This is a genomic window from Microcoleus sp. FACHB-672 (genome assembly GCF_014695725.1).
Lineage (GTDB): Bacteria > Cyanobacteriota > Cyanobacteriia > Cyanobacteriales > Oscillatoriaceae > FACHB-68.
This window is the reverse complement of sequence record NZ_JACJOU010000013.1, coordinates 288,358-381,725: the sequence shown is the minus strand read 5'-3', so window position 1 is coordinate 381,725 and position 93,368 is coordinate 288,358. Positions and strand designations below refer to the sequence as shown.

The 93,368-nt window shown below is 46.5% G+C and carries 71 protein-coding genes and 4 pseudogenes (1 of these 75 running past the window's edge); 36 read left to right on the top strand and 39 right to left on the bottom strand.

Annotated features, from left to right (window positions below; all coding sequences use genetic code 11):
- A pseudogene (locus tag H6F56_RS09435) lies at nucleotides 1-128 on the top strand (photosystem II q(b) protein); the annotation flags it as partial.
- Nucleotides 129-277: 149 nt separating this feature from the next.
- Here H6F56_RS09435 and H6F56_RS09430 read toward each other — a convergent pair.
- On the bottom strand, nucleotides 278-937 hold the full coding sequence (locus H6F56_RS09430) for a class I SAM-dependent methyltransferase (protein ID WP_190667127.1): 660 nt from the start codon (nucleotides 935-937) through the stop codon (nucleotides 278-280).
- A 163-nt stretch (nucleotides 938-1,100) separates the two neighbouring features.
- Here H6F56_RS09430 and trxB point away from each other — a divergent pair, with 163 nt between their 5' ends.
- The 4 genes from trxB to H6F56_RS09410 all read left to right on the top strand — a co-directional run bounded on the left by trxB (nucleotide 1,101) and on the right by H6F56_RS09410 (nucleotide 7,129).
- Nucleotides 1,101-2,468: a thioredoxin-disulfide reductase gene (gene trxB / locus H6F56_RS09425; RefSeq protein WP_190667125.1), complete on the top strand. Its 1,368-nt coding sequence runs from the start codon at nucleotides 1,101-1,103 to the stop codon at nucleotides 2,466-2,468.
- 163 nt (nucleotides 2,469-2,631) lie between these two features.
- Nucleotides 2,632-3,789: a glycosyltransferase gene (locus tag H6F56_RS09420; protein WP_190667123.1), complete on the top strand. Its 1,158-nt coding sequence runs from the start codon at nucleotides 2,632-2,634 to the stop codon at nucleotides 3,787-3,789.
- A 360-nt stretch (nucleotides 3,790-4,149) separates the two neighbouring features.
- On the top strand, nucleotides 4,150-4,833 hold the full coding sequence (locus H6F56_RS09415) for a GDSL-type esterase/lipase family protein (RefSeq protein ID WP_190667121.1): 684 nt from the start codon (nucleotides 4,150-4,152) through the stop codon (nucleotides 4,831-4,833).
- Nucleotides 4,834-5,014: 181 nt separating this feature from the next.
- Nucleotides 5,015-7,129: a TIGR00300 family protein gene (locus H6F56_RS09410; protein ID WP_190667119.1), complete on the top strand. Its 2,115-nt coding sequence runs from the start codon at nucleotides 5,015-5,017 to the stop codon at nucleotides 7,127-7,129.
- Nucleotides 7,130-7,165: 36 nt separating this feature from the next.
- Here H6F56_RS09410 and H6F56_RS09405 read toward each other — a convergent pair whose 3' ends face one another.
- From H6F56_RS09405 to H6F56_RS09395, 3 genes are all read right to left on the bottom strand, one after another.
- Nucleotides 7,166-7,867, bottom strand: coding sequence for a Uma2 family endonuclease (locus H6F56_RS09405; protein ID WP_190667117.1), 702 nt, complete (start codon nucleotides 7,865-7,867; stop codon nucleotides 7,166-7,168).
- An 89-nt stretch (nucleotides 7,868-7,956) separates the two neighbouring features.
- Nucleotides 7,957-9,531 (bottom strand): Na+/H+ antiporter, encoded by a 1,575-nt coding sequence (locus tag H6F56_RS09400; protein WP_190667115.1) that lies wholly within the window; start codon nucleotides 9,529-9,531, stop codon nucleotides 7,957-7,959.
- An 87-nt stretch (nucleotides 9,532-9,618) separates the two neighbouring features.
- Nucleotides 9,619-10,128 (bottom strand): hypothetical protein, encoded by a 510-nt coding sequence (locus H6F56_RS09395; protein ID WP_199312660.1) that lies wholly within the window; start codon nucleotides 10,126-10,128, stop codon nucleotides 9,619-9,621.
- A 196-nt stretch (nucleotides 10,129-10,324) separates the two neighbouring features.
- Here H6F56_RS09395 and H6F56_RS09390 point away from each other — a divergent pair, with 196 nt between their 5' ends.
- Nucleotides 10,325-11,353 (top strand): hypothetical protein, encoded by a 1,029-nt coding sequence (locus H6F56_RS09390; RefSeq protein WP_190667111.1) that lies wholly within the window; start codon nucleotides 10,325-10,327, stop codon nucleotides 11,351-11,353.
- Between the two features lie 180 nt (nucleotides 11,354-11,533).
- Here H6F56_RS09390 and H6F56_RS09385 read toward each other — a convergent pair whose 3' ends face one another.
- Both H6F56_RS09385 and H6F56_RS09380 read right to left on the bottom strand, forming a co-directional pair.
- Nucleotides 11,534-13,291: an N-acetylmuramoyl-L-alanine amidase gene (locus tag H6F56_RS09385; RefSeq protein WP_190667109.1), complete on the bottom strand. Its 1,758-nt coding sequence runs from the start codon at nucleotides 13,289-13,291 to the stop codon at nucleotides 11,534-11,536.
- A 531-nt stretch (nucleotides 13,292-13,822) separates the two neighbouring features.
- Nucleotides 13,823-14,827: an N-acetylmuramoyl-L-alanine amidase-like domain-containing protein gene (locus tag H6F56_RS09380; protein ID WP_309236481.1), complete on the bottom strand. Its 1,005-nt coding sequence runs from the start codon at nucleotides 14,825-14,827 to the stop codon at nucleotides 13,823-13,825.
- A gap of 707 nt (nucleotides 14,828-15,534) precedes the next feature.
- Here H6F56_RS09380 and H6F56_RS09375 point away from each other — a divergent pair.
- Together H6F56_RS09375 and H6F56_RS09370 are read left to right on the top strand one after the other, a co-directional pair.
- Nucleotides 15,535-17,172 (top strand): CTP synthase, encoded by a 1,638-nt coding sequence (locus H6F56_RS09375; protein WP_190667105.1) that lies wholly within the window; start codon nucleotides 15,535-15,537, stop codon nucleotides 17,170-17,172.
- A gap of 35 nt (nucleotides 17,173-17,207) precedes the next feature.
- Nucleotides 17,208-17,426 (top strand): hypothetical protein, encoded by a 219-nt coding sequence (locus H6F56_RS09370; protein WP_190667103.1) that lies wholly within the window; start codon nucleotides 17,208-17,210, stop codon nucleotides 17,424-17,426.
- Nucleotides 17,427-17,673: 247 nt separating this feature from the next.
- Here H6F56_RS09370 and H6F56_RS09365 read toward each other — a convergent pair whose 3' ends face one another.
- The gene (locus H6F56_RS09365) at nucleotides 17,674-18,453 is read right to left on the bottom strand and encodes a response regulator transcription factor (protein WP_190667101.1); all 780 of its coding nucleotides are present in this window, start codon (nucleotides 18,451-18,453) and stop codon (nucleotides 17,674-17,676) included.
- Nucleotides 18,454-18,660: 207 nt separating this feature from the next.
- Between H6F56_RS09365 and H6F56_RS09360 the strand changes: the two genes are divergently transcribed.
- The 3 genes from H6F56_RS09360 (at nucleotide 18,661) to H6F56_RS09350 (ending at nucleotide 19,893) form a co-directional block, all read left to right on the top strand.
- Nucleotides 18,661-19,161: a hypothetical protein gene (locus H6F56_RS09360; protein ID WP_190667099.1), complete on the top strand. Its 501-nt coding sequence runs from the start codon at nucleotides 18,661-18,663 to the stop codon at nucleotides 19,159-19,161.
- A 34-nt stretch (nucleotides 19,162-19,195) separates the two neighbouring features.
- Complete coding sequence (locus H6F56_RS09355) at nucleotides 19,196-19,444, top strand: DUF6761 family protein (RefSeq protein WP_190667096.1); 249 nt, start codon at nucleotides 19,196-19,198, stop codon at nucleotides 19,442-19,444.
- 191 nt (nucleotides 19,445-19,635) lie between these two features.
- Nucleotides 19,636-19,893, top strand: a complete 258-nt coding sequence (locus tag H6F56_RS09350; protein WP_199312656.1) for a hypothetical protein — start codon at nucleotides 19,636-19,638, stop codon at nucleotides 19,891-19,893.
- A gap of 22 nt (nucleotides 19,894-19,915) precedes the next feature.
- On the opposite strand, the gene H6F56_RS09345 is transcribed toward H6F56_RS09350, so the two are convergent.
- The 5 genes and pseudogenes from H6F56_RS09345 to H6F56_RS09325 all read right to left on the bottom strand — a co-directional run bounded on the left by H6F56_RS09345 (nucleotide 19,916) and on the right by H6F56_RS09325 (nucleotide 23,581).
- A complete protein-coding gene (locus H6F56_RS09345; protein ID WP_190667093.1) occupies nucleotides 19,916-21,466 on the bottom strand; it encodes an RNA-directed DNA polymerase in 1,551 nt (516 codons plus the stop codon).
- Nucleotides 21,467-21,712: 246 nt separating this feature from the next.
- Nucleotides 21,713-21,925: pseudogene (locus H6F56_RS09340) on the bottom strand (GNAT family N-acetyltransferase); the annotation flags it as partial.
- Between the two features lie 213 nt (nucleotides 21,926-22,138).
- Nucleotides 22,139-22,462 carry a Grx4 family monothiol glutaredoxin gene (grxD, locus tag H6F56_RS09335; RefSeq protein WP_190667091.1) on the bottom strand — a complete coding sequence of 108 codons (324 nt, stop codon included), beginning with the start codon at nucleotides 22,460-22,462 and terminating at the stop codon, nucleotides 22,139-22,141.
- Nucleotides 22,463-22,526: 64 nt separating this feature from the next.
- Nucleotides 22,527-22,787, bottom strand: coding sequence for a BolA family protein (locus tag H6F56_RS09330; protein WP_190667089.1), 261 nt, complete (start codon nucleotides 22,785-22,787; stop codon nucleotides 22,527-22,529).
- Between the two features lie 134 nt (nucleotides 22,788-22,921).
- Complete coding sequence (locus H6F56_RS09325; RefSeq protein ID WP_190667087.1) at nucleotides 22,922-23,581, bottom strand: hypothetical protein; 660 nt, start codon at nucleotides 23,579-23,581, stop codon at nucleotides 22,922-22,924.
- Nucleotides 23,582-23,946: 365 nt separating this feature from the next.
- On the opposite strand from H6F56_RS09325, the gene H6F56_RS09320 reads away from it, so the two are divergent.
- Nucleotides 23,947-26,064: a S8 family serine peptidase gene (locus H6F56_RS09320; protein WP_190667085.1), complete on the top strand. Its 2,118-nt coding sequence runs from the start codon at nucleotides 23,947-23,949 to the stop codon at nucleotides 26,062-26,064.
- A gap of 272 nt (nucleotides 26,065-26,336) precedes the next feature.
- Here H6F56_RS09320 and H6F56_RS09315 read toward each other — a convergent pair whose 3' ends face one another.
- From H6F56_RS09315 to H6F56_RS09275, 9 genes are all read right to left on the bottom strand, one after another.
- Nucleotides 26,337-28,082 carry a CHASE2 domain-containing protein gene (locus H6F56_RS09315; RefSeq protein WP_190667083.1) on the bottom strand — a complete coding sequence of 582 codons (1,746 nt, stop codon included), beginning with the start codon at nucleotides 28,080-28,082 and terminating at the stop codon, nucleotides 26,337-26,339.
- Nucleotides 28,083-28,442: 360 nt separating this feature from the next.
- Complete coding sequence (locus H6F56_RS09310) at nucleotides 28,443-30,980, bottom strand: CHASE2 domain-containing protein (RefSeq protein WP_190667081.1); 2,538 nt, start codon at nucleotides 30,978-30,980, stop codon at nucleotides 28,443-28,445.
- Between the two features lie 193 nt (nucleotides 30,981-31,173).
- Nucleotides 31,174-31,950: a DUF928 domain-containing protein gene (locus H6F56_RS09305; RefSeq protein ID WP_190667079.1), complete on the bottom strand. Its 777-nt coding sequence runs from the start codon at nucleotides 31,948-31,950 to the stop codon at nucleotides 31,174-31,176.
- A 314-nt stretch (nucleotides 31,951-32,264) separates the two neighbouring features.
- The gene (locus tag H6F56_RS09300) at nucleotides 32,265-34,952 is read right to left on the bottom strand and encodes a CHAT domain-containing protein (RefSeq protein WP_190667077.1); all 2,688 of its coding nucleotides are present in this window, start codon (nucleotides 34,950-34,952) and stop codon (nucleotides 32,265-32,267) included.
- The gene (locus H6F56_RS09295) at nucleotides 34,945-37,899 is read right to left on the bottom strand and encodes a filamentous hemagglutinin N-terminal domain-containing protein (RefSeq protein ID WP_190667075.1); all 2,955 of its coding nucleotides are present in this window, start codon (nucleotides 37,897-37,899) and stop codon (nucleotides 34,945-34,947) included. Before H6F56_RS09295 ends, H6F56_RS09300 begins: the two co-directional genes overlap by 8 nt.
- A 61-nt stretch (nucleotides 37,900-37,960) precedes the next feature.
- Complete coding sequence (locus H6F56_RS09290) at nucleotides 37,961-40,246, bottom strand: filamentous hemagglutinin N-terminal domain-containing protein (RefSeq protein WP_190667073.1); 2,286 nt, start codon at nucleotides 40,244-40,246, stop codon at nucleotides 37,961-37,963.
- An 83-nt stretch (nucleotides 40,247-40,329) separates the two neighbouring features.
- Entirely contained in the window at nucleotides 40,330-43,026 is a 2,697-nt protein-coding gene (locus tag H6F56_RS09285) for a beta strand repeat-containing protein (protein WP_190667071.1), read from the bottom strand.
- Nucleotides 43,027-43,523: 497 nt separating this feature from the next.
- Complete coding sequence (locus H6F56_RS09280) at nucleotides 43,524-44,873, bottom strand: M16 family metallopeptidase (protein WP_190667069.1); 1,350 nt, start codon at nucleotides 44,871-44,873, stop codon at nucleotides 43,524-43,526.
- Between the two features lie 86 nt (nucleotides 44,874-44,959).
- Entirely contained in the window at nucleotides 44,960-46,225 is a 1,266-nt protein-coding gene (locus H6F56_RS09275) for a M16 family metallopeptidase (protein WP_190667068.1), read from the bottom strand.
- A gap of 315 nt (nucleotides 46,226-46,540) precedes the next feature.
- On the opposite strand from H6F56_RS09275, the gene H6F56_RS09270 reads away from it, so the two are divergent.
- Together H6F56_RS09270 and H6F56_RS09265 are read left to right on the top strand one after the other, a co-directional pair.
- On the top strand, nucleotides 46,541-46,987 hold the full coding sequence (locus tag H6F56_RS09270; protein ID WP_190667066.1) for a hypothetical protein: 447 nt from the start codon (nucleotides 46,541-46,543) through the stop codon (nucleotides 46,985-46,987).
- A gap of 62 nt (nucleotides 46,988-47,049) precedes the next feature.
- Complete coding sequence (locus H6F56_RS09265; RefSeq protein WP_190667064.1) at nucleotides 47,050-48,225, top strand: phospholipase D-like domain-containing protein; 1,176 nt, start codon at nucleotides 47,050-47,052, stop codon at nucleotides 48,223-48,225.
- A gap of 238 nt (nucleotides 48,226-48,463) precedes the next feature.
- On the opposite strand, the gene H6F56_RS09260 is transcribed toward H6F56_RS09265, so the two are convergent.
- The 3 genes from H6F56_RS09260 to H6F56_RS09250 form a co-directional block, all read right to left on the bottom strand.
- On the bottom strand, nucleotides 48,464-49,474 hold the full coding sequence (locus H6F56_RS09260) for a DnaJ C-terminal domain-containing protein (RefSeq protein WP_190667062.1): 1,011 nt from the start codon (nucleotides 49,472-49,474) through the stop codon (nucleotides 48,464-48,466).
- A gap of 252 nt (nucleotides 49,475-49,726) precedes the next feature.
- The gene (locus tag H6F56_RS09255; RefSeq protein ID WP_190667060.1) at nucleotides 49,727-50,221 is read right to left on the bottom strand and encodes an AAA family ATPase; all 495 of its coding nucleotides are present in this window, start codon (nucleotides 50,219-50,221) and stop codon (nucleotides 49,727-49,729) included.
- Between the two features lie 70 nt (nucleotides 50,222-50,291).
- Complete coding sequence (locus H6F56_RS09250; protein ID WP_190667058.1) at nucleotides 50,292-51,581, bottom strand: glucose-1-phosphate adenylyltransferase; 1,290 nt, start codon at nucleotides 51,579-51,581, stop codon at nucleotides 50,292-50,294.
- 319 nt (nucleotides 51,582-51,900) lie between these two features.
- Here H6F56_RS09250 and H6F56_RS09245 point away from each other — a divergent pair, with 319 nt between their 5' ends.
- Both H6F56_RS09245 and H6F56_RS09240 read left to right on the top strand, forming a co-directional pair.
- The gene (locus H6F56_RS09245; protein ID WP_309236485.1) at nucleotides 51,901-52,269 is read left to right on the top strand and encodes a CU044_2847 family protein; all 369 of its coding nucleotides are present in this window, start codon (nucleotides 51,901-51,903) and stop codon (nucleotides 52,267-52,269) included.
- 109 nt (nucleotides 52,270-52,378) lie between these two features.
- Complete coding sequence (locus tag H6F56_RS09240; protein WP_190667056.1) at nucleotides 52,379-53,839, top strand: glycoside hydrolase family 13 protein; 1,461 nt, start codon at nucleotides 52,379-52,381, stop codon at nucleotides 53,837-53,839.
- Nucleotides 53,840-53,974: 135 nt separating this feature from the next.
- On the opposite strand, the gene H6F56_RS09235 is transcribed toward H6F56_RS09240, so the two are convergent.
- Both H6F56_RS09235 and H6F56_RS09230 read right to left on the bottom strand, forming a co-directional pair.
- The gene (locus H6F56_RS09235; protein WP_190667054.1) at nucleotides 53,975-54,394 is read right to left on the bottom strand and encodes a fasciclin domain-containing protein; all 420 of its coding nucleotides are present in this window, start codon (nucleotides 54,392-54,394) and stop codon (nucleotides 53,975-53,977) included.
- A 210-nt stretch (nucleotides 54,395-54,604) separates the two neighbouring features.
- Nucleotides 54,605-55,585, bottom strand: a complete 981-nt coding sequence (locus H6F56_RS09230; protein WP_190667052.1) for an ABC transporter ATP-binding protein — start codon at nucleotides 55,583-55,585, stop codon at nucleotides 54,605-54,607.
- Nucleotides 55,586-55,777: 192 nt separating this feature from the next.
- Between H6F56_RS09230 and H6F56_RS09225 the strand changes: the two genes are divergently transcribed.
- From H6F56_RS09225 to H6F56_RS09215, 3 genes are all read left to right on the top strand, one after another.
- On the top strand, nucleotides 55,778-55,984 hold the full coding sequence (locus tag H6F56_RS09225; RefSeq protein ID WP_190667050.1) for a hypothetical protein: 207 nt from the start codon (nucleotides 55,778-55,780) through the stop codon (nucleotides 55,982-55,984).
- A 457-nt stretch (nucleotides 55,985-56,441) separates the two neighbouring features.
- Nucleotides 56,442-57,200, top strand: a complete 759-nt coding sequence (locus H6F56_RS09220; RefSeq protein ID WP_190667048.1) for a Uma2 family endonuclease — start codon at nucleotides 56,442-56,444, stop codon at nucleotides 57,198-57,200.
- The gene (locus H6F56_RS09215; RefSeq protein WP_190667046.1) at nucleotides 57,197-58,132 is read left to right on the top strand and encodes an RluA family pseudouridine synthase; all 936 of its coding nucleotides are present in this window, start codon (nucleotides 57,197-57,199) and stop codon (nucleotides 58,130-58,132) included. Before H6F56_RS09220 ends, H6F56_RS09215 begins: the two co-directional genes overlap by 4 nt.
- A gap of 123 nt (nucleotides 58,133-58,255) precedes the next feature.
- Here the strand turns inward: H6F56_RS09215 and H6F56_RS09210 are convergent, their stop codons facing one another.
- The 3 genes from H6F56_RS09210 to H6F56_RS09200 all read right to left on the bottom strand — a co-directional run bounded on the left by H6F56_RS09210 (nucleotide 58,256) and on the right by H6F56_RS09200 (nucleotide 60,554).
- On the bottom strand, nucleotides 58,256-59,020 hold the full coding sequence (locus H6F56_RS09210) for a phycobilisome rod-core linker polypeptide (protein ID WP_190667044.1): 765 nt from the start codon (nucleotides 59,018-59,020) through the stop codon (nucleotides 58,256-58,258).
- A 272-nt stretch (nucleotides 59,021-59,292) separates the two neighbouring features.
- Nucleotides 59,293-59,943, bottom strand: coding sequence for a hypothetical protein (locus H6F56_RS09205; RefSeq protein WP_309236480.1), 651 nt, complete (start codon nucleotides 59,941-59,943; stop codon nucleotides 59,293-59,295).
- Nucleotides 59,940-60,554: a phycobiliprotein lyase gene (locus H6F56_RS09200; RefSeq protein ID WP_190667042.1), complete on the bottom strand. Its 615-nt coding sequence runs from the start codon at nucleotides 60,552-60,554 to the stop codon at nucleotides 59,940-59,942. The genes H6F56_RS09205 and H6F56_RS09200 overlap by 4 nt, the downstream gene beginning before the upstream one ends.
- Before the next feature lie 224 nt (nucleotides 60,555-60,778).
- On the opposite strand from H6F56_RS09200, the gene H6F56_RS09195 reads away from it, so the two are divergent.
- The gene (locus H6F56_RS09195; protein ID WP_190667040.1) at nucleotides 60,779-60,949 is read left to right on the top strand and encodes an NblA/ycf18 family protein; all 171 of its coding nucleotides are present in this window, start codon (nucleotides 60,779-60,781) and stop codon (nucleotides 60,947-60,949) included.
- 279 nt (nucleotides 60,950-61,228) lie between these two features.
- Here H6F56_RS09195 and H6F56_RS09190 read toward each other — a convergent pair whose 3' ends face one another.
- Both H6F56_RS09190 and pstB read right to left on the bottom strand, forming a co-directional pair.
- The gene (locus H6F56_RS09190; protein ID WP_190667038.1) at nucleotides 61,229-61,699 is read right to left on the bottom strand and encodes a helix-turn-helix domain-containing protein; all 471 of its coding nucleotides are present in this window, start codon (nucleotides 61,697-61,699) and stop codon (nucleotides 61,229-61,231) included.
- Between the two features lie 151 nt (nucleotides 61,700-61,850).
- Nucleotides 61,851-62,657 carry a phosphate ABC transporter ATP-binding protein PstB gene (gene pstB / locus H6F56_RS09185; RefSeq protein WP_190667036.1) on the bottom strand — a complete coding sequence of 269 codons (807 nt, stop codon included), beginning with the start codon at nucleotides 62,655-62,657 and terminating at the stop codon, nucleotides 61,851-61,853.
- A gap of 795 nt (nucleotides 62,658-63,452) precedes the next feature.
- Here pstB and bioB point away from each other — a divergent pair.
- The 3 genes from bioB to lspA all read left to right on the top strand — a co-directional run bounded on the left by bioB (nucleotide 63,453) and on the right by lspA (nucleotide 65,769).
- Nucleotides 63,453-64,583 (top strand): biotin synthase BioB, encoded by a 1,131-nt coding sequence (gene bioB / locus H6F56_RS09180; RefSeq protein ID WP_190667034.1) that lies wholly within the window; start codon nucleotides 63,453-63,455, stop codon nucleotides 64,581-64,583.
- Nucleotides 64,584-64,643: 60 nt separating this feature from the next.
- Nucleotides 64,644-65,213 (top strand): biotin transporter BioY, encoded by a 570-nt coding sequence (locus H6F56_RS09175; RefSeq protein WP_190667172.1) that lies wholly within the window; start codon nucleotides 64,644-64,646, stop codon nucleotides 65,211-65,213.
- An 85-nt stretch (nucleotides 65,214-65,298) separates the two neighbouring features.
- Nucleotides 65,299-65,769, top strand: coding sequence for a signal peptidase II (gene lspA, locus H6F56_RS09170; protein ID WP_190667032.1), 471 nt, complete (start codon nucleotides 65,299-65,301; stop codon nucleotides 65,767-65,769).
- 114 nt (nucleotides 65,770-65,883) lie between these two features.
- On the opposite strand, the gene H6F56_RS09165 is transcribed toward lspA, so the two are convergent.
- The gene (locus tag H6F56_RS09165; RefSeq protein ID WP_199312652.1) at nucleotides 65,884-66,561 is read right to left on the bottom strand and encodes a Coq4 family protein; all 678 of its coding nucleotides are present in this window, start codon (nucleotides 66,559-66,561) and stop codon (nucleotides 65,884-65,886) included.
- Nucleotides 66,562-66,863: 302 nt separating this feature from the next.
- Here H6F56_RS09165 and H6F56_RS26260 point away from each other — a divergent pair.
- Nucleotides 66,864-67,148 (top strand): annotated as a pseudogene (locus H6F56_RS26260) (IS1 family transposase); the annotation flags it as partial.
- A 266-nt stretch (nucleotides 67,149-67,414) separates the two neighbouring features.
- Entirely contained in the window at nucleotides 67,415-69,688 is a 2,274-nt protein-coding gene (locus H6F56_RS09160) for a transglycosylase domain-containing protein (protein WP_190667028.1), read from the top strand.
- 171 nt (nucleotides 69,689-69,859) lie between these two features.
- On the opposite strand, the gene H6F56_RS09155 is transcribed toward H6F56_RS09160, so the two are convergent.
- On the bottom strand, nucleotides 69,860-70,393 hold the full coding sequence (locus H6F56_RS09155; protein ID WP_190667026.1) for a DUF937 domain-containing protein: 534 nt from the start codon (nucleotides 70,391-70,393) through the stop codon (nucleotides 69,860-69,862).
- 278 nt (nucleotides 70,394-70,671) lie between these two features.
- Here H6F56_RS09155 and H6F56_RS09150 point away from each other — a divergent pair, with 278 nt between their 5' ends.
- Together H6F56_RS09150 and H6F56_RS09145 are read left to right on the top strand one after the other, a co-directional pair.
- A complete protein-coding gene (locus H6F56_RS09150; protein WP_190667024.1) occupies nucleotides 70,672-72,321 on the top strand; it encodes a YcjF family protein in 1,650 nt (549 codons plus the stop codon).
- Nucleotides 72,322-72,436: 115 nt separating this feature from the next.
- Complete coding sequence (locus H6F56_RS09145) at nucleotides 72,437-73,408, top strand: phosphoribulokinase (RefSeq protein WP_190667022.1); 972 nt, start codon at nucleotides 72,437-72,439, stop codon at nucleotides 73,406-73,408.
- An 18-nt stretch (nucleotides 73,409-73,426) separates the two neighbouring features.
- On the opposite strand, the gene H6F56_RS09140 is transcribed toward H6F56_RS09145, so the two are convergent.
- Complete coding sequence (locus H6F56_RS09140) at nucleotides 73,427-73,987, bottom strand: Uma2 family endonuclease (RefSeq protein ID WP_190667020.1); 561 nt, start codon at nucleotides 73,985-73,987, stop codon at nucleotides 73,427-73,429.
- 291 nt (nucleotides 73,988-74,278) lie between these two features.
- Here H6F56_RS09140 and H6F56_RS26255 point away from each other — a divergent pair, with 291 nt between their 5' ends.
- From H6F56_RS26255 to H6F56_RS09120, 5 genes and pseudogenes are all read left to right on the top strand, one after another.
- Complete coding sequence (locus H6F56_RS26255) at nucleotides 74,279-75,553, top strand: tetratricopeptide repeat protein (protein ID WP_242031924.1); 1,275 nt, start codon at nucleotides 74,279-74,281, stop codon at nucleotides 75,551-75,553.
- 9 nt (nucleotides 75,554-75,562) lie between these two features.
- Nucleotides 75,563-77,092 (top strand): annotated as a pseudogene (locus tag H6F56_RS26250) (CHAT domain-containing protein).
- A 252-nt stretch (nucleotides 77,093-77,344) separates the two neighbouring features.
- Complete coding sequence (locus tag H6F56_RS09130; RefSeq protein ID WP_190667019.1) at nucleotides 77,345-77,605, top strand: ParB N-terminal domain-containing protein; 261 nt, start codon at nucleotides 77,345-77,347, stop codon at nucleotides 77,603-77,605.
- Between the two features lie 146 nt (nucleotides 77,606-77,751).
- Complete coding sequence (locus tag H6F56_RS09125) at nucleotides 77,752-78,222, top strand: Dps family protein (RefSeq protein WP_416360989.1); 471 nt, start codon at nucleotides 77,752-77,754, stop codon at nucleotides 78,220-78,222.
- A 171-nt stretch (nucleotides 78,223-78,393) separates the two neighbouring features.
- Nucleotides 78,394-79,026 carry a helix-turn-helix domain-containing protein gene (locus H6F56_RS09120; RefSeq protein ID WP_190667015.1) on the top strand — a complete coding sequence of 211 codons (633 nt, stop codon included), beginning with the start codon at nucleotides 78,394-78,396 and terminating at the stop codon, nucleotides 79,024-79,026.
- A 6-nt stretch (nucleotides 79,027-79,032) separates the two neighbouring features.
- On the opposite strand, the gene H6F56_RS09115 is transcribed toward H6F56_RS09120, so the two are convergent.
- A complete protein-coding gene (locus tag H6F56_RS09115; RefSeq protein ID WP_190667013.1) occupies nucleotides 79,033-79,806 on the bottom strand; it encodes a DUF1350 family protein in 774 nt (257 codons plus the stop codon).
- A gap of 1,050 nt (nucleotides 79,807-80,856) precedes the next feature.
- Between H6F56_RS09115 and H6F56_RS09110 the strand changes: the two genes are divergently transcribed.
- The gene (locus H6F56_RS09110) at nucleotides 80,857-82,377 is read left to right on the top strand and encodes an ATP-binding protein (RefSeq protein ID WP_190667011.1); all 1,521 of its coding nucleotides are present in this window, start codon (nucleotides 80,857-80,859) and stop codon (nucleotides 82,375-82,377) included.
- A 210-nt stretch (nucleotides 82,378-82,587) separates the two neighbouring features.
- A complete protein-coding gene (locus H6F56_RS09105) occupies nucleotides 82,588-84,996 on the top strand; it encodes an EAL domain-containing protein (RefSeq protein ID WP_190667009.1) in 2,409 nt (802 codons plus the stop codon).
- Nucleotides 84,997-85,351: 355 nt separating this feature from the next.
- Here H6F56_RS09105 and H6F56_RS09100 read toward each other — a convergent pair whose 3' ends face one another.
- On the bottom strand, nucleotides 85,352-85,612 hold the full coding sequence (locus H6F56_RS09100; protein WP_190667007.1) for a hypothetical protein: 261 nt from the start codon (nucleotides 85,610-85,612) through the stop codon (nucleotides 85,352-85,354).
- A gap of 244 nt (nucleotides 85,613-85,856) precedes the next feature.
- Between H6F56_RS09100 and H6F56_RS09095 the strand changes: the two genes are divergently transcribed.
- Nucleotides 85,857-87,410 carry a NupC/NupG family nucleoside CNT transporter gene (locus H6F56_RS09095; RefSeq protein ID WP_190667005.1) on the top strand — a complete coding sequence of 518 codons (1,554 nt, stop codon included), beginning with the start codon at nucleotides 85,857-85,859 and terminating at the stop codon, nucleotides 87,408-87,410.
- Nucleotides 87,411-87,504: 94 nt separating this feature from the next.
- Nucleotides 87,505-88,113, top strand: coding sequence for a DUF3318 domain-containing protein (locus tag H6F56_RS09090; protein ID WP_190667170.1), 609 nt, complete (start codon nucleotides 87,505-87,507; stop codon nucleotides 88,111-88,113).
- Between the two features lie 192 nt (nucleotides 88,114-88,305).
- Here H6F56_RS09090 and H6F56_RS09085 read toward each other — a convergent pair whose 3' ends face one another.
- The 3 genes from H6F56_RS09085 to H6F56_RS09075 form a co-directional block, all read right to left on the bottom strand.
- Nucleotides 88,306-89,694: a DUF1574 domain-containing protein gene (locus H6F56_RS09085; protein WP_242031923.1), complete on the bottom strand. Its 1,389-nt coding sequence runs from the start codon at nucleotides 89,692-89,694 to the stop codon at nucleotides 88,306-88,308.
- Nucleotides 89,695-90,072: 378 nt separating this feature from the next.
- Complete coding sequence (locus H6F56_RS09080) at nucleotides 90,073-91,998, bottom strand: glycosyltransferase family 39 protein (RefSeq protein ID WP_190667002.1); 1,926 nt, start codon at nucleotides 91,996-91,998, stop codon at nucleotides 90,073-90,075.
- Nucleotides 91,999-92,218: 220 nt separating this feature from the next.
- Nucleotides 92,219-93,368, bottom strand: partial view of a glycosyltransferase gene (locus H6F56_RS09075; RefSeq protein WP_190667000.1) — the 3' portion only. The gene runs 92 nt beyond the window's last position; 1,150 of the gene's 1,242 nt are visible here — the last part of the coding sequence; the start codon falls outside the window, past its right edge; the stop codon is at nucleotides 92,219-92,221.

Sequence of the window (93,368 nt, the reverse complement as noted above, 5' to 3'; positions counted from 1 at the left end):
ATGTGATCAACCGCGCCAACTTGGGGATGGAAGTGATGCACGAACGTAATGCTCACAACTTCCCGCTTGATTTGGCGGCCGGCGAGCAAACTCCTGTTGCTTTGACTGCTCCTGCTATCAATGGCTAAGTTTTAGCACCCAATTAAAAAAGCGCTCCTCACAAGGGGGCGCTTTTTTATTGGCTTGTTTTAACTGTGTTTTTGCAAAAGCTAGTTTTTTTAGAGATACCCCAGATTCCGTCGGTGATATAGAAGTCTTTTCGATTTGGGCAGAAGGTTTATTTTTGGATGCTTCTTTCTGCTGTCCAATGCCGGTTTGAGGATGGATAAACTTTGACATCCTTGAAACCGGCATCTTTTACTATCTGATTCACCTCTTCTAAGGTAAAGGCAGCATTTAGGGAATCCCGAAATAATTTTTTCTGATGCGCGTTACAATCAGCGGCGTACGAGTTAACTAACATATCCATAATTTTCTCATCAGCCGGTCGAAATAAGTCCCGAATAAAGATAGCACCGGCAGGCTTTAGCAACCGTTTGATTTCTCTGAAAAACGGCAGAGGATCGGGCAAATGGTGAACGATGCTATTTGAAATTACCATATCGAAGTGATGATCTGGATAAGGCAATTTTTTGGCATCAACCAGTTCCAATTGAATTTGCGATTGCAAGCCGGCTTTCTCTACATTCTTTGACCCAACTTGCAGCATATTTTTTGAGAGATCAATGCCGATAATTTGCCACTGCGGGCGCATTTGACTAATTAAAATGGGAATACGGGCTGTGCCGGTGCCGGCATCTAAAATAAGCCCTGCCGGTGGCCCTATTTCAACGGCACTTTGAGCAAAGGCTGTATTCACTTCTGTAAAGTCCATTGCGTCATACTCAATGGCTTCTTCCCAGGTATCCATCACTTCCGGTTCCAACACTCGCTGCATAAGTCTGTCCCTGAGGAATTTTAGATGTCAAACGGATTGTTCGCAGGCGCTGACTGCCCGTAGTTCAGCTTTGTGTGTTCCTTGTGATAGCAATCACTCATAATTGGAGACAAGCCGTTATAATACAGTTAAACGAAGTCGTTATGAGTTTGTAGTAAGCCCTATGACAAACCCAACTGTAGAAAATTTGGTGATTATTGGCTCGGGACCCGCCGGCTACACAGCAGCTATTTATGCCGGTCGTGCCAACCTAAAGCCGGTCGTCTTTGAAGGCTATCAAATGGGTGGCATCCCTGGTGGTCAACTAATGACGACGACGGAAGTTGAGAACTTTCCCGGCTTTCCAGAAGGCATCACCGGCCCTGCATTAATGGATCGGATGAAAGCGCAGGCGCAACGGTGGGGTGCTGAGTTATACACCGAAGATGTGATCTCTGTTGACTTGAGCCAGCGTCCATTTACGGTGCGTTCTGAGGAACGGGAAGTCAAAGCTCATACCATTGTAATCGCCACCGGCGCGACGGCGAAACGCTTAGGATTGCCCAATGAGCGCGCGTTTTGGAGTAACGGCATCTCAGCTTGTGCGATTTGTGATGGTGCTACGCCAATTTTTAAAGGCGTTGATTTGGCAGTTATTGGTGCCGGCGACACCGCAGCGGAAGAATCCATTTATCTCACAAAGTATGGAACTCACGTTCATCTGCTGGTGCGTTCAGATAAAATGCGGGCTTCTAAAGCCATGCAAGACCGCGTTTTAAGCAATCCTAAAATTACCGTTTACTGGAACACAGTAGCCGTTGATGTTCTAGGTACGGATGGCGGCCACATGAACGGAGTGAGACTTAAAAATACCGAAACTGGCGAAGAAAGCGATCTGCCGGTGAAGGGTTTATTTTACGCCATCGGTCACACCCCGAATACGCAAATTTTCAAGGGTCAGTTAGAACTTGATGAGATCGGTTATGTTGTCACCAAGCACGGTTCGGTAGAAACCAGTGTTGAAGGGGTTTATGCGGTTGGTGACGTGCAAGATCATGAATTTCGACAGGCGATCACTGCTGCCGGCAGCGGCTGTATGGGGGCAATGTTAGCAGAACGCTGGCTCTCACTACACGGTTTGGCGCAGGAGTTTAAACAAGCAGAAGAATCTGGAAAGCCGGCTGAACCAACGAATGAAAAACAGGCTGATACAGCAGACACATTCGATCCAGAGGTAACGCACCATGCCGGTGGTTTTGCTTTGCGGAAGCTGTTCCATGACAGTAATCGCTTGATTATGGTGAAGTATGCCTCACCCACCTGCGGCCCTTGTCACACACTCAAGCCTATTTTACATAAGGTTGTGGATGAGTTCGATGGCAAGATGCACTATGTTGAAATTGACATCGAAGCCGATCAAGATATTGCTCAAAATGCCGGTGTCACCGGCACGCCAACCATTCAGTTTTTCAAGAACAAAGAATTGCTGGCAGAAATGAAAGGCGTTAAGCAAAAAAGCCAATATCGGCAAATGATTGAAAGCAATTTGTAAGGATTGCCGGTTGTAAAGGTACACTCATGAGTGTGCCTTTCTTGCTTTTTAGGATAAAGTGTTACAAATGCTGAATCAATTACTTAGGTCTGCAAAGATTTTAACAGATTCTCAGACTGTCAATTAAAATTTCGAGGTAGCCAGTGTTATTTGGTGTAGTAAAATGAACGACCTGCAATCAACAGAAAAACCTTTGCTGTCTCTTTGCATGATTGTCAAAAATGAAAGCCAAAATTTACCGCGTTGTTTAGCCAGTGCTCAACCGTATGTCGATGAGATTATTGTTGTAGACACCGGCTCGGAAGATAATACCCTAGAAATCGCTGCCCGCTATGGAGCTAAAATTGGTTACTTCAATTGGTGTGATGATTTTTCTGCGGCCCGCAATTACTCGCTCTCGCTGGTTTCTGGTGACTGGATATTAGTTGTGGATGCTGATGAAGAATTAGTCATCAACTCAGAGAGTTTTTGGGTTCAACTTTCTTCTCATCCTGAAATTTTTGCCTACTCTATCATCCGAACTGAAGCGAACGATGAAAGCATGGCCCCTTTGTACCATGTCAGATTATTTCGCAACCTTCCAGAGTTGAGTTATAGTGGCGTATTGCACGAGCAATTAAGATATAACGATCAACCTTTAAGCGCAGAACGAGTCAGTTATTTAGAAAATTTTAGAATGCTACATTATGGCAATACTCAAGAACTCACAGATTTAAAAACGCTTAATCGGAACCTTCCTATTTTGGAACGTGCCCGACAGGAAAAGGGGCTTAGCCTCATGCTTTTGTACTGCCTTGCTGGAATGTATGATAGAACCGGGCAAAGAGAAAAAGCCCATGAATGCTACGCCCAAGCTTTTGACAATCTGCTGCCTCACTTGCTCAATAGTAATCCTCCTGATGATTTTGGCTTTGTCCCTTCGTTAGTTTTTACTTTGGCAGCGCAATGTTTGCTACAGCAAGATTATGAAACAGCTCGGTTGCTTTGCCAGCGAGGTCTCGAATGGTGCCCAAATTACCCGCCAATCAATTATATTGCAGGAATCACGCTCATTGCTTTAGGATTTCCTTTAGGTGCTGTGACATATTTTGACAACTGCCTGCAAATGGGTAAAGAAGATAGCTACTACAAAGGGGAGCCTTTTGAACGGAGTTTTATTACGACCGATCCAGCGTTTGAGATGGGAAGAGCATACCTGGAGTTAGGACATTTTCAGCAAGCGATAGCTGCGTTTGAGCTTGCGCTATCTTTTGATGCTAGCTTCACAGATGCTCAACAGCAAATAGAGAACATTAGGCAGCTATTATCCATTCAAGCTTAGGTTTTACAAAAAGTCTTCGAGTGGCTTACTACTTTAAAATAGGGGAGGGCTGGAAAAAAGATTTTTATACTTTCGCTTTGAGCGCAGGTTATGCCTTTTGGTAGGAACAATTTGAAACATATTTTTATTGTTTTAAATGCAATTCTTAAATAAATTTGTTAGTGAGTGAAAGTAAAAAAAAATATTTATTACCCAAATGAAACCTTGTCTAAAATAAAGCATTTAAAAATTACCTACTTTTCTGCAACTTAAAGATTTAAAGCCTTTAAATTTTAGATTTTTGTTTTAATTAAATAAAAATCTAAAGTTGATCACAATATTCTATTGTTTATCGCCTGTTAAACTAAAATCTCAAGTTTTATGAAAATGTACAAGTGGCTGTCTTTCCTGGCTTTAACATTAAGTTCCCTGCTGCTAGTGGCGAGCTGCCAAAGCCAGACATTACATGTAAAAAATCTCAACCTTGGCACCGGCACCCAAATTATTGTCTTAGGTGACAGCATCGCTTCTGGTTATGGCGTAGCGCCGGAAGCCGCATTTCCTAGCGTTTTGAGTCGGCAACTCGGTTTACCTATCGTTAATCAAGGTATTAGCGGCAATACAACGGCAATGGGATTAAATCGATTGCAAACGGATGTGATCGCCGGCAGCCCTTGGTTAGTCATTGTAGAGCTTGGCGGAAACGATTTTCTGCAAAAATTACCGAAACCAGAAACCGAAAAAAATCTGCGCGAGATTGTCACTTCTGTGCAAGAGTCCGGTGCGATTGCCGTCTTGTTAGGCATAGAACTCGGTATTTATGTGGATGAATACAAGGAATTGTATGAGAGAGTAGCGCAAGATACAAAAGCTCATCTCATTCCTCAAGTTACTAAGGGAATTTTGGATAATCCACGCTACCGGCAAGATGATATTATCCATCCAAATCAGGCAGGACATCAGCTTTTAGCCACTCGCATCGCCCAACAGTTAAAGCCTTTATTAGAAAAAGCAACTTGGCCGCCAGCATTGTTAAAATTTCAAGACAATATTAAGAAGCCCTAATCTTTAGCCACCGCCATCCCAAGGCGCGTGATAAAGTAGAATATTGTCCTTTAATCTCCACTTCAGTTTCAATTTTTCTAAAAGCACTCTTTGTTCCTGAAGAGAAAAAACGAGTGACTTTGGCGGTGGCTGTAGAGAATTCGGTTAACGGCTGTTTGTCCTGTTATAGTTTCATTTTCTTATGAACGAATCGATTCGTTTCCTCATGTGTGCCCCTGACCATTACGACGTGGATTATGTGATTAATCCTTGGATGGAAGGGAATATCCACAAATCCTCGCGAGATCGTGCCGTAGAGCAGTGGCATAAGCTTTATCACGTCCTGAAAGAAAATGCACTCGTAGACTTGGTGAAGCCCGAACAAGGTTGGCCAGATATGGTGTTTACAGCCAACGCCGGCCTGGTTTTGGGCAAGACGGTGGTACTCAGCCGCTTCCTCCACAAAGAGCGACAAGGCGAGGAACCTCACTTCAAAGCGTGGTTCGAGTCACAGGGTTACACCGTCCATGAACTGCCCAAAGATTTACCCTTTGAAGGTGCCGGCGACGCACTGCTAGATCGGGAAGGACGCTGGCTGTGGGCAGGATACGGCTTCCGTTCCGAACTTGACGCTCATCCGTTTTTAGCAAAATGGCTGGATATTGAGGTGATTTCGTTGCAGCTTGTAGATGAGCGATTCTATCACCTAGATACCTGCTTCTGCCCCCTCAATGGCGGCTATTTGCTCTATTACCCACCGGCATTTGATTTTTACTCAAACCGCATCATTGAAATGCGCGTGCCGGCAGAAAAACGCATTGCCATTGGGGAACCAGATGCCGTCAACTTCGCTTGCAATGCCGTCAATATTGACTCAATTGTGGTGATGAATAAGGCGAGTGAAGAACTCAAGAAACGCCTTACTACAGTTGGGTTTGAGGTGATTGAAACCGCCTTAACAGAGTTTCTTAAAGCAGGGGGTGCTGCCAAGTGCCTGACGCTGCGGGTGACTGAGCCGGTGCGGGAAGAAGCCAAAGCCTACGTGCCGGTGGAAAGTCGCGTCGTGCGGCTGGAAGGACACCTGCTGGACTCCGGCTTGATCAACCGCGCTTTAGACACGATTATGGAAGGCGGTGGCAGTTTCCAAGTCTTGAATTTTAATTTAGGAGAGCAGCGACAAAGCACTTCCTCCGCCGAGGTGAAGGTATCAGCACCTTCCCATGAGGTAATGGAAGAAATCATGACGCTGCTGATCGATCTCGGTGCGGTGGCACCTCCCCAAGAGGTTTGCGATACGAATTTAGAACCCGTGCTGCAAGACGGTGTGGCACCTGATGATTTTTATGTGACGACAATTTACCCCACGGAAGTGCGGGTAGATTGCCAGTGGATCAAGGTGCAAAATCAGCGTATGGATGGCGCGGTTGCGGTGACACGCACCCCTGAAGGGCCGATAGCCAAGTGCAAACTGCTGCGGGATCTAAAAGTCGGCGAGTCCGTTATCGTCGGTGTGGACGGCATTCGCACGGTGCGTAAGACAGAATCACGGGAGCAACGCAATAGCCAAGAATTCAGCTTTATGTCTGGTAGCGTTTCTAGTGAGCGCCGTGTCGAGTTGGTGGTGGAGCAAGTCGCTTGGGAACTGCGGCAAATCCGCGATCGCGGCGGTAAAGTTGTGGTGACAGCAGGGCCTGTTGTCATCCACACCGGCGGCGGCGAACATCTGACTCATTTAATCCGGGAAGGCTATGTCCAAGGGTTATTGGGCGGCAATGCGATCGCGGTGCATGACATTGAGCAATCAATGATGGGGACATCTTTGGGTGTGGATATGAAGCGCGGGGTTGCAGTTCGTGGCGGACACCGGCACCACTTGAAGATTATTAACACGATTCGCCGGTGTGGCAGTATTGCCGCAGCAGTGGAGCAAGGCATCCTCACAAATGGCGTGATGTATGAATGTGTGAAGCACAATGTACCTTTCTCACTAGCCGGCTCGATTCGGGATGATGGCCCATTGCCGGATACCCAGATGGATTTGATTAAAGCGCAAGAAGAGTATTCGCGTCTAATTACCGGCGCGGATATGATTTTGATGCTGTCTTCAATGCTGCACTCAATCGGTGTGGGAAATATGACGCCGGCTGGAGTCAAAATGGTCTGTGTGGATATTAACCCGGCAGTGGTGACGAAGTTAAGTGATCGCGGTTCAGTGGAATCAATCGGCGTTGTCACCGATGTGGGATTGTTCCTCAGCTTGCTGGTGAAGCAGTTGGATCAATTGACGAGTCCTTATCCAATCTCTCAAGCTGTTTAATTAGTAGTAGGGTGCGTTAAAAATGCACCCTACCGATTAAAGGTTATCTGGGTCAATATTTAATTCTCTGAGTTTTGCCGCCAATTTTTCTGCGCGTTGTTGCGCTAATTCTTTCTGTTGTTTCTCTGACTCGGCTGATTCTTCCGGTGTGGGAACTAGCTCACCCTCTGGCGTAAAAAAACGCAACTTTCTCTGATAAATACCCAAGTATAAATTTAGCTGCTGACTCCACAGCCGGCCTTGAGAATTTGGTTCTAGGGGTTGATATTGACCATCGACTAAATGAAAGCCGGCAAATTCTAAAGTTTCAGGATCGAACCAAAAATAATCAGGTGTGCGGAAAGTATCTTGGTAGATTTGTTTCTTCAGTCCTCGATCCGTGCCGGCTGTTGTCTCAGAAAGAAGTTCCACAATTAAATTAGGATATTTACCGTCTTCTTCCCAAACCACCCAACTTTTGCGGGGTTTGCGTTCAGTTCCCAAAACCACAAAAAAATCTGGCCCCCGGAAATCCTCAGATTTGCGCTGGCGGGGACTGTAGTAGATGGTGAGATTGCCGGTGGCGAAAAAGTCATTTTTATCTCGCCATAACCAGTCAAGACATTTTATCAGCAGCATCATCTGCTGCAAATGCAGATAAGTTTCCAATTGCGGTTCGTCGCTATATAAATCACCGGGTGGAAAGATAACATCTTGGGGAATGTTTTCTGGGGTGTCGATATCTTTAGCAACAGACATAGCCGGCTACCCAGGAAAGAGTCTAATTATGATTAGTTTAACTTAAGGGGGAGTGGGGCAAGTGCCCCAAGAAAATTCACCGTGAAGATTTAACCTTTATTTTCATCCCCTGAACTAAGGATTTCTTGCAAGAAAGGAGAAAGTTCATTATTTAATTGGCCGGCTCGAACAAACTCCGCATAGGTGTCAGCTTCAATCGCTAACAATTCCTCTCGCAACTGTTCAATTGCATACTCTCGCATTTGGGAGTTTTGCTGACGCAATTCGTTAATTTCTTCTTGCAAATCGTTAAGTTGACCTTGAACTAAAGCCGTTTGATATCGATAAAATTCTGGCTCAATTTCTGGACGTTTATCTACTTCCTGAAGGCGATCCATAACACGCATGAGTGCCACTCGACGCGCCAAAACTTCTCGGTATTTTTGACGCAAAGGTTCATCCCCTAAAAGCTTCAGAATTTCTAGTAATGGTTTCGTTGTTAAACCTTGTACTAAAAGCGTAAAAAGCACCACTCCAAATACGATAGCAATAATTTCTTCTCGTCCTTGTACAGCGATGGGTACGCTCAAAGCGAGGGCAATAGAAACAGAACCCCTTAAACCTCCCCACCACAAAACAGTTTGCTCTTTCCAGTTAATTTCTGAATTCGCAATTGCGTTACTCAAATTTCCTAAACTATAGATAGCAATTGCTCGCGTTAAAATCACAGCGGCAATTGTAATCGCAATCGAGCCAAAATTATTGATTAAACTGGAAAAGTGAATTTGATCTCCAATCAGCAAAAATACAATAGAATTAACGAAAAAGGCAAGAAAATCCCAAAACTCACTGACAATGACTCGCGTTCGCGGATTCATACCAATTCGAGAGCCAAAATTGCCTAATATCAACCCAACTGTGACAACACCAATTACCCCAGAACCCCCACATTCTTCGGTAATAATATAGGTGCCATACGCAGAAACCAACGTTAAAGATTGTTCCACTAAAGGTAAGTCAAATCGCTGGGTTAGGTAGGAAATTCCAAACCCAATCAATCCTCCCACGCCAAGGCCAATTCCTACAAAAACGAAAAATTTAACAATGCTCGTTTGAACATCAAATTCTTGGATTCCTAAAGGAATTCCGACTAGCAAACTAAAAGCAACAACTGCAACACCATCATTAAATAAACTCTCTCCTTCCATTACAGTGCTGATGCGTTTGGGTGCGCCGAGTTCTCGTAAGAGGGCGACAACTGAAACGGGGTCAGTTGCGGACAAACTAGCACCGACTAATAAAGCGGTTGCTAGGGGGACTCCTGCTAATTTATTAATGCCGAAAGCAATTCCAACAATCGAAATAATCACGCCGAAAACTGCAAACAAAGTCACCGGCACTAAATTCTGCTTTAACCCAGACCATTTCAAATTCCAAGCCGCTTCAAATAACAGTGGTGGTAAAAAGATTGAAAGAATCAGTTGAGGTGAGAGGTCAACTAATCGCACATCAACCAATGCCAACCCTAGCCCGACAATCACCAGTAATAAAGTGTAGGGAATATTGCGAAACCAACTGAAAACTTGTGGGAGAGTTGCCACACTCAGGGAAACAGAAAGAACGAGCAGAAATTGCTTTAAATTTGTAGAAATTGCGCTATGTTCAGCAAGAGTTTCTACCGCCATAAATGCCTCTCTGGTTAACTAATTTTTATACCCAGCGTATTGACTTAGAAAGCAATGTTATAGGCTTTTAAAATTTGGATATTTTGACTAGAAATGCGTTACCAAATTTTGCTCAAGCACTTGAACAAAGCCAATTGCTATTTGAATGATAGGCCAGCCTACTAAACAAATCGATGCAGCCCAACGAGTCTTGATATCTAAACCTTGGCGGACTGCAACAATGACAGCTAACAAACTCCATACGGCTAGGATTAACTCAATGGGGCGTCCCAGTAAAGGAATTAATGTTAAGAAATTGAGCACTTGGGGAGCATAGGCAAAGCCAATAGGAATCAGCAAATCTCTGTAGGTGACGTGATTGGGTTTTAGCCATTGCCCGATTTTTGAAATAGTAAACGTCCAAAAATAGTAGCCTCCTATAATGCTGAGGCCGTCTATCAAAAGTGCTAGAACTAGGATAGAAGGCTTGGCCAAGTTAATCAATAAGATCACGAAGCTACCCAGCACATGAGATAGTGCTGCTAAGATAACAATCGTTCTGGCTATCTGGGTGGTTGCAGGAGTGATCGGAGCATTCTCATAGAAATTGGCATCCAATGTTAGTGCACTCCTAAGCGTCGCCCATAAACTTCTTTTTGAGTCTTTGCCACTCACGCTGCCTTTTTTCTCCTCTTAGTTAATCGCAACTTTGATAAAATACTATTTCATAGAGAAACCTACCACAAAAAGTTCAAAAAATTTTGCTGGCGTGCAGGGCTTGACAAAATTCTATTCTTTACCTCAACCTGATTAAATGCTGCAGTTAATTGGTCAGATACTTCGCTGGTTTAGGGGTGGAACCTTGAATCTACTGATCCTGGCAGGAATTATTTTGCTAGTTTGGGGATTCTTTGCGCCGGTGGGAACGCTGGTATGGTGGCTGGATCAAGGGGCTGAAATTATCGGTTTGCGGAAAAACCGGCTGAAACAGTTACCTGCCGGCAATGGTTCAAATGCTGCGGCAAAACTGGCAAAGGTAAACTGTTATATTATCTTTTTGCCTGGAGTGGGGGATTTTTCTGCAGATGAATTAACCCCTGGAGAAGAAACTTTTTTAAATCGTTTAGTGCAGAAGCATCCTAATTGCGTTGCGGTTTCAGATGTTTTTCCTTATTCAGCCTCTAATCAAAGTTTAGGGGGGCAGCGACTGTTTGGGCCAGTATGGCGCTTTGCAAATAATGCTAAAGGCTGGCGAACAATTGGAGATATTTTAGTTAAAATTCGCAATCTTTGGCGATTTGCAATTTCTGTTGATCCGCGCTATGGCCCTGTTTACAATCAAGGAATTGCCACAGCAATTATTGAGCGGATGAAAGCCAAGCAATCACTACCGACTTCCTCCGATAAACCACTCAACATTGTATTAATTGGAACAAGCGGCGGTGTGCAAGTTGCTCTGGGTGCAGCCCCCTATCTTAACCAGTGGTTAAACGCACAGATTTCTGTGGTTTCTATTGGGGGTGTTTTTAATGGAACGAATGGATTTGAGGCGGCTGATCAAGTCTATCATCTTCAAGGCCGGCAAGACTGGATTGACAATATCGGCAGTATTGTATTTCCATCGCGGTGGTATGGGAATGTAGGATCACCTTTCAATCAAGCACGTCTAGCCGGCGATTATAAAGCTCACATAATCGGCACACACGCTCATGATGGTGAGAAAGGTTATTTTGGTGAATATCCTCTTCAAGAAAGCAGCGTCACCTATGTAGATGTAACGATTGAAGAAGTGAATAAGCTTCCTATTTGGAACTTGAAAAATCCCCCCGTCAACTCTAAGTAAGAATTCGGTGCAAGCAGAGATTTCTGATAATTTTTACAAAACCTTGCAGTTTTTGAAAATACCGCAAGCAGAAGGCCGGTTTGACAGGTGCAGGGCAGACGAAATGCCCGCCCCTCAAGTTAATTAATCTGCGAAACCAATGGGTTGCCAACGCCCTTAAAGACTGAAGAAATTTAACTTTTATTGACTTCTGTCAACCCATTTACTGATCCCATCCGCCAAGGTACTTGCTAATCTTTTTTGTTCTTCCGGATTGACAATCCACTCAAATTCTTCGGGATTAATCATAAACCCCAATTCCAGCAAAACAGATGGGGTAACCGTAGGACGGGTTAGGGCTAAGTTGTTCCAAAACACGCCATAGGAAGGCCGCTTTAACCTTTGCACTAAATAGTCATGCAAAAACACTGCTAAAGGTTGGGCTTGGGGATGATACCAAAACGTGCCGACGCCTTTCGTCTTCATCGCATCACCGCTATCAGGCAAAGCATTGTAGTGAATGCTGAGCGCAATATTTGGCTCTTGCTGTTCAATCATACCCACCCGATCTTGAGGGTATAAATCTTCATCTCCCTCGCGGGTCATATACACCGTTGCACCGCGCTTTACTAATTCATCTCGCAACAGTTTTGACACCACTAAAGTGACATCTTTTTCGGGATAGCCGGTTGGTCCCCTAGAACCCATATCATTTGGGCTGCCATGTCCGGGATCAAGAAGAATTCGGACACCGGCAAGCGGCTGATTACTAGGAAGATCCGGCGGTGGATTTCGCAAAGACAGCACCAGCGTCGTGCCTTCATACCTTAGCTTGTAGCCCCACTGCTGCTGGCTTTTGAAATTAAACGTATACTGCACTTGTCCGGGAACCGCTTGCTGCCACTCAAAGCGGGAAATCACTGGGTTATCGCCGAGGCGAATTGTATCCGTTTGGGCAGTGGTATTGTACAGCGTCAGCGTTAAACTACGGTTACCTTGCTGCACATTCACCGGCACCGGCACTTGCAGGGGGAACAGCACCTCTGTCCAATTCTCAACCTCGCGGGAAGTCACCCCGCGAATCAGCGATTTCGGCGGGACTGAACCTTCAATAATCCGCGTTTCTTCACTCTTGATCCAACCGCCATAGTCGAGTAGCAACCATTCGCCCTCACGACCTGTAATGGCCGCCTGCGTGCCTTTTGGCAGGGGCGTCAGGCGAGAAAAATCGCTACTCGGTCCTGTTCTGGCGACGCCGGCATCAGCAGATACTTGGGCGGTTGCCAGTTGTCCAGGCGACAGAATTCTAATGGTTCCTGGCCCTTGTTCGGAGATTGTCTGACCATTAAGGGTTAGCAGGAATTTCGGTTGCCCCCAATTTCCCACTGTTGCCGGTGCTGCAATACAACCCTGATACTGTCCCGCTGATCGGGCTATCGGCTCATTTTGGCCGGTTAAAACCGCTGAATTCGGTGCCAAAGTGGTGGTTAGGGGTTGGGAACTTAGGGGAAACTTCAGCTTGCCGAGCTGGACGGAAACCTCAGCATTTGCCGGCGCGACAGCACTAAAACAAATCAACTCTCCCGGCATTCTGGCAACGTTTGCAGCAGGGGTGAGGGAACCTTCCGCAAACCCCACTTTTTCGGGCACCTGCGGCCCGCCTAATGTCCGCGTTACCTTAATTTGCATTTGTTGGTTTTCGTAGCGCAATGTAAACACATTCTCGCCGAGCTGGAGAGGGAAACTGGGAGCAAAATGGCCGGCCTGACTACGCTCAATTTTCTGACCGTTAATCGCAACTTCTCCCGCCGGCGGCGCGGTGCCAATCAAGAATATCTTATCTGAGGTGGTTGTATGATTTTGGGGTGGATAGGCTACAAATAGCAGTTGATCTGCGCGAGCGGAAGATGATATTACCATCACAGAACCTAATGTCAGCAGTCCTAATATTTTATTCATAATAAATTTCCATTATTGCAGCGATACCCTATTTCATAATTGCTGTTTTTCATGCTATCCCATTTTCTGTTCGGGCAGCAGCAGATTTTTTTCTATTTCTCCTTAAAACGTGGAAATTTTGTTTTTTTTAGGGAGCAGTCAGCTAAAATCATTTTATTCAAATAATTCTCCCTAAAATCAATCTAATTATTGAAAAGTAAACTTACTCAACTAAATTTATTTTAGCTCAATTTTCTTGTAATTTGTCTGTTAGAATGGCTATTATTTTTTTAACTTTAAAAAAAGATTTTTTAATTGGTGCATCAAGCTTCAGAATATAAACTTATTTCTTTATTTAAACATAGTTAATGTCGGCCCATCAATAAATGAATGCTTATTTTGCATTGCTCTAATTCTTTTGAATCTTGGCAATTAAAAGCGTTCAAATCGCTGATTAGCAGCGCCAAATTGAAACTATTTAAAAGCTTCCCAAACGCTAAAATTTTCCATCCTGTTAAAAAGTGCGGCGGTCTTCAGCTCGTCGTCTAAAAGCTAAAATGCTTGACGGGAAGCTGTTTGCCGTGAGTCAGCAGGACGCGCTAATATAACGCCAACCGTACTTTCGACAGCTTCGACATAAGCTTGTAAATCACGAGCTATTTTCACTTCTCCACTTGGAGAAGCATGAATAAACCCAATACTGCCATCAGAATTCTGGTAAACGAGGCCAGTGTGCGTTACATCCAGTCCTTCCACCTCGGTTGCTATGGCTACAACGTCTCCCGGTAGCAGCCGGCTATAGACCGTATGGATCTCGTTTTTGGGAATGTAATCCACTTTAAGTTGAGCAAGATTTGCTTCCATGCCGACAATACACTCATAAGCTTCATCATCGTTAGCAAGTTGCAGATAACTGCTTCGATGTTGGCTCATAAAATTTAGTTGGTTATTTAAGGGAATTCCCCCAAAACTTTGGGTCAAATTTTGAACGCCTCCGCGTTTTTGGTTGTCTGCTATCCACTCGGAAAAATAATGTAGCCGACTGCAATAGCCATTCATTTCACCATTGCGGTATCGCTGATTCTGAATGTGGCCGGCAAAACTTTGGTAAGAATAATCTTGCAACGCCACACCCCGCGCCATCGCCAGCACAGTTTCGATAAATAGCACGCAGTCAAACCCCTCAAGGGATAAAACAAGCGTTTCTTGGTTAGACTTATCTAACAAACCGGCGGCGTAAGGAGTGCCAACAAATTGCTCGGCTATTGTTTGGATAATCTCTCCCATCGGACGCTGAGACAAATTTTGCCCTATCGCATACTGCATCACTTCCCGGAAGCGGACTCCACTTTGCGTCTTGGCAACTTCCTGAGGTAAATTAAACAGATTTTCTCCTCGCTGCTGCGGTAAACTGGCGATCAGATCGCCTGTTGCTTTGTGTTCAAGCGCCAAAGTATTCACCGGCATCTGTGCTTTGGCATGGAGGACAGCCGGTGGGTAAGCGACCGCGAGGGGTTGAGCTGTCCAAGCGGGAAACGTCATTACAGACCCAAGCACGGCCAATCCTGCAAATTTTCTCATATTTTCCCAGTGTTTCAGCGATAACGGATTTTTTAAGGTTTCTAAGCAACCGAACTTGATTTTAGTTGAATTTGGAGCCGGCACACGCATCAGCCCAATTTTGGATTTTAACAAATAAGCTTCTACTGTTCAGGCCGGCAATGTTCCGTATAAATTATGATGGGGACAGCTAGGTTTTGGGTATTTGGGGATCTAAAACTGACTAGCGCTTTGAATTGTTATCAAAAAATTTACAGGACGAACTCATTACTATCCGGCTGTTTTATTCTGGAGTTGCTGGTCAAAAGACAAAGGTTATAAAACTGCCTAACGGATACAGGTGAAAGCAGTTTTTTAGTTGGCTCTTATGCCTATTAATCTATCGGTAAAAATAAAATTTAGTCAGGTGTGAAAGGATAAAATCAGGCTGAATTTCTATACTTGCCTTTTTAAGGGAGAAAAGCTTATTTCCAATTTTCCATTTCCTATTGTTAACAAAGTGTAAAATATTACAGAGATCACGCAATCATTTGGGCTAGGAAGTCTGGCGACTTTTTATAAGTCTGTAGGAAGAATGCTATCCTGTCATCTGGGTTGTGTGCAGGCAACAGCTGGTGACCGCCCCAGCTGAATGCTCACAGCTAAGGCTGTGCCGCAATTGGCATCAGGCGCTGGCGGGGAAATCTAAGCATTTGACGAAGTTTATGACTAAGTTTGTATTTGTGACGGGTGGGGTCGTCTCCAGTATTGGCAAAGGTATTGTAGCGGCAAGTCTGGGCCGGCTGCTAAAATCGCGCGATTATTCTGTTTCAATCTTAAAGCTTGACCCCTATATTAATGTCGATCCGGGCACGATGAGTCCCTTCCAGCATGGGGAAGTCTTTGTCACACAAGATGGTGCGGAAACCGACTTGGACTTGGGACACTACGAACGCTTTACAGACACCTCTATGTCCCGCCTCAACAGTGTCACCACCGGCTCAATTTATCAAGCGGTGCTCAATAAAGAGCGTCGCGGCGAGTATCAAGGTGGCACCGTACAGGTGATCCCGCACATCACTACTGAAATTAAAGAGCGTATCCACCGAGTTGCTAAAGATACCAATCCGGATGTGGTGATTACGGAAATTGGGGGCACCGTCGGGGATATTGAATCCCTCCCGTTCCTCGAAGCGATCCGCCAGTTCCGCAAAGATGTAGGGCGCAATAATGTGCTGTATATGCACGTCACCCTCTTGCCCTGGATTCCTGCAGCCGGCGAGATGAAAACCAAGCCGACACAGCACTCAGTTAAAGAACTGCGATCTATTGGGATTCAACCGGATATTTTGGTGTGCCGGTGTGATCGGCCCCTGCAACAAGGCATGAAAGACAAACTCTCTGAATTCTGCGATGTGCCGGTGGAAAGTGTGATTACCGCTAAAGATGCCAGCAGTATTTATGAAGTGCCGCTCATGCTAGAACGGGAAGGGCTAGCTCAGCAAGTGCTCGACTTGTTCCAGCTTGAACAGCGCCAACCCAACCTCAGCCACTGGCAAAGTATTGTAGATCGCTTGTATCAAGGAGGGCAGCAGATTGAGATTGCAATTGTTGGTAAATACGTGCGGCTGACGGATGCCTACCTCTCAGTCATAGAAGCCGTGCGCCATGCTGCAATCGCAATGGGAGCCTCGCTCAATGTGCGCTGGATCAACTCAGAAGACCTGGAAACTTACGGTGCCGAATCTTATCTTCAAGATATCGATGGCATCCTGGTGCCGGGTGGGTTTGGTGTGCGAGGAGTCGATGGAAAAATTGCGGCTATTGAGTACGCCCGCCAGCACAATATTCCTTTTCTAGGGTTGTGTTTGGGAATGCAGTGTTCCGTCATTGAATGGGCGCGTCACATTGCCACGCTAGCAGATGCGAACAGTGCCGAATTTGACCCTGACACCCGAAATCCAGTGATCAATCTCTTGCCGGAACAGCAAGATGTTGTGGATTTAGGCGGCACCATGCGACTGGGACTGTATCCCTGCCGTTTGGCACCCGATACCTTAGCGTTCAGTCTCTACCAGGATGAGGTCGTCTACGAACGCCACCGGCATCGCTATGAATTTAATAATGCCTATCGCAATCTGTTTTTAGAAAGCGGCTTTAAAATCAGCGGCACCTCTCCCGATGGGCGCTTAGTGGAAATCATTGAACTCCCCAATCACCCCTTCTTCATTGCCACCCAATTCCACCCAGAGTTCCAGTCGCGACCAAATATGCCCCACCCCCTGTTCAAGGGTTTTATTCAGGCGGCAATCGAGCGTTTGCAACCGGCAGTAGCACCAGCAGTGCCGGTTGAAGTATTTTGAGGCCGGCGTGCGGGGTTTTGAGCGGAGGAGGTCGTGTGGCGCACTGGATCAAGATATGCTATGAGCGAGACAAACAGATTTACGTGCTCGATCTCGATCGCATCAGCGCCTTCTCCTTGTCTTGGAATGGCCGGTTAACGCTTTACTTTCCGGGTGGCGAAACCAGCATCGTGTTGACTCAGCAAAGCGATCCAGAAGCCTACAGCAAGGTTCTTGACTTCATTAAAGAAACAACTGGCTTTCCTTTACCGTAAAGGTAAGCGGGCAAGGCTATGCCAACTTAAAGGTATTGGGATTGGCCATTAAGCTTTCAGCCTTTCCCACCCTTGCCTCAGTGGAATCTCCACAAGTCATTGCTAGTCTACTGTTAAGCTTCTACTCATTTGCTAATTTTAGTTTGACAAGTTTGCAGGCACGCCCTAGAGGGGGATAGGGAGAGAGTTGCCAATTCTATGCCTGTACCGTTCTTGTGGGCGCAGCCTTGCGTGATTCTCAACGCCCCTAAAGCCGATGGCTTTCACCGGCTGCAACTTTAGACAACTGGCGCATCGGCAGACTTTTACCAGTGGCGTGTTCTGCCGATGGCATCGGGCTAGAGAGCACTTCCAGATTCAAGCGATAGCCCACATTGCGGACTGTTTGAATCAGGCTAGGTTGCCGGGGGTCGATTTCAATTTTCTTCCGCAGCGAGAGCACATGGGTGTCTATCGTGCGCGGATTGTCAATGGCATCTGGCCATGCTCGGCGCAGCAATTCTGGCCGGCTGAGTGGCAATCCCCCGGCTTGGGCCAAGACATAGAGCAAACTAAACTCTTGAGGAGTCAGTTCGATTGACTCTCCCTGAAAGCGGACTCGGCGCTGCACCAAGTCTATTTTCAGCTCGCCATAATCTAGACTGACTGGGGGTGTCATCGTTTTATGCCGGCGAAGCAGGGCTTCCACTCTGGCTAAAAACTCTTGCATCCCAAAGGGTTTTCTCAAGTAATCATCTGCCCCCGCCTTCAACCCTTCCACAATATCTGCTTCCGTGTTGCGAGCCGACAGCATTAAAATCATTGAAAGTTGCTGCCGGTGTAGCCACCGACAAAACTCTAGTCCATCGCCATCGGGCAGTTCAGAGTCAACGATCACCAGTGTGGGCTGCCGGTTAAAAAAAACATCCCTGGCATGACGGATATCAGCGGATTGGTGTACAGCATACCCAACTTGCTGTAAGTGCCAACCTAACAGGGAACGTAAGTGAGGATTACCCTCAACGATTTGAATAGAAACTAATACCACAGAAGTTCACCTTCACGTCGGTGGTTTTAAGAGTAACAAAGCATTTGTCATGGTTTTGTAACCACTGCTACTCCCTTTTGAGGTAAAAGGCTGAAGCCAAGGGTCAGCGTGTAAAGATTGCGTAAAATTTTCAAGACCGGCAACCCTAGGGCAGGACTTTCGGGAGATTCCGTTACAATAGTTTAAGAACCACTTTTGAAAAACTTCATGGCTGAAGCGTCGAGTTACAGAAAGATCACTGGTCGTGATCACCAGGACGCATCACTGGACTCTCGTTTGGCTGTGACTGCCGGCAACTCCCGCCAAAACGCAATTCTGAACGCCCCTTATCGGCGGCATCTGCTTAAAGACGCATCGCAAAATTCACCGAACGCTCAGCTGAGCCTTTATCATGAGGCTATTTTGGTCTTAAAAAATATAAAATTAAACCTTTTAGTAGACGAAACTGCTAGGTTGTTGCTGCTAGACTACGAATTCTATAGAAAGAATATTTTCTGGCCAGCCACTTTACCGGAGGCATTGATGAGTGAGCCGGCAATGACTAAAACGACAGAGAACCCGTACCGATTTTCTGACGCCTTGAACCTAACAGATCGAGACATTCAGTTAAAGCCGGAATGGGTTAACCCAATACCGAACAATGTGGCGGGGGGTTGCGTCTATCAAGTTAAAACCGTACGTTCGCCCCAGCTGACCAGGCCAACCTAAACCTTTTTCACTTACCTATCCGGAGGTCAGACTCATGCTTCAAGATACTCAAACCATCCGTCACTATCAAAAACTTACCGACGCTCTCGTTGAAATGTGGAATAAAGGTTACCGCTTCGGCGATCTGAGGCTTTATTTAGATGGCTATTTAGCTGCTCTCCGGCACACGAATGCAATTGAACCTTATTTGATCCACAGATTAGAAGAAGAGGCAGCTAGATATATCTACGACCCGTCTAACTTTGAAATGCCCATGCCACAACCTAAATCGGACTATTATTAGTTACGTTTTCTATTCAGGAAAATTCCTGAGCGTGCCGGCATCATCTCTGAAAATTTTGCCGGCTTTTCGCATCTGCAACGCGAAAAAATACAGATACTTCAAATTGGCGTTAGCAGCCGATTCTAGAACTTTCCTGTCAACAGGACTAAGTAGAAGGATAGGAGGTGATATCACTAAATTATATTCAAACTATGAATCTAACAGTCACACTTGACTCTCCAAGCATTAATAAATATATCATATCTGATATAAATGGTGGGTGTATAGACGAAACAGATAAACCGTTAGTGTGGCTGCATGGGGAAGTTAAAACTCCTCCTTTTAGCCAAGAAGCACGCACAGAAACAGGTGTTTTATTGAGACGGTTGCAGCAGGGCGAAAATTTAGGGTTGCCTCACTCAAGACCAATGCCAAGTATTGGGGCACACTGCCATGAACTGCGGGTTTGAGATGCAGGGAAGAACTGGAGAATTATCTAAAGCTTAATACATATCGAGCTATAGCACGATCAATTAAATCTTCACTACTTCTCAAAACTTGATTCATCCATACTGTACGTTCACGCACACCCAATATGCTTGCAGCTAGTAGTAATGACCACCGATCTAAAGCTCCAAATTGCTGCCAGTTAGATCGATGCTCCTTCACCCAACTTTCATGGGCAAAAAGTCTAGCGTAATCTGCTTGAAAACGCAAAGGCTTTAACTCTCCAACTACAAAATCTCGAACTACTTGTGATTGTGAGTAAGCTTGATGCCGAGTTATAAGCCATCTCAGCCACATTGAGCAAAAAGAACTTTTAGTAATAATGGAGGGCTTAGCGATTATTTTTTCAAAGCGATCTAAATTTCTGTTGATAGCAGCTTCATTCATTACGCTATCAAGATAAAGGCATACATCTCGAAAAACAGGAGAAAAGAATTCGATATTATCAAGAAGGGGCGCAATAATAGCCCTAAGCCTTGCGTGTTTTGCACGTCGAAGAAGATGGCGAGCGAGTCCAAGATCTAGTGAATCGTGCCCAAGGATACTATCCATCATACTGTTTAAAAGTTGACTTCGCTCTTCAGAAGTTAATTTATCCCATGAAGGGGGATTCTCTACATAAGCTGTCCGAAAAGCAAGACTTGTTTGACTAGCTATAGACTGTGCAATATTTGCATGTATAACAGCTCTTTCTCTTGAATCAGATGAGTCAAGATAGCGGTCAATTAATTCTGCACTAGGCAAAATAAAAGTCTTCTCTGAGGATAGAGTCAATCTGTGGTTCTTATAGAGATATCCAACAAGATCTTGCAATATTGTTTCTAGCTCTAACTCCGAATTTGAGAAAATTCGGAAATCGTCAACATAACGAACATAGTCACAACCTCTCTGTTGAATCCACTGATCGACATCAAGTAATGCTGTTTCTGCAAGAATAATACTAGGAGCTGGACCAACAGGTATCCCAATTGATACACGCTCATTAAGATTAAGCATGAATTCCTCTACAGCAGAGGAAATAGTTGCGAGCCTAGAATCACAAAGTTCAATAGCTGACTGCAAGCGATGGAGATATATCTGGTTGTAAAAAGCAGCAATATCTGTAATTAGGACATAATCAAAATTCTTTGCTAGTTCAAAAGACTTTGATGTATAAGATTGAAAGCCATTGTGCCCTTCATCAAAAAAGTCACCTCGCTCATTTACGCTAAGTTTATACGAAAAAACACGATCACCTAATTTTTCACGGCGTGTGTCAATGTATGGTGCAAGAGTATAGGCTATTGCCGCATAAGCTAATGAATCAAGTGGGTTTGGATCATGCACAACACGATAGCCACCCCTTGCTTTAGGAGCTTGCATTGATAAAGGGAGACGTCCGAGTTCCTGAATAGGTTTACCAGATAAAGACTTAACGACTTCGTCCCAATCCGCCCAAAGTGCATCTAGAACGTCTAAAGATGGGAAAAAATCAGAAGTATAAAAGCGTTGGATGTGGCTACGTGCAAACTCTAAAGATTTTTTCGATAGCTGCATGGTTAAACCTCGATTTATAGAACCCAAAAACGCAGCGGCGGTAGATACTCTCCAATTCAGCACCAGTGACTTTCGACTTCGCTGCCGTGAAGTATTAGCTGGCTGGTAGTTGCCATGAAAACTATTTACGACTCTGCTGCAATTACCCTCAAATTTATATCTAAATTGTAATAAGTTCTATGCCCAGCATATAGAAAATCTGTGAATCAGTAGGTAACGTGAAACCAAAAATCAACACATCTGCACTTAAAGCTTCTTGAAGTATCTGGCAACTGGGAATAGCTCGAAGTCTACCTTTTCATAGGTGTGACGGGCTGGGGCATGACCGGCATCGCCCCCAGTCTCAACCATAGCAAGAGACATCCCAGCATCTTTCATCCAAGCCAGAGCGAATTCTATCAGATCACTACCAATACCGCGACCTTGAAAGTCTGGATCGACAGCAACCATGTAGATTTCACCCCTATTGTCCTCTGAGGGTAGTTTCTACGGCTACAAAGCCCACAGTAGAACCTGCGTCGATAGCAACCCATACATCAAGGTTTCAGCTTTTTTGCTATCCCCTAGGCTTAATATTTAGATTTAAGAAAGATCAACAATAAAAAAAACCCTTGTGAGTTCTTTGCGTACCAAACTTCTGCAAGGGGTTTTTCAACTTAAGATCATGAAAGTTTAAGAAGCAAGAGCGACTTCTAGCATCTCCTGCAATTCGCCCTTTTGGTACAGCTCAATCATAATATCAGAGCCACCAACAAACTCGCCATTAATGTAAACTTGGGGAATGGTTGGCCAGTTGGAATACTCTTTAATTCCCTGCCGAATTTCCCAATCTTCCAGAATATCAATGGTTTCGTAGGGAACTCCCATCGCGTTGAGAATCTGCACCACATTGTTAGAAAAACCACACTGGGGCATCAACTTATTGCCCTTCATAAACACCAAAATTTTGTTTTGCTGTACTAAATTGTCAATTCGCTCTTTCAGTTCTGGGTTCATGGTTGCGCTTGGACTTCCTTTGTCGTCTTGTGTGGATCTAGTGTTTAGTTTATCGTTCTTGAAGCTAGACCGGCTGACCGGCAGCCGCCCACGACTGGGGCGTATAAGTCTTTAAAGCAAGGGCGTGAATGGCTTCTGTAGACATCGCCTCGCGCACAGCACCATAAACCAATTGATGCTGCTGCACCAGTCCTTTGCCTTCAAATAGCGATGAAACGACCGTTACCTGATAGTGATCGCCACCGCCGGTTAAATCTTGAACCAGCACTTGGGCATCTGGCATTTGAGCCTTGATCATTGCCTCTACCCGATCGGGGCTAACCATTGCTACTCCTGAGTTTCCTGTCGCTTCTCTATCTAATTTAACTTTAGCGGGTTTCTCCTTGCCGGCTCAACTGAAGTCAGACTAGAAATTGAGCTAGCTTAGGCAAAACCCATCAAATCGTCCCATCCCGCTGATTATTGCGCGGAACCCCCAGAAGACGAGCTAGGCTCATCACTACGGGGTCTGGGGTAAGGTGAATCCACAAATCCTAGTTCAAACAACTGCTGATAGGCTTTTTGGCCTAAGTCGCGCGTCGGTTGCTGAGAGCGAATAATCTGAACCAACAGCGGCACAGCTAATTCCGGCTTGTTTTGCGCCCGATGCACCAGCGCCAGCTGGTAAGTTGCCTGATCTCGCATCTGGGCTGTTTCTAGGGCTTTTTTGCGAAGACTGTCAGCAATCCGGCTATCAATCCCGGAAAAGCTAGAACCCAACTCTTGATAAAAATTCGACAGCTGGTTGAAAACCTGACGGGCTTCCACAAGCTTTTTAGCAGCCCCATCATAGTCTTGAGAGGCAACTGCATCGCTCGCTTCATCCATCAAGCGTTGCCCTCCCTGAAGACTCAACAAGCTGGTATCGAGTACCATCGGACGAATAGTGTCCGGTTCTGTCGAGTCCCCAGGTTCGGGAACATCAATGGGAGTTGCAGGGTTTGCCGGCTCAAGCGGAATTGTATTCTCTGGCTCGGCAGATTCCTGGGCGCGGACACTGGCCAGAGGCAGTAAAGTTAAAATTGCCGTCAGCGGGATTACAGAAAATAAACAAAGGAGGCGAATAGTTCCAGATACCATAAAGTACCTTGTATGTGCGTACTTAAAAATCGGAGCGATACAAACTTCGGGTATCTTATTTAAATCCCTGAAGCGGGGTTTTTCAACTCGCCCGCCTCTACCGCCCACAGAATCGTAACACAGACATGGGCGGTTTGTAACAATCCAATAAGAACTGAAGTTAATATGGCGAAACATCAACGGATGCGAGTCTGACACCCCACAAACTTAGCTGAAGTATTCTTCAACTCCCCGAATGTAAATCAGGCAGACTGAGAAAAACATGAGAGCCGGCAAGACTCAGATAAAATCCGTTACTGTCAGCAACACATTTAAATGAGACTCAGTTTGTGAAATAACAACTGTATCACTAGAGGCACGCTTCTATGACCAATCCAGTTAATTCAACCAATTCTTCTCAAAACAATTTTCCCGGTGTGGGCGTCCCCGAAGAAAGCGTGGGTTTCATCTTACAACGGGGGGGTGATGAATTAGCGCTGGAAAAGGTCAGTGATCGGTTCACCGTGCGCCCCGCCGGCACCGGCACCCTATCGGAGGATTGGGCACAACTTTGGGGGGCCGTTCGCCATAGGAGCGTACCGCAAGCCAAGCTAGTAGAATACACCGTTGAACCGGCTCTCCTCGAACAAGCCATGCAAGCAGCGCGACATTCAGAAGCCGTTGCCTTTGTCAGTCATGTTTACCACATTAAGAACAACCCAGAGCAACTGCTCTACCTCACGGACGAGTTGACTATCCAGTTTAGTGATTCTGCCGATCCAGCAACGCGGGATGCCATTGCCGCGGCAGCGGGACTGCGTCAGATTCGTCTACTCGCAGGAATTGCCAACACCTTTATCTTTGAAGTCACCAAGCAAGCGACGGAAAATCCGATTAAAATTGCCAACCGGCTCACCGGCAACCGGGCCGTATTGGTTGCTGAACCGAATATTGTAGTAGAAACAGTTCCTCACTACCGGCCTCGTGACACCCTCTATCCCAAGCAATGGTATCTTTACCACGCCGGCGGCCCGGAATTAGCAGCCGGCGCTCATATTGATATTGAGAAAGCGTGGGATATCACTCGCGGGGTGCGTTCTGTCGTCGTGGCTGTTGCCGATGATTCAGTTGACCTCAACCATCCGGATTTTCAAGGTTTGGGTAAAATTGTTGCCCCGCGTGACTTTAAAGCCAAAGACTTTGTGCCAATGCCGGGGGAAGATGAAGACAACCACGGCACCGCTTGTGCCGGCGTTGCGGTTGCGGAAGAAACTGGCAGCGGCATTGTAGGGGTGGCCCCCGGTTGTGCCTTGATGCCGTTACGCACCACAGGTTTTCTCGATGACAGTTCGATTGAGCAGCTGTTTGAGTGGGCCATTGCTAAAGGGGCCGCCGTGATTTCTTGTAGCTGGGGTCCCTCGGCTGTTTATTTTCCACTGTCCTTGCGCCAAAGTGCCGTTGTGCATCGCGCCGCAACAGAAGGGCGCAACGGCAAGGGTTGCGTCATACTCTTTGCTGCCGGTAATGCCAACCGGCCCACAACCGGCACCATTAATGAGCGAGGCTGGCCTAACAACATTTTGCAGGGCCAAACGAAATGGCTAGGCGGTTTTAGCGTTCACCCGGACGTGATGACGATTTCTGCCTGCACCAGTTTGAATAAAAAAGCCGCTTATAGTAATTGGGGTCCAACTATATCTGTTTGCGCCCCCAGCAATAATGCGACCCCCGGAATGTGGCTGCAAGAAACCGGCTATATCAACACAGCGCCGCAAGTGACAGTCCCTCTAGCCGGTCAAGGGGTTTTCACTGCTGATCGCATGGGTCCTCTCGGTTACGATGCGGAGGATTACACCGGCTATTTTGGCGGCACTTCTAGCTCTACCCCCGTGGTTGCCGGTGTTGCAGCGTTAGTGCTTTCTGTTAATCCTGATTTGACTGCTCAGGAAGTCAAGCAAATCCTACAAAATACCGCAGATAAAATTACTGATCGAGAACCCGATCCGCAACTGGGTATCAACATGGGCACTTATGACGCCAACGGACACTCCCAGTGGTTTGGCTATGGCAAGGTGAATGCTTTTAAGGCAGTGCAGGCGGCACAAAAGCAAGTGACCTCATTGAAAGTCAGCCGGCAACTACAAGGGCGCAATGACACCAGCGTGGCAATTCCCGATTATGACTTGCGGGGTATTACCAGCCCTATCCAAATGAATGATACGGGTGCTGTGCGCGATATTCGCATCGGTGTGGATATTGAACACAGCTTTATGGGAGATCTGGAGATTTATTTAATCGCCCCTACCGGCAAGATCGTTTTGCTGCAAGGACGTACCCAAGGGCGCAATAAGCGATTACAGATAGCCTATTCTCTGCAAACAACGCCAGTGCTGAAGCTGTTGATCAATCAGCCGGTGAAAGGTGTTTGGCAGCTGCGCGTCATTGACAGTGCCCTAGAAGACACCGGCAAATTGCTAAGTTGGGAATTAACTTTAGGCATCTAATCTGCATTCATCTGTATATACCTGTCGGCACTCTGCACTATCATCTGTATCCATCTGCGTATGCCTGCGGCACGCTTCGCTATCATCTGCGTGCATCTGCGGTTAAAAAATCAAAAAAATACCCTTTTAAAACAAGTCAATCCTTAGGAAGAAACTGCCAAATCAACCCAGACCACCCCATCAAAAACCTTTTTGTATAACCTCAAAGGTGATTTTAATATTGTGTGAACTGACACGCTGTTTTTTCTAAAGTTTTGCGAGAATTGGAGCCTTTACAAAGTCTTTAATTCTCGCCGGCTGACCCGATCTCGCCCCATTTTTTTTGCCTCATAAAGCGCCTCATCAGCCATTTTAATCAACTCCACCGGCAACCCTTCAAAATCTGCAATCGTACTAGCTAGCCCACAACTGAGCGTAACATACTCACTGACTTGGGAATTGATGTGAGCGATTTGTAAAGCTTTAACTTGGAAGCAGATTTTTTGAGCAACTTGCCAAGCCACTTCTGCATTTGTATCAAGCAGAATTACTACAAATTCTTCTCCCCCATAACGCGCAATTAAATCGGTAGGACGTACAGCATCGCCAATCGCTTTAGCAACTTGTTGTAAGCACCAATCACCGGATTGATGACCATAAGTATCATTGTAAGTTTTGAAATAATCAACATCGCATAAAATTATAGACAGCTCTCGTTTTTCCTGTGCAGATTGCAACCATTGTTTCTCAATATATTCGTTAAAATAACGGCGATTGGCGATCTGAGTCAAACCATCTAAGGATGCCAAACGATGCAATTTGTGATTGTAGTAACCGGCCATCACAATCGCAGACGTGATCAAAGCGACAATTGGTGCAACCACAGGAATCCACCAACCATTTAAAAAAACAAGATAACTGGCACCAATCGGACTGGCTACGGCCCCGATTACCGCCCCAATATTCCAGATAGGGAATACTTTTTTTCCCAACGCGTTTTGCTGTAGCCATCCCCAACAGCCTGCCGCGCCGGCAAAAGACCAAACCACAAACCATAACCACTCCACTGTATCAGGCCAGAATCGGATCAAGCGACGCCCTTCTAGGGCAGCACTTAAAATTTGGCTGGTTAAATTAGCGTGAATAAAAACCCCTGGGGTGCGAGTCGGGTTGCCCGTAAAACTATTGCCATAGGGAGTAAAAAAAAGGTCATTAAAACTTTGGCCGGTCGCGCCAATTAAAACGATGCGATCTCGCAAACGATTAGGCTGTATTCGGTTTTGTAACGCATCTTTTAGGGATAAGGTCTCGAAGTTCTCTCGTGTTCCCCGATAGTTCAGCAAAATTTGATAACCGCCGGCATCAGCTTTGGCATAGCCCCCCTCATTGCCTTTTAATGGCACAAATAAAGCTTTTCCTAACTTTAAGTGCTTCTTTCCGGCATCCGCCATTTCTAAGCCAATGCCCTTTTCCTTCAGATAAATCAGCGCTAAACGTGCCGCCAAGCTTAGTTGCGAGGATTCATTTTCATTCGGTTTCACTGATAGCAAGCCCCGCCGCACTTTGCCATCTGCATCGATGACTAAATCTGCTAAAGCGACTTGATTTTGTCGCTTTAAAATCACTGGTGGGGTTACCGTTTCACCCACAACTTTCTCAACGGCAATCAGATTGGGTGTAGTCTGGTAGACTTTCACCAATGCGTTATGCCCTGGTTGCACCGGCAGATTTCGATACAGATCCATGCCAATCGCCAAGGGCTGCTGTTTTTTTAAGTTTTCGATTAATTTAGCCAGCACTGCATCAGACATGGGCCACTGCCCAAGGCGCTTAATATCTGATTCATCAATGGTGACAACCACAATGCGCGGATCGACGGGTTCGCGGGGGCGCAGGCGAAAAAATTTATCAAGCGTCGCCCACTCTAAAAGCTGGAAGCAGCCAAAAGAGTTAGCAATAATCACTAATCCTGCTACACAAGGGGCCGCAATCAGTGCCTCTTTGTACTGCCCGATTCGCTTTCCAATCTGTTTCCACATAGAAGATCGCCCGCACCCAAAACTGACTTCATCAATCGATTTTTTTGCTATAATATAGTTTAATTATTTTTTCTTGAAATAATTTTCCTGATCGCTTTCTTTGAACTCTTCACTATTCTATGAGGATTTGCCACTTAACCGCAATCGCCGGCTCTATACTATTTAACCGACTTCCCAAATTTTTCATACTTTTACCTCCTCTGCTCTTGAGTGAATGTGCAAAAAGCTCGTCTATTTTTTGTATTGCTAACTTTCTAAACCGGACGCTAATGCAGAAATTTTTATTAATAGTCACCCTTAACGTTTAAATTTTTGTCTTTTTAATTTTTGTAAAGCATTTGTAAAATTTTAACGATTTATTCAAATTTGCTTAGAGCCTTCAACTATCTGTTGCCGGCAGCGTTCTAAATAACTTTTAGCAACCCGATCTTCAGGATAAGTTTTTAAGCACTTTTGAAACTGTTGCGCGGATTCCCAGAAACGACCCAAATTGTAAAGAAGTAAAGCTTTTTCAAAAGTTGTTTTGGTTTCGAGCTTGGCTGCTTTGATGTCCGCCGGATCGGCATCAAATATTTCATAAACTGTAATCATCTGCGATTTTCCTTTAACTTTAACTTTGTCAATCAACCGAAACGCATAATCGCACGGATTTTTAAGCGCTAGAAAAGTTTGTCCTGAAATTAATAAAGACACGCCATAAGTTTTTGTTAAGCCTTCAATGCGGGAAGCTAAATTAACGGCATCACTGATAACCGTTCCATTCATGCGGGAATTACTTCCAACGGTGCCCAACATTAAAGATCCGGTATTAATGCCAATGCCAATTTGAATCGGTATATAACCTGAATTAATTCGAGCTTGATTATATTCGGCTAGCTTAGTGAGCATAGAAATTGCCGCTCTAAGCGCGTCATCTGCTCCTTCACTAAATAAAGCCATAATCGCATCACCAATATATTTATCAATAAAGCCGTGATTTTCAGTAATTGCCGGCTCCATTCGAGACAAATAGGCATTAATAAATTTAAAATTATCTTCTGGTGTCATGGCTTCCGATAAGGTGGTAAAGTCGCGAATATCGGAAAACAGCACAGACATTTCTAGTTGAATGTTGTCTCCTAATTTAGCATCAAGAATACTTTCATATCCTAAGAGATTGAGGAATTCATGTGGCACAAACCGCCCGTAAGCATCGGTAATTTCTAATTCAGCATCCAGGGCTTTTTCTAAATTGCGATTCAGTTCAAACAGTTGTTTAGTAAATTTTTCTCGTTCGGCTTCAGCTTGTTTGCGTTCTGTAATATCTTGAAAGGCGACAATTGCATAAGTAACATTACCAGAGTCATCAAAAATAGGAGTTCCCCAAGTTTCGATGGGAATAACTTTGCCTTCTTGATGAATTTCGATATCATAAGTGCTTGTTCGTTCACCTCTGAGCGCTCGCACAATCGATAATTCTTCTGAAGGATAAAGTTGATTGGTGCCGGCAATATAAAGTTGATAAACCTCTGATAATTGATCGACTGTTGCGGAGCAGATCACGCCTTGACCGAGTAACTGCTGTGCCTTCTGATTTGTATAGCACGGCCTGCCGCTGCTATCGAGGACAGCTACTGCAACTGACATTGCTTCTAAGAATTGAGATAATTTTCTCTCACTTTCGCGCTGCACTCCCCGATTGTAATAACCGGCAACCGTAATGGCAGATAGCAAAAAAGCAACTAATGGCGAGATAGTAGGAATCCACCAGCTAACCAAAAATGCAACATAGCTGGTGCCAATCAAAATAGTTACCGGCACTAAAATTCCATTGCCGAGAACCATCCATCTCAAGACTATATTTTGTCTAAATAGTTTGGAAACCAGTAGCGTCCAACTTACGGAAGCGCCGGCAAAAGACCAAGCTAAAACCCACAGCCACTCCATCGGCTCATGCCAAACCTTGATAAATGGACGCCCTTCTAAGGCAGCACTCACAATTTGGCTGGTTAAATTGGCGTGAATCACAACCCCTGGCGTGCGACTAGGGCTGCCGGTAAAACTATTGCCGTAGGGAGTCAAAAAAAAGTCATTAAAACTTTGCCCAGTGACGCCAATTAAAACAATCCGATCTCGCAAACTCTTCGGGTCTATCCGGTTTGCTAACGCATCTGTTATCGATATGCTCTTAAAGTTATTTCGCATCCCCCGATAATTCAGCAAAATTTGATAACCGCCGGCATCAAGACCAACATAGCCTCCCTCATTGCTTTTTAAGGGCACAAATAAAGCTCTGCCTAACTTTAAATGCATCTTGCCGGCATCTACCCTTTCTAAGCCAATGCCCTTTTTTTCCAGATAGATTAGTGCCAAGCGCACCGCCAAGCTTAATTGCGAGGGTTCCTTTTCATTCGGTTTGACTGACAGCAAACCCCGCCGCACTTTGCCATCTGCATCAAGGACGAAATCTGCTAAAGCGACTTGATCTTGTTTCTTTAAAATCCCTGGTGGGGCAACCGTCTCGCCCGCCACTTTCTCCACGCCAATCAGATTAGGTGTGGACTGGAAGACTTTTACCAATGCCTCATGCCCTGGTTCCACCGGCAGATTGCGATACAGATCCATGCCGATCGCCAAGGGCTGCTGTTTTTTTAAGTTTTCGATTAATTTAACCAGATCTGCATCAGACATTGGCCACTGCTTAAACCCAGTGATATCTGATTCATCAATGGTGACAATCACAATGCGCGGATCGACGGGTTCGCGGGGGCGCAGGCGAAAAAATTTATCGAGCGTTGCCCACTCTAGAAGCTGAAACAACCCAAAAGAATTTGCAGCAATCACTAAACCCGCTACCAAGGGGGCGCTCACGAGGACACCGCGCCATTGCCAAATTCGCTTGCTGAGCTTTCGCCCCATGTTTCCCCGGCATCTAGAAATGACATTCAAAACTGGGTCGATAGCCAAATTTCAATTAACTGACCCAGGGTCTGGAAATTAACCCAGTTTCTATCACCCCTAATCTTATTTAATTTTAGCGCTGCCCTGCTAAGAAGCTGCTGACAGTTATTGACTCTCAGCAGCTTCTCTATCGGTTAACATAACTTCTCCTTTACAAGAATGGCTGGGCTGCAATTGCCTCTAAACCCACGGATGTTAACAATTTCTTCCAGCTCTCTGCTAGGTTGGTATCTGCTGGTTGGGATTTTCTCAGTTCGCCTAGAGTGCTGATCGTATCTATCCAAATGCCAGCTTTTCCATACAGAGCTGCACGTTCTAGAGGGCTGGCATTGGCTAACTGGCTCTTAAGAGCTGCATCAGCTTCAATTCGTTTGATGCTTCCTTGGACGACGGGGCTATCTGGTCTGAGTCCTTGTTCGCCAACGATGATAAAAGCCCACTGATAATTCTTACCAATTTCCAAGGCCGGTGCATTATCTGGGAGTTGGAAACTGAGAATTCCCGAATTGCCGGCAATGGGGACTTTGGTTTGGTAAATATGTTGATTATTTTCATCGACCAAACTAAAAAATACTTGTTTAGCCGAGGTTTCGGGAACGTAAACCAAAAACACAGGGCGTTCTGCCACGGTTAGCCCCTCTTGAGTGGTCGGCATGAGCGGCTTGACACAGGAACTTTGCGCGGCTAACTCCTGAGAGCATTGGCCGCCGTTTCTAGACGCTCCCCCTGCTGTATCTTTGGGCTTTCCGGGTCCAGGAGGATCAAAAGTGATGCGGAGAACTGAAGCATCTGGAAGATTGGACGCTTGATTCACCGGCTGTTGTTGCGCTTTAGCCGATGGTTGCAGCCCAAGTATGGTAGCCATTGCCAGGAATACGCCGGTGGATAAGATCGCGATGGGTAAAGGTTTCTTTTGTTTAAACTTCATGGTGTTACCTCTTAGGGTTTTTTATTTAAGCCGACTTTATTAGCACCCTTTCATAATATTGTAAATCTTACTCGAGAAATAATTTAAAGATTTATTGAATGATTTTAGCGCTAATTCCCGATTAAAACAAAAGGTGACCAGTAAAAAGAAGGCTTAGACTCAGTTTTTTCTACAAAGTAAGCTGCGCTTAACGCAGAGCTTCAGCTTTGGATACACCAGATTGGTGAGTATTCGGAAATAGTTCGCCCAATACTGATTTATTTTAAGATTGTCAATCTCCCTGAAGAATTAATTTAGATATTTGGCGAATGATCTTAGCGCCAATTCCCGACCAGAATAAAAGGTGCCCAGTAAAAAGGATGTTCAGATCCAGGGTTCTTCAGCAGACTGAGTTGAGCTTGACGCAAAGCTTCAGCTTTGGATACACCAGATTGGGTGATTTTTCGGTAAAACTCACTCATCAGTTCGGCAGTAGATTGGTCTTTGACTGACCACAGGGTGGCTAGGGTACTGCCGGCCCCTGATCGCACAGCCACTCCTGCCAACCCCAACGCCGCCCGTTTATCACCGGCAGCCGTTTGACACGCACTCAAGATCAGCAATTCGATGGGGACGTTTTCTTGTTGTTCTCTGGATCGCAGCAAGCTTTCAAACTCTTTTACTTTGATTTTCTCATTCCAAGTCAGAATAAAAGTCTCGTCTGAGTTAGAGCTAAACTGCCCATGAGTCGCTAAGTGAACAACCGGATAATTCTTTGCAGTCAGCTGTTTTTGCAAGTTGGCGACAGTAAACTCTTGATTTAAAAAAATCTTTGCCGGCACCTCAGACGAAATCTGCTGCACTTCCATCTGTACTCCCGGCAGGGCTGAAAAACCTTGACGCGCCTCAGACAAGCCGGCGGTTAAAACCTTAATTTTCTCTTTTTGCAAAGACTGTGTGGCTAGCAGTTGCAGTCCAGGCGCTAGGGCAACACTATATTTTTCCACAAGATACTGCTTTCCATCGGAGAGTGCCGCCATTGGCAAATTCCGCAAAACTCCATCGAGCACAAAGACTAGGGTTTTAATTTCACTTTGGGCTAACTGCTTTTCTGTCGGCTCAATCAGCCAACTATAAACTTGTTGAGAAAGGCGTAACCGATCTTGATTGGCAAAAAATGGATTTAAAGATTCCAGAAACTGCCCCAAAATAGTTTCTACTTCATTTTGAGGTAAAACCGTCGTGTAATGGCTTAAAGGTTTTCCCGGTAGTGACAGGATCACTTCTAAGCGATCAGGCAAAATAATTGGGTAAATAACCGCAGCAGCTGGATCAAGTTGATCGATTTGCTGACGATTGATATCCAAACAAGCTTCCCGGAAAAAGTTATCCAATTCTGCCACTTGCAAGGCTTCAATCACTTCACGAGCTTTCTGGAGATTTTGCTGACTTGGATTAGATTGCAACAGCAAACTCACTAACTGCCGGTAAACAGGTTCAACACTCTCATTAAAAGAAAACTGAATATCAGGATTAATCGCGGCTAAGTCACTGCGAAGAGATTGCAGCGTATTAACAGCTTCTGTATAAGCGGAGATCGCACCAAAAGTATCGCCTTCCTGTTTCAAAATACGGCCTAGCTGTCCTTGCCAACGAGCCACAATATAATCAGCACTACTCGCTTGCGCCAGCACGAGGGCTTGCTCTGTCAAGCTTCTAGCCTCTTTCCACTGTGTGGAACCTTCATATAAATGTCCGAGTTGACCGAGGGCGTAAGATTCCGCTTTCGAGTCTCCCAGCATTTTCGCCTGCTCCACAGCTTTTGCTAGAGTTTTAGCGATTTGTTGGGCATTAAGGATTGGGGATGTGGCATTGTTTGGGTTCGGGTTACCTGAGCCGGTGTCCCATTTCATTAAACTTTCAGCGAAATTAACTTGAGCGTAAACACCGGCTCGGCTAGGGAGTATATTGCTCAGTTGTGATTCAATCTGGGGTAACAAGGATTGAGCATCTGCCCATTTTTTGGTTTCTAGGAGTAGGCTTAATAGATTGAGTTGAGCTTCTACTTTCGTGAGGGAATTTGGAGCATTTTCAGTTGCTTCTTGATAACTTTCTATGGCTTTATCAGTCTGTTGCAAAGCTCTATAACTATTTCCCAGACTCAAGAGGGTGGAACTGATCTCAGTTGGGGAATCGAGCTGTTGGGCAATGGCTAAACTTTGCGCGAGGACTTCTTGAGATTTGCCGACATCTCCCACAACTTGCAAGGTGTCGCCCAAACTCCGCAATCCTGTTATTTTGATTGAGGAATCGGGTTCGGCTTGCAGTTGTTGGCTGATTCGCTCTAAGGTGGTTTGCGCTCGCCGGTACAGTCCGAGGGTTTGCAGGGCTTGGGCTTGGTTAATTTGGCTGCCTAGAATGCCGACGCGATCTCCAATTTCTGTATAGGCTTTTTCTGCCTGTTTCCAACTCTCTAGAGCGGCTTCAGTTTGGCCGGTGGCTAGTAGTAAACTTCCTTGTGTATTGAGGGCTTGGGCAAGAACTTGTGTATGACCTTTCGCCCTTTGTTTATTGCCATTAAGTAAGTTAAGACTTTGGGTAATTGCTGTTTGCGCCGGCTCCCATTGTCCTAGTTCTTGATAAGCAATTGATAAATAGTTTAAACTGACCGCTTGATTAAGCCCATCACCCTGATTTTCATAATTTTTAACGGACTCTTCCCAGACAGCAGCCGCTTCAGAAAAGCGTCCCGAGTCGTAAAGGTTTCTGCCTTCTTCAAGAAAGTTTATTGATTGCGTATTTGGTGAGATGCCGGCATCCCCTTGAGCCGCAAAAATCTGTACTTGTTCACGACTATTAGATCCTAATGGAAACTCTAAACTCGAAAATTTAGAATCCAAAGGCTGTGCGGCGATACTCGGCAACACGGCTGTCACCACAAAGAAAGTGAGTAATCCTAACCCAATACTGGCAGGAATCGATGTCAAACGTTTCCAGAATTTGCCTATTATTCGCTTAATCATTGCAGTTAGCCGCCTGATTCCAAGAACTTGAAAGAGTCACATTCGGAGCTTTTGCCACCAGTTCAACGTGTCCTTTGGCATTGACTGTCCATCCAGTCGCTTCAACCAGTGGGGATGGGGGGTTGGAGACTGGGGCATTTGTGATGCTGGCTTGCTCCCGCGTTTCACCTCTTGCGAACTCTCCCACCGGGCGCAGATCTCGCCAGACTGCTGTGCCGGCAAGGGTTTGAGTTGGCTCGGAAGGTAAACCACCGCGTCCGGTAATCGTGAAACTGTTACCTTGTTTGGCGCAACCGGCAGATATTTGAGCCGGATCGGTTGGGCGTGCCGGCAGCTCGATTAACCCAGAAGCGGGGTCAACATTGGGGGTATTAATTTCCACGGTGCCGGTGAACTGAGGGCCAAGATTAGAGGTGGCGGCGATATCACTTTGCGGCGTGAGGACATCGCGAAACTGAATGCCAAAAATGCCTTGGGAGGTAATACTGACTCTGCCACCAAATCCTTCTTGGGCGTTAGCGGTAATATCACTATTTTCTAACGCGACCAAGGTTTCTGTACCAAGAGTGATGTTACCGCCATCCGTATTGCCGGCATCGGTTGTAATTCGGCTGCCCTGGCGCAATTGTAAGTCTTGGGTGCGAATTTGAATGTCACCACCGGCACCCGTTGTTGTGGCGGCGTTGAGTGTGCCTTGCCTCTCTAGGCGAACCGACTGGGCGTTAATATCAAGCGTTCCGGCGTCGCCAGTACCAAAACTCCGCACATCCAGCGCCGCCCCATCACGGACGATGACTGAACCTGCATTAATTTGCAAATCTCCGCCCGCCCCGCTTGCGACAAGCTGCGCTAAGTCTGCCCGTCCTGATGAGGTGACTAAAGTAGCGGGAAGGCCGGTTATTGGGGATATGCCGACCAACTCTAGCAACTCGGACGCATTCACGCGAATCGTTCCCCCAGATCCAGAACCCAGCGTTGCGCTTGAGACGATCGCTCCGTCGGAGATTTTTATATTCGGGCTGCTGATGGTAAGATTGCCGGCGGGCGAACCAGTGAACGTGGTGGTGCCAGGGCCGCTGGTGATGCTCCCATCCGCAGAAACGCCGTTAATTTCGATAGATTCGCTGGCATTAATCACAACATTACCCCCCGGCCCGCCAGTGGTCACGATGCCGGTGCCGAACACCCCGCCGCTATTTGCCACAATTAGCCCACCGGCTTGATTGACGACCCTTTTTGTGTCGATCTCAATGTCGCCGCCTGCGCCAGTGCCGAAAAAGCTAGTATTTGTAATCCCTGTGGATAGCAGGGCACCCGGTATCGTTGTTGAAACCTCCACCGACTCAGAAGCTTTGACAATCACATCTCCAGCCGATCCACTGCCGATGGTGGCGCTAGAAAGTATCGCCCCGTCCCGGATTGTTAGGGTGCCGGTGTTGACCGTGACGTTGCCGGTGGAACCGCTACTTCCCGGACCGGGTGCTGTGAGAATGCCAGAGGCAACGAGATTAACGGAACTGACAGCCTGAATGTCAATTTTTCCGCTATCACCTTGTGCTTTTGCCGGACTGAACATCAGCGCACCATTTTGCATAATCAGCGAGTTCGTCTCAATCGCCATATTCCCGCCGGTGCCGGTGCCACTGGCTATCGAAAACATACCGCCAATCCGATCCTCCGTTGGGCGAAACTGCCCCAATATAGCGGCACCGATGAGCAGTTCCATCGTGTCAAATCCTGTACCTACAAACACGGCTGAATCTGTAGCCCGCACAGTTAAATTCCCCCCGGTGCCGGCATCATAGGTGCTAGCTGATAAGAAGGCTGCCCCTTGAAGTTGGAAATTGTCGGTTTCAACCGTAAGATTGCCGCCGGCACCGGCACCAGCGGTATCACTTGATAAGCTGGTAAATGCTAGCGGGTTGCTGCCGGCCATTTGCACGGTTTGGCTGGCGCGAACGGTTAAATCTCCCCCTTTGCCGGCACCCAATGTTGTTGTAGATATCGAGGAATTGAGTAAGTTAAATTGCGCTGCTTGAATCTCGATGCCTCTGCCATTTTGATCGCCCAGGGTATCGGAAATTACGCTCGATCCCTCTCGAATATTGACGGTTTCGCCCCGCATCTTGATCGCGCCGCCGCCTATGCCGGTGGTGTTTACCGTCGCACCAGCGAGATCGATTGTACCGAACTGGGTAATGCCGGTGTATCCAAAGTTGCCGCCGGTAGCAGTTGGAGTGAGGCTAACGGTTCCCGAACTTTTTACCGCACCCAAATGCACTTCGCCCCCGCTTGCGGTTGCACTGCCGCCAGAGAAGATTACATCACCGCCAACAAGGGCTAAGGTTTGGCCGGCTTTGACTTGCAACCCTTCTGTTAAAGGTGCCGTTGAGCTGTCCGGGCGAGATTGATTGACAATTGTGCCCGGATTGATGCCAAATTGCAAACCAATCGGTACGTTAACTGTTAAAAGTGGTGATGATTGCAGATTTTTCGCGGAAAAAACATTCCCGTCTGCAAATTGGATGCTGTCGGCTGTGGTGCCGGTGAAAGAACCCCCAATATTTAACCGCGCATTTTGCCCAAAAATAATGCCATTCGGATTGAGCAAAAATAAATTGGCAGTTCCGTTGGCTCGAATTAATCCCTCAATATTGGAAATGTTGCTGCCGGTTACGCGAGTGAAAATGTTTTGAATGTCGGCGGAATTGTTAAAAAATGCTTCGATATGTGCCGGCACAGAAAATTCTTTAAAACTGTGAAAAAGATTGCTGCCGGCTTGGGTTCCTTCGTCAATTTGAATTATATTGTCGGTTGGGGTTACTTCTGTATTGTTCGGCAGCGTTGTATCTGGTATAACTTGCGCGTGAGCGATAGGGGAAATTGCACAATAGCCAAGTGCAAAACCAATGATCCAGGCTGGGTGATATTGGAAAAGACGATACATAAATTTTTCAAGATAAGTTAAGCAACCTCCTGTTGTGCACCTGATTACCTGACCTTCTAAATTAATTATGGCACTGAGCCAACGGATTCCAAGGACTCGAAAAACTAACATTGGGAGCTTTTGCCACTAATTCAACCTGTCCTTGATGATTTCTAACCCATCCCGTGGCTTCGATGATTGGGAGATGGGGCTTAGGGACTAGGACATCTATTGAACCGGCTTGCGCCCTGGCTGCTGCTGTATTGCTGCCCTCAATCCCAACCGGGCGTAAATCTCGCCAGATTGCCATGCCTGCCAGTGTTTGAGTCGGATCAGAAGGTAAGCCGCCGCGTCCTGTGAGGGTAAATTCACTGTTGGAGGTGACACAGCCGGTGGCAATTTGAGTGCTGGGATCAGCGAGACTTTCTTGCAACTCAACCACACCTGAAGCCGGATCGACATCGGGGGTATTGATTTGTACAATGCCGGTAAATTGTGCGCCGAGTTGGGAAGTGGCAGTGATATCGCTGTTGGGGGTTTGCGTTGGTCGAAACTCTGTGCCAAAAATGCCGCTAGCATTGATAGTAACTCCTCCACCAAAACTTGTTTCTGCATTGGCACTAATGTCACTATTTTCTAGGGCAACTAAGTTATCTGTTTTGATGGCAATATTACCGCCATTTACCTCTTCCGCATTGGTGGGAATTTCTTGCCCAGAATCGGTAACAATTGTACTGCTAGCATTGGTTGTAATTAGGCTTTCTTGACGTAATTTTAAATTTTGAGCGCGAATTCTAATATTACCTTGCTGGCCGGCTCGTCGGGTGGCTGTAATCAGAGCGTCGTTATTGAGTTCTACGGTATTAGCATTGAGTTCAATATTGCCGGCTTCTCCGGTTCCTAAACTTGCTACATTAATTGCTGCCCCATCACTAAGACTTAAGCTATCGGCTGCTACGGAAACGGTGCCGGCATCTCCTGTTAATGCTGTCGCATTATTCAGAGTTGTCCGCGCATACAATCCACTGCGAATTTGACCGTTTATAGAGCGACCTCGAATCTTTACCTGTTCTGCTTGAATATTAATATTGCCACCTTGGCCGGCACCAAAAGTTGATACGGAAATCACTGCTCCATTTTCCACGGTTAGTTGTTCAGCAGCTATTGTGACATTCGCTCCATTTCCTGTTGAAGTTGGCCACGGATTCGACTGAATAGCGGTTAAACTTCCCCCATTCGTTGACAGTCCGCCTAAGCTAACTTGCTTTGCTTGAAGATTAATATTACCCGCATTGCCGGTGGCGTCTGTGGCAGAAAGTATCCCGCTACTATCTCTGAGCATCAATTGATTGGTGTTAATGCTTAATTCGCCCCCGCCGCCGCTTGCTTTTGTCCAAGAAATAATGCTGCTGGGAAACTTTCCATCCGGAGTTCTGCCAATTAATTCAACTGACTCGGAAATATTAAAGGTTAAACTTTTAGCTAATTCTGATCCTTCGTTAATGGAAAAGATGACTGAACCGTTTTCAAGTGTGAGTCGTCGCGCCTGAAATTGAAGCAAGCCGGCTGGATCGCCACTGGTATCAACTGAAGCCGATTGAGTTAGGCGGATATCCTTAAATTGGGCAGATGTTTCAGGCGTTAAGGTAATTTGAGAAGCATTAGAATTAATGGCAATTTCGCCATTCGATAAAGCGAGTAAATTAATCGTGCCGGCGGGGGCGATTAAATTTCCACCTTCTAGATGAATATTTCCCCCAACTAAGGCTAAGGTTTGACCGGCTTTGACACTTAAAGAGGTCATTGGGGCTTCTCGTTCTAATCCAGTTTCTAAACTAAAACTTAAAGAGCGACCGGCACCTAGAACAACAATATCTCCTGAATTTTCACCCACTTGCAACCCAATGGGTACATTAACAGTTAATAAAGGAGGCGCTTGGGGATTGATCGCGCTGAAGGAAGTACCGCCGGCAAATAGAAGACTGTTCGCCGTTGTTCCAATAAAAGATCCCCCAATATCAAGCTTGGCATTCGGGCCAAAAATCATGCCATTGGGATTGAGCAGAAATAAATTAGCCGTTCCGTTGGCGCGAATTAATCCGTCAATATTAGAGATTGTGCTGCCGGTGACGCGGCTGAAAATATTTTTAATTGTAGAGGAGTTGTTAAAAACAGCTTCGCGATTTGTCGGAACAGAAAATTCCCGGAAGCTGTGAAATAAATTGTTGCCGACTTGGGTTCCGCCTTCAATTTGAATTGTGTTGCCGGCAGCGTTGACGTTGCTGTTATTTGGCAGTGTTGTATCTGGGATAATTTGAGCGTTAACAGTGCCGGCTGCTATCAAGCTCAAACAGACAGCACTGTTCATTATCGAGGCTAGAAAACTCGGGTATTTGCACATAGAAATCTTGCCTTATTAATAGAATTAAAAAAATTAGTTTACTTGAAACCCTAATTCAGAGGAGTTGCTGAATTGTCACAACCAGCCGACTGATTCCAAGAACTAGAAAAAGTGAGATTGGGAGCCTTTGCTACCAGCTCCATCTGACCTTTGTTATTGATAATCCATCCAGTTGCTTCAATAATTGGGGGCTGGGGGTTGGCAACTGAAAATTGGGAAATCCCCGTCTCCCTTTCTCCCCCTCTTTCGCTCTCCCCTACAATCTGCCCAACAGCTTCTAGGGGACGCAGATCCTGCCAACGTGCTGTTCCTCTGAGGGTTTGAGTGGGATCAGCCGGCAAACCGCCGTGTCCGGTATCGGTGAAGCTACTGCCTCTAGCTGCTGTGCAACCGGCAGCAATTTGAGTGCTCGGATCAACCGGCTTTTGGGCTAACTCAACCACACCTGAAGCCGGATCGACATCGGGGGTATTCAGTTGTACAGTGCCGCTAAACTGTGCGCCGAGGCTGGAGGTGGCAGTAATATCACTCTGGATCGTCAGCGTTGGCCGAAATTCTGTGCCAAAAATGCCTTGTGCATTGATAATAACCTGACCGCCAAAGCTGCCGGTGGCATTGGCAGTGATATCGCTATTTCCCAAGGCAGCTAAGGTATCGGCATTGATGGTAATATTGCCGCCGGTGGCGGTGCCGGTGGCGTTTGTGGTGATTTGGCTGCCGCGCTGTAGTTGAATATCAGAGGCGTTGAGGGTCATGTTACCTTGATTTCCTTGGGCGGCGGCGGCGCTGAGTATTCCTCGATCAAGGCGGATCTGGTCGGCATTCAGATTAAGGTTGCCGGCACCCCCCGTTTGATTGGAACTGACGGAGACTTGCGCCCCATCACCAACGATCAGCCGCTGTGTCTCAAGGATTAAGTTGCCGGCATCTCCAGTTCCCTGAGAACTGGCAAATAACCCGCTGGGAAAATGCTGTCCTGACTCATCGCGGAAAAAGTCGCGCTTGATGGGAGGAACTGCCGGCACTGACCCGCTCACTTCAACAGACTCAGAGGCTTTAATATTCAGGTTCCCCCCCGCACGGCTGCCCAAGGTGCCCGTGGCGATCTGTCCGCCATCCCGGACGATCAGCCTTGCCGTTTCCAGGGTTAAGTCACCTCCCAAACCGGCATCTGTGGTGTCAGCGGATAATGTGCTCGGACTTCCCAAGACTGAAGTACCGGCAACTTCAACCAGATTTGCCCGCACGCTGACTTCCCCGGCATTACCAAAACTTAGGCTTTCAACGCCCACCCGCGCACCATTGGTGATTCGCAAGCTTTCGGCTTCGATGGTGAGTTTACCGCCGTTGCCAGTTGCCCCCGGTTCGACAGAGGCGGCTAAAACGCTGGCAAATATTCCAGATTCTGAAGTGCCAGTGACTTCAACTTCTCTGGCTTTTACCGTCATTTGGGCGGCATCACCGCCACCTAGGGTAAAGGTTAAAACTTGTGCCCCATCTGTTACTAACAAGCGCTCCGCTTGAATAATTAAGTTTCCGCCCTGACCTGTGGCTCCTGTATACACAGAAGTTTCTACCACGCTGCCGGCCAGGAATTCTACTAAATTTGCTTGGATCGTTAAACTGCCGGCGTTGCCAGATCCAAAGGTATCTGCTCCAATAATCGCGCCATCTGCAACACTCAAGTGATCGGTTTCGATGAGCAACTTGCCGCCATTGCCGGTTGCGCCGGGGTCAACGCTGGCAAAGAGACTGCTGGAAAATGCACCGGGACTACTGGTTAATTCAACGGATTCGGTGGCACGAACAATCAGGCTGCCTCCGGGTTGGTCGCCCAAGGTATCGGCTAAAATGGCTGAACCTTCACTCAGCGTAATGCGCCGGCCCATGAGGTGAACGTCGCCGCCGCCGGTGCCACTGCTACTAATGGAAGCCGCTTGAGAAAGACGGATATCTTGAAAATTTTGAATATCTGGATACTGAAGCGTCCAGCCTGAATTCGTGGGTATGAGGGCGACGGTTCCACCGGCAGCGCTTCCCAGTTCAATTCGCCCAGATTCTGCGGTTAAATTGCCGCCAACAAGTGTAATATTACCGCCAACCAGGGTTAAGGTATTGCCGGCATTCACTTCAAGTCCAGCCGGTCTATCTTCTCGAAGGGTTGCTAAAGTTTCTGGATCAAATGCAAGTTGATTCCCCAACCCTTCGACTTGAATTCCGCCTGGATTTGGCCCTAATTGTAAGCCAATCGGGACATTCACGGTCAATATCGGTGGGGCAGTGGGATTAACCGCACTGAATTCGCTGCCATCGGCAAATTGAATACTGTTTGCCGTTGTCCCCATAAAGGAACCCCCGATGTTTAACCGGGCATTGGGGCCAAACAGGATGCCATTTGGGTTAAGCAGAAACAGGTTAGCTGTCCCGTTAGCGCGAATTAAACCATCAATGTTGGAAATTGTGCTGCCGGTGACGCGACTGAAGATATTTTGAATATCGGCTGCATTGTTAAAGAATGCTTCGGTATTTGTCGGAACAGAAAATTCTCGGAAACTGTGGAATAAACTGCTGCCGGCTTGGGTTCCGCCTTCAATCTGGATGACATTGCCGGCTGGGGTAACCGTTGTGTTACGCGGCAGAGTTGTATCTGGGGTAATTTGAGCGTTGGCGATGCCGATGAAATTGAAGCTATAACAGATCCCACAGCCAATTAACCAGGCCACGCGAACTGGGGTTTTTGACATCATAAAAAAAATGATTTGTCAATTTTATTACCAACAAATTTTAAACTACACCCTTGACAAATTCCTGATGATGGCATCAATTATCGCACTTCACCGGCTTGTGGTAAGAAAGTTGTTAAAGGTCAAATTAAATCTTTACAAAAATAGAGTTGTTTGACCCAGAATTTGTAATTGCAGGGAAAAACCTTGATGCTGAAGACGAGTTTTTCTGTATCTATAGAAACTCGGAAATACTTCTTTCAAATAAAAATAATTTCATCTATTATGACAAGCGAAAAATAACACTTGCAAAGAGTTATAGCGCGTTGCAAGTTGCCACACCAAACTTGCAGCTGAGCCGACTTGAGCATTCCTTAGGGAATTCCCCCGCTAGCACTCGCCGCAAGCCGCAGATTTTAACGCTGATTGATAGGTTCAACCCTCAGCCCAGCAAAACCCTTTTTCTGGAAATTGGAAAGGGATTTTAATCGAGTGTGGGTCAGTTATTTTGCTCGATTGCCCTAGGAAAGGGCCACAACCGGCACTTGAGTCACCGCAGCAGCCGGCCCGACCAAAGAGATAAAAGGTTCACTGAAATATCGGCAAGCCGCTTGCTGAGCCACAGGTGCCGTCACCGCACTAATCGCTGCGGTAAAACTCGAATCGAATTCAATTCCCAGCCCTAACGTCTCGTACCAGCCAAACACCTGAGCGAGTTGAGCGTTGGTTTGTTTACCTAAAGCGTACTGCCCCAGCAACTTATTCTTTGCTGCTTGTAATTCTTCATCACTGAGTACCACGTTGCAGAGGCGCTCTACTTCTGTCCGCAAGCCGGCTAGCGCTGTTGCAGTGTTGTCGGGTGCAGTGCCCATGTAAACCGCAAACTGGGACGTATCCAGACGCGTAGGATACAGTGCCGAAACTTCGTAAGCCAAGCCGCGCTTCTCTCGCAATTCCACAAACAGCCGGCTGGAGAGACCATTTCCTAAGTAAGTATTCAGGAGCTTCAGCGCTGCATAATCGGCGCTGACTGCTTTGGTGGTGGGGAAGTTTAAAGGTTCACTTGAATTTTCGGGCGCTTCTGTGGTTTCTGCACACCGTACAGAAGGCGCGAGATAGCCCAGCATAACAATCGATTGCTGCGTCTGGAGGGGAGTGACAATTTGCTGAGGTTTAGGGTTCGGCACCGGCAGCACCAGAGCCGGCAGAGGCGTTGCCGGTGCTTGCCAATCTCCAAACACTTCACTGATTAGTTCCAGGGCGTATTCTGGCGCAATCCGACCGGCCAAACTAATAACTACATTATCTGGGCGGAAATACGTTTGGTGATAGTGGTGCAGATCGTCGCACGTCAGTTGAGAAACCGTGGCTTCGGTTCCCAGGCTAGAGAAGGCATAGGGATGATCCGGGTACATGGCTTGCCGCAGCTGCTCGAATGCGATCGCAAACGGCTGTTCCTGCTGAGAGCGAATGCCTTGAAGTGTGAGGCATTGTTCCAGTTCCACCTCTGCTTCTGGGAAAGTTGGCGCTCTCAGCAGTTGCCCCGCCAAGTCGAGCATCTGAGCAAAGTCAGAGGAAACGGTTTTCAGACTTAGCAAGAAATAATCTGGGGTGGCATCTGCACCCAGACTCGCTCCAACAGACTCTACCTGCTCAGCAATTTCTAGGGAAGAAAGCCGGCTAGTTCCTTTTGTCAGAACTGCTGCGAGTAGGTGAGCTAGCCCCGCTTGATGTCTGGGTTCGCACCGGCTGCCGGCGCGGACAAAAATCCGAGAGGCAATAATATCGGCAGCGGGATTTTCTACCAATAGCACTACCATCCCATTGTTGAGAACAGTGCGATGAACAGTCCGGTTCTGAAAAGATTGCATTAAAGTTTGATTCACGTTTTAGTTGGGGATGGGATTTTAGAAAATGGGGAGATGGAGCGAGCTAAATGCCGGTGACGAATTAAGAATTAAAGAGGTTTAAGCACCGTAACTGCGTAGTAGTAGGGGGAGAGATACTGAGCGGCTAAACGCTGTAAATCTTTGGCTTGATAGGACTGAATTTTTGTCGGATACGTCACAGACATTTCCGAGCGGGCAATGGTATGGTAATAACCGTATAAACCGGCTAGCTGAATCGGGGTTTCTGTTGAAAAGGCATAGTCATTACACAGCAAGCGTTTGCAGCGAGCGAGTTCTGCTTCAGAAATTGGTTTTGCTTGCAATTGCATGAGATGCTCGCAAATCAATGCTTCCACCGACTCCACATTTTTTGGATCTAACCAGGCACTGATCGTTAACAAACTCGATTCCTGTTGTAGGGAGAAACTACAGTTAACCCCTTGAACGCATCGCCTCTCTTCCCGCAAGTCCCGGACTAAGCGAGAGGTTCGCCCTTCTCCTAGCAGCACCGAGAGTAAATCTAATCCGTAAGCATCTTGTAACTGATCGACCCCTGGTCCTGTCCAAGCCATAATTAGCCGCGCCTGTTCCAACCGGGGAACATACAGTTCCCGCCGGCGGATTTCGATCATCGGCGGTTCAGCTTCGGTTTGGATTTTGGGACATTTTTCTGGGACGGGAAATTTCTCAAAGGCTTGATTCACTAATTCCAGGGCCGGTTCCAACTCCACATCACCGACTATCACGACAGCCATGTTTTCTGGTTGATAGTGCGTTCGGTGGAAACTCCGCATTTCCTGGGGTGAATGCTGCATCAATTTAGCCTCAGTTCCCAGGATTGGCCGTCCGTAGGGGTGGCGAGGGTAAACAATCTCCATCAGGGCTTGAAAGGCTAACCAGTCCGGGTTATCAGCAGTTTGACGGATTTCCTCTAACACGACATCGCGCTCGCGGACAAATTCATCGTCTGGGATAGCGGCGTGTAAAATAAGTTCTGCCAAAGCCGGCAGGGTATCTTTTAAATACTCGGCTGCTGTGAGCGTGAAGAAATGTGCGTAGTCGTGACTCGTGGCCGCATTTGTCATTCCGCCCCGATTTTCGATTACGCAATCAAATACCCCAGGCGGCATCAGATCGGTGCCTTTAAAGATCATGTGTTCTAAAAAGTGCGCCATTCCAGACCATTGCGCCGGTTCTGCCATTGCGCCGGCTCTGACCCAAACATCTACAACAGCCACAGGTGTGGCCGGAACCGATTGGTGAATCACTGTTAAGCCGTTTTCCAGCCTCAAGATTTCGGCTGGGAACCCTGATAGAGTCCTCAATTGAAGCAATTTGTGTAAAGGCCAATAAAAATTTAATACGATGTGACTTATCGTAACGTTTTATAGCTAAACAATTTGAATGAATTGTTACAGTCTAGCGCAAAGTGGCCACTAACTGCTGGTAGCCGGCGTTTGAGGGATTCACAGGGCACCGGCTTCTGCGGTGGGGATCGCTGCCACACTTGCGCTCATCTGCGGCACATTTTGGGATTTTCCTGTAGGTTAGCTTTGGCTATGCTCAACCCAATCTACGAATCTGAACGCCTTTTCTAGCAAGCATTTAAATAAAATTTTCTCAATCTCCACTCTAAAATCTAAAATTGTATGACTGAGCCGCTTACGCAACGGATGAATCTGGCCGCAGAAAGCCTTTTGGACAATGAAGCTCTCACCGCTCAACTAGATGAGCCGGCAGCTAGCGCTTTGCTGGACTGGGGCTTAGCCTGTGTCAAACTAATTGTGCGAGACACGGCTGATTTAGATGAGGAAGCGGCTGAAACCTTCATCGCCCCCAAACTTCGCGCCGTCCGCTTGCTGATGCGATCAGTCAATCAGTGGGTTACCACAGGAGAGGACAGGGATGATCGTGCCGGTGAGTCTTCACTGAATGAGATTCTAGAACAAGCTGCCAAGATTTACCCAAATTACCAACCCCCAAACAAGGCACAGCAGCAAGCATTATTAAAGCAACCACTGCTAGAGGAACCGTCCGAATGGATTCTCAATCTTCGCCGGCTTGTTGAAGGTTCACATGAGGAAGCACAGCCGTAATTTTTCACATATCAATTTAGATTTGATCAGACAAGACAGGAAGACTCTCATTTTTTAATGTTATGAATTCAATTAAGCAAAGTTCTAGCAAAAATTCAAAACTTAAATTTAAAAAAAGTATTCCACAACGTATTATTGACTTTGGAAAAATAACACTCAAAGCCTTCCCAAACTTCCTCAGCACTCAATATCGACGCACCATCTCTGCGTTGTTAATGGCTTCCCTTATTTGCGGATTAGCCGGCTGCGGTTTATTCCAAAAATCTTGGTGGCAAATTCAGTTCACCAATCCCACCCCACCAAATAATACGATTGTAGCCGAATTGGTTACTAATATTAACAGTAGTAAAAGTAGTATTCATATTGCCGCATTTGAATTCAATCTCGATTCAATTGCTGAGGCACTGATTGCCGCGAAGAAGCGCGGAGTTGATATTAAATGGGTGACAGATGACGAATATGGATTGGCAGAAGATAAAGATCCGGGACACGGACAATTCGCTCAGCTAAAGCGGGCGGGAATTCCTGTAAAGGCAGATGACCGACCGGATTTGATGCACAACAAATTTATTATCTTTGATAATCGAGTCGTCTGGACCGGCTCCACAAATTTAACGATCAATGGCACACAAAGAAATAACAATAATGCGATTTTTCTAAATTCGCCAGAATTAGCGGTGATATTCGAGCAAGAATTTGCAGAAATGTGGGCCGGCCAATTTGGCCCTTCTTCTCCCTCAACAGTGGATTTGCAACAAGTCACCGTAAATGGAACGTCGGTACAGGTGTTATTTGCCCCTGAGGATAAAGTATCAAGTAAATTGTTGCCGCTGATTAATAATGCGAAAAGCAGTATTCGATTTATGGCTTTTTCATTTACTCACGAACAACTGGGTGCGGCGATGCTGAATCGCGCAAAAGCGGGAGTGGATGTGCAGGGAATTTTTGAAAAAAATGGCAGTGAAACGGAGTACAGTGAACTGCCTAAGTTTTACTGTGCTGGGATGCCGGTGCGTCAAGATAGTAATCCCAGTGCTTTTCACCACAAAGTTATTGTGATTGATAATAATACCGTAATCACCGGCTCTTATAATTTCTCGAATAATGCAGATCGGCGCAATGATGAAAATGTGGTGATTCTTAACAACGGGGAAATTGCCAAGGAGTATTTATCTGAATTTAATACTCGCTGGGCAGAGTCACGCCAGCCTGCACAGTCGAGAATGAAGTGCCGGTGATCTATAGTTGAATCTCTTCGATTCCAATTTAGCAGTTCGTCGGGCTTTTTATTAGGCCGGCAAAAACTAAGTTAAATCTAGCAGAGCGTTGAATCTTAATATTTTATTTGGAGCTAAAAAGGGTTTAAAATTGCCAGTACCAACATAATCAACCCTTTTGTAGCCGGCCTTTTAATACCTTCATAAAAAAAAGACGCGGGATAGTGCCGCGTCCTAACAAACTTGGTGAGGAGAAAATTTACAAGCGAATTTGCTGAAAATGACTGCGGGGATTAAAGCTGCGAGAATCGCGAATTTTTTCGTATAATTCGCGCTCAGTCGCGCTGATATCTTTTGGTGGCACAATCACGATTCGCACCAGTTGGTCACTGCGGCCTCCTTTTGGACGTGGCCAGCCTTTGCCACGCAGCCGTAGGGATTGACCGGAACGAATGCCGGCGGGGACATTCATGGTGACAGTCCCATCGGGTGTAGGGATTTCAAGTTGACTGCCTAAGACGGCCTCATCAGGGGTCACCGGCACCTCACAGACAAGATTCTCTCCATCAAATTGGAAGAACGTGTGAGGCTGGATTTCGACAACTAAATAAAGATCTCCCCGCTGCTGGCTGTAGGCATTGAGCTGACCTTTACCTTTAACGCGAATGCGACTTCCGGGTTTAGCCCCGGCGGGAATTCGCACATCAATCATTTCATTACCCAAACTCAAGCGTCTCTGCACACCTTGAAAGGCTTCAGAAAAGGTAAGAGTAATCGTTCCCTCTCGATCTGCAGAAGGGCCGGCTGATTGATTGCCAACCCCTGAACCATTTTCAAAGCCTCCAAAGCCGGTTGGGCCACCTGTGTTGGTGCGGTAGTTATAATTCCAGCGCGGATTGCGACCGGCAGTAGGGCCGGTGCTGCCAACTCGACCGAGTAATTCGTTAATGAATTCGTCAAAACTGCCGAACTGGCTAAAGTCGAAGTTATTAACATCTACACCAGGGGCAGATGACCATCCTGGCCCTGGCCCAGCTTGTTTCCAATATTGACCGAATTGATCGTATTTTTTGCGCTTTTCCGGGTCAGATAAGACTTCGTAAGCTTCAGTTACTTCTTTGAAGTGGGCTTCTGCCTCCCGATTGCCAGGATTCATGTCTGGGTGGTATTTCCGTGCCAGTTTGCGGTAAGTCTTTTTAATGTCATCCGCACTGGAAGTTTTACTGATACCCAAAATTGCATAGTAGTCTTTAAAATCGGTTGCAGCCATTAACCAGTCACCTCTGTTTTAATGAATAAGTTTAAAGTTTTTTTTCTATAACGTCATAGAGAGTGCTGAGTGCCCAGTTGTGAGTGTCTTTAGTTGCAGTTAAAAGTCTTAGGGCGGCGCTGCACTCAAAACGAGGAAAATCGGATATCGGCTTAGTATTATCCGATTGATGAAGAGGTGATAGAAAAAAAATTCTCACTTCTCTAGCTTCAGATTACCTAAGGTTAGGTATGCCTCTAGTTCGGTTTTTTCTTAGCGTATGATCGCAATTTCCGTACTAATGCCGGCAGGCGACCAACGGATTAGCTGATCAAGGCCATCTTGAAGGGCTGGAGGGGCGTCACTCATCTGCCGGTGCATTCGCAAGATGACTTCTTCTGGGACTTGCCGGCCTCGCTGCCGGTTGCGTTGTAAGCACTGCTTTAAGGGGGTGTCTAACCACAAGCCGGTGATGTGGGTAAAACCGGCCTTTCTTGCCAGCATAATGGCTTCGCGGCGCTGTTTACGGGCTGCATTGGTGGCATCATAAATGGCTGAGGGGGCGTGGATTCGGGCTTGCTGAAACTGACGTTGTACTTCTCGCCAAACAAGCAACCACGGCCCTTGAATCGATTCATCTCCAAATAGCTTAGCCCGGATTGCGTCTGTGGAGATGTGGTGCCGGCGTGGGCAGTCTGCGATCAAGTATTGCGTTAAATAAGTTTTTCCACTCCCAGGAAGCCCGATTAGTAAAATGAGTTTAGTCATCGAAGTTTTAGACTTTAGATTTTAGATTTTAGAGGGTTAATCCAAAATCCAAAATCTAAAATCCAAAATGCTAAATAACAGTTCTGTCGGCAATGACCGCATTTTTCAATACGACAACGATGCCGCTACGGATGTAGAAACCGTCGTCTTCACGATTGGCTTCTTCTACTCTATCTTTATTGATGATTTGGACGTGCCGGCCTATCCGAGCATTTTTATCGACGATAGCGCGACGAATGGTGGTGTCGGAACCGATGCCCAAAGGTACGCCGCCTTTTTGTAAGCCGGATTGACGTTCGGCGAAGGGTTCGTAGAAGTCAGAACCCATCACGAGAGAGTCTTCGATGTGGCAGCGGGCTTCCACGCGAGAACGCACGCCTAAAACAGAGTGATCGATGCGGCATTCTTTGAGGATGCAGCCTTCTCCGATCATCGATTCAGTGACTTGACAATCTAACAGTTTTGTAGGTGGCAAGTAACGGGCGCGAGTGTAGATGGGGGCTTTTTCGTCGTAGAAGCTAAAATCCGGGTGCGGTTGTTTGGTTAAAGCCAGGTTGGCTTCATAGAAGGCTTCTATGGTTCCAATGTCTTCCCAGTAATCGTTGAATAAGTAAGCTTGAACGTTGTAGTCTTTCGCGGAAGCGGGGATGATTTCTTTACCAAAATCAGTCCGATCTGGGGCTTCTTCCAACAGTTTGACCATGACATCTCTGTTGAAGACATAAATCCCCATTGAGGCGATATAGGGGCTTTTCTTGGCTTGTTCAGGTGATAAGCCGAGGGTTGTAGTATCAACCTGCATTTCTTTCAAGGCGTCGCCTTTGGGCTTTTCGCTGAAGGAGATCACCCGCCCTTTGTCGTCGATTTTCAATAAGCCAAAATCAGAGGCGCGTTTCTCGTCGATGGGTAAGACAGAGAGGGTGATATCTGCGCCGGTTTCGCGGTGACGTTCCACGAACTGCCGGTAGTCCATGCGATAGAGGTGATCGCCAGAGAGAATGAGGTATTCATCAACATCCCATTCCTGCATTAGCCACAGATACTGGCGCACGGCATCTGCGGTTCCCTGGAACCAGTTCGGGTTTTCGGCGGTTTGTTGGGCAGCGAGCACTTCCACAAACCCTTCCGTGAAGCCAGAAAACGAGTAAGCACGGGCGATGTGGCGGTTGAGGGAGGCTGAATTGAATTGGGTAAGGACGTAGATTTTATAGATTTCTGAGTTGATGCAGTTACTGACGGGGATATCAATTAGGCGATATTTGCCGGCAATGGGAACTGCCGGTTTCGCCCGTAGTTTGGTGAGTGGATAGAGGCGGGTGCCTGCGCCGCCGCCGAGGATGATCGCTAAGACTTTTTTCACTGAATTCCTCCCAAATGCCGGTGATCTCTCATGTCCAGTGTCGGACTGTGCGGGATCGTTGGCAAGGGGGGAAGGCAGGATGTTAGGTTAAGAGCCGGTTAGGGTGGGAGGGTGAATGAAAAATGGGAAGCATAACCTCCCATTTGTGAAAAATGTCTATTAATTGGGCCTGTGGGGTTTATTACTCCTCTATATCACAATAGGTTATTAATAATTGTGAGAAGATAAGGTTAATTCTTTCATGCAGACTGGTGCGAACTTCATCGATAATTTCAGTTCGATTATTTGAAATTTCCGCAAATTTTAGTGACAGTTCTTCATACAACAAGCTGAACCTTTTAATACGTTCATAATCTGTCTGGCCTTCAGGATTAGTGACTATCAACTCGCTAAAGTTTTTACTAATCTCAATCCAGGGAACACTAGCCCTTATGATGAGCAAAGGGGTTTAGGAACAGACACAATCGCCCAAATGCAGCTAGCGCGAAAGATGATTCGGGACTATACCTCGTATGTCTTGAGTGCCTTTAAGGATTTTGGAGCGGCTGAGATTGAAGAGGTTACACTCAAATTTGGGATGAAACTGGGCGGCTCTGCCGGCATTCCTTACATTACAGAAGGCAAGGCCGAAAGCAATTTGGAAATAGAGGTAAAGTGTAAATTTCCTGACAAAAAAACCGGCATCTAACCCTAACCGACACATCCCCAACCCTAAAATAGCGGCTTTCTACCCAAAGCTAGATCCACAAGCCGGCTAGACCCTTGTAGCCTAAGCGAGGAAAGGCTACTAAAAATCTATGCAAATTCAAACTCCAGATTGGGTCAAACACGCTGTATTCTACCAAATATTTCCAGACCGCTTTGCTAAAAGCCAGCAGCCTCGCAAGCGGCTATTAAAAAATGCCTCTTGGGAAGATTGGCATGAAATGCCCACACTCCAAGGCTACAAAGGCGGAGACTTATGGGGCGTGATGGAACAGCTAGATTATCTGCAAGATTTGGGAATTAACGCGATTTACTTCACGCCTATCTTTCAATCTGCTAGTAACCACCGCTACCATACTCACGACTATTATCAAGTCGATCCGATGTTGGGCGGAAATCCAGCTTTTAAAGAATTGCTAGATGCCGCCCATGAACGGAATATTAAAGTGGTTCTGGATGGGGTGTTCAACCATTCCAGCCGGGGATTTTTCTTTTTCCACGATGTTTTGGAAAACGGTCCCCATTCGCCTTGGCTAGATTGGTTTAAGATTGAAGGCTGGCCGTTATCTGCTTATAATGGGGAATTCCCGGCGAATTATGTGGGTTGGGATGGCAACCGGGCGCTGCCGGCATTCAACCATGACAACCCGGAAGTGCGGGAATACATTATGGAAATTGCCGAATATTGGATTAAATTCGGCATTGATGGTTGGCGTTTAGATGTGCCGTTTGAAATTAAAACACCCGGTTTTTGGCAAGAATTTCGTGATCGCGTCAAAGCTGCTAACCCAGAAGCTTATATCGTTGGGGAAGTTTGGGGAGATTCCCGCGAGTGGCTGGATGGTACGCAATTTGACGGGGTGATGAATTATCTATTTACTGCGCCAACCATTGCTTTTACCGCCGGTGATCGCGTTGATATCGACCAAGTTAAGGACAGATCCTACAGTCCTTATCCACCCCTATTCGCACCCGAATATGCGGAAAAGATTCAGTATTTGCTGGAACTTTACCCTTGGGAAATTCAACTAACTCAGCTCAATTTACTCGCCAGTCACGATACAGCGCGGCTAATTTCGATTGCCGGCGGTGATAAACCGAGTGTAGAATTGGCAACGCTGATGCTGATGACGTTCCCTGGTGCACCGAGCGTTTATTATGGTGATGAAGTTGGTTTAGTAGGCAAGCTCGACCCCGATTCGCGCCGTGGGTTTCCAATGGAATCTAACTGGGAACGGGATGTTCTAGATTACCATAAACAGCTTATTGCCCTGCGCCATCAGTATAAGTGTCTCCGCACCGGCAGCTATCAAGTTCTGTACGCTCATGCGGCAACTTATGCCTTTGCTCGCATTTTGGGGACTGAGGAATTGATTGTTATCCTGAATGTGGGAAGTGCAGCATCTCAGGTAACTTTTGAGGTGACAGGTTTGCAATCTAAACCGAATAAGTTGTTATACGGTTCTGCTGAGTTTGAGTGGACGGGTGAAGGGGCATCTCAGCTCAAATTGGATATTCCTCCCCGGAGTGGGTGCATCCTTGGTGTGGGCTAAATTTAGCCGGCATTACCACTCTTTTTTTGGGCAATCTTTGACAGTATAAGAAGTGTAAATAAACCCAGAAAAACACAGACAATCTATCTGTGTTTTTCTGCGATTTTATGACGATGTCGGATGTGCCGATCTCGTTTAGTTAACGGATACGAGTGCCGGTATCAACACGGTGTCAATGATGTGAATGACACCATTATCTGTGAGGATATCTGCTTGCAAAACCTTCGCGTCATTGATTTTGTAGCCACCCTCAGATTTATCAATCCCAACTAAGCCACCTTCAACTGTCTCAGCAGACTGGAGTTCATCTAAGTTATCAGTTCTGACATCGCCAGAAAGGACGTGATAACTCAAAATTTGCTTCAGCTTGGGAATGTCTTCCATTAAAGAAGCCAATGTTTCCGTTGGAATCTTGGCAAATGCTTCGTCGGTGGGGGCGAAAACAGTGTAAGGGCCAGGACTTTCCAAAAGTTCTAGCAAATCCGCTGCTTCAACCACTGTCATTAACGTTTTAAAAGAGCCGGCCTCGCTGGCAGTCTCGACAAGGTTAGCCATAGTGTTTTTCCAGTTGCGAATGTATTTCCTCTTTAGAAATACAAGGAGAAAGACTCATCGCGCATCTTTCATGGGTTAGACGTTGTACAAAATCTAAGAAATTTTGCAAAAAAAATGAATGTTGGGGGGATGCTCGGCGAGTTTTACCGTAAAATGTCCCAGATTTCCCTCGCTTGCCGGCACTCACACCGATTTTAGCTGCCGGTTTATTCAACGACTAGTCAGAATTCCCCGCTGTTTGAGCTGCTGCATAAAAAACTCTTCTAGAGTGGTTCGTGCTTCGGATAAAGCTGCGATTTGCCCACCCATAAGGTTGAGGCTGGCGAGAAAATCCTGGGGATCACCTTTTAAATGACCGTGCCAGTATTCATCTTGAAATTCTAAGTCGGGTATGCGCTGTCTGATCACGTCCGGGTTGCCGCCTTTGCCTTTGATGTAGTAGGTTTCTGCGTTGCCGAGGAGTTCGCTCAGTGAGCCGGTGCAAATTAATTCGCCTAAGGCGAGAATGGCGACGCGATCGCAGATTTTTTCCACATCTGAGAGGATATGGCTGTTGAAAAAGATGGTTTTACCTTGGGCTTTGAGTAAGAGAATGATTTCTCGTATCTGGTAGCGTCCCATCGGATCTAAACCGGACATCGGCTCATCGAGAAAGACGACTTCTGGATCGTTGATGAGTGCCTGTGCCATACCAATTCGCTGCACCATACCTTTGGAATACTGACGCAATTGTTTTTTGCGGGCGGCGGATTGAGCGAGTCCGACGAGATCGAGCAGTTGGGGGATACGCTGGCGCTGTACGGCAGCGGGGATTTGGAAGAGACCGGCAGTATATTGCAAAAATTCCCAGCCGGTGAGGGAGTCATAGTAGTAGGCGTTTTCCGGCAGATAACCAATTCGCTGTTTGACTGTGCGATCGCCTAAAGGACGCCCTAACAGCAAACCCCGTCCAGACGTAGGGCGGGCGATTCCTAGGAGTGTTTTGAGCAAGGTGGTTTTACCGGCACCATTTGGCCCCAGCAAGCCAAATGTTTCTCCCTGATACACTGTTAGGGTGCAGTTTTTCAAGGATTCGATTTTTTGGTTCATCCAGAAGCCGGTGCGGTAGACTTTGCTCAGTTCGTAGGTTTGCACCACCGGCTGCCGATCACGAGCGATTATTTCCTCTGGCAAATTGGCGACAGATTCCATTCCAGTAAAGGCGATAAGTGGCAACTGAGTTTATTTATTCCCTATTTTGCCGGTTTTTGGATCAATTTGAAAGAATTAACGATTTCGCTCACCGCTATTGATGCCGGCTGAAATGAAGGTTGGCATCATTGGCGTTCCATTGCGGTTCAACTTAAACTTTTATTAAGAGCAATCATTAAATCAAGGAATCACATGGATCGTTCAAAAATTGTTGCGATTATCACTGGCGCGATTTCTCTCATTCTGGCGATCGCCTATCTCGTTATTGTACAGGTGCTCGATTTCCGAGGCGAAATGCTGCCGGCTCCCCAAAGTCAGATAGACGTGCCGATGCAAGTTGCCTCTATTTCACATCTGGCACCCGTTACAACACCACCAAGGATTGAAATTGCCGGCTGATCCCGCAAATCCCCTAAAGTCGGATAGATACCGACTTTAGCGATAAGACAGGGTTAAGTCTCTGGCTGGCCGGTTGCTGTGTCATTGCCAGGGGTACGACACTCTCAGTTTTGTCTTACCGGCAGTTTGAATTTGGCTCTTGTTATGATCGCTGCCGGTGCTAAATTCTGCGATTTTGCGGCACAATTATTGTATCAGAACCCATCAACAATGCTCTTTGCTTGCAAGTCTATTCTTATGAATAATCATTAATATTTTTTGGTGGCAATTTTAAAAGCACACCAAAAATAAAATATTAATTATGCTTACCAGTTAGACTGTTACTGATACACTTGCAGGCCCAACCAAACAACAAACTTAATCAACCTTTATTGTTTCATCTTTGTGACTGTGCGTCTTAGTTATTCCTTTAAACTATAAAGCCGCAACATCAACTGTCATACTTAGGATAATAACCATGCTCACTCAACAACAATCTCCTAAAAAACAAGACATCGTCTACCCAGAAAGTGACGGCAAGCCAATGGCAGATAATACAGAACAATTCCGCTGGATTGTAATGATCAAGGAAAACTTAGAACTATTATTTGCTGCCGGCCCTGATGTCTTTGTTGCCGGCGATCTTCTCTGGTATCCTGTGGAAGGAAATAGCAGCCTGAACCGCGCACCAGATGTCATGGTGGTATTTGGCAGACCGAAAGGAAAACGCGGCTCTTATCTGCAATGGCTGGAAGATAACATCGCTCCTCAAGTCGTGTTTGAAATCCTTTCGCCAAATAACACGCTCACAGAGATGGGGAAGAAATTTCAGTTTTACGACCGCTACGGTGTTGAGGAATACTATTTATATGATCCGGCGAAAGCAGATTTGAGTGGCTGGCTACGTTCTGAATCACAATTGCAAGTCATTGAACCCATTGAAGGTTGGATTAGTCCCCGATTAGGAATACACTTTGATTTGTCTGGGGAAGAACTGCAAATTTATGGCTCAGACGGGGGCAAGTTTCTCACTTTTGTAGAATTGGATCGACTGCGCCAACAAGAACAGCAGGAGAAAGAATTGGCTCAACAACGCGCTGAAACTGAGCACCAACGTGCTGAAACTGAACGCCAACGCGCCGAGCAGGCAGAAACCGAATTGCAACAAGAACAACAGCGCCGGCAAGCAATGGAAGCGCGACTTAGAGAAATGGGAATCGATCCGAATCAACTGTGACAGAAATTAATTTACAAGTTCAAGAAACTAGCGAACGCCTTGATCGCTACCTTGCTGAACAACTCAGCGATTTTTCTCGCTCTCGAATTCAGCAGCTAATATTACAAGGCCATGTAAAAGTCAATAATCAAACTTGCATGTCCAAAAAGGTGTCGGTGGCTGCCGGCGATCTCATTGAGTTAACCATTCCGCCGGCAGAACCTTTGGAACTGCAACCGGCAGATATTCCTTTAGATGTTCTCTACGAAGACGATCACCTGCTTATTGTTAACAAGCCAGCCGGCTTAGTCGTCCATCCCGCACCTGGACACGAAGCCGATACCCTGGTAAACGCCCTTCTTACCCACTGCCCCAATCTCGTCGGCATTGGGGGCGTACAGCGTCCGGGAATTGTCCACCGGCTCGATAAAGACACCACCGGCGCAATTGTTATCGCCAAAACCGACCAAGCCCATCAACACCTGCAAGCCCAACTCAAAGCCAAAACAGCCCGCAGAGAGTATCTAGGCATCGTCTCCGGTGCGCCTAAAACACCAAGCGGTACAGTTGACCTGCCCATCGGTCGGAACCCCGCAGATCGTAAGAAAATGGCAATAGTGCCGATTGAGAAAGGCGGACGCCCCGCAATCACCCACTGGCAAGTCCAAGAACGCCTCAGCAACTACACGCTGATGCACTTTCAGCTTGAAACTGGGCGCACCCATCAAATTCGCGTCCACAGCGCCCAGATCGGGCATCCTATTGTTGGTGATCCAATTTATAGCAGCGGTCGCTCTTTAGGAGTTAATATAGCCGGTCAAGCCCTTCACGCTTGGCGACTTCAGCTACAGCATCCCGTCACCGGCGAATTGATTGAGGCGACTGCACCCCCTCCAGAAGCCTTCACTACCCTCCTGACAATTTTGCGACGACGCGCCAACTTTGGGGAATAAATAGTAGTTAAGGGCGAGAAACTAGGTACTATTAACTAGAAAGTGATTCTAGCCTGTAGCATCTAATTTCTTGCCCTTAGTTCGCACTCAAAAGCCCTGATTTATTCAGTTGTCAGCACCTAGTTAGCGCTTGCGGTAAGGCACAGCCGTATCGATATTAATGTTAAAAACGGAAACCCTGGGCGTATTGGTTATTGTGGGAGTAACTTCCCGCGCCATCCCCAAGTACCGTGATGGATTGCCCTCTTGTGCTTGCTTCTCTTGCGGAGTAAAGCGGCGCACTTGATTTTGCCAGATGCTTTGTGGGAAGCCCAGCTGACTGCGGTGGTAAGCTTCGTAACGAGGAGTCCTCAGGTTGAAGGGCACCTCGCCTTGTGTACGCTGCGGCAAAATCCGCCGGCGTTGATAGGGAACTGTGTTGTCCCCAAAGTTGCTCAGGTATTCTTCGCTTTCAAGCAAGTCATTGATGAACCCTTGCAAACCTTTGGTCACTAATACAATTGACCAAGCGATTTTCTCGCGCTCATTGTACACATCACGCCCTAAAACGCGTTGTACGCAAAGCTCAACAAACCGATAGTTGCTGTTGGGTTCAAGATTGCGCCGGCGGAACACATCCGAAGTCGCCAAACCCCGGATAAAATCGCGCACGCTGATCTGACCGTCTTTCAGCTGGGATTCCAAATAATCTTGGCGGCTGCTTTTCAGAATTTGGTGTTCGCTGAAAATTTGGCGGTATGCCGCCCAGATCAAATCATCTATTTCTGTACCCGACAGGAAGTTATCGGTTGTATAAATTCTGGGTTTTTCTTCACCCGGTTGTTGCTCAAATCCAGCCACGCGCTGATTTTGGCTTGATGGCGCGTACTCTAACAAAGGAATAGCCACGTCATAATCTCCGTAATCTCAAACTTTTAGCGTTCAGCTAGTAGCTAGTGATGTCGTTGGGCCTAGTGGCTAGTGGCCAAGTGTGAAGCGTGAAGTGTGAAGTTTGCTTTACTCTTCTCTCTTCACTCTTTAACCTTCATCCTTTCCCCTAGTCCGTAGTCTCTAGTCCCTAGTCTGACCGCTGCCGTTTAACCAGCCAACACTCAGGGTAGGGGATTACGGTAATACACGTCTCATTTTTCTGAACGACTGCAACAATATGTAATATTATTTTACAAAAAAGTGCAAATCTCGCCTTTCCAAAAGGCTAAAGAATTGGGAGCTGAGACGCAATGAGGCCAGTTGCGTAACCAAGTTTCCTGTTCTTGTTCTTCCGTGCCTTCCAGAAGCGGCACTTCTAATCCCAATCCCAAGCATAAATGGCCAATGACCCCCAAAAAGCGCTGTTCGTGACCAGGGGATCGCAAATGGCCATGAGCGTATTCATGCGCGACGATACTTAACCAATTGTGCCGGTTGATGCGGCCTACATCAATGAGAATCGTGATGGGTTCTACTAGAATATTGCAAAGGCCATCGACTCCAAATTGTTCAGCTAAAGGCGCTGCAAAAACTTGCATCAGTTGCCGGTCTTGCGGATGAAAGCAACTATGACAAGCTTCCAGGCAGGCATTGAGTTCAGCATTGATTGCCTGAATATTCTGACCAATCCAAGTACAGATGCGGATGCGCTGATTAATATCATCCGCCACATCAATCATTCCGGGTTCTAAAAGCAGCGGACGCAGGGCATTCAGGTAATCAGCCCCGCGTAGGAACGGATCGCTTTCCATTGAGAAATTGATATTTGAGAGGGGGGCGTTGGGAATGGCAACTTTCCCGGCTGCCTGTGTTCCTGTGTTGCCCCCTTGATGCTCTCTCACCAGCCTAAAGCTGAGTAGAACTGTTTGCTGTCAGAGGTTTCCTGAGCCGGCGCGGAAGTCGCCTCTGAAGGGCTGCCGGCACCTTCACCCGAAGCAACTCGACTTTCTGTACAAAATGAGGCTGTGCTGAAGCCGCCAAATCGCTTCACCGTACTTGTCCGCATCCGCAAGTCAGGTCCGGCAAACCAAAAGCGCTCAACAGAACTCATCGTCTCATATTCCGTAATCAGCACCAGCGCACCGTCTTCATCGAGCAGATAGCGACCGGCAATCGGCACGATTTCAGCATAGCCCCTTTCGCGCAACATCTGCCCCTCTCTGGGATTATCTGAATCTGGGACAATGGCAAAGACTGTTGAACCTTCGTGATTTTCATCCTCTTTATCCCACGCCATCGAGCCGTGCCACCTGACGAATGCGCCACCGGCAGCTTTATTCGGCTCAACCTCATGCAATTGGCAAATCTCTATAACTTTTGGATGATCCGCTGTCAGCGTTTCCACTGTTATTTCGGAATCGCCCACCTCTGTTCTTCTAAAAGGTAGATGGTGAGTTGCACGCTGGGATAGCCATTTGCCCTCACTGCGTTGAAAAAACTCCATTGCCTCCATTCGACAAATATTCTCCCGGTAGAATGATGCTTCCGAATTTCCATCCTTTTATGATAAGCCGTATCAGATTTAATCAACTTTTGCCTGCTTGGCAACTATTGCTACTGTACATAATGAACATTATGTCAAGCAGAAGTTACGATAAGTTACATTTGACGGATACATACAGCCCACGACACGTCTTTTGCATCTGTCCAGGATTAACTAACTAACAGGAGTGAGCGATGAACATCCCCACAGGTCTCAGTTTAGAGCAAGAGTTTAAGCTCCAAGTTCTGCGCGAGCAAGTCCAAAGTTTATCTCAAGAGCAGGCCCAGGAATACTTGTTGGAGGTGGTGCGCCAAAATATGGTTAAGGATAACTTATTCAAGCATCTGCTTAAAAAAGCTTCCTGATGAATCAATGATGAGTTTAGAGCAAATCTAGACAAAACTAAATTTCAATGGGTGCATTAGGCTGCTTTTTTTATGTGTGACGGTGTAAAGCTATAACTCAATGATTGCTCAACCGTGTACGCAGCATTTTAAAATTTAAAATTAGCAATTTACAACACACTTTTTGCAACTATTGTCGGGGATTGCAGAGTTTTCAGATCGAGGCAGATAATTTATTATTGTTGATCAATTGTTGATCAACGAGCCAATCTAAAACATCTACTTTTGCAAAAAGTAGAATTACTCGGCTTGGGTTCTGGAGAGACGTTGAGACTTCAAACCTAACTTTATCAAGTAGTTCCAGCCTGTTACGGCACTGGCTTTCAGCCCCGTTTCGAGAGCGATCCACTGAGAAACCTTCGGGCCAGTCCACAAACCGCCATCGGGAGGCGCGGACAAAAGTGTTTGTGAGAGTTTGGCTTGTTGTTCTGGGGTGAGAATCGCTTTTTTGCCGCCCGGATTGTAGCGGTGAAAATCTATCAATCCCTGCGTTCCATAGTTATTATATCGATGAGCTAACTTTCGCACCCAATCTGGTGAAAAGCCTACCACTGAGGCGACTTCCTCTGCACTGAGTGGGTTATCTGGCCGGCTCAGTAACCAAATTGTCTGCCAGCGAGACCGTTCTTTTGCATTTTTGCAAGAACGGTATCGCCCAGTAAGTTCTTCATAGCTTAAATGCGGAGTCAGCTTAATCCGAGCTTGAGCCATGCAAGACGATTATGCGAGTAGAATTCGCTCCTCATATTACCGCAATGCTGGTTCTAGGAAGAGCGAGAGAAAAAAGAGTCAAGAAAAAAATGAATTAAAAATTTTCAATTCTTAACTCTTGACTCCCTATTTCCAATGCCCCATTGCAGATTTATCCAAAACGACCGCTGACATATTCTTGTGTCGATTCTTTAGCGGGATTGTGGAAGATAACTTGTGTTTCGTCGTACTCAACTAAGTAACCGATTCGTCCGCCCTTTTCTGTCGGCTCAACATTAAAAAAGGCTGTCATATCTGACACCCGTGATGCCTGCTGCATATTGTGAGTGACGATAACCATCGTATACTGCTGCTTGAGTTCATGAAGAACCTCTTCAATTCGCAGCGTTGAAATTGGGTCAAGCGCTGAGCAGGGTTCATCCATCAGAATAACATCAGGTTGAACGGCTAATGCCCTAGCAATACACAGTCGCTGTTGCTGACCTCCAGATAGTGCTAAACCACTTTGCCGCAGTTTATCTTTGACCTCGTCCCAAATGGCGGCTTGCTTGAGAGATCGTTCTACCAATTCATCCATATCCCCCTTATAGCCATTAATCCGGGGGCCAAATGCCACATTGTCATAAATTGATTTGGGGAAGGGGTTTGGCTTTTGAAACACCATCCCAATCTGCCGGCGCAACTCTACCGGATCGATATTCGGTGCGTAGAGATTTTGGCCGTGATAGGAAACTTTACCTTCAGCCCGAAATACCTTGATCAGGTCGTTGAGCCGGTTATAGCACCGCAGCAAGGTACTTTTGCCGCATCCTGAAGGGCCTATGAAAGCTGTAATTTTGTTTTTGGGAATATTCAAGGAAACATTTCGCAGTGCCAGGAAGTTACCGTAATAAACACACAGATCTTCTGTGCTTAAAACCGTTTCACTTTGCTTGGAATTGTGAGAATTGGGAACCATAAAAAAGGTGCAAATTTACATTAAAGAAACCTTGCTATCTGGGTAAGATAGAAAGGGGATGGAATTACAAGGAAAGAAATGGGAAGTTAAACAGCGGATGCCTGAAGTCTCAGGGAGTTATTGAGAAAATTCTTTTTCATGAAGCTGCAAACATTCAATCACTCCCATCCATCGTTGCCGTTGACAAATTCTTGTGCTGCAAGTTTCAGTGATGTTGTGTTTAACCCAAGGTTCGTTGGCGCAGTTAAACCGACCCACTGAAGTTTAATTGTATCTCTTATTACATTATCAATTGCCTCTGAATAATATTCTTCATTCAGTCTGCATATATTTAACTTGTGCTAAACAGATATCCGTGATTTTGCGGAATTCATGCTAGATTTGCCAATGGTTGGCAGCCGATTGCTCATTACAGAATTATTCGCACCCAATTCTTGAAGTCACAAAGCGTGTTCTATATCCAAATGCTCAGAGATAAGGGCAATAGCTGGAAGTTCGTCAGGCAACCGAAGTATTATTTCAAACTCAATCGAGAATGACGCCACGCTTTACAAGCACTAACTTGAAAGCAGACGGTCTGTAGGGGCATGAATGCAACCCTGTAATACTACGGTCACCTCTATCATAACGACCGACCTAGCGCAAAGACGTTAAGGCTAAATTAAGGGCAAGCCAGAGTATGTTCGAGATAATACTGGGAAGTGCCAAATAAATCAAGATCGGAGCCAGTAACTGAGTAGCCCAGAGCAAGTGATAAAATGCCAACAATTCAGTTACGCAATTAAAGGGCCAAAAGTGGTTCAAGCATCGGTTTCAACTTCATCCAATCCGTCGAACGCTGATTTCTCTGGTGGGGTCGCGCCACTCGCCGGCAGCAACGAGCAATTGCGAGAGTGGTTAGACAACCTCGCACAGCGAATCATAGCCGGCGAACGCATTGGCCGAGAGGAAGCGCTCGAACTCACCCAAATCGAAGGGCAAGACAATATCTTACTGCTGTGCGAAGCCGCAGACCGAGTGCGCCAAGCGTGTTGCGGCAACACGGTGGATCTGTGCAGCATTATCAATATCAAATCTGGTAATTGTTCGGAAAACTGCGGCTATTGCTCTCAATCAGCTCACCATCCGGGCAAAAATTCCCCCGTCTATGGCTTGAAATCTACCGAGGAAATTTTAGCGCAGGCAAAGGCGGCTGAAGCTGCCGGTGCTCGCCGGTTTTGCTTGATCTCTCAGGGACGGGGAATTAAATATAACAGCCCGAAATCCGCTGAATTTGAGGAAATTCTGGACACAGTGCGGCAGATTATTGCCGAAACTAATATCAAACCTTGCTGCGCCCTTGGGGAAGTGACACCCGAGCAGGCACAAGCGCTTTCAGAGGCGGGGGTGACGCGCTACAACCACAATCTAGAAACCTCTGAAAACTTTTTTGGGGATATCGTAACGACGCATACCTGGCGAGATCGCGTCGAGACGGTGAAGAATGTGAAAGCAGCCGGCATCCAAGCCTGCACCGGCGGCATTATGGGCATGGGAGAAAGCTGGGAAGATCGCGTCGATCTGGCAGTGGCGCTACGGGAATTAGAAGTGGAATCAGTCCCACTGAACTTGCTGGATGCCCGTCCCGGCACCCCTTTGGCCGGTCGCCCCAAACTCGATCCTTATGAAGCTTTGAAAATCATCGCGATCTTTCGGCTGATTCTGCCCGAACAGATTATTCGCTATGCCGGCGGACGGGAAGCCGTTATGGGCGAACTCCAAGCCTTGGGTTTAAAAGCTGGAATTAACGCCATGTTAGTCGGAAACTACCTCACGACAATGGGTCAACCCGCCGATCAAGACCGTGCTATGCTCGAAGCGCTTGGACTCCAGGGTGGAGAAGCACCGATCCCCGCCCCGCAACAATCCGCTAAATTGGAGATTTGAGATTTGAGATTGGTGCAAGATCCAAAATCCAAAATCCAAGATCCAAAATCCCAAACCGCCGTGGCAACTCCGCTGGAATTACTGTGGGCTTTGATAGGCTTACTGCTGACGATTGGGGGCACTTTTCTGGAAGCCTCAATCGCCAGCCCTTCATGGCCTTGGAATTCTGCTGCCATTCATGCTCAATCCCTCGGTGTCACCTATCAAATTGGGGCAGTGCTTTTAGTTGGCTGTCTGGGTGGCAAAAATGCCGGTGCGCTTTCTCAAATCGCCTACTTGGTACTGGGCTTGATGTGGTTGCCGGTTTTTACCAAAGGCGGCGGATTAGATTATCTTAAAGAGCCAACGTTTGGCTATTTACTAGGGTTTATTCCAGGTGCGTGGGTGTGCGGTTGGCTAGCGCTTCAAGCATCCCCGCGTTTAGAGTTTTTGGCTTTTAGTTGTATTTGTGGATTGCTAACCGTTCATATTACAGGTCTAAGCTATTTAGCGCTGACTTACTCTTTCAATCAAGACCTGCTGTTACCGGCAGCGATGAAGTTTTCCGTTCAGCCCTTGCCCGGTCAGATGGCAGTCGTCTGTGCTGTCACAGTTCTCTCCTTTATCTTGCGGCAACTGATGTTTTATTAGCCGGTTTCACTCATCCCTCGCCTATCAGCAGCCCAAGATAAAGAATCATCGGACACATGACAAAACGCTAATAGCTTCCGTTACCATGAGATTTAAAAATCGTCTGTTTTGGATTGCTGCTGCAATCAGTTTGGTTCTCGATCGGCTGACGAAAGCTTGGATCGTGCAAAATTTTAAACTTACAGAAACTTGGCCCTTGTGGCCCAATGTTTTTCACTTCACCTATGTCACGAATCCCGGTGCAGCGTTTAGTCTGTTCAGCCAAGGGGGTGGGTGGTTGCGCTGGCTATCTTTAGCGGTGAGTCTTATTTTAATTCTCTTAGCCGTGTTTGGCCCCAATCTCAATCGCTGGGAACAAGCCGGCTATGGATTAATTTTAGGAGGAGCGCTGGGCAACGGCATTGACCGATTTATTGCCGGTGAAGTCGTCGATTTTTTGGACTTCCGGCTCATCCACTTTCCAGTATTTAATGTGGCAGATATTTGTATTAATCTGGGCATTGCCTGCTTGCTAATTGCCACCTTCAAGCAAGCGCCGACAGCATCTAAAGGCTAGGCAGAAGTGGAGAAGAAAAAATTAGCATTGCTGAGGCTAAAGTTGTGCTAAAAAATTTTTTTGAATGGAATCTAAGCTGTTCTTAACTGTAGAGTTGGATGTGATAAACCAAGGCTAGACGGGAATATCTAAAGACATCCGAATATCTTCTAAGGGTTTTTCCCATAAGCTATTCCATTCAATTCCAAAAAGTGGCTTAGCTTTTTTCCCCATCATCCATCCTTCTGCCAAGGCATTCATAATCGCTTCACAAAGCTCTATCTCTTCAAGTGAAGTCTTGAGTAGATTTTTAGAAAGAAGTGCTAGAAATAAACGATCATGATCTAACTGTGCCACATAAAATGCTTCGAGTTTTACCTCACCTGGTTTATCTATCCCACAACCTGTTACGATATGCCAAATGTCATGGGTTTCAGCAATATGAATATTTAAATAAGATGAATCACTACATTCTACTTTATTAATCGAAATAGGCTTTAAATTATTATTCAACATATGATCAGAATAAAGATAGCCTAACGTATTTTTAGGTAACTGATGAAGTTGAGAAAAATCAAGGTTGCCTAGAAGTGGACGTTCTTTAAAAGCCCTTTCACATTGAGGGGTTTGGCGAAGGAAATTCACAAGTTTCTCTAGAGTAGAATCATCATTTAGCTGTTGAGAAAGTTTTCCAATCCCTGAAAAATCCCCATAAGGCGCGTTAACAAGAGCTAAAAAACTGTCAAAGATTGCTGACTGCTGTTCTGTATTCATTTTTTTGATTGAGGGGTTGGGGGTGTCAAGAATATTCATACTAACTTAGATGATTACTGTTGAATCTGTAAACAGTGTTACTTTTAATGGCTGAGAAGGAAAATGACTTTACCCAGTGGATAGGGAAAATACCTGTACTTTGGGCTAGGTAAAAGCCTGAAATAAATGGGAGTAGTGCGGAAAGGATCATGATGTTTGAGCCAAAATGGGACAATTAATGCGGCTATCCTCTGCTTGTAAATGAAGAGTCTAAAGTGTAACCCAACTGAGGCATCCAAGAACGGTTATCTGTTAACCGCAAACAGGTCGGTGTTTTGGCATGAACCATTGGCAACTGCAGTAGCGAAACCTTTAAGTCCTTGTGGGCCATTGTTAAATGCTAGCAATGCTTTTTTTATCTAACAGATGGTTGGTCAGTAGGCTCGATGTAGATTGAACAAGGAGATCACCGCCTCAGCAAGACCTATTGGACTCGTTTAGAAAGAGAAAACACAAGGCTGAGACATTATTTGAGTCATTGACATCGCAAAACGCTGTGCTACTCCAAGTCGTTTGAAGTGCTCAGGTGTTTACTGCCTTTACTGCTGCACTATTTGAAGTATCAAAGCATACCTCTGCCGGCTTAAATGATTACTGTTTCCGCACTGCCGAAAGATTTTTATCATAGGTGTGGGCGAAAAGGCGATGGGCAGTCTACCGTGAAAAGTGAGAATTCCTGTCTTCGCCGGCTGAGAGTATTAAAATCGGTTGAAGAAGCCGGCATATTGAAAAGCGCTTCGGGAAAGGCCCAATCGCGCAGTGTAGTGTCTGCAGAACAGATAATTAACGCTCTTACGCCTGCTTTCCCTGCCACCTCGCCAACCCATTCCAGACCCACCTGTGTAAATTGCCAATGACTCCTCCTCAGCCTCCCCAACAGCCTAAAACCATCCTCAGCGTCCTGACTCAAGCGGTGCAAACCGTTGCTAAAGTTAATTTTGGCCAACTGGCGCTTAAACCCAATGCCAGAGTCGCTGAACTCTGGGTTCAGGATGCCGGTGCGGCGGCGGCTGAGAAGTATCCACTGTTGGGCGAACGCTACCTTCTGGGGCGCAGTTCCAAATCTAGCGATATTGTCGTCCGCAACCCTGTTGTCAGCCAGACGCATCTTTCCTTGTCTCGCGATAGCAGCAAGCCCAATGCCGCTTTCGTAATTAGAGACGAGGGTTCTACCAACGGCATCTATCGGGGCAAGCGCAGGATTACCGAAATGCCTTTGCGTCATGGCGATGTCTTTACACTAGGGCCGCCTGAACTGGCTGATGCGGTGCAGATTAAATATATCGATCCGCCACCTTGGTACGTCAATGCATTCCGCTACAGCCTTTACGGTGCCGGTGGGCTGACTGCATTGACGGTGTTGTGGGTGGGCGTTGAGTGGCAAAAATTCCGAGTACGGCCTTTACCAACCTCTATACAAGGGCCGGTGGTGGTTTATGCGCGTGATGACCAAACGCCTCTACGCCCTCCTTTTAATAACGCTCACCGAGAACAGCGCCGGCTTTCAGACTTTTCTCGTTACCTGCCAATGGCCATCGTTGCTTCAGAGGACAGTCGGTATTATTGGCACGTCGGGGTCGATCCGCTAGGCATTTTGCGGGCTGTGGTGGCGAATGTGCGTGGGGGCGGTATTCGTGAGGGGGCCAGTACGCTTACTCAGCAGTTAGCCCGAAGTTTGTTTCGAGACTATGTGGGAACGGAAGATTCTGGGGGCCGTAAGCTGCGGGAGGCTGTCGTCGCCCTAAAGTTGGAGACGTTTTACAGCAAGGATGCTCTGCTGTTGACTTATCTGAACCGGGTGTTTTTAGGGATTGACTTGTATGGGTTTGAAGATGCGGCGCAGTTCTACTTCGGCAAGTCGTCAAAAGATTTAACGCTTTCAGAGGCGGCGACGCTGGTGGGAATTTTACCGGCTCCCAACAATTTCAACCCGGTTCAAAATTACCAGTTGGCGGTAAAATATCGCGATGGCGTTCTCTACCGGATGCGTGCCCTTGGCATGATCAGCCAAGAGGAGGCTGATCGGGCGCGACGATCTCGAATTGAAATTAACCCCAGAGCAAAGGAAGTTTTAGAAAGCACGATTGCTCCCTATTTTTACAGTCATGTCTTCAATGAACTTGAGGAATTGCTGGGGGATCAGCTAGCGCGAGAAGGTAATTTTATTGTAGAAACCGGCCTTGATGTGACGATGCAACGACAGGCGGAGGCGTCTTTACGCAATACGATAAATACTGCCGGCGCGGCGTATAACTTTTCTCAAGGGGCAATGGTTACGCTCGATTCTAAAAACGGCCAAGTTGTCGCCCTCACCGGCGGCGTAGACTATAGAGAAAGTCAGTTTAATCGTGCAACTCAAGGTCTGCGCCAACCTGGATCGACGTTCAAAATCTTTGCTTACACTGCTGCGCTTGAGGCGGGTATCCCGCCAGAAAAGGCTTATTCCTGTGGGCCGGTCGATTGGGCCGGCCAAGCTTTTGAGGGCTGCGGTGGTGGCAGTTTAGATATGTACACCGCCCTTGCACGCTCGGCAAATGCGGTGGCTTTGCGAGTCGCGCAGGATGTGGGTTTGGATGGGGTGATACAGATGGCCCGGCGTATGGGAATCAAATCTAAACTCGATCCGGTGCCGGCGTTGGTGCTGGGTCAAAGTGAAGTGACGGTGCTGGAACTGACCGGCGCATTTGGCGTACTGGCCAATGGTGGGGTGCGACACCAGCCTCACACGATTAAGCGCATTCTCGATAGCAGCGATTGCACCGATCCCAAAAACCCAGCAACCTGCCGGTGCATTTATTCCTACTCGGCAGACTCACAATGTGAGTCGCGGGGGGCTGGTGGTGTTCAAGCGATTTCGCCAGAAGTTGCTGACACGATGACGGTTCTGATGCAAGGGGTTGTCGCACCAGGGGGTACGGGGCGCAGTGCTTCGATTGGACTGGGAGAAGAGGCAGGGAAAACCGGCACGACCAACGATAATGTGGATCTGTGGTTTGTAGGTTACGTTCCCAGTCGGCAACTGGTGACGGGTGTTTGGTTGGGCAATGACGATAATACTCCGACTGCCGGTAGTAGCGCTCAGGCGGCACAGCTATGGGGCGATTACATGAACCGAGTGGCGCGTTAGTTCGAGAGTTGATAGCTAGATGCAGCGGCTCGTTTTTAAGCCCAGAGGGACGCAAAGTTAGTGCCTCTATTGCATTCCTCTGGGTTTGAAAATAGGAAGATGAACACAGATGGGTTAACGGCTGGTGTTCAAGACAAATTGGTAATTCAAGACTTTTGCAAGAAGCTGAATCTAGCGATTGCCTTGACCGAGATGGCGACTGGCTAATTGCATAGCGTCTGCAATATCGACATCTCCATCCCTATCGGCATCTAAGAAGTTATTCAGGACTGGGTTTTGTCCTTGCTGCGGATTTTGGACGTTCGATCCTGTTTTGAGGAAGTTAAGAACGATTGGGATTAACATCGGCAGCATCATTTGAATGGTTTGTGCGTTTAATCCGGTTCTTTGAGCGACTTCTTGAATAATATGCCCTTGCATTTGGGGGGGAAACAATGCCTGAACTGCTTGGTTGTTGGGTGTTGTACCACCGTATTGATTTACAATTTGTTGTGCTTGTGCTGGGCCGACGGTTGCCCGTTGTTGCTGTAAGGCGGATCGCACGTAGTTGCCGACCATTGATAAGGCCATTTGGGTTGCCCCCGGATCGGCACCGTAGTTGCTTCCTAACTGTTCCACGCTTCCCAAAATACCGCCTAGTTGGTTGGGATTCGCTTGTTGATTGGGATTGCCGACGGCATTTAAGATTTGGTCAAAAAGTCCCATGATGTTTTACTCCACAATAATGATCAAAAAAATCCACTCTGAAGCATCTCAAGCACTACGTTGTAAGGGTGATGCTTTCTACGAAATTGACGGGTAATGCGGTTGAAATGATCACACCGAGATAGTTAGGCTAGGTGCCGGTTTAATCAGTTATTCCTTCGCTGATGCTTTTTTTAGGATAAAACAGCTACAGAAATTGCCATCTAGCTTAAGGCTCAACATAATCAGAGGAGACTAAGATCGTAAGCATCTGACCTACCCATTTGCTGCTGCTGTCCATGCCTCTGTCGCGCCTGTTAACGCTCATTGCCGGCCTCACTTTCATCCTGGGGTTAATGCTGTGGTTGATTAATTCCCTTTACCGGCTGTACATCCAAGTTGCTTTTTCTACCCCGTTTCTGGCAAATCTGCTGCTGTTGCTGCTGATTGTGCTGCTGGCGGTTTTAATTACTGCCTTGGTGTACTATCTGCGCCTATTTCAGCCGGCCAAAAAGCGAAAAACAGGCCGGCGCAAGCCAAGACCAAAAGTTCCGGTGCAAAAGTCTGAGGCGGCTGAGGAAACCTTGAAAGCGGTTCGCCAGCAGGTTGATCAAATTCAAGATGAGGTGGCTAAGCAGGCATTAATCAGCCGTTCGCGAGAAATTGAGACTTATTTATCGCGGGGGGATTTGCAGGTGGTGGTGTTTGGGACAGGAAGTGCCGGCAAAACTTCCCTAGTCAATGCTTTAATGGGGCGGATGGTTGGGCGAGTTTCCGCACCGATGGGGACAACGGAGGTGGGGGAAACTTACAGCCTGAAGTTAAAAGGATTGGAACGGGAGATTTTAGTTACCGATACACCGGGAATTTTAGAAGCGGGAATTGCCGGCACTCAGCGAGAAGAATTGGCACGACAACTGGCTACAGAAGCCGATTTGCTGTTGTTTGTGGTGGATAATGACTTGCGAAAGTCGGAATATAATCCCTTAAGGGCGTTAGCAGAGATTGGCAAGCGTTCAATCGTGGTTCTCAATAAAACGGATCTTTATCCAGAACAAGACCGAGAAGCCATTTTAGCGAGATTGCGAGAGCGAGTACGGGGGTTTGTAGCGGCAATGGATGTTGTGGCAATTGCGGCTAATCCTCAAGCGGTGGAACTAGAAAATGGGCAGATATTAGAACCTGATCCCGATATTATGCCTTTAATTCGGCGAATGGCGGCGATTCTACGGGCTGAGGGGGAAGATTTGGTGGCAGATAATATTCTGTTGCAATCCCAGCGTTTAGGAGAGGAAGCGCGACGGCTAATTGACGCGCAGCGCCGCCGGCAAGCTGAGAAAATTGTGGAACGTTTTCAGTGGATTGGTGCCGGTGTGATTGCGGTGACGCCGCTGCCGGTGGTTGATTTGCTGGCAACGGCGGCGGTTAATGCCCAAATGGTGGTAGAAATCGGCAGAATTTACGGTTCTTACCTTGATATGGAAAATGGCCGGGAATTGGCGTTGTCTCTGGCTAAAACTCTGGCGAGTTTGGGAATTGTTAAGGGCGCAACGAATTTGGTGTCTACAGCGCTGCAAATGAATGTGGGCACACTTATTGTTGGCAAGGCAATTCAAGGGGTGACGGCGGCTTATCTAACGCGAATTGCCGGCAAAAGTTTTATTGAGTATTTCCGCCACGATCAAGATTGGGGAGATGGCGGGATTACTGAGGTGGTGCAGCGGCAATTCCAGTTAAATCGCAAGGATGAGTTCGTCAAGGCGTTTATTAAGGATGCGATCGCTAAAGTCGTTGAACCTTTGAAGGTGCTTTCGCCTCAGCCGGAGGAGGAAGAAGAAGAGTTGGAATATGAAGAGGAAGAACAGGATCGCCGGCAATCTGATTGGGATCAACGAACGCAACACGAGTCTGATTGGGACGAACCAACGCAACGGCGGGATGATTGGTAAGGATGCTGGGGTACTCTCTGTGGCAGTTTCTTTATTTTTATTTGTTAATTTTTAAGCGATCCCCGCCATTTCCCCGTAAGATTGTGCCAAAAGAATTTTTCACTAAAGAGGAAATATGAGCCAGCGCCCCATTATCCTTGGCATCGTTGGCGACAGCGCTGCCGGTAAAACAACGCTCACCAAAGGGATCGCTCAAGTCTTGGGTTCTGAGAATGTTACGGTGATCTGTACCGATGATTATCACCGCTACGACCGCAAGCAGCGTGCGGAAATCGGCATTACGGCACTGCACCCGGATTGCAATTACCTCGATATCATTCAGCAGCACTTGCATTTGCTGCGAGAAGGCCAACCCATTCTCAAGCCGATTTACAACCACACAACCGGGGAATTCGATCCGCCAGAATACATCAAGCCCAGCAAATTTGTGATTGTTGAAGGGTTGCTCGGTTATTCAACCCTTGGAGCGCGAGACGCTTATGATGTGAAAGTGTATCTAGCACCGCCGGAATTTTTACGCGCCAAGTGGAAGGTCAAGCGCGATACGATGAAGCGAGGCTATAAGCCGGAACAGGTGCTTGCGGAAATCGAAAAACGTGAACCGGACTCAGAGGCTTTTATTCGTCCTCAGCGCCAATGGGCGGATGTGGTCGTCAGTTTTTATCCCCCAACCGAAGGATCTGAGGAAGATGCGTCACATTTAAATGTGCGTTTGGTTCTCAGACCAACGATACCGCACCCGGATCTTCTTAAGGTTGTCGATGAAAGCGGAGAGGATTCTACATCGGCAATCCGCTTGGAGTTGGAACGCGATATGGGCAAGCCGGTTGATGTTTTGGAAATTGATAATCATGCAACTGCTGAACAGGTGAACAAGTTAGAGCGCATTTTATGCCACGAAATGCCAGACTTGTTACCCTACTGCGGGTTGCAGATTAATCCAGAAATTGGCAAACTCGTCGGCACTACGGGCGAAACGCTGCAGAGTTACCCCTTAGCAATTACACAGTTATTAATTGCTTATCATATGCTCAAGGCTGTTCACTTAGACTCTACGAAGACAGTACCGCAAAGCGCTCTGTCTTAGCATTCGCACCTTTGCCGGCTATCCCAACACTTCGTCTACGGCTAGTTGAATTTCAGGAAACGCTTGCGGGGCAATCCTTTGTCCCCGCCGGCACTTTTGAATATCTTGGTAGCCGGCTGCTGTTGGTTGCCGGTAAATTTCGATTAATTGTTCATTAATATCCACTAGCCAAACTTCAGAAATTCCACTGCCGGCATACAGAGGAATTTTTACTTGCCGGTCTGATTCTACAGTAGTGTCTGCAACTTCTACGATTAAGAAAATATCTTTTGGCTGAGGATGGCCGGCTTCATAAAAATCAGATCGCGGTTGCAGTAATGCGATGTCAGGTTGCGGTTCTGATTGATTGCTTAATTCCACTGGATTGTGAACGGAAACAATACTATTGTCGCCCAACCGTTGAGAGAAAAGTCTAATGAATCGCTTCACACACGCTGCATGGCGCGGGCTTATAGGCAATATGTGAACAATCATGCCATCTATCAGTTCCACCCGCTCATCTTCTGTCAGAATTCCTGCCTCAGCCATGCGGTGATACTCTTCAACTGTGAATTGCCGCCGCAGTAATTGCACAGACATCTCAATTTCCCTCGTTTCAGACAAGCTGGGTTGCACTCTCATTATGCTGTAGCAGGCCGGTGGCAAAACAACGCGTTAATCACACCCAAGCCGGTTCCAATAGGGTTCATACAAAGCCAAAGATATTGCGTTCTCCCAGAAGAGAGGACAGAGGATCACAAAACCTCATGGCACCGGGCTTTGGCGCAATCACACCAATGACTATTTGTGAAGAAGTTGTATGGATTTTTACCTAACATCCCCAACCTGGGAGATATATGTAAATAGTTCACTAACCGATTGATTGAGACTATGCATCCTCATCTACATCGCCTTAGCGTTATTACTGTAGCCTTGCTCATCTCTTTGAGTTGTCCGTTACCAGTGGTGAGGAATACTTGGGGAAGCGGTACTGTATTGGCACAGGCGCAGACACGAGAACAACGCCGAGACGAGGCATTGCGACTGAATCAAGTAGGTCTTCAGCAGTTAAATCAAGGTCAGTTTCGAGAAGCTTTAGAGACGTTTCAAAGTGTTTTAGTGATTGTCAGAGAAATTGGGGAACGCCAAGGTGAAGGTGTAACACTCAACAATATTGGGTCAGTTTACAACAACTTAGGACAGTACCCCAAAGCCTTGGAGTATTATCAACAAGCCTTAGCCATTCGCAAAGAGATTGGTGACAAGGCAGGGGAAGGTACGACGCTCAACAATATTGGGTCAGTTTACGACAGCCTAGGACAGTACCCCAAAGCTTTGGAGTCTTATCAACAAGCCTTAGCTATTCACCAAGAAATTGGTAATAAGGCAGTGGAAGGTACGACGCTCAACAATATTGGGGCAGTTTACGCCGGCCTAGGACAGTACCCCAAAGCTTTGGAGTTTTATCAACAATCCTTAGCCATTCGCAAAGAAATTGGTGACAAGGCAGGAGAAGGTGCGACGCTCAACAATATTGGGGAAGTTCACCACAACATAGAACAGTACCCCAAAGCCTTGGAGTCTTATCAACAAGCCTTAGCCATTGCCCAAGAAATTGGTGACAAGGCAGTGGAAGGTACGACGCTCAACAATATTGGGTTAGTTTACGACAACCTAGGACAGCACCCCAAAGCCTTAGAGTATCATCAACAATCCTTAGCAATCAGCCAAGAAATTGGTGACAAGGCAGGAGAAGGTACGACGCTCAACAATATTGGGTCAGTTTACGACAACCTAGGACAGTACCCCAAAGCTTTGGAGTATTATCAACAATCCTTAGCCATTCGCAAAGAAATTGGTGACAAGGCAGGAGAAGGTGCGACGCTCAACAATATTGGGTTAGTTCACCACAACCTAGGACAGTACCCCAAAGCCTTGGAGTATTATCAACAAGCCTTTGCCATTGTCAAAGAAATTGGTGACAAGGCAGGAGAAGGTAAGACGCTCAGCAATATTGGGTCAGTTTACGACAACCTAGGACAGTACCCTAAAGCCTTGGAGTATTTTCAACAAGCCTTAGCCATTGCCCAAGAAATTGGCAATAAGGCAATGGAAGGTACGATGCTCAACAATATTGGGTTAGTTCAGCGCAAGATGGGCCAGTAACCCAAAGCCTTGAAGTATTATCAACAAGCCTTAGCCATTACCCAAGAAATTGGTGACAAGGCAGGAGAAGGTGCGACGCTCAACAATATTGGGGCAGTTTACAATACTCAAGGTAAATATTCCCAAGCCGAAACTACCTTATTGGCAGCGATTGAGGCTTGGGAATCTCTCCGAGCGCGAGAATTAAAAGATGATCAAAAAATCTCCATTTTTGAGCGGCAAGCTAGTAGCTACCGCTTTTTGCAACAAGCTTTAGTTGCACAAAATAAATTTGAAGAAGCACTTTTAATTGCTGAACGCAGTCGCAGTCGTGCTTTGGTGGAGTTATTAGACTCCAAGCTCTCACAAAACCCCAACAATCAATCCAATCTCAAACCCCCAACCCTTCCAGAAATTCAGCAAATTGCTTCCCAGCAAAACGCTACCCTTGTTCAATATTCGATTATTAATGAACTTTACCAAATTCAAGGAAAAAAAGAAGAATGGCAGCCATCAAAACTCTACATTTGGGTGATTAAACCCACAGGTGAAATTGCCTACAAGCAAGTAGACCTAAAAAAATTATTGAACACCTCCCTACAAGACCTCGTTACCACCAGCCGTGATGCGATGGGTGTTAGGGGTCTCGGTATTGTTGATGCAACTGTTGTTAATTCTCAATCCCAAAACTCAACCGAGAAGTTACAACAACTCCACCAAATCCTGATCGCACCTATTGCCGAATTACTACCAAACAACCCTGATGAGCGAGTCATCTTCATCCCACAAAAATCGCTGTTTCTCGTTCCTTTCCCTGCACTCCAAGACGAGCAAGGCAAATACTTAATTGAAAAACATACCATCCTCACCGCACCGGCTATTTAAGTTTTAGACTTAACCCACAAGCAGAAGCACAGCACTCAAAGGTCAGTCAAGGATGTGTTAGTTGTGGGCAATCCGACCATGCCCAAAATTCAAATAGGAGAATTAGTTGCAAACTTAACCCCTCTCCCTGGTGCAGAAAGGGAAGCAATTCAAATTGCCAAACTCTTCAACACCGAAGCACTGATCGGGAGCAAAGCCACCAAAACAATGGTGATGGAGAAAATGCAACAAGCACGCATTATTCATCTGGCGACCCACGGCTTACTGGATGATTTTAAAGGCTTTGGTGTACCGGGAGCCATTGCGCTTGCGCCTGCCGGCAAACCTGACGATGCGCTCGATGGTTTACTCACTGCCGGCGAAATTTTTGACATGAAACTACAAGCTGATTTAGTTGTCCTCAGCGCCTGCGACACTGGACGTGGTGACATTAAAGGCGATGGGGTGGTTGGCTTATCTCGCTCTTTAATTGCTGCGGGAGTCCCGAGCGTCCTGGTATCGCTGTGGGCAGTTAATGATGATTCTACTGCCTTTTTAATGAATGAATTTTATCGCTATCTGCAACAAAATCCTGACAAAGCTGTTGCTCTACGTCAAGCCATGCTCACTACCATGAAAGAATATCCCAATCCTAAACAATGGGCGGCATTTACGCTGATCGGCGAGGCGAATTGAAGATTTATAAATATTTCAATTGATGACTTTACTCTGTAAGCGGGAGGATTTGATTCCCAGGCGGGTTCTCGGTGGGGTACTCACTCCGCCAGGGACTTAAGTCCGGGTCTCATCGCTTAAGTCAGTTTCAACCGCCTAAAAGCTTGAGTGCGCTACCTCTCAAAACCGGCTTTGGTATCAGTTCTTGACCTCGCTTGCAAGTCGAAGTCATTATGACTATGATTTATAAAGAAGGACAAAAGGAGATGCAACATGAGAATCGAGGAGATTCCCCTCGCGCAGATTCGCCGGCCTCTACCACGCAAAAACGATCCGGCTAAGGTGGAGGCGCTGATGGAGTCGATCAAAGAAATTGGTGTACGAGAACCGATTGACGTGTTAGAAGTTGATGGCCAATATTACGGATTTTCTGGTTGCCACCGCTACGAGGCTTGTCAGCGTTTGGGACTGGAAACGATTCCCTGCAAAATCCGCCGTGCACCCCGTTCTGTACTGCAAATGCACTTAGCCTAGAGAAGGCCGGCAGAAAATCTTCCTACGGGGAGTTGCGCCGCAACGGCTGTAGCCCTTAAATGTAATGCAGGTTAGAGTACAGAATTAACAACCCATCGAATTCTATAGTTAAATGAGGATGCAGTATGCAAGTTCAACCCAAATCCATGAAAGTTGACATCGGAATTGACGAAAAGACCAGAGGTGAGATTGCAGAGGGACTCTCTAGACTCCTCGCTGACACCTATTCGCTATATCTCAAGACCCATAACTTTCACTGGAACGTCACCGGCCCGATGTTCCAAACATTGCACTTGATGTTTGAAACGCAATACAACGAACTGGCTTTAGCCGTCGATCTGATTGCTGAACGCATTAGGGCATTAGGTTTTCCTGCGCCCGGTACTTATAGCGAATTTGCGAAGTTAAGCGCAATTGAAGAAACGCCTGGAGTTCCGAAAGCAGAAGAAATGATTCGCCTGTTGGTGCAAGGTCAAGAAACTGTAGCGCGAACTGCCCGTTCAATTTTCTCCGTTGTCGATCAAGCCAATGATGAACCCACGGCAGATTTGCTGACCCAACGGCTGCAAGTCCATGAAAAAACCGCTTGGATGTTAAGAAGCCTGCTAGAAGAATAGAGAATAGGTACAAAATGAGTTGAGCCAATCTCTCATTTTAGAAGAAGCTGAGGGGACAGACGGAGAGGGGGAAGATGACAAATTTCTTTCAACCAGAATCCTATCTCAATCCCCTATTTTCAGCTTTCTAGTTTCAAAAAATTATTGAGAAATTGCAAGATTTGATTTAAGATGTCTGCGTCTAAAGATCAAGACTACACCCACCGGCTGCAAGCGTTGATGAAGCAGGCGGGGGTTTCTAGTTTTAAGGCACTCTCGCGACAAGCCGGTGTTTCTGAATGGCAAGTTAGGCAACTGCGGCGAGGGCAAGTGTCACAGATGCGAGTTGAGAACTTGCAAAAGCTAAGCAAAGCTCTGCAAATATCCTTAAGTGAATTACTGGCAAGTTTTTTAACAGATGAGCCGGCACCGGCATCAACAGCAGCATTGCAACAAGAGTACCAGCGTTTACAGGCGCAATTGGCAGAACAGCGAGCATCTTTGATGCAGGAATTTCAGCAAGCCTGCCTGCAAACCTTGGAACCTTGGATGCGGTTTTGGCCAACGGCAGCTTATGCAGTGCAGCAAAACCCGGAGATGCCGGCACTTAAATTATTGCCGCTTGTGCGTCCGGTCGAAAATTTATTGCAACAGTGGGGTGTGGAGGCGATTGAGCAGGTGGGTGCCGAAGTGCCTTACGATCCCCGTCGGCACCAGCTAAACCAAGGAATCGCTGAACCGGGACAGCCGGTGAAAGTATCTCACATCGGCTATCAGCAAGGCGATAAACTGCTTTACCGTGCTCAGGTTAAGTCTGTAGGGTAAGGATTCTCATTTCGTTCTCGGTGCCAGGGGATCAAGCCAATGGAAAATTCGTTGTTTGAGCTGATTTAAATCTCGATAAACTTCTTGCCTCATCCATTGCCCAAGCGCATCCATTGGTGTAAACACTTGGCCAACCGGCCAGCTAAGGTCTTGTCCCAAGGGCGTCAGATGGTTACCGTTGAGGGTTTGCAGCGTCACCATGCTGGGAAACATCCGCTGTAGTACCTGGTTTAACAGCAGGGTTTGATCAATGTCGTCGTTGTTAAATTTGATCAGCAGATTGCGCCGGATTCGGTAGCCTTGGGCGATAATATCATTCGTTTCCAGGGGCGACGGCGTAAACTCGATGGCAAAAGCCGGCCTGAACTGCTCTACTAAGGGGATCGCTCGGCTAGCGGGGTAATTATTAAACGAAATCAAAATATTGCCGGCGCGTTCCACCTCAAACAAGCTGCCAATGAGTAAATGCAATTTGCAACCCATGCTGTGCCCAACGCCGTAAATGGGCAAATATCGCTTGCGGAGCATTCCTGTGGAGTGTAAGCGATTGAGCGTTTGCTCAAAGTTCCAGAGCACAGAGCGTGCAATTTCAGTATGATCGAGGGTATTTACAAACGGTGTCGCCACCACTGCATACCCTTGCCGGTTTAGCTCCTCTAATAACCATCGATAGGTCAGCTGAGGTGCAGCTGCCACAAAAGCGCCCCCAAGGAAATGCACCATGCCGGTGGGCCGAGGGGGAATTAAAACCCAGCTACCCGCTACTTCCTGCCAGTCCATGCTCAACTCAATTCAGTCGTTTTTTCTATTTCCAGTATAGGCTCGTCAGCCTTGCATTTTTCCCAATTCTCTACAACCTATGTTGTAACTTGCTGATTTTTTTTAGATTATTTTTAGGATCTTTCTTTAAGCTTTTTTCTTTAATTTGAAATCTATCGTAGGAAAGATAAAGGCAACAGCCTGTGCCTATCTAGCGTTGCGTCGCCCGATGATAGTTCAGATAAATGGCATTTAGATTAAATATTTTTAATGTATTTAGCTCAGGTTTTTTTGATGTTTGTAAAGATTCGGTAAATTCTTACCCTGAAATTGCTATACCTAGGCACAAAATCCTTCGCTTTACAGTCTAGACTAACTTAATAATCTTCAGGGTTAATTTTAGAAGTTTCTGAGCGAATTTGAAATAATTTTGGCGAGTGAGAGCGGCAATTTTTAGGGGATCATCGCTAAAAATTTAGCTGCTTGGGCGACTTAGTTAGCAGTTTCTTAAAGAATCAATGAACTCTTCTTGACAAAAGCCATAATCACGCTCTCCTCAAAAGCGCTAAGTTTGTAAATTAGAAGCCGACTACCAGAAATCATGTTTTTGCCTTTCTAGCTTTAAGAGACTTCTTCGGTGTTTATCAGCCAGAATTATAAAAATAACTGTAAATGCCGGCCTAATGTTATGTTTTAATGCTATGGAACATAGTCATTAGCCTTAAAAAAATATTAAATAATATAAAAATGTAGTTTAGATAACAAACATAATTTGGTGCTTTCGAGGAATATATAAACTTAGGGCCAGGATAGAAAGGCTTGCCCAATCATTCAACTCAGGGTAGCATCCAGGTTTCAAATTTATTAATCAGCGTCAAGATTTAATGCAAGACGCTCTTTTAATTAGCAAAAGTTAAAATTTAGATGGATTTAACTAGCTGTTAATTGTTGTTTAGGGTTTTGATATTAAATTAGTTTAATAAGCAAGTCAGGGTGCCGACTGAGAGATAGGTTCACTAAAAATTTTAATCGTTAAAAATTTTAGTGAAAACTTACAGGGAGACTTCAAGTATGGTTATGACCAACAGCCACAGATTTATAAGTGTTAGCACAAGTGAGCAAACCCAGGGCAAACACCTTACATTTAGAAGGGAAGCTACAGGAACTCACCAAGTGAAAGAGGCTAGCGGTTTACTCAATACGATTAGGCAAGCGCTTAACTGGCACCATGTACAACAGGATCTGCGACAGCATCAGCACCAGTTGCAACTGCTAGAGGCTCGTTTTCGCAATGTAATTAACAAAAACGCAGATAGCATTATCATCGTTAACTCTTTGGGACTGGTAAATTTTGCCAACCCAGCAACCGAATGTCTTTTTAACTGCAAGGTAGAAGATTTGGTTGGTCGATCACTGTTCGGCTCGTTTGTTGTAGAGAAACCGGCTTGTGAGATTGATACAACAATTATGCCGGGTGGAGGGGCAGCCGGCACCGCAGATACACGAATCGTGCAAACACAAGTTGATATTACCCCCCTCAATGGCGATAAAGCTGTTGCAGAAATGCGAGTGGTTGAAACTGAATGGGAAGGAGAAATCGCTTTTCTAGTCTTGCTGCGTGATATTACCGCACGTTTGCGTGCAGAAGAAGCACTGCGGCAGTCAGAAGCTCGATTTAGAGAACAAGCACAGCAGTTGCAACAAGCTTTAGACAATTTGCAGCAAACTCAAGCCCAGCTTGTTCAAACCGAAAAAATGTCGTCTCTGGGGCAAATGGTTGCCGGTGTTGCCCACGAAATTAATAATCCCGTTAACTTTATTTACGGCAATCTCACCCACGTCCGTCAGTACACAAAAGACTTACTCGAATTGGTAGAACTTTATCAGCAGAACTATCCCAACCCAGTGCCGGAAATTCAAGAAAAACAGCAAGAAATTGATGTAGATTTTATCATGCAAGATATGCCCAACCTAGTCTCTTCAATGCAGGTGGGAACCGAGCGCATCCGTCAAATTGTCATCAGCTTACGGAATTTCTCCCGGCTGGATCAAGCCGAGAAGAAGCCGGTGAATATTCATGAAGGAATTGACAGCACACTGCTGATATTGCATAGCCGGCTCAAAGCAAACCCGGATCGCCCTGAAATTGAAATCATCAAAGAATATGGCGAACTTCCTTTAGTCGAATGTTACGCCGGCCAGATGAATCAAGTCTTTATGAATATTCTCAATAATGCCATAGACGCCCTTGAAGAATCTGCCGGCAGCGAACAAACTGCCCAGAAACCACAAATTCGGATTCACACATCTGTAGAAACAGAGAATAGGGAACAGGAAACAGGACAAAAAGACCCCCCAATACTCAATTCTCATATTGTGATTCGGATTGCTGACACCGGCAATGGAATGACCGAAGAAGTCCGCAACAGATTATTTGATCCCTTCTTTACAACAAAACCCGTGGGCAAAGGAACTGGGCTTGGGCTTTCAATCAGTTATCAAATTGTCAGAGAAAAACATAGCGGTCAATTAAAATGTACTTCATCGCCGGGAGAAGGATCTGAATTTGTCATTGAGCTGCCCCTTCACTAAAAATCGCTGTGAACTTATCAGACATATAAGGAAAGCTTAGTCACTTTACCTGTTAAGAAGGCAAAGAAAAGGAGAAATAAAGATGCTTTTTTGTACTTGGGGCACTTTCTAACAGCAAAGCCCTCTAAAATAACAAAAATTGAGCGCGGTACGCAGCAAGGGCTGGAAAACACCAAAGCAGTGCCGCTGATGTGCGGATATAAAAATTTTATGATGCTCCAAGAACCAAAAAACGAAGCAATTAAGAGTGATGCTGGCCGGCAGTACGATCCGGCAGCAGTCTTTGCAGAAATACCGCACTTAGCAGCCCGCATTTGCGGCACGTCGATGGCATTGTTGTATTTGATTGATGGCACCCGATACGCTTTTAATTTAGAACTGCTAGAAGTTTCGCTGTGGGAGGTGGACTTTTGGGCGCACACCGTTGTGCAGCCTGATGTATTAATTGTTGGAGATACTTCCCAGGATGTCCGCTTCGCCAACAACCCGAAGGTGACTTCATCCCCTTACATTCGGTTTTATGCCGGCGTTCCCTTAATCACCGCAGAGGGGCAAGCAGTCGGGGCGTTATGTGTATTAGATTCAGTGCAGCGAGAGTTAAGCCAGTTGCAACTAGATGCCTTGCAGGGACTCAGCCGGCAAGTGATCGCTCAAAGAGAGTTACAGCGTCATTTCAGCGATTTAACGCAGACAGCCCTCCAGTGCCACCAAAGAGAAAATTCGCGCCCTTATGCTGAGGGAGAATACCTGACGGTTTTAGAGCAAGTTCAGGATGGGATTTTTATTCTTCAAGGAAGTCAACTGCTGTTTGTCAATCAGCCATTTGCCAAGATGCTGGGTTACACGGTGGCAGAATTGAAAGGAATGGATTTTTCCGCACTGGTGGCACCAGAAGATCGCCGGAAGTTGAGCCATACCAACCGGCGTGGGCGGGCTAAAGTTTCAGAACCGCAAACCTCTGATTTCCGGCTACTGCACAAGCATCAGGCTAATCCAATTAGGGTATCGGTGAAAGTTGCTCCGATTTCATATCAGGGCGGTGTGGCAAGTCTGGGGCTTGTGAGAATGATTCATCCAGGCCGGCTGGTTGCCGGCAGAGACGGGAGATTTGCGGTGCCGGCTCTCCCTGACAGTTATTACGATTTACTGACAGGACTGCTCAATCATGCTGGGTTGCTGAAGTGCGTCGAATTTGCCATCGAGCAGTCAAAGCAACAGCCTAGCAATGGCTTTGCCGTGCTGTTTCTCAATATTGATCACTTTAAACGAATCCAATACAGCCTGGGATACCGGCTGGGAGAGCAATTACTCGTGGCTTTTGCTCACCGGCTGCAAACTTGCTTACGAGCCGGTGATCCCATCGGACATCTGGGATCGGATGAGTTTGGGATTGTCGTACATCACATCAAAAATATTGCTGACTCGCTCGCCATTGCTGAGCGGCTGCACGAATCCCTAAAAGTGCCTTTTCTCATCGAGAGGCAAGAAGTATTTATTACAGTCAGCATTGGGATCGCCCTCAGTGCGGGTTTGCAGGCTGAAGTAAGCAGCCGGCTGCTTTTACAGGACGTTGCAGCCCATCAGTGCCAAACCAAGGCGGAATTAGACACCACAGCGAACGGTGTTGTGCCCTTGCGCCCCCCCGCCCGACGTTTAAAGGATCTACCCGCCCAACAGCGCCCAGAAGATTTACTGCGCGATGCCGGTGTTGCCATGTACAGCGCTAAAGCACAAGGCAAAGCCAACTCTCAAGTGTTTAATGCCGGTATGCATACGCGTGTCTTAGCCGGCTGGCGGCTAGAAACCGACTTACGGCGAGCCATCCAAGAAAACTTTGATTTATCAAGTAAAACTTCTAAATTCACCGCCCATTCAAAATTTTTACTGCACTACCAGCCGATTGTCTCCCTCACCACCGGCACCATAGCGGGGTTTGAGGCGCTCGTGCGCTGGCTGCACCCAGAGCGAGGTTTGGTTTCGCCAACAGAGTTTATTCCCGTGGCAGAACAAACCGGCTTAATTGTCCCCTTGGGGGCATGGGTGCTGCGCGAGGCGTGCCTTCAGATGCGCTGGTGGCAGGAGCAATTTCCAGCCGCCCAGCAGATGACAATGAGCGTAAATTTATCTGGCATTCAGCTTTCGCAGCCGGCTTTACTTGCTCAAATTGACGAAACGCTGCAATATACCGGCATCCAGCCTAGTTGTTTAAAACTGGAGATTACCGAAAGCGTGGTGATGGATAATACCGATGCGGCAACCGCTGTGCTAGAGCAACTTAGAGATAGAAATATCCAGCTGTGCATTGATGATTTCGGCACCGGCTATTCCTCATTGAGCTATCTGCGCCGGTTTCCGATTAATACCTTAAAAATTGATCGCTCTTTTGTCAGCGCCATGTGCGATAAAGCGGAAAACTCAGAAATTGTGCGGGCAATTGTAATGTTGGCAAATAATTTGGGGATGCAGGTAGTGGCTGAAGGAATCGAAACGCCGGCCCAACTGCAACTGCTTTCAGGATTACAGTGTGAGTATGGACAGGGCTATTATTTCTCAAAACCGATGGATAGCGAGACTGCCGGTGCCTTAATTTCGGCCCCATCTGCTAACTTTGGAGGATAAATTAAAATTTCTAATTTGCTGAGTAGACATTTAGCTGTAAAACTCATAAACCGAATCGATGAGTCTTAGTTAAAGAACAAAGCAAACAAAAAAATAATCTAGATTTTTTAAGTTTTGCTTAAAATTTTCTTTCAAAGAGATTAAGCTTTATTTATAAAATGCTTAAGTGTATTAGAATTATCTGCAAATTTTAAATTCAAACAATTAACCTTTACAAAAAATGTGAGAATTTGATTTGAAGGAGTCTTTTAAGGCTCTCATTTTATTTAATTGGCAGCAAAAAATCTGTTTACAGCATAGCAAAAGAAGGGTAAAATTTGTGAATTCAAAATTCAAAATTCTCCCCTCTCTTGCTTTAGAAATCTTCCATGATGTCCGGCTTTTTCAGATTGGAGGGTGGGCGATCATTACTCCACGCCCACCAAACACAACCGCACTGACACTGGTAAAATTCCTGCCATTTTCGGCGATGATCCTCTGTATACACCGGCGATCGCCGGTTAATCCAAACTCCCTGCGCTTCCATCGCAGACGCTTTGCAGTTAGGGCAGCAGAACTCGTGGGCGTGAATCCCCTGGGATGTCCATTCAGGCGGGGTTGGCTCAAAAGCATCCATGCATCATTCCTCAGTGCAGTTACCAATTATCAGCTTTGATGCCAGTCTCAATCTGGTGAAGTGGCTTTGCTAAATGTATCAGAATCTTAAGTTTTGGAGACATTAGTGTATTACCTGACTATTCTAGATGGCTTGGAGGATTGTCGCGCTTGGTTTTACCTGCCGAGATCAAATCAGCCAGATACCGATGGCACCGGCAGCGGAACGGGTAAGCATTCGTCATAAAATTGCAAGGATTCAGCTCATGCCTCATCCGATCTATCTCAACATCATCTCGTTTTTTGGAATCTTTGGCTTATGCGCGATCGCATGGCTTTTTTCCGAACACCGCCGAATTATTCCCTGGCGCGTCATTATATCCGGCATTGCCTTGCAATTAATTTTAGGCGCGTTTGTATTTATGTTTCCGCCGACTAGGAGCGCCCTACAGGCATTTAGTAACTTACTAGACGGTGTTTTTCTGGCGGCTGATACCGGCGCAAATTTTGTATTTGGGAAAAATCTGGTTCCGCTGCCTACTAGGCCGGCAGATGTCAATTTAGGCTATGTCTTTGCATTTCGAGCCTTGCCTACCGTCATCTTCTTCTCAGGATTGATGGCCTTGCTCTACAACATCGGGATCATTCAAATTGTAACCGAGGTGTTTGCCAAAATATTTTATGCCACCATGCGCTTGAGTGGGGCTGAAGCTTTAAGCGGGGCAGCTAATATTTTTGTGGGTATTGAAGCGGCCATTGTGGTTAAGCCTTATTTGCCTAAAATGACTCGCAGTGAACTCTGCGCGATTTTATCGTGTTGTTTTGGCACCGCCGCTTCTTCAACCTTGGCTATTTATGTGAGTTTCTTAAGGCCGGTTTTTCCCAACATCTTGGGACACCTAGTATCTGCCTCAATTATGGCAATACCGGCTTGTTTTGTTTTATCAAAAATTTTAGTGCCAGAAACCGAAGTTCCCCTGACTGCTGGCGGAATTCCCAAAGAAGAAAAACCAGACAAAACCGAGAAGAAATTCACCGGCACAGAACTCGGCGGGCAGGGTTTAGATGCAGCACTAGATGAAGAACCAGAAGACATAAAAATGGAAACAGTGGGTGGAGAACCCATCGAGCGAGTGAGTCCATTGGATGCGGCAATTGTGGGAGCGCTGGATGGGGTTAAAATGGCTGTAGCTATCGCTGCTGTGCTGATTTTAATCTTAGGCTTGGTATCTTTAATCAATCAAATCTTTGGGGGGCTAGCAGGCTTACCAAGTCCAATTGGAGACATTTTTAAGGTTGTCACCTTACAAAATATTCAAGGCGTCTTATTTTATCCCCTGACTTTGTTAACCGGCGTTCCCTTTAATGAATCTTGGACAGCATCAGTTATTATTGGGCGCAGACTCTTAGAAACAGCAATTCCTCCCTATCAAGCACTAGCAGAAGCCGCTAAAGCCGGCGCGATAAGTAATCGCACAGTGTTAATTGTCAGCTATGCCCTGTCTGGATTTGCTCACTTAGCTTCCGTGGGAATTTTTGTCGGAGGTACAATTGCCTTAATTCCCTCACGGCGCAAAGATATTTCAGAACTCGGTTGGAAAGCTTTATTTGTTGGCACCCTAGCAACAATGATGATCGCCTGTGTTGCCGGCGTATTTGACACCGGCAGCGCCAGTATTTTAGGTGACAAAACCGCACCCATCAGTGCGCCGGCTGTCGCCCCCTCGCCAGCTGCCCCCACCGCCGCACCTTTACCCACAGCGCCGGCTGCTAAACCACCCACACCCGCCCTTAAACCTTCACCGAATCGCAACCGTTAGATAATATTGGGAATGGGGCATGGGGGATGGGAAATTTCTCCACTCTCCCACTCTCTGACTTTCCCACTCTCCCACTCAGCACTCAGCACCCATGATCGAGCCTGGATCTGAAATTCAACGCCTGCTAGACTTAATGCCGGCTTCTGGTCGGATGCGGACTAAAATTGTTAGTAAACCGCAGCAACCTCTAGTCATTGACAGCCCTTTTCCCCTGCCTTGGGCGCAAGATCGGCCTATTTTTATTAATTTTGATCTGTGGGGGCGGCTGCCGAAACCGCAGCGAGATTTGCTGTTGCTGCGTACTGTTAGTTGGCTAACTGAAATTAGATGGTTTAAGCCAGATTTATATCAAGGATTGGTTGTTGGTGGAGTTTTTGGCACCTTTGTGGAGTTGATCCAGGGAGATGCTGTGGGTGTGATTGTTGCCGGCGGTTTAAGTGCACTTGCCGGCAGCCAAATTTGGCGATCTTACCGTAGTTCTCAATCTGAAGTTGATGCGGATCAAGTGGCTATTGGTGTTGCCCTGCGGCGCGGTTATAGTGAAGCTGAAGCGGCTGCTCACTTGTTAGGGGCAATTGAGTCTGTTGCTAAAATTGAAGGACGTGCCGGTTTGAATTTTACTGAGTTAATTCGCTGTCAAAATTTAAGAGCGATTGCCGGTTTTTCTTCTGTAGGTATTCCTGATGCGATGAAGCGGGAATGAAGACCGAAAAATTTATTTTTTTAACTGCAGATGCACGCAGATAAACGCAGATAATTAGAATTATTTTGCATTTTCTTTTCGTTCTGAGGCCGAAGACTCGGCTATTTGGTAAGTTAATTTTTTATTTTTTTTAACCGCAGATGCACGCAGATAAACGCAGATGGGCTTGACTGTTAGATGCAAAGGTAATTCTTAGTTCCTAATGTTTCGGGGCCAAGGAATATTTGAGTCTTGAGCTAGTTGTTTGGCGACGGCTGCGGCTCCGATTACGTTAAGATGACTGGGGTCAGAAAAATTATTATTTTGGGTTAAATTTTTCTGGGAAAGGTTGCGAAAGATAAATCCTTTGGCATCTGCTTGACGTTGCATATTTTGCACGAATTGCTGTTCGGCTGATTTTCGTGTTGGGTCTAAGTAATCTTGCGTTAGGGGGAGATTGACGAAAATTAGGGGGATTTTGCGAGTGTTTGTGAAATAAATTATTTCGTTAAGGGCTACGGCTTGCTGTCCTTTTAATTGAAAGGCTGTATAGTCGCTGTCATACAAACCTGAAACTCGCGGATTCTGCTGATAGTAAATAGCAGGATTGAAGCGGTTAGAAACGGATAGAAATCCATTGGCATCAATTGTATTAGCCGGCTCATCTAGAAATTTAAAATTAAAGATTGAAGAGTGAAAACTGCTCCCTTCCAGCTTTTGATCTAGCTGCTTCTCAAATTCATTAAATTGTTTATTTGTTAGGTAAAAAAAGTCTGTTTTGGTGGTGCCGGCAGCGACAACTTGCTGTGGCCGTTGCCAAATCTCATCTAAACTCAGACGAGGCCGGTTTCCCCTAACTAACCGCTGATAGCCGGGAGAAGAGAGGATCGCATCATACGTCCGATCTGGCCGGCCACTGTTAAACGCGCGTGCCCCATCTGCCCACAAAATGAGTCGTGGTAACTGCTGGGGGGTCAAAAGTTGTCTCAACTGAAAATCAACGACTTGGGCAGTCGCCCCATTCACCGCAAAATTAAAAATTTGCAGTCCCGGATAACCTTGCTGGGCCAAGGCTTGCTGGAGTGCGCTCGGATCGATGCCCTGTAAGGCACGGGAACTCCCCACAATTAAAATATCGGGTGGGCCGATGGCTGCCAAGTAGGATAGATACAGCAGCAATTGCTCATCAAGGACTTCACTGTTAAACGTCGGTAAGGGAACGTTAGAACGTTTACCAGCAGCTTTTTGTTGGGCAATGGTGAAGTTCCGCAAAAAATACTCAACGACTTTTTTCTGGGCGAAGGCGCGTTTCGGGCTGGCTGGCGGCACGGCTTGCATCCACGTAGCCGCCTCCAGCCACGCCACAGCAACGTCGTTCCATTGTTGAAGCGATTTGGCTGTTTGAGCTAAATTTGCCGCCCTGGTAGCGCTTCTAACGCCCTCTGCAAAGGGATCGGATTGGGGTTTAGCAGCAGGGGGCGGGGTTGCTGCGACTGCCGGCACCCCTAAACTGGCGTTGGAAGTAGAGTCAGATAGACTCATGGCGGTGGATGGTGCGGGGGTACAGATGCCGGCTAGCGCGAGGATTGCTATGATGGCCATCTCATATCGGAAAGGGAGCAATAAGCGGCTACGCATTTAATTTTTGGTTGGGGGCGAGGGGAAGAGTGGGAGAAAAATTTAATAGTTCGGTTCTTTGCCTAAAATAGCGAATGAGATGCGCCTTAGCTTATTCGTGTAGTGATCTGGTCTGGATACATATATTTTGCTTAGTCAGCGCAATTTCTTGGCCGGGATTGTTAGCAGTCTGGCGCACCTACAAAGGTAAAGCCGATGTGGAGATTTATAGTTCTCTTCTTACTATCTAATCAGTGATTAAACAAGACTTTAGACGCTGTTTCCGGAATATACTGAGTAAAAATCCTGAGTTTGAAAATAAAATAAAACGTAGTTGAAGCGTGAGCCGATTGAACAATCTATTTAAACTTTAGTAGAGCGGCAGTGATAAAGCTGATAGTTGTAGCCATCCACCGGCGGCAGCTTGCGAGCGTCTAAAGTACAATTTTGGGGATTTAAGTTTGCCGGCACTTTGAAATTCACCAACCACAGATCCGCAGAAGAGAAAGTTTTTAGTGTTTTCTGGAGTGTTTTAGCAGCTAAGCACATTTCACCTTTACAATCCGGTTTCTTTTGATGCGCCAAAAGAAACTGGATATTTGCCTGAGAATTTAAGTCGGCAAGACGTTTTAATTCCCAAGCTAGTCCCATCATTTCACCTGTTTGCACATGGTTTTGATGTGTGGTTGCAATCAAGACGACGGTTTTTGTATCGCTTTTTCCTTTGCTAATAGTTGTCTCACGCTTTGTTTGATAAGCTTGTTGAATAATCGGAACCAACAGATCGGGCCTATAATATTTTTGATAGCCTAAATTTATTGCCACGGTCAACCCACTTAAAAATCCCACCAGTAAAATAAGTACAACGGCTATTTTTCCACCGGCAAAGATTTTAAATGAGGCAAGGCTACGCCAACTGAAAGATATGGGAATTGAAGATTGCCGGATTTCTCCCTTTTCCCCATTTCTAGGCTGAGAAGTTTCCCAGCAAGCCGCTAAACTCACGCCTAGCAAAGCGATCACGGCAGGGAAGTAAACGAAATGATACCGAGCACCGCGAGTCAGATCGATGCCAAAGCCGTAAGTAATGATAAAAAATAGCGCGATTACACTTAAGACAAGCCCAGCTAAAACAGCGGTAACTGTGCGGTTTGCCGGCGTTGTCAATTGATTTTTAAAACCCCGCCACAAGATAGGTGATGCCCAAAATATGAAAATCAGCATCACTGCCCCAGAGACAACCGCTACCGACAATACCGGCGACTCCACTGGCAGCAAAAGCAGCATCGTCACCCAAGCAGCCAGCGCTTGAAATAGGGGGCTAATCCAGGCTAATCCCACGCGTGCACCACTGTAAATCCATTCTGTCAGCCCGCCGTCATCTGAGCTACTTTGCCACACCGGCAACCAAACTAAACAACCGGCTAAAGTGCCGGCGGCAACTGCAAAAAGGGTTTTGAGGGGGAGAAACGGAGGAGGCAAATTATTTTCTTGATCAATTTCAGGAATGCGGGTTCTCTTGCGATTTTGATGCAAAATAAGCGCCAGTAAAACGGTTCCTTCAGCGCAAAGCGTAAAGCTAAAAAAGTAATGAACGGCAATCCCTAAACTGTTAACCGCGACCCAAATAAATGCCCCCCAAACCGGCATTGATCTGTGCTGATCAATGCACTGTACCGCGATAATTAGGCAACTAAGCGAAGCAATCACCAGTAGAATAGCTAAGGTATAGTGACGGGCTTCTTGCGCCAAATAAATGCCGTAGGGAGAAATTGCCATCACGGCTGCTGACAGTTGCCCTATCAGGCGGGAACGGAAAGCTAGTCGGCTAAATCCATATATCGCCGGAATTGAGAGCACACCCAAAAGTGCCGGTAAACCTCTTACCACCCACAGCGAGACGTATTCGCCGGCTGGGGGAAATAAATGCATCCACAGGTTAGCCAATATAAAATAAACCGGCGGATGATTACTTTCACCCAGTAAGTGATGAATGACGTTTTGTACTGAAGTAATTAAACCTGTATTTGTAAATGCCGGTTGTAGGGGTTCTAGTAAAACATTTAATGGAATCGCTTGATCGAGAGGAACCGTGCGAAAACTGTTCCCCAAACTGAACACCATTGTAGAAAATTCATCCGTCCAAGGAGACTTTCTATCGAGTTGGGTAAAACGTAAGCCGGTGCCGGCAGCCACCCACACTAAAAGCAATAGCCCTTGAAAATATAAAGAGGAACCGTGAAAAGTAGAAATACTTTTTCCCCTTTGCTTCCCGCCTTCATCCTTCATCAAATTTATCTTATAAGTCCTGATTTATAAATTTTAATTATACTTAATACGAACTTACATCAAACCTACATCCCTATTTATAGCACTCATAAATCGGTTGTCATATTTCTAGCGAGCAAGGTTCCCGTACTACAGGATTTTTAGGGTAATGATCTTTAACCAATCACAGAGTAGGGCTATATCATTTGCGGTTATAAAAAAAAATAAATTGCCTAAAATTCTATTTTTTATCAACTTCCGTCACGCGCCAACTCAGCTTCAAATTAATCCAGAAATTCCAGCAAGTTACCACTCCAATTGCTATCAAATTTGCCAAATACTGATTAATTTTCAATACATTAAATAAGAAATTCAAAAATATCACATTTAAAATCAGCCCTCCCAAACAAATCAAATTAAATTTTAACAATCGTTTCAAACGTTGCCGATTTCCCTGCTGCTTGCTAGAAACATCGCCAAAAGTCCAACGGTCATTCCATAAGAAATTGTTAATAATTGCCACTTCTGCGGCTACAATTTTACTGCGAGTTAGAGGCCAATCAAAAGTGCTGGTATCGTGCAGCAGATAGAGTACCCCCATATCCACAAACACCCCACTCAATCCCACTATAGCAAAACGCAGAAAACGCTCAACCGGCCATAGGGAAAAGCGCAACCGCAGCAGGTGTTGGAGATATTCTAAATATTGTTTCCAGGTTACCTTACTTTCGCCTTCTTGGCGTTCTTGAAAGACATAGCCGACTTCAGCAATCCAGCGAATCTTTCCGCGTCCTAAAACCTCAATCAAAATCTTATAACCGAGTGGATTCATAACCTTGCCGGCAATCACATCGCGGCGTACCAAAAAATAGCCGGTCATTGGATCTGAAACTCGACTAATCACCTCCGGCAGCATAATTAAACCCAACAACTGAGCACCGCGAGATAAAAACCGGCGCATTAAACTCCAATCACTCACGCCGCCGCCTTCCACATGACGGCTAGCGACTGCCAAATCTGCACCTCGTTCTATTTCTGCTAATAGTTTTAATAGCACTTCTGGCGGGTGTTGGAGATCAGCATCAATCACCCCCAAAATCTCTCCTCTTGCCGCTTGCCAACCGCGAATGACTGCGGTGCAAAGTCCCCGTTCTTCCTGACGCCGCATCACTCGCAATTGAGGATATTCAGGCATCAATGCTTGAGCCAATTTCCAAGTAAAATCTGGGCTATCGTCATCCACGACAATTAGTTCATAATTATTGGGAATGACCTGATCGAGTAACTCGCTCAATTGCTTAATTATTTCCTGAATATTTCTCCCTTCGTTATAAGCTGGAATTACTAGAGAAAAATAAATCGGTTGTTCGCTGAGTGCCTGAGAATAAGAC

What these genes read in the sequence shown, in the direction of transcription:
- H6F56_RS09410 (WP_190667119.1), top strand. Translation starts at nt 5,015, where the DNA reads ATGAACGAATCGATTCGTTTCCTCATGTGTGCCCCTGACCATTACGAC.
- H6F56_RS09110 (WP_190667011.1), top strand. Translation starts at nt 80,857, where the DNA reads ATGGTTATGACCAACAGCCACAGATTTATAAGTGTTAGCACAAGTGAG.
- H6F56_RS09100 (WP_190667007.1), bottom strand. Translation starts at nt 85,612, where the DNA reads ATGGATGCTTTTGAGCCAACCCCGCCTGAATGGACATCCCAGGGGATT.
- H6F56_RS09085 (WP_242031923.1), bottom strand. Translation starts at nt 89,694, where the DNA reads ATGGCCATCATAGCAATCCTCGCGCTAGCCGGCATCTGTACCCCCGCA.
- H6F56_RS09420 (WP_190667123.1), top strand. Translation starts at nt 2,632, where the DNA reads ATGAACGACCTGCAATCAACAGAAAAACCTTTGCTGTCTCTTTGCATG.
- H6F56_RS09120 (WP_190667015.1), top strand. Translation starts at nt 78,394, where the DNA reads ATGTCTGCGTCTAAAGATCAAGACTACACCCACCGGCTGCAAGCGTTG.
- H6F56_RS09195 (WP_190667040.1), top strand. Translation starts at nt 60,779, where the DNA reads ATGAACATCCCCACAGGTCTCAGTTTAGAGCAAGAGTTTAAGCTCCAA.
- H6F56_RS09350 (WP_199312656.1), top strand. Translation starts at nt 19,636, where the DNA reads ATGAATCTAACAGTCACACTTGACTCTCCAAGCATTAATAAATATATC.
- H6F56_RS09320 (WP_190667085.1), top strand. Translation starts at nt 23,947, where the DNA reads ATGACCAATCCAGTTAATTCAACCAATTCTTCTCAAAACAATTTTCCC.
- H6F56_RS09270 (WP_190667066.1), top strand. Translation starts at nt 46,541, where the DNA reads ATGACTGAGCCGCTTACGCAACGGATGAATCTGGCCGCAGAAAGCCTT.
- H6F56_RS09290 (WP_190667073.1), bottom strand. Translation starts at nt 40,246, where the DNA reads ATGAACAGTGCTGTCTGTTTGAGCTTGATAGCAGCCGGCACTGTTAAC.
- lspA (WP_190667032.1), top strand. Translation starts at nt 65,299, where the DNA reads ATGAGATTTAAAAATCGTCTGTTTTGGATTGCTGCTGCAATCAGTTTG.
- H6F56_RS09405 (WP_190667117.1), bottom strand. Translation starts at nt 7,867, where the DNA reads ATGTCTGTTGCTAAAGATATCGACACCCCAGAAAACATTCCCCAAGAT.
- trxB (WP_190667125.1), top strand. Translation starts at nt 1,101, where the DNA reads ATGACAAACCCAACTGTAGAAAATTTGGTGATTATTGGCTCGGGACCC.
- H6F56_RS09300 (WP_190667077.1), bottom strand. Translation starts at nt 34,952, where the DNA reads ATGATTAAGCGAATAATAGGCAAATTCTGGAAACGTTTGACATCGATT.
- H6F56_RS09130 (WP_190667019.1), top strand. Translation starts at nt 77,345, where the DNA reads ATGAGAATCGAGGAGATTCCCCTCGCGCAGATTCGCCGGCCTCTACCA.
- H6F56_RS09080 (WP_190667002.1), bottom strand. Translation starts at nt 91,998, where the DNA reads ATGAAGGATGAAGGCGGGAAGCAAAGGGGAAAAAGTATTTCTACTTTT.
- H6F56_RS09200 (WP_190667042.1), bottom strand. Translation starts at nt 60,554, where the DNA reads ATGGAGGCAATGGAGTTTTTTCAACGCAGTGAGGGCAAATGGCTATCC.
- H6F56_RS09355 (WP_190667096.1), top strand. Translation starts at nt 19,196, where the DNA reads ATGCTTCAAGATACTCAAACCATCCGTCACTATCAAAAACTTACCGAC.
- H6F56_RS09125 (WP_416360989.1), top strand. Translation starts at nt 77,752, where the DNA reads ATGAAAGTTGACATCGGAATTGACGAAAAGACCAGAGGTGAGATTGCA.
- H6F56_RS09430 (WP_190667127.1), bottom strand. Translation starts at nt 937, where the DNA reads ATGCAGCGAGTGTTGGAACCGGAAGTGATGGATACCTGGGAAGAAGCC.
- H6F56_RS09155 (WP_190667026.1), bottom strand. Translation starts at nt 70,393, where the DNA reads ATGGGACTTTTTGACCAAATCTTAAATGCCGTCGGCAATCCCAATCAA.
- H6F56_RS09160 (WP_190667028.1), top strand. Translation starts at nt 67,415, where the DNA reads ATGACTCCTCCTCAGCCTCCCCAACAGCCTAAAACCATCCTCAGCGTC.
- H6F56_RS09235 (WP_190667054.1), bottom strand. Translation starts at nt 54,394, where the DNA reads ATGGCTAACCTTGTCGAGACTGCCAGCGAGGCCGGCTCTTTTAAAACG.
- H6F56_RS09145 (WP_190667022.1), top strand. Translation starts at nt 72,437, where the DNA reads ATGAGCCAGCGCCCCATTATCCTTGGCATCGTTGGCGACAGCGCTGCC.
- H6F56_RS09140 (WP_190667020.1), bottom strand. Translation starts at nt 73,987, where the DNA reads ATGTCTGTGCAATTACTGCGGCGGCAATTCACAGTTGAAGAGTATCAC.
- H6F56_RS09230 (WP_190667052.1), bottom strand. Translation starts at nt 55,585, where the DNA reads ATGGAATCTGTCGCCAATTTGCCAGAGGAAATAATCGCTCGTGATCGG.
- H6F56_RS09105 (WP_190667009.1), top strand. Translation starts at nt 82,588, where the DNA reads ATGATGCTCCAAGAACCAAAAAACGAAGCAATTAAGAGTGATGCTGGC.
- H6F56_RS09390 (WP_190667111.1), top strand. Translation starts at nt 10,325, where the DNA reads ATGCTGCAGTTAATTGGTCAGATACTTCGCTGGTTTAGGGGTGGAACC.
- H6F56_RS09305 (WP_190667079.1), bottom strand. Translation starts at nt 31,950, where the DNA reads ATGAAGTTTAAACAAAAGAAACCTTTACCCATCGCGATCTTATCCACC.
- H6F56_RS09285 (WP_190667071.1), bottom strand. Translation starts at nt 43,026, where the DNA reads ATGATGTCAAAAACCCCAGTTCGCGTGGCCTGGTTAATTGGCTGTGGG.
- H6F56_RS09115 (WP_190667013.1), bottom strand. Translation starts at nt 79,806, where the DNA reads ATGGACTGGCAGGAAGTAGCGGGTAGCTGGGTTTTAATTCCCCCTCGG.
- H6F56_RS09415 (WP_190667121.1), top strand. Translation starts at nt 4,150, where the DNA reads ATGAAAATGTACAAGTGGCTGTCTTTCCTGGCTTTAACATTAAGTTCC.
- grxD (WP_190667091.1), bottom strand. Translation starts at nt 22,462, where the DNA reads ATGAACCCAGAACTGAAAGAGCGAATTGACAATTTAGTACAGCAAAAC.
- H6F56_RS09260 (WP_190667062.1), bottom strand. Translation starts at nt 49,474, where the DNA reads ATGGCTGCAACCGATTTTAAAGACTACTATGCAATTTTGGGTATCAGT.
- H6F56_RS26255 (WP_242031924.1), top strand. Translation starts at nt 74,279, where the DNA reads ATGCATCCTCATCTACATCGCCTTAGCGTTATTACTGTAGCCTTGCTC.
- H6F56_RS09360 (WP_190667099.1), top strand. Translation starts at nt 18,661, where the DNA reads ATGGCTGAAGCGTCGAGTTACAGAAAGATCACTGGTCGTGATCACCAG.
- H6F56_RS09310 (WP_190667081.1), bottom strand. Translation starts at nt 30,980, where the DNA reads ATGGGGCGAAAGCTCAGCAAGCGAATTTGGCAATGGCGCGGTGTCCTC.
- H6F56_RS09265 (WP_190667064.1), top strand. Translation starts at nt 47,050, where the DNA reads ATGAATTCAATTAAGCAAAGTTCTAGCAAAAATTCAAAACTTAAATTT.
- H6F56_RS09330 (WP_190667089.1), bottom strand. Translation starts at nt 22,787, where the DNA reads ATGGTTAGCCCCGATCGGGTAGAGGCAATGATCAAGGCTCAAATGCCA.
- H6F56_RS09240 (WP_190667056.1), top strand. Translation starts at nt 52,379, where the DNA reads ATGCAAATTCAAACTCCAGATTGGGTCAAACACGCTGTATTCTACCAA.
- H6F56_RS09280 (WP_190667069.1), bottom strand. Translation starts at nt 44,873, where the DNA reads ATGCAATCTTTTCAGAACCGGACTGTTCATCGCACTGTTCTCAACAAT.
- H6F56_RS09190 (WP_190667038.1), bottom strand. Translation starts at nt 61,699, where the DNA reads ATGGCTCAAGCTCGGATTAAGCTGACTCCGCATTTAAGCTATGAAGAA.
- H6F56_RS09225 (WP_190667050.1), top strand. Translation starts at nt 55,778, where the DNA reads ATGGATCGTTCAAAAATTGTTGCGATTATCACTGGCGCGATTTCTCTC.
- pstB (WP_190667036.1), bottom strand. Translation starts at nt 62,657, where the DNA reads ATGGTTCCCAATTCTCACAATTCCAAGCAAAGTGAAACGGTTTTAAGC.
- H6F56_RS09220 (WP_190667048.1), top strand. Translation starts at nt 56,442, where the DNA reads ATGCTCACTCAACAACAATCTCCTAAAAAACAAGACATCGTCTACCCA.
- H6F56_RS09165 (WP_199312652.1), bottom strand. Translation starts at nt 66,561, where the DNA reads ATGAATATTCTTGACACCCCCAACCCCTCAATCAAAAAAATGAATACA.
- H6F56_RS09385 (WP_190667109.1), bottom strand. Translation starts at nt 13,291, where the DNA reads ATGAATAAAATATTAGGACTGCTGACATTAGGTTCTGTGATGGTAATA.
- H6F56_RS09375 (WP_190667105.1), top strand. Translation starts at nt 15,535, where the DNA reads ATGACTAAGTTTGTATTTGTGACGGGTGGGGTCGTCTCCAGTATTGGC.
- H6F56_RS09150 (WP_190667024.1), top strand. Translation starts at nt 70,672, where the DNA reads ATGCCTCTGTCGCGCCTGTTAACGCTCATTGCCGGCCTCACTTTCATC.
- H6F56_RS09295 (WP_190667075.1), bottom strand. Translation starts at nt 37,899, where the DNA reads ATGTATCGTCTTTTCCAATATCACCCAGCCTGGATCATTGGTTTTGCA.
- H6F56_RS09325 (WP_190667087.1), bottom strand. Translation starts at nt 23,581, where the DNA reads ATGGTATCTGGAACTATTCGCCTCCTTTGTTTATTTTCTGTAATCCCG.
- H6F56_RS09095 (WP_190667005.1), top strand. Translation starts at nt 85,857, where the DNA reads ATGCCTCATCCGATCTATCTCAACATCATCTCGTTTTTTGGAATCTTT.
- H6F56_RS09345 (WP_190667093.1), bottom strand. Translation starts at nt 21,466, where the DNA reads ATGCAGCTATCGAAAAAATCTTTAGAGTTTGCACGTAGCCACATCCAA.
- H6F56_RS09400 (WP_190667115.1), bottom strand. Translation starts at nt 9,531, where the DNA reads ATGGCGGTAGAAACTCTTGCTGAACATAGCGCAATTTCTACAAATTTA.
- H6F56_RS09315 (WP_190667083.1), bottom strand. Translation starts at nt 28,082, where the DNA reads ATGTGGAAACAGATTGGAAAGCGAATCGGGCAGTACAAAGAGGCACTG.
- H6F56_RS09255 (WP_190667060.1), bottom strand. Translation starts at nt 50,221, where the DNA reads ATGACTAAACTCATTTTACTAATCGGGCTTCCTGGGAGTGGAAAAACT.